Below are 113,593 nucleotides of genomic sequence, written 5' to 3' on the forward strand. Positions count from 1 at the left end.
GATGGTGGTACCGATCGACGCCAGGGCGGACCGTCCGGTCCGCCCTGGCCCGTACCCGAGGGGAAGTGTCCGGTAGATGGCTGAACTGTCCCGTGGGGTGCGTCTCGGGGTCGATGTCGGGCAGGTCCGGGTCGGGGTCGCCCGGTCCGATCCGCACGGCATCCTGGCCACCCCGCTGGTCACCCTCGCCCGCGACCTGACCGCGGCACCGGACGCGGTGCCCGCCGACATGGCCGAGCTGGCCCGGCTGGTCGCGGAGCACGAGGCGGTGGAGGTGGTGGTCGGCCTTCCGGTCAATCTCGCCGGAAAGCACGGCCCGGCAGCGCTGAACGTCTCAGCGTACGCTGCCCGGTTAGCCGATGTAATGGGGTCGGTTCCGGTGACGCTGACGGACGAGAGGATGTCGACCGTGGTCGCGAGTCGTAGGCTGGCCGAACGGGGCGTCCGGGGAAAGCGCCAACGGGCGGTGGTCGACCAGGCCGCCGCGGTGGAGATTCTGCAGAGCTGGCTGGACGCACAGCGGAGGCGGACGCAATGATCGACGATCTTGACCTGGGGTTCGACGAGGCGGAAAGGGGGGAGAAGGGCCGGCACCGACGCGGCGCGGTACGCAAGCGCAACGGCAGGTCGAGTGGCCGGGGCAAGACGATCTTCGCTCTCCTGATGGCCCTCGTGCTGCTGGGCGGCATCGGCGGCGGCGCGTACATCGGCTTCGACCGGATCCGGAACCACTTCGTCACCCCCGACTACGACGGCCCGGGCTCCGGCGAGGCGCTGGTCGAGGTCAAGGCGGGCGACACCCTCACCGACATCGGCAACACCCTCTACGACGCCGGTGTGGTGAAGAGCACCAAGGCCTTCATCGAGGCCGCCGACGCGAACTCGCGCAGCAAGAACATCCAGGTCGGCCGGTACAAGGTACGCAAGCAGATGAAGGCTGCCGAGGCGGTCACCCTGCTGCTGGACCCGAAGAGCCGGGTGGTCAACGGGGTGACCATCCCCGAGGGCGCCATGAGCTTGGGGATCTACGACATCCTCTCCAAGCAGACGAAGATCCCGGTGGCCGACTTCAAGGCCGCCGCGAAGGACCCGGTCAAGCTGGGCGTGCCGGCCTACTGGTTCAACCGTCAGGACGGCAAGAAGGGCCCGAAGAGCATCGAGGGCTTCCTCTACCCGTCCACCTACGAGATCCCGCCGAAGGCCACCGCCGAGCAGATCCTGTCGATGATGGTGGACGAGTTCCTCCGGGTCACCCAGCAGCTCGACTTCGTCGACCAGGCGCAGAAGGAGCGGAAGATCTCGCCGTACGAGGCGCTGATCACCGCCTCCATCGCCCAGGCCGAGTCGGTCAACGAGCAGGACATGCCGAAGGTGGCCCGGGTGATCTACAACCGGGTCTACACCGACAAGTACCACTGCAAGTGCCTGGAGATCGACAGCGCGATCAACTACTGGCTGCGGCTGCAGGGCAAGGACCCGAAGGACTCGGACGTTCTCAAGCAGTCGGAGATCAACGACCCGAAGAACCCCTACCGCACCCACGGCGTGGACGGGCTCACGATCACTCCGATCAGCAACCCGGGCGAGGCGGCGCTCAAGGGCGCGCTGAATCCGCCGGCGGGCGACTGGATCTACTTCATGACCATCGACAAGAAGGGCACGATGGGCTACGGCTCCAACGACGCCGAGTACCGGAACCTGATCAAGACCATGTGCAACAACAAGGTATTGACGGGAAGCAACTGCGCGTGAGGGCCGCCGTCGTCGGCAAGCCGATCGCCCACTCGCTCTCCCCGGTCATCCACGAGGCGGGGTACGCGGCGGCCGGACTGGCCGGCTGGTCGTACACCCGGATCGAGTGCGCGGCGGACGAGCTGGCCGGCCTGGTCGCGGGCCTGGGCGCGGAGTGGGCCGGGCTGTCGGTGACCATGCCGGGCAAGGAGGCGGCGCTCGCGGTGGCCGGCGAGGTCTCGCCGGTCGCCGCCGCGGTCGGCGCCGCCAACACCCTGGTACGCCGGCCCGACGGCACCTGGTGCGCCGACAACACCGACGTCACCGGCATGGTCGACGTGCTCACCGCCGTTGGCTGCGCGGCCGGTGCCACCGTGACCGTGCTGGGCGCGGGCGGCACCGCCCGGGCGGCGATCGCGGCGGCGGCCCGGTTCGGCGCGGCCGAGGTGACCGTGGTGGCCCGGCGGCCGGAGGCGGTCGACGAGCTGCGCCCGGTGGCCCGCGCGGTCGGGGTGCCACTCGCCGGCGCCGACTGGGACGGCGCTCCGGCGCACGCCCGCGCCGACCTGGTGATCTCCACCGTGCCGAAGGGGGTGGCCGATCCGCTCGCCGGGCACTTCGACTGGCGGCCGGGGTCCGTCTTCCTCGACGCGCTCTACGATCCCTGGCCCACCCCGCTGGCCACGGCGGCGCTCGCGGCCGGCTGCCGTGTGGTGTCCGGGCTGGACCTGCTGCTGGCCCAGGCGGTCGGCCAGTTCGCACTGTTCACCGGCGTGCCCGCGCCGGTCGACGCGATGCGCGCGGCGCTGGCCGCGGCGCGCGCCGCCTGACCCGGCGCCCGCCGCGTGGACGGGCGCGTCCGCAGGGCGGGACGGAGCGGGCGGAGCATCGGGGCGGCCACCGGGCGTGACAGACTGACCGCTGTGTTGCGCTGGCTGACTGCAGGTGAATCGCACGGACCCGCCCTCGTCGCGCTGCTGGAGGGGGTGCCCGCCGGGGTCGCGGTGACGACGGCGGAGATCGCTGGTGAGCTGGCCCGGCGGCGACTCGGCTACGGCCGGGGCGCGCGGATGTCGTTCGAGCAGGACGAGGTCGAGATCATCGGCGGTCTCCGGCACGGCGTGACCATCGGCAGCCCGGTGGCGATCCGGGTGGGCAACTCCGAGTGGCCCAAGTGGCGCACCGTGATGGCCGCCGACCCGGTCGACCCGGAGGAGTTGGCCGGGCAGGCCCGCAACGCCCCGCTCACCCGCCCCCGCCCAGGTCACGCGGACCTGGCCGGCATGCAGAAGTACGGTCACACCGACGCCCGGCCGATCCTGGAGCGGGCCAGCGCCCGGGAGACCGCGGCCCGGGTGGCCGTGGGCACGGTGGCCAAGGCGCTGGTCAAGCAGGCGCTCGGCATCGAGCTCGTCTCCCACGTGGTGGAGCTGGGCCCGGTCGGCGTGAAGCGCGGCCTGCGCCCCACCCCGGAGGACGCCGCCCGGATCGACGCCGACCCGCTGCGCTGCCTCGACCCGGAGGCCAGCGCCCGGATGGTGGCCGAGGTCGACGCCGCCAAGAAGGCGGCCGACACCCTCGGCGGCGTGGTCGAGGTGCTGGCGTACGGGGTGCCCCCGGGCCTGGGTAGCCACGTGCAGTGGGACCGCAAGCTCGACGCCCGGCTCGCCACCGCGCTCATGTCGATCCAGGCGATCAAGGGGGTGGAGATCGGCGACGGCTGGCAGCAGGCCCGGTCCCGGGGCTCGGCGGCGCACGACGAGATCATCCCGACCGCGACCGGGGTCCGCCGGGTCACCGACCGGGCCGGCGGCCTGGAGGGCGGCATCACCACCGGCGAGCCGCTGCGGGTGAAGGCCGCGATGAAGCCGATCTCCTCGCTGAACCGGGCGCTGTCCACCGTCGACGTCACCACCGGTGAGCCGGCCACCGCGATCAACCAGCGCTCGGACGTCTGCGCGGTGCCGGCGGCGGCCGTGGTGGCCGAGGCGATGGTCGCCCTGGTGCTCGCCGAGGCGGCGGTGGAGAAGTTCGGCGGCGACTCGGTCGCCGAGATCCGCCGCAATCTCTCCGGCTACCTCGACACGCTGGTGATCAAATGAGCACCCGGCCGGTCTGCGTCCTGGTCGGGGCGCCCGGCTCCGGCAAGACCACCGTGGGGCTGGCGCTCGCCGACGCGCTCGGCGTGGCGTTCCGGGACACCGACACCGACATCGAGCAGCTCGCCGGCAAGCCCATCCCGGAGATCTTCGTCGACGAGGGGGAGGAGCACTTCCGTGCCCTCGAGCGGGCGGCGGTGGCCGCGGCGCTGGCTTCGCACACCGGGGTGCTCGCCCTCGGCGGCGGCGCGGTCCTCGCCGAGGAGAACCGCGCCGCGCTGATCGGGCACACCGTCGTGCACTTGTCGGTGGAGCTGCCCGACGCCGTGAAGCGGGTCGGCCTGGGAGCCGGCCGGCCGCTGCTCGCGCTCAACCCGCGCGCCACCCTCAAGCACCTGATGGACCAGCGCCGCCCGCTCTACGCGGAGGTGGCGACCGCGACCGTGGTCACCGACGGGCGCACCCCGGAGGAGCTCGCCTCCGAGGTCGCCGCCCTGCTCAAGCCCTGATCCGCGACGGAGTGAACATGGACGAGGTGACCCGGATCCCGGTCGGCGGCGAGCGGCCGTACGACGTGCTGGTGGGACGTGACCTGCTCGACCCGCCACCCCGACTGCTGCCCGGCGCGGAGCGGGTGGCCTTCCTGCACGCGCCTCCGCTCAAGGGCCTGGCCGAGGGGCTCGCCGAGCGGGTCCGCGAGGCCGGGGTGGCGCCACTGCTGATCGAGGTGCCGGACGCCGAGGCGGGCAAGCACGTCGACGTGGCCGCGGCCTGCTGGGACCGGCTCGGCGAGGCGGGCTTCACCCGTACCGACGCCGTGGTGGGGGTGGGCGGCGGCGCGGTCACCGACCTGGCCGGCTTCGTCGCGGCCTGCTGGCTGCGCGGGGTGCGGTGGGTGCCGGTGGCGACCTCGTTGCTCGGCATGGTCGACGCCGCCGTCGGCGGCAAGACCGGCATCAACACCGCCGCCGGCAAGAACCTGGTCGGCGCCTTCCACCCGCCGGCCGGGGTGATCTGCGACCTGGCGACCCTGGACAGCCTGCCCCGGGCCGACCTGGCCGCCGGGATGGCCGAGGTGGTCAAGTGTGGGTTCATCGCCGACCCGGCGATCCTCGACCTGGTCGAGCGGGACCCGACCGCCGCCCTGGACCCGACCGGGCCGGTGGCCCGCGAGCTGATCGAGCGGGCCGTGGGGGTCAAGGCGGACGTGGTCTCCGGCGACCTGCGCGAGTCCGGGGTACGCGAGGTGCTCAACTACGGGCACACGCTGGCCCACGCGATCGAGAAGGTGGAGGGCTACCGCTGGCGGCACGGCCACGCCGTCGCGGTGGGACTGGTCTACGCGGCGACTCTCGCCCGGCTCGCCGGGCGGCTCGACGCGGCGACCGCCGAGCGGCACCGGGCCGTGTTGAGCGCGCTTGGCCTGCCGACGAGCTACCGGGCGGACGCCTGGCCGGAGCTGCTCGCCGCGATGCGGGTGGACAAGAAGGCACGGGGGAACCGGCTGCGCTTCGTGGTGCTGGACGGCCTGGCCCACCCGGCGCTCCTGGAGGGCCCCTCCGACGAGCTGCTGCACGAGGCGTTCCGGGAGATCAGCTCGTGAAGGTGTACGTGCTCAACGGGCCGAACCTTGGCCGGCTCGGCACCCGCCAGGTCGATGTCTACGGGGTGACCAGCTACGCCGATCTGGTGACCAGGTGCGTGGACACCGGCCGGGAGCTGGGGCTGGACGTGGTGGTCCGGCAGACCGATGCGGAGCACGAGCTGCTGGGCTGGCTGCACCAGGCGGCCGACGAGGGCGCGGCGGTGGTGCTCAACCCGGCCGCCTGGTCGCACTACTCGATCGCGGTGCGGGACGCCTGCGCGATGCTGCGCGGTCCGCTGGTCGAGGTGCACATCTCCAACATTCACGCCCGGGAGGAGTTCCGGCACCACTCGGTGGTCTCCGCGGTCGCCACCGGGGTGATCTGCGGCCTCGGCGTGGACGGCTATCGCCTGGCCCTGCACCACCTGGCCACCCGCCTCGCCGCCGGCGCCTGACCCGTCGGGTCTGTCCCCCGCGGCGCCCGGCCACCCGACCTGCATCACACCTCGGCGGCGGTTGCGCTTCGTGTTCGTCCCCTTCGTCACTTTCGGTGAGTCGGCCCGACGGCACCGGCAGCTCTCCTGCACCGCCTTTGCTCTGCTGCCACCCACGCAACACCGTCCTGAACTGCGGTGACGCGGTGAGCGGCATCCCCGGCTCCGATCGGGGCTGATCACGGAGGGTGCCTGTTGCGCGGGTGGCAGCAGAGCAAAGGCGGCGGCGGGATGGGTGCCAGGGGGGCTGCGGGTTTGTCGCTCTGGGTGATGTTCGGCACGTCGGTGCGGGCTTTCCGGCGCGGCCGGCTGCGGCGGCGCGCAGCGCGGCGGACTCGGTTCGACACAGCTAGTAGACTTCTTGGGTCTGTCCGCCAATTGATGATCAAGGCAGGAAATGGCCACCACCAACGACCTCAAGAACGGCCTGGTACTCAACCTCGACGGGGAGCTCTGGGCCGTCGTCGAGTTCCAGCACGTCAAGCCCGGTAAGGGTGGCGCCTTCGTGCGCACCACGCTGAAGAACGTGCTGTCCGGCAAGGTCGTCGACAAGACCTTCAACGCGGGCACCAAGGTCGAGACCGCAACCGTCGACAAGCGCACCATGCAATACCTCTACGCCGACGGCGAGGACTACGTCTTCATGGACCTGGAGACCTTCGACCAGATCTCCGTCGCGGGCGGCACCGTCGGCGAGGCCGCCAACTACCTCCTCCCCGAGGCCGAGGCGACCGTCGCCACCCACGAGGGCGTGCCGCTCTACATCGAGCTGCCGACCTCCGTGGTGCTGGAGATCACCTACACCGAGCCGGGCCTGCAGGGCGACCGGTCGACCGGCGGCAACAAGCCGGCCACCGTCGAGACCGGCGCGACCGTCCAGGTGCCGCTCTTCATCACCACCGGCGAGAAGATCAAGGTCGACACCCGCGACGGCCGTTACCTCGGCCGAGCCTGATGGCCGAGGCTCCCAAGCAGCAGATGCCGGCGCGCCGCAAGGCGCGCAAGCGGGCGCTGGACGTGCTCTTCGAGGCCGACCTGCGGGACCGGCCCCCGGTCGACGTGCTCGCCGGCTACCTCGAGCGGATCGAGAAGCCGCGGCCGGAGCACCTGGGCTACGCAGTCGGCCTGGTCGAGGGCGTCGCGGCGCACCTCGACCGGATCGACGAGGTGATCGCCAGCTACGCCGAGGGCTGGACGCTGGACCGGATGCCGGTGGTCGACCGTAACCTCGCCCGGATCGCGGTCTACGAGCTGCTCTACGTCGACGAGATCGACGACGCGGTGGCGATCAGCGAGGCCGTGGAGCTGGCTCGGCAGATGTCGACCGACGACTCGCCGCGCTTCCTCAACGGCCTGCTCGGCCGGATCGCCGAGTACGCCACCCGCTGAGGCGCGCCTCACCCGCACACGACAAAGGGCCCGTGCCGGACGGCACGGGCCCTTTGCGTGGCGACAGCGGGCGTCAGGACGCGAAGAAGGCGCGCGGGTCCGCGACCAGCACGCCGTGCTCCGTGAGCCGCTCGATCAGGCCCGACGGCGAGGCGTCGTAGACGATGGCGAGGGCGCGCAGGTCGTCGGCGCGAATGGAGAGCACCCGACCGTTGTAGTCGCCGCGCTGCTGCTGGATGGCGCGGGCGTACCGGGCGACGTAGGCGAGGTCCTCGGAGGCCTCGTCGTAGAGCCGCTCCAGGTCCAGGACGATCTTGCTGGTGGGCTCGTGGCGCACCCCGCTGCCGTCGGGCAGCAGCTCCGAGACGGGAACGCGGTAGAAGTCGGCCAGCTCCGCCAGGCGGGACACGGTGACGGCCCGGTCGCCACGCTCGTACGAGCCGACCACCACGGCCTTCCACCGCCCGTTCGACTTCTCCTCCACACCCTGCAGGGACAGGCCCTGCTGCTGGCGGATGGAGCGCAGGCGGGCGCCCAGCGACTTGGCGTATTCAGAGGGCATTCGGACACTCCCAGTGCTGCTCGGGGTTCTCCCAGCTATCGCTACGGAGCGTGACGGTACGGGGATTGCGACACGCGGTCAAGTGTTCGAGACGACCCGGTGTGGGGACCAGGTACGGCTTGTCCGCATTTCTCCACCCTGATTCCGGGGTCAGTACCGGCGGCGGTCGACCCGGTGACCGCTGGTAACGTGGCGTGAAGCCCCGGTCCGGGCCCCGCGTGGCCCGCCCGGAAGACCAGACGTCCTTTAACGACCCGTCCCGTGAGGCGGGGAAGGAGGTCCGCCGTGGCCTACCCACCGGCTGCCCAGTCGTCGCCGCCGCGACAACCCTCGGTGAAGGTGATCCTCGCCGCCGCCGACGTGTCGCGAGTGGTCGACCGCATCGCCCACCAGATCCTGGAGAAGACCCAGGGCGCCGCCGACACCGTGCTGCTCGGCATCCCCACTCGGGGTGTGCCCCTGGCCCGGCGCCTCGCCGCCCGGATCAGCACCTTCGAGGACGTGACCGTCCCGGTCGGCGTGCTCGACATCACCCTCTACCGCGACGACCTGCGCCGGCACGCGACCCGCGCGGTCGGCCCGACCGACCTGCCCTCCGACGGAATCGACGGCAAGCGGGTCATCCTCGTCGACGACGTGCTCTTCTCCGGCCGCACCGTGCGGGCCGCCCTCGACGCGCTCAGCGACGTCGGCCGCCCGGCCTCCGTGCAGCTCGCCGTCCTGGTCGACCGCGGCCACCGCCAGCTGCCGATCCGCGCCGACTACGTCGGCAAGAACATTCCGACCGCGCTCGCCGAGAGCGTCAAGGTCACCCTCGCCGAGACCGACGGTGCCGACGAGGTCAAGCTCTACGGGGGTGCACCCGCATGATCCGGCACCTGCTCTCCGGGGCCGACCTGGACGCGGCCACCGCCACCCAGATCCTGGACACCGCCGCCGAGATGGCCACCGTCGCCGGCCGCGAGGTGAAGAAGCTGCCCGCGCTGCGCGGCCGGACCGTGGTGAACCTCTTCTACGAGGACTCCACCCGGACCCGGATCTCGTTCGAGGCGGCCGCCAAGCGGCTCAGCGCCGACGTGATCAACTTCTCGGCCAAGGGCTCCAGCGTGACCAAGGGCGAGAGCCTGAAGGACACCGCGCTCACCCTCCAGGCCATGGGCGCCGACGCGGTGGTCGTCCGGCACCCCGCCTCCGGCGCCCCGCACCGGCTGGCCAACTGGGTGGACGGGTCGGTGGTCAACGCCGGCGACGGCACCCACGAACACCCCACCCAGGCGCTGCTCGACGCGTACACCATGCGCTCCCGGCTGGGCCGGCTCGCCGGCCTGCACGTGGCGATCGTCGGCGACGTGCTGCACTCCCGGGTGGTCCGCTCCAACGTGCTGCTGCTCTCCACCCTCGGCGCCAAGGTCACCCTGGTCGGCCCGCCCACGCTCATCCCGGTGGATATCGCCCAGGCCCTCGCCCCCGGCACCGATGTCTCCTACGACCTCGACGCCGTTCTTCCCGGTGTGGACGTGGTGATGATGCTGCGGGTGCAGCGGGAGCGGATGAACGACTCCTACTTCCCCTCGGCCCGCGAGTACGCCCGCCGCTACGGGCTCGACGGGCCGCGCATGCGCCGGCTGCCCGAGCACGCGATCGTCATGCACCCCGGTCCGATGAACCGGGGCATGGAGATCACCCCCGAGGTGGCCGACTCGCCCCGCTCCACCATCGTCGAACAGGTCGCCAACGGGGTCTCCGTGCGGATGGCCGTCCTCTACCTACTGCTCGGAGGGAACAACCGGTGACCGCGTACCTGGTCAGGAACGTGAGTGTGGTCGGCGGCGCGCCGACCGACCTGCTGATCCGCGACGGCGCCGTGGCGGAGACCGGCGCCGGGCTGACCGCGCCGGACGCCACCGTGATCGACGCCACCGGCCTGGTGGCCCTGCCCGGCCTGGTCGATCTGCACACCCACCTGCGCGAGCCGGGCCGGGAGGACGCCGAGACCGTCGAGTCCGGCTCCCGGGCGGCGGCGCTCGGCGGCTACACCGCCGTCTGCGCGATGGCGAACACCTCGCCGGTGGCCGACACCGCCGGCGTGGTCGAGCAGGTCTGGCGGCTCGGTCGGGAGGCCGGGCTGGTCGACGTGCAGCCGATCGGGGCGGTCACCGTCGGCCTGGCCGGCGAGCGCCTGGCCGAGTTGGGCGCGATGGCCGACTCGGCGGCCCGGGTGCGGATCTTCTCCGACGACGGGCACTGCGTCGCCGACCCGAAGCTGATGCGCCGGGCCCTGGAGTACGTCAAGGCGTTCGACGGGGTGATCGCCCAGCACGCCGAGGAGCCCCGGCTCACCGAGGGCGCGCAGATGCACGAGGGTGAGGTCTCCACCCGGCTGGGGCTGACCGGCTGGCCGGCGGTCGCCGAGGAGGCGATCATCGCCCGGGACGTGCTGCTGGCCGAGCACGTCGGCAGCCGGCTGCACATCTGCCACGTCTCCACCGCCGGCAGTGTGGAGGTGCTGCGGCACGCCAAGGCGCGCGGGGTGAAGGTGACCGCCGAGGTGACCCCGCACCACCTGCTGCTCACCGACGAGAAGGCCGCCACCTACGACCCGGTCTACAAGGTCAACCCGCCGCTGCGGACCGCGAGCGACGTCACCGCGCTCCGGGCCGCGCTGGCCGACGGCGTGATCGACATCATCGCCACCGACCACGCCCCGCACGCCGTCGAGGACAAGGAGTGCGAGTGGGCGTACGCCCGGCCGGGCATGCTCGGTCTGGAGACGGCGCTCTCCATCGCCCTCGACGTGCTCGGCCCGCAGTGGGACCTGATCGCCGAGCGGATGTCCCGCGCCCCGGCCCGCATCGCCGGCCTGGACGGGCACGGCGTCGACCCCGCCCCCGGCGTACCGGCCAACCTGACCCTGGTCGACCCGGCCGCCCGTCGCGTCATCGAACCGGCGGAGCTGGCCAGCCGCAGTCGCAACACCCCGTACGCCCGCATGACGCTGCCGGGTCGCATCGTGGCGACCTTCCTGCGTGGCGAGCCGACGGTCCTGGACGGAAAGGCTGTCAAGTAAATGGTGAAGCGTAGGCCCGCGATCCTCGTGCTCGAGGACGGGCGCACCTTCCACGGCGAGGCGTACGGCAGCGTCGGGGAGACCTTCGGCGAGGCCGTCTTCAACACCGGCATGACCGGCTACCAGGAGACCCTGACCGACCCCTCCTACCATCGCCAGGTGGTGGTGCAGACCGCGCCGCACATCGGCAACACCGGCGTCAACGACGAAGACGACGAGTCCGGCCGGATCTGGGTCGCCGGGTACGTGGTGCGCGACCCGGCCCGGATCGGCTCCAACTGGCGGGCCACCGGCGGTCTGGAGGACCGGCTCGCCGCCGAGGGCGTGGTCGGCATCAGCGGCGTGGACACCCGGGCGCTCACCCGCCACCTGCGCGAGCGGGGCGCGATGCGGGTCGGCATCTCCAGCGTCGACGACGACCCGCGCGCCCTCCTCGAGCGGGTCCGCAGCTCGCCGCGGATGGTCGGCGCGGACCTCTCCGCCGAGGTGACCACCGCGAAGCCGTACGTGGTCGAGGCGCAGGGCCCGCACCGGTTCACCGTCGCGGCGCTGGACCTGGGCATCAAGCGCAACGTGCCCCGCCGGCTCGCCGCCCGCGGCGTCACCACCCACGTGCTGCCCGCCACCGCCTCCATCGAGGACCTGCTCGCCACCGGGGCGGATGCGGTGTTCTTCTCGCCCGGCCCGGGCGACCCGGCCACCGCCGACGGACCGGTGGCGCTGGCCCGGCAGGTGCTGAGCCGGCGGATCCCGCTGTTCGGCATCTGCTTCGGCAGCCAGATCCTCGGCCGGGCGCTCGGCTTCGGCACCTACAAGCTCGGCTACGGCCACCGCGGCATCAACCAGCCGGTGCTCGACCGGGCCACCGGCAAGGTCGAGGTGACCAGCCACAACCACGGCTTCGCCGTCGAGGTGCCGGGCGCGCAGGCCGGGGCGGTCGTCCCCGACCAGGTGATCGACACCGAGTTCGGCGGCGTCCAGGTGTCCCACGTCTGCCTCAATGACAACGTGGTCGAGGGGCTGCGGGCCAGGGACGTGCCCGCCTTCACCGTCCAGTACCACCCGGAGGCGGCAGCCGGCCCGCACGACGCGGACTACCTGTTCGACCGCTTCGCCGAGCTCATCGAAGGCGGAAAGAATGCCTAAGCGGACCGACCTCAAGCACGTCCTGGTGATCGGCTCCGGGCCGATCGTGATCGGGCAGGCCTGCGAGTTCGACTACTCCGGCACTCAGGCCTGCCGGGTGCTGCGCAGCGAGGGGATCCGGGTCAGCCTGGTCAACTCCAACCCGGCCACGATCATGACGGACCCGGAGTTCGCCGACGCCACGTACGTCGAGCCGATCACCCCGGAGTTCGTCGAGCTGGTCATCGCCAAGGAGCGCCCCGACGCGCTGCTGCCCACCCTGGGCGGGCAGACCGCGCTGAACACCGCGGTCGCCCTGCACGAGGCCGGCGTCCTGGAGAAGTACGGTGTCGAGCTGATCGGCGCGAACATCGAGGCGATCCGGCGCGGCGAGGACCGGCAGCTGTTCAAGGACATCGTCGCCAAGGCGGGCGTCCGGATCGGCCTGGCGGACCCGTCCTCGCTGGTGCCGCGCTCCCGGGTCTGCCACTCGATGGACGAGGTCCGGGAGACCGCCATCGAGCTGGGCCTGCCGGTGGTGATCCGGCCGTCGTTCACCATGGGCGGCCTCGGCTCCGGCATGGCGCACACTGACGAGGACCTGGCGCGCATCGCCGGGACCGGCCTGGCCGCCAGCCCCGTGCACGAGGTGCTCATCGAGGAGAGTGTGCTCGGCTGGAAGGAGTACGAGCTCGAGCTCATGCGCGACCGCCACGACAACGTGGTGGTGGTCTGCTCGATCGAGAACGTCGACCCGATGGGCGTGCACACCGGTGACAGCGTCACCGTCGCTCCGGCGATGACCCTGACCGACCGGGAGTACCAGCGGCTGCGCGACCTGGGCATCGCGGTGCTCCGCGAGGTCGGGGTGGACACCGGCGGCTGCAACATCCAGTTCGCGGTCAACCCGGCCGACGGCCGGATCGTCGTGATCGAGATGAACCCGCGGGTCTCCCGCTCCTCGGCCCTGGCCTCGAAGGCCACCGGCTTCCCGATCGCCAAGATCGCCGCGAAGCTGGCCATCGGCTACACCCTGGACGAGATCCCCAACGACATCACCCTGAAGACCCCGGCGGCGTTCGAGCCGACCCTGGACTACGTGGTGGTGAAGATCCCCCGGTTCGCGTTCGAGAAGTTCCCCGGCGCGGACCCGGAGCTGACTACCACTATGAAGTCGGTCGGCGAGGCGATGAGCCTCGGCCGCAACTTCACCGAGGCGCTGAACAAGGCGATGCGCTCGATGGAGACAAAATCTGCCGGCTTCTGGAGTGTGCCGGATCCGCAGGGGGCAACCAAGGAGAACAGTCTCGCCGCGCTGCGGATGCCGCACGACGGTCGGCTCTACACGGTGGAGCGGGCGCTGCGCCTCGGCGCGTCCATCGCCGAGGTCGCCGAGGCGTCCGGCGGGATGGATCCCTGGTTCCTGGACCAGATCGCCGCGCTGGTGGAGCTGCGGGCGGAGATCGTGGACGCCCCGGTGCTCGACGCCGACCTGCTGCGCCGGGCCAAGCGGGCCGGCCTGTCCGACCGGCAGCTCGCGGCGCTCCGCCCCGAACTTGCCGCCGAGGACGGCGTCCGCACCCTGCGCCACCGGCTCGACGTGCGCCCGGTCTACAAGACGGTGGACACCTGCGCCGCCGAGTTCGCGGCGACGACGCCGTACCACTACTCCACCTACGACCAGGAGACCGAGGTCGCGCCCTCGGACCGGCCCAAGGTGATCATCCTGGGCTCCGGGCCGAACCGGATCGGGCAGGGCATCGAGTTCGACTACTCCTGCGTGCACGCCGTCATGGCGCTGCGCGAGGTGGGCTACGAGACGGTGATGGCCAACTGCAACCCGGAGACCGTCTCCACCGACTACGACACCGCCGACCGGCTCTACTTCGAGCCGTTGACCTTCGAGGACGTCCTCGAGGTGTGGCACGCCGAGGACTCCTCCGGCCGGGCGGCCGGCGGCCCGGGCGTGGTCGGGGTGATCGTGCAGCTCGGCGGGCAGACCCCGCTCGGCCTGGCCCAGCGGCTCAAGAACGCCGGCGTGCCCGTGGTCGGCACCTCGCCGGAGTCGATCCACCTGGCCGAGGAGCGCGGCGCGTTCGGCGCGGTGCTGGCCCGGGCCGGGCTGCGCGCCCCGGCGCACGGCATGGCCACCTCGTACGACGAGGCCAAGGCGATCGCCGACGAGATCGGGTACCCGGTGCTGGTGCGCCCGTCGTACGTGCTCGGCGGGCGGGGCATGGAGATCGTCTACGACGACCCCACCCTGCACGACTACATCGGCCGGGCCACCGACATCTCGCCCGACCACCCGGTGCTGGTGGACCGGTTCCTCGACGACGCGATCGAGATCGACGTGGACGCGCTGGTCGACGCAGACGGTGACGTCTACCTCGGCGGGGTGATGGAACACATCGAGGAGGCCGGCATCCACTCCGGCGACTCGTCCTGCGCGCTGCCGCCGATCACCCTGGCCGGCTCCCACCTGGCCCAGGTACGCCGCTACACCGAGGCGATCGCCCGCGGCGTCGGGGTGAAGGGCCTGCTCAACGTCCAGTACGCGCTCCAGGGCGACATGCTCTACGTGCTGGAGGCGAACCCGCGCGCCTCCCGGACGGTCCCGTTCGTCTCCAAGGCCACCGCCGTGCCGCTGGCCAAGGCGGCGGCCCGGATCGCGCTCGGCGCCACCATCGCCGAGCTGCGCGCCGAGGGGGTGCTGCCGCCCACCGGGGACGGTGGCACCATGCCGGCCGACGCCCCGATCGCGGTCAAGGAGGCGGTGCTGCCGTTCAAGCGGTTCCGCACCCCGTCCGGCAAGGGCATCGACGTGCTGCTCGGCCCGGAGATGAAGTCCACCGGCGAGGTGATGGGCATCGACACCGGCTTCGGCCAGGCGTTCGCCAAGTCGCAGGCGGCGGCGTACGGCTCGCTGCCCACCGCCGGGAAGATCTTCGTCTCGGTCGCCAACCGGGACAAGCGCGGCATGATCTTCCCGATCAAGCGCCTCGCCGACCTGGGCTTCGACATCGTCGCCACCACCGGCACGGCGGAGGTGCTGCGCCGGCACGGCATCGCCTGCGAGCAGATCCGCAAGCACTACGAGTCGGGCGAGGGCGAGGACGCGGTGTCGCTGATCCTCGGCGGCGACGTGGCCCTGGTGGTGAACACCCCGCAGGGCTCCGGCGCGAGCGCCCGCTCCGACGGGTACGAGATCCGCAGCGCGGCGGTCACCGCCGACATCCCGTGCGTCACCACGGTGCCCGGCGCGGCGGCCGCGGTGATGGGCATCGAGGCCCGGATCCGGGGCGACATGCAGGTCCGTCCCCTCCAGGAGCTGCACGCCGCCCTGCGGGCCCGGCAGTGATCTTCGAGCGGGTGGTCCGCCCGCAGCTGTTCCGGATCGGGGGCGGGGACGCGGAGGCCGCGCACGAGTGGACCCTGCACCGGCTGGCGGGGCTGTCCCGCCGGCCGGCCGCCCTGGCCACGCTGCGGACGCGCTACTTCCGGCCGGCGCCGCGCACCGTGTTCGGGGTGGACTTCCCCAACCCGGTCGGGCTGGCCGCCGGCATGGACAAGAACGGTGTCGCGCTGCCGGCGTGGCCGGCGCTCGGCTTCGGTTTCGTCGAGGTCGGCACGGTCACCGCGCACGCCCAGCCGGGCAACCCCCGGCCCCGGCTGTTCCGGCTGCGCGACAGCGAGGCCGTGGTCAACCGGATGGGCTTCAACAACGCCGGGGCCGAGGCGCTCGCCGCCCGGCTGGCGGCGCTGCCGCGCCCGATCGGGGTGCCGTTGGGCATCTCGCTCGGGAAGTCCAAGGTGACCCCGCTCGACCAGGCCGTCGAGGACTACCTGGCCTCCTACCGGACGTTGCGGGAGCACGGCGACTACTTCGCGGTCAACGTGTCCTCACCGAACACCCCCGGCCTGCGGTCCCTTCAGGACCGATCCCATCTGGACGCGCTGCTCGCGGCGCTGGTGGGGGAGAAGCCGGTGCTGGTGAAGATCGCCCCGGACCTCACCGAGCCGGCCATCGCCGAGCTGCTGGAGGTCTGCCTCGACCGCGGGGCGGCCGGGGTGATCGCCACCAACACCACCCTGGCCCGGGACGGGCTCGCCCCGGCCGACCGGGCGCGCGGCGCGGAGACCGGCGGCCTGTCCGGGCGTCCGCTGTCCGGTCGCGCCCGCGAGGTGGTCGCCCTCGTGCACCGGGAGACCGGCGGCCGGCTGCCGGTGATCGGGGTCGGCGGCATCCTCGACCCGCACGACGCGGCCCGGATGTTCGACGCCGGCGCCAGCCTGGTGCAGCTCTACACCGGATTCATCTACCGCGGTCCGGCCCTGGTCCGATCGGTCGCCGGGGCGGCCCGGAGAGCCCCGTGACGCCCGAGGAGATCCTCGCCGCCGACCGCCGGCACGTCTGGCACCCGTACGCGGCGCTGCCGCCGGCCAGCCCGCCCTACGTGGTGGACAGCGCCGAGGGCGTACGGCTGCGCCTGGCCGACGGCCGGGAGCTGGTCGACGGCATGTCGTCCTGGTGGGCGGCCATCCACGGCTACCGGCACCCGGTGCTGGACGCCGCGGTCACCGACCAGCTCGGCCGGATGAGCCACGTGATGTTCGGCGGCCTCACCCACGAGCCCGCGGTACGGCTGGCGCGGACCCTGGTCGAGCTGGCCCCGGACGGCCTGGAACACGTCTTCCTGGCCGACTCCGGCTCGGTCAGCGTCGAGGTGGCGGTGAAGATGTGCCTGCAGTACCAGCGGGCCAGCGGGCGGCCGGAGCGCCGCCGGTTGGGTACCTGGCGGGGCGGCTACCACGGCGACACCTTCCACCCGATGAGCGTCTGCGACCCGGAGGGCGGCATGCACCACCTCTGGGGGGACGTGCTGCCCCGGCAGGTCTTCGCGCCGGTGCCGCCGGGCGGCTTCGACACCCCGCCGGATCCGGCGTACGAGGCGGCCCTGGTGGACGCGGTGGAGCGGCACGCCGACGAGCTGGCCGCGGTGATCGTGGAGCCGGTGGTCCAGGGGGCCGGCGGCATGCGCTTCCACCACCCGCACTACCTGCGGGTGCTGCGCGAGGTGACCCGGGCGCACGGCATCCTGCTGGTCTTCGACGAGATCGCCACCGGCTTCGGCCGCACCGGGACCATGTTCGCCGCCGAGCACGCCGGGGTGGCCCCGGACGTGCTCTGCGTCGGCAAGGCGCTCACCGGCGGCTACCTCACCCTGGCCGCCGCCCTGTGCACCGCGGAGGTCGCCCGCGGGATCTCCGCGGACGGAGTGCTGGCGCACGGCCCGACCTTCATGGGTAACCCGCTCGCCTGCGCGGTCGCCAACGCCTCCCTGCAGCTGCTGCGGGCCGGGGACTGGTCCGCACAGGTGGCGAGGATCTCCGACGGGCTGCGGGCCGGCCTGGAGCCGTTGCGGGCCGTTCCTGGCGTCGCCGACGTGCGGGTGCTCGGCGCGATCGGGGTGGTCCAGCTCGACCACGACGTGGACATCCCCCGGGCGACCGCCGCCGCGGTCGCGCAGGGCGTCTGGCTGCGGCCGTTCCGGGACCTGGTCTACACCATGCCGCCGTACGTCACCGACGAGGCGGACGTTTCCCGGATCGCGGCCGGCATCGAGGCCGCGGTCAAGGCGGGCTGAGCCGGCGGGGGAGGGCCGCGGCGAACCGGTCGCCACCGGTGGCCGTACGGTCCGGCTGCCGACGGTGGCCGGTGACAGGAGGACGGGCGACGGGGTGCCCGTCGCGGACACCGCGCGGCGCGACGCCGCGCGAGGAGATGGAGAGTCGCGATGGAGAGTTTCGGCGCCCGTCTGCACCGGGCCGTGGCCGAGCGGGGACCGCTCTGCGTGGGCATCGACCCGCATCCCGGGCTGCTGGCCCGCTGGGGGCTGTCCGACGACGTCGAGGGCCTGGACCGGTTCTGCCGGACGCTGGTGGACGCGCTCGGCGACCGGGTCGCGGTGGTCAAGCCGCAGTCGGCCTTCTTCGAGCGGTTCGGCTCGCGGGGTGTCGGAATCCTTGAGTCAACTATCCGACAGTTGCGAAATTGTGGCTCACTCGTTCTCCTCGACGTCAAGCGGGGCGACATCGGCTCGACGGTCAGCGCGTACGCGTCGGCGTACCTCGATCCATCCAGCCCGCTGTATGTCGACGCGGTGACCGCGAGCCCCTACCTGGGGGTCGGCTCGCTCGCGCCGATGTTCGAGCTGGCCACCGCGCACGGGGGCGGCGTGTTCGTCCTGGCGCTCACCTCCAATCCGGAGGGCGCCGCCGTGCAGCGGGCCGTCACCGCCGACGGGCGGACCGTGGCGCAGACCGTCATCGACGAGATTTCCCAGCTCAACCGGGGTGCGGACCCGCTCGGCAGCTTCGGGCTGGTGGTCGGTGCGACGATCAGCGAGACCGGCCACGACCTCTCCGGCGTGCACGGTCCGCTGCTCGCTCCGGGGCTCGGGGCGCAGGGCGCCTCGGCCGCGGACCTGCGTACCGTCTTCGGTTCGAGCGTGTCGGCTGTGCTGCCGTCGTACTCCCGCGAGGTGCTGCACGCCGGCCCGGACGTGGCCGCGTTGCGGACCGCCGTCGACCGGGTACGGGCGGAGTGCGAGGCCGCCCTGGCCGGCGCGTAATCGCATGACGGCTCCGTCACATTCTGTTGATCTCGCGCGCCCACGTTGCCGAAAGCTCCGTTGACCGCTAGTTTTCCCCGCGCTGGGAACCACGGACCCCTTTGGTTGCCAGCGTCACCACGTTTCACAGAAGCGGCGGTGCGCCCCGCCCGCCGCATTAGGGACCTGAGGAGAACTGGTGCCGCTCCCGTCACTGACCCCCGAGCAGCGCGCTGCCGCGCTGGAGAAGGCCGCGGAGATCCGCAAGGCCCGTGCCAAGCTGAAGGAGGACCTCAAGCAGGGCAAGACCAGCCTCGCCACCGTCCTTGAGCAGGCCGAGTCCGACGACGTCGTCGGCAAGCTGAAGGTGTCGGCCGTGCTGCAGGCGATGCCGGGCATCGGCAAGATCCGGGCCACCCAGATCATGGAGAAGCTCAAGATCGCCGACAGCCGTCGCCTGCGCGGTCTGGGCGAGCAGCAGCGCAAGGCTCTGCTTGGAGAGTTCGCCGCCAACTGACGCCCAAGGCGTGTAGAAACAAGCGGTGAGCACGGATGACGAGGCGCGCCCGGCGGCTCGGCTCACTGTCCTGGCCGGACCTTCGGGTGCCGGCCGGGAGAGTGTCGTCGAGCAGGTCCGGGCGCGCTTTCCTTCGGTGTGGCGGCCCGTGCCCGCGACCACCCGGCCGCAGCGCCCCGGCGAGGTGCCGGGGGTGGACCGGATCTTCCTGGACGCGGCCGCGTTCGACCGGATGATCGCGGCCGACGAGCTGCTCGAGTGGAGCCGGATCGGGCCGTTCCGGCGCGGCGTGCCGCGCGAGGGGATCCGGGCCCGGCTCGCCGAGGGCCGGCCGGTGCTGCTGCCGCTGGACCTGCCGGGCGCGCTCGCCGCCCGGGCCGTCGTGCCGGACGCGCAGCTGGTGCTCCTCGCCCCACCGTCGTACCGGCCGGACCCGGCCGTCGCCGCCGCCTTCGCCCACGCCGTGGTGCACGACCACACCGAGCGCGCGGCGGAGGAGCTGGTAGGCTTGCTCGGTTCATCCTTCCTGGCTCCGGCCCAACCGCGCCTGAGCGGTTGAGCGGCCACCGCCGCCGGGCGGTGCACAAAGACGCAGAGGTTATTCGTGGGATCCATCGCCACCAACCCCGAGGGCATCACCAACCCGCCGATCGACGAGCTCCTCGAGAAGACGGACTCGAAGTACGCGCTGGTGATCTTCGCCGCCAAGCGCGCGCGCCAGGTCAACGCCTACTACAGCCAGCTCGGCGAGGGCCTGCTGGAGTACGTCGGCCCGCTCGTGGAGACCACTCCGCAGGAGAAGCCGCTCTCCATCGCCATGCGCGAGATCAACGCGGGTCTGCTCACCGCCGAGCCGACCGACCAGCCGTAAGGCCCGCCCGCGCCGATGGCCGCCGAGATCGTCCTCGGGGTCGGCGGCGGCATCGCCGCCTACAAGGCGTGTGAGCTGCTCCGGCTCTTCACCGAGTCGGGCCACCGGGTCCGGGTCGTGCCGACCGCGTCGGCGCTCCGCTTCGTCGGGGCGCCGACCTGGGCCGCGCTCTCCGGCCAGCCGGTCGCCGACGACGTCTGGTCGGACGTGCACGAGGTGCCGCACGTCCGCCTCGGTCAGCACGCCGACCTGGTCGTGGTGGCCCCCGCCACCGCCGACCTGCTCGCCAAGGCCGCCCACGGCCTCGCCGACGACCTGCTCACCAACACCCTGCTGACCGCCCGCTGCCCGGTGGTGCTCGCCCCGGCGATGCACACCGAGATGTGGGAGCACCCGGCCACCGCCGCGAACGTGGCGACCCTGCGGTCCCGGGGCGTCCGGGTGATCGAGCCCGCGGTCGGCCGGCTCACCGGCAAGGACACCGGCAAGGGCCGGCTGCCCGACCCGGCGGAGATCTTCGCGGTCGCCCGGCGCGCCCTGGCCCGGGGCGTCGACGCCCCGGCCGACCTGGCCGGCCGGCACGTGGTGGTGACCGCCGGCGGCACCCGCGAGCCGCTCGACCCGGTCCGCTTCCTCGGCAACCGTTCCTCCGGCAAGCAGGGGTACGCGTTCGCCCGCGCCGCCGTGGCCCGGGGCGCCCGGGTCACCCTGGTCTCGGCCAACGTCGCGCTCGCCGAGCCGGCCGGCGTGGACCTGGTCCGGGTCGGCACCACCGAGGAGTTGCGCACGGCGACCCTGGCGGCGGCCGCGGCCGCGGACGCCGTGGTGATGGCCGCCGCCCCCGCCGATTTCCGCCCGGCCAGCTACGCACCCGGTAAGATCAAGAAAGCGGAGGACGGCAGCGCGCCCACCATCGAGCTGGTCACCAACCCCGACATCGCGGCGGAGCTGGGCCAGCGCCGGCGGCCGGAGCAGGTGCTGGTGGTCTTCGCCGCCGAGACCGGGGACGCCGAGGCGAACGGTCGGGCCAAGCTCGCCCGCAAGCGGGCGGACCTCATCGTGATCAACGAGGTCGGCGTGGACAAGGTCTTCGGCGCCGAGACCAACGCCGCCACGGTGATCGGGGCGGACGGTTCGGTGCACCGGCTGCCCGAGCAGCCCAAGGAGGACCTGGCCGACGCCGTCTGGGACCTCGTGGTCGCCCGGCTGACGGAGCAATCCTGACGGTTGGTCACCTCGGGTTCCCCGGGTCACCCTGGGAGCACGGTGACTAAACTGCCGCCGAGCGACCTTTTCAAAGAGCTTTCACATGCTTAGGAGTGCCGTGACACGTCTCTTCACGTCCGAATCGGTCACGGAAGGCCACCCGGACAAGATCGCCGACCAGATCAGTGACGGCATTCTCGACGCCCTGCTCGCCCAGGACCCGCACAGCCGCGTCGCGGTCGAGACCCTGATCACCACCGGCCAGGTGCACGTCGCCGGCGAGGTGACCACCAAGGCGTACGCCGACATCCCGACCATCGTCCGGGAGACCATCCTGGAGATCGGGTACGACTCGTCGAAGAAGGGCTTCGACGGCTCCTCTTGCGGCGTCAGCGTCTCCATCGGCGCTCAGTCGGCGGACATCGCGCAGGGTGTGGACAACGCGTTCGAGCTGCGTACCGGCTCCTCGGAGAGCGCGCTGGACGCGCAGGGCGCCGGCGACCAGGGCATGATGTTCGGCTTCGCCTGCTCGGAGACGCCCGAGCTGATGCCGCTGCCGATCGCGCTGGCCCACCGGCTGGCCCGTCGCCTCGCCGCGGTGCGCAAGGACGGCACCATTCCCTACCTGCGCCCGGACGGCAAGACCCAGGTGACCATCGAGTACGACGGCCTGCGCCCGGTCCGCCTCGACACGGTCGTGGTCTCCAGCCAGCACGCCGCCGACATCTCGCTCGACTCGCTGCTCACCCCGGACGTCCGGGACCACGTCATCACGCCCGAGCTGGAGGGCCTCGGCCTGGACACCGAGGGCTACCGGCTGCTGGTCAACCCGACCGGGCGGTTCGAGATCGGCGGCCCGATGGGCGACGCCGGCCTCACCGGCCGCAAGATCATCGTCGACACCTACGGCGGCTACGCCCGCCACGGCGGCGGCGCCTTCTCCGGCAAGGACCCGTCCAAGGTCGACCGTTCCGCCGCGTACGCGATGCGCTGGGTCGCCAAGAACGTGGTCGCCGCCGGGCTCGCCGAGCGCTGCGAGGCGCAGGTCGCGTACGCGATCGGCAAGGCGCACCCGGTCAGCCTCTTCATCGAGACCTTCGGCACCGAGACCGTGCCGGTCGCCTCGATCGAGAAGGCCGTCGCGGAGGTCTTCGACCTGCGCCCGGCCGCCATCATCCGGGACCTCAACCTGCTCCGCCCGATCTACCAGCAGACCGCCGCGTACGGCCACTTCGGCCGTGAGCTGCCGGACCTGACCTGGGAGGGCACCGACCGGGCCGCCGACCTCAAGTCGGCCGCGGGAGCCTGACCGGCACCAGGCGCAGCGACCGGCAACCCGCGACGGGGTCGCCGGTCGCTCGCGTCTGCGTGGACCTGCCCCTGGCCCACCTCGACCGCCCGTTCGACTACCTGGTCCCCGCCGAGCTGGACGGCCCGGCGCAGCCCGGCGTGCGGGTGAAGGTGCGCTTCGCCGGCCAGCTCGTCGACGGCTGGCTGCTGGAGCGGGTCGAGGAGTCCGATCACCCCCGGCTGGCGTACCTGGAGAAGGTGGTCTCCCCGGTGCCGGTGCTGGCCCCGGAGGTCGCCCGGCTCGCCCGGGCGGTCGCCGACCGGTACGCCGGCAGCCTCGCCGACGTGCTCCGGCTCGCCGTCCCGCCCCGGCATGCCCGGGTGGAGAAGGACGTCACCGCGGCCGCCACCGACCCCGGTGCCCCGGCGGCCGACCCCACCGCCGCCGACGCTGCCGGGCCCGCGGCCGCGCCGTCGCCGGCGCCGGTGGACCCGCGCGGCTGGCGGGACTACCCGGCCGGCCCGGCCTTCCTGCGGGCGCTCACCGACGGGCGGGCGCCCCGCGCGGTCTGGTCCGCGCTGCCCGGCGAGGACTGGGCCGCCCGGTACGCCGACGCCGTCGCCGCCACCGTGGCCGGCGGCCGGGGCGCGGTGGTCGTGGTGGCCGACGCCCGCGACCTGGACCGCCTCGACGCGGCACTGACCGGGGTCCTCGGGCCGGGGCGGCACGTCTGCCTCTCCGCTGCGCTGGGCCCGGCCCGGCGCTACCGCGCCTTCCTCGCCGCCCTGCGCGGCGACGTGCCCGTGGTCGTCGGCACCCGCGCGGCGATGTTCGCCCCGGTGGACCGGCTCGGTCTCGTCGCGATCTGGGACGACGGCGACGACCTGCACGCCGAGCCCCGGGCGCCGTACCCGCACGCCCGGGAGGTGCTGCTCACCCGGGCCCAGCTCGGCGCGGCTGCCGCCCTGATCGGCGGGTACGCCCGCACCGCCGAGGCGCAGCTGCTGGTGGAGACCCGCTGGGCCCGCGAGGTGGTGGCCGACCGGGCCACCGTCCGCGCCCGGGTGCCGGCCATCGCGCCCACCGGGGACGATCCGCACCTGGCCCGGGACCCCGGTGCCGCCTCCGCTCGGCTGCCCAGCCTGGCCTGGACCACCGCCCGGGACGCGCTCCGCGCCGACCTGCCGGTGCTGGTGCAGGTGCCCCGCCGCGGCTACCTACCCTCGGTGGCCTGCGCCGACTGCCGCACCCCGGCGCGCTGCCCGCACTGTGCGGGACCCCTTGCGCTGCCCTCCGCCGAGGGGGCGCCGGCCTGCCGCTGGTGTGGCCGGGTCGTCGCCGCGTACGCCTGCCCGGAGTGTGGTGGACGGCGGCTGCGGGCCGCGGTCACCGGCGCCCGGCGAACCGCCGAGGAGCTCGGCCGCGCCTTCGCCGGCGTCCCGGTGCGCACCTCGGGCCGGGAGGAGGTGCTCGGCACGGTGCCCGGCGGAGCGGGCCTGGTGGTCGCCACCCCGGGGGCCGAGCCGGTCGCCGAGGGCGGGTACGGGGCGGTGCTGCTGCTCGACTCGTGGGCGCTGCTCACCCGGGCCGACCTGCGGGCGGGGGAGGAGGCGCTGCGGCGCTGGCTGGCCGCGGCCGCGCTGGCCCGGCCCGGCGACGCGGGCGGCCGGGTGGTGGTGGTGGCGGACGGCGCCCTGGCCCCCGTGCAGGCCCTGCTGCGCTGGGACGCGGCCTGGTTCGCCGCTCGTGAGCTGGCCGAGCGGCGCGAGCTGGGCTTCCCCCCGGCGGTCCGGATGGCCAGCGTCACCGGTGTGGCGGACGCGGTGGCGGACCTGCTGGCCGGCGCCCGGCTGCCCGACGGCGCGGAGGTGCTCGGCCCGGTGCCGGCCGACGAGGGGCGGGAACGGATGCTGGTCCGGGTGCCCCGGGCCCGGGCGGCCGCGCTCGCCGAGGCGCTGCACACCGCCGCCGGGCAGCGCAGCGCCCGCAAGGCCGCCGATCCGGTCCGGCTCCAGGTCGACCCGCTGAGTCTGTTCTGACCGCCCGCCGCGTCGTGACGTGCCGCGCCTGGCTGGTCGCCCAGGGGCGTGACCAGGGGTTTGTCGCACACCTCGTGCGGCCGGTCGGTGAACGGCGCGTGATAACGTAGCCCGTCATGCTGAGTGCACGACGGCTCCAGGTCGCGGCGCGGCGTCCGACGCGCCGAGCTGGAGTTGTCGCAGGATGGCGCGACGATGGCGGAAGCGCGTCGGGCCGACGCCAACTCGATGATGTCAATGCGGCGCTGATCAGGGGTGGACCAGTCGTGACCGTTCGTCATTCGATCGTCTTCAATGGTGACCTCGGCAGCGGCAAGAGCACCGTCTCCGTCGAGATCGCCAAGCGGCTGAACATGCGCCGGGTCAGCGTCGGCGACCTCTACCGGCAGATGGCGCAGGAGCGGCAGATGACCGCCCTCCAGCTCAACCTGCACGCCGAGCTGGACCAGGCCGTCGACGGGTACGTCGATCAGCTCCAGCGGGATATCGCCGCCTCCGGTGAGCGCCTGGTGATGGACTCCCGGCTGGCCTGGCACTTCTTCACCGACGCGCTCAAGGTGCACATGATCACCGAGCCGACCGAGGCGGCCCGGCGGGTGCTCGCCCGGCCGTCCGGCCCGGCGGAGAGCTACACCTCGCTGAATGAGGCGAGGGCCAAGCTCAGGGAGCGCAGCGAGAGCGAGCGCGGCCGGTTCATCGTGCGGTACGGCGTCGACAAGGCGCGGCTGCGCAACTACGACCTGATCTGCGACACCACCCGGGCCACCCCGGAGCAGGTGATCCAGCACGTCATCGACGTCTACGAGGGCCGGCTCGGCGCCGACGTGGTGGCCGAGGGCCAGCCGCTGCTGCTGCTCGACCCGGCCCGGGTCTACCCGACCGAGGACATCGCCACCCTTCGCGGGCTCTGGGACTCGGAGTTCGTCGGCGACGTGGCCGAGGCCGGTGACGAGGCCCTGGTGCCGCTGACCATCGGCTACACCGGGGAGTACTTCTTCGTGGTCGACGGGCACCGCCGGCTCAGCGCCGCCCTGCAGAACGGCTTCCCGCTGGTCCCGGCCCGGCTGGCCGCCGAGGTGGAGGAGCCGGTGGTCGGCGGGATGTCCGCGGTCGACTACTTCGCCGCCCAGGCCCGCCCCAGCCTGATCCACGACTGGGAGGCCGCGCACGGCCTCCAGCTCCCGCTGCCCGAGCACGCCCTGCTAGGCGGGGACGCGGTGCTGGCCGGGGAGCCGGGCACCGTCGCCTGACCGGGGCGGCCAGGCGACGGGATCGCCGGATCGGGCGTACCGGAGCATGATGAGGGTCTCCGACGCCCCCCGGGGAGGCCGACCGTGGATCCTGCCGACGCCCTCGCGCTGTTGATGTCCCCGTCGGGACGGGTAAACCCGTACCCGACCTACGAGCAGCTGCGCGCGCACGGCCCGGTGGTCCAGGCCGGCCCGGTCTTCTACCTGGTGACCGACTACGCCGAGGCCGACGCGATCCTCCGCGACCCCCGGTTCGGGGTGATGGACGATCACCTGCGCGACCAGTTCCTGCCCGGCTGGCGGGAGAGCCCGGCGGTGCTGTCGATCTCCCGGTCGATGCTGCGCACCAACCCGCCGGACCACAGCCGGATGCGGCGGCTGGCCGCCGGCGCCTTCACCCCGCGCCGGATCGCCGCCATGCGGGACGTGGTCGTCGCCCAGGCCGACGAGCTGATCGACGGGATGCTGGCCCGCGGCCGGGACGGTGCGGCGGTCGACTTCCTGGCCGAGTTCGCGTATCCGCTGCCGGTGGGGGTGATCTGCGCGCTGCTCGGGGTGCCGGCGGCCGACCGGCCGCTGTTCCGGCGCTGGGCCACCGACCTCACCGGGGTCCTCGAGCCCGAGATCACCCCGGAGGAGCTGGCCGTGGCCGACCGGGGCGCCGGCGAGCTGCGCGACTACTTCACCGAGCTGGTCGCGGCCCGCCGCCGGGCGCCGGCCGACGACCTGACCACTGCGCTGGTGCAGGCGCACGACTCCGACGGTGTCCGGCTCTCCGGCGACGAGCTGCTGGCCAACCTGATCGTGCTACTGGTGGCCGGCTTCGAGACCACCACCAACCTGCTCGGCAACGGCCTGGTGGTGCTCCTCGACCACCCCCGCGAGGCGGCCGCGCTGCGCGACCACCCCGAGTTCGCGCCCGGCTACGTCGACGAGCTGCTGCGGTACGACTCACCGGTGCAGCTCACCTCCCGGGTGAGTACCGTCCCGGCCCGGCACGGCGGCGTCGACCTGCCCGCCGAGAGCTGGCTCATCGTGATGCTCGGCGCCGCGAACCGGGATCCCCGCCGCTACCCCGAGCCGGCCCGCTTCGACCCGTGGCGTCCGCAGGTCCATCCGCTCTCCTTCGGCGCCGGCCCGCACTACTGCCTCGGGGCCGCCCTGGCCCGGCTGGAGGCGCAGGTGGCCTTCCCGATGCTGCTGCGCCGCCTGCCCGGACTCGCCCTGGCCGGGACGCCCGAGCGGCGGATCCGGCTCACCCTGCGCGGCTACGCCACCCTCCCGGTCACCGTGGGTGACGGAGCCGCGCCGGTCGCCGATTGCGGTACGCCGGCCGGAGCGACGGGGGTCACTCCGTAGACTGGTACGGCACCACTCGCCCCAGTTAAGGAGCCACCCCGCGTGACCGTCCAGCCCATCCGTCTGTTCGGCGATCCGGTGCTGCGCACGCCGGCCGACCCGGTGGTCGACTTCGACGCCGAGCTGCGCAAGCTGATCGCCGACCTGACCGACACGATGCGCGAGCAGAGCGGGGCCGGCCTGGCCGCACCGCAGCTCGGGGTGGGCCTGCGGGTGTTCACCTTCGACGTGGACGACGTCCTCGGGCACCTGGTCAACCCGGTGCTGGAGTTCCCGGACGAGGAGGAGCAGGACGGGCCGGAAGGGTGCCTGTCCATCCCCGGGCTCTACTTCGACACCAAGCGTCGGCAGAACGTCATCGCCAAGGGCTTCAACGGCTACGGGGACCCGCTGCAGATCGTCGGCACCGGCCTGATGGCCCGGTGCGTCCAGCACGAGACCGACCACCTCGACGGGGTGCTCTTCGTCGACCGGCTCGACCCGGCCGGCCGCAAGGCGGCCATGAAGGCGATCCGCCAGGCCGAGTGGTACGACGCGGCCACCCCGCCGACCGTCAAGCTCAGCCCGCACGCCGCCGGCAACCCGTTCGGCCTGGGGCGGTGAGGCGGATGCGTCTGGTCTTCGCCGGCACGCCGGCCGTCGCCGTCCCCGCCCTGGACGCCATCGCCGCGTCCGGCCACGAGCTGCTGGCCGTGGTCACCCGTCCCGACGCGCCGGCCGGCCGCGGCCGGGGACTGGTCCGCTCGCCCGTCGGCGCCTGGGCCGACGCGCACGGCGTCGAGGTACTGACCCCGGCGAAGCCGCGCGAGCCGGAGTTCCTGGACCGGCTCCGCGAGCTGGCCCCGGACTGCGTGCCGGTGGTCGCGTACGGCGCGCTGGTGCCGCCGGTGGCGCTGGAGATCCCCCGGTACGGCTGGATCAACCTGCACTTCTCGCTGCTGCCCGCGTGGCGCGGCGCGGCGCCCGTGCAGCACGCCGTGCTGCACGGCGACGAGCTGACCGGGGCCAGCGTCTTCCAGCTGGAGGAGGGGCTGGACACCGGCCCGGTGTACGGCACGGTGACCGACGAGATCCGTCCCGGCGACACCTCGGGCGACCTGCTGGAACGGCTCGCCCACGCGGGCGCCGGCCTGCTCGTGGCGGTGCTCGACGCGCTCGGCGCCGGCACCGCCCGCGCCGAGACGCAGCCCGCCGACGGGGTCTCCCTCGCGCCGAAGCTGACCGTCGAGGACGCCCGGGTCCGCTGGACCGACCCGGCGTTCGCGGTCGACCGCCGGATCCGTGCCTGCACCCCGGCGCCCGGCCCGTGGACCACCTTCCGCGGGGACCGGGTCAAGCTCGGCCCGGCCACCCCGGTGGCCGACGGCCCGGAGCTGAAGCCCGGCGAGCTGCTGGTCGAGAAGGCCCGCGTCCTCGCCGGCACGGCCACCGTCCCGGTGCGGCTCGGCGAGGTGCGCGCGGCCGGCAAGAAGGCCATGTCGGCGACCGACTGGGCGCGTGGCGCCCGGGTCACCGCGGGGGAGGTGTTCGCGTGACGGGGCCGTCGGAGCCTCGGGGCGAGCGGTTCCCCGACGACGGTCCGCGCGGCGGGTCCGCGGGCGGCGGCGCCCGTCCGGGCGGCGAGCGGTCCGCCGGGGCCGAGCGGGGCCAGCGGTACGCCCGCGGCGGGCGGCCCGGCGACGCCGGCCGGTTCGCCGGCGGTGACCGGTCCCGCGAGGGGCGTTTCGGCGTCGAGCGGCGGGGCGGCCGTCGCCCGGCCCGGCCCGCCGTCGACCTGCCCCGGCACGTGGCGTACCAGGCGATCGCCGCGGTGCACCGGGACGACGCCTACGCCAATCTGGTGCTGCCGGCGATGCTTCGCGACGAGGGGCTGACCGGCCGGGACGCCGCGTTCGCCACCGAGCTGACCTACGGCACGCTGCGGCACACCGGCACCCTGGACGCGATCATCACCGACGCGGCCGGCCGGGACGTGCAGCGGATCGACCCGCCGGTGCGCGACGCGCTGCGGCTCGGGGCGTACCAGCTCCTGCACACCCGGGTGCCGGCGCACGCGGCGGTCTCCTCCACGGTCGATCTGGTCCGCGCCGTCGGCCCGGGCGCCACCGGCTTCGCCAACGCGGTGCTCCGCGAGGTGGCCACCCGCGACGTCGACGGCTGGGTGGCGAAGCTCGCCCCGTCGGCCGAGACCGACCCGATCGGCCACCTGGCCCTGGCGTACAGCCACCCGAAGTGGATCGTGCGGGCCTTCGCCGAGGCGCTCGGTGGCGATCTCGGCGAGACCGCCCGGCTGCTGATCGAGGACAACGAGCGTCCCCCGGTGCACCTGTGCGCCCGGCCTGGCCTGGCCGACCCGGTGGAGCTGGCCGACGAGGTCGGTGGCGCGCCCGGCGCGTTCTCCCCGTACGCGGTCTACCTGTCCGGCGGCGCGCCGGGTGAGCTGCCGGCGCTGGCCGAGGGGCGGGCGCACGTCCAGGACGAGGGTTCCCAGCTGGTGGCGAACGCCCTCGCGGTAGCGCCGCTCGACGGCCCGGACGGCCGCTGGCTCGACCTGTGCGCCGGGCCGGGAGGCAAGGCCGGCCTGCTCGGCGCGCTCGCCGCGCAGCGCGGTGCCCGGCTCACCGCGGTCGAGGTGGCCGAGCACCGGGCCCGGCTGGTCGCCCAGGCCACCCGGGGCCTGCCGGTGAACGTGTTGAACCTCGACGGGCGGACGGTCGGCGCCGACCCGAAACTGCCGGAGGGGCACTTCGACCGGGTGCTGGTCGACGCGCCGTGCACCGGCCTCGGCTCGCTGCGCCGCCGCCCGGAGTCCCGCTGGCGCCGCCAGCCCGCGGATCTGCCGCCGCTGACGCGGTTGCAGCGGGAGCTGCTCACCGCGGCGCTGCGCGCGGTGCGGCCGGGCGGGCTGGTCGCGTACGTGACCTGCTCGCCGCACACCGTGGAGACACACGTGACGGTGACCGAGGCGTCCCGCCGGTGCGGGTTCCCGGTGGACTTCGTCGACGCCCGGCCGCTGCTGCCGGCCGGCATGCCCGGGCTCGGGGACGGGCCGACGGTGCAGCTCTGGCCGCAGCGGCACGGCACCGACGCGATGTTCCTGGCGGTGCTGCGCAAGGGCTGAGCCCGGGCTGCCTGGCGGGGTGCGGGCGTTGGCGGTGGCGACCGGCGGCGGCAAGACCGGTTCACGCGGGATGTGACACTCCCGTTGACTCTGATATCGATACATGTAACTGTGCCGATTATCGGTCCCGTCGATGCCGAGGCTCCCACCGGAGCCCACGGGTCGCACCCACCCCGCCCGTACGTCCCGCCGACCCCCACGAGGAGTCTCCATGAGACGCAGCACGTCGACCGCGGGCCTCGCGCTCGCCCTCGTCGCCGCCCTGACGACGACCCTCGCCGGCACCTCCGCCTCGGCCGCACCCGCCCCGGCGGCGGCCCCCGCGCTGGCCGCACCGGACATCTCGGTGACCAACGTCCAGGCCCACCTGGCCCAGCTCAACACCATCGCCACCAACAACGGCGGCACCCGGCGGGCCGGCTCGGCCGGGTACACCGCGTCGGTCGCCTACGTCAAAGCCAAGCTGCAGGCCGCCGGCTACACGGTCACCGAGCAGTACTGCTCGACCTGCACGTACCCGTCCAACAACCTGATCGCCGAGTGGCCGCAGGGCCCCGCCGACCAGGTCGTCATGTTCGGCGCCCACCTCGACAGCGTCTCCGCCGGGCCGGGCATCAACGACAATGGCTCCGGCTCGGCCACCCTCTTGGAGAACGCGCTGGTGCTGGCTCAGCAGAACCCCGCCATGACCAAGCGGGTCCGGTTCGCCTGGTGGACCGACGAGGAGCAGGGACTCAACGGCTCGGAGTTCTACGTCAACTCGTTGAGCGCCACCCAGAAGGGCTACCTCAAGGGCTATTACAACTTCGACATGGTCGGCTCGCCCAACGGCGGCTATTTCATCAACCGGATCACCTCGACGACGGCGGCGCCGCTGAAGGCGTACTGGGACTCGTTCGGCATCCAGCCGGAGGAGAACGTCGAGGGGCAGGGCCGCTCCGACGACTACTCCTTCCAGCAGGCCGGCATCCCCACCTCCGGCTACGCCGCCGGCGCCAGCGCGCGCAAGAGCAGCGCCCAGGCGAGCAAGTGGGGCGGCACGGCGAACAGCGCGTACGACTCCTGCTACCACCGCTCCTGCGACACCACGAGCAACATCAACGCGACCATCCTCAACCGCGGCGCCGACGGCGTGGCGTACGCGATCTGGCAGCTCGCGGTCGGCGGCACCCCGACCAACGACTTCTCCGTCGCGGTGAGCCCCACCTCCGGCAGCGTGTCCCGGGGCGGCTCCACCACCGCGACCGTCAGCACCGCCACCCCGAGCGGCAACGCCCAGCCGGTCAGCCTCTCCGCCGCCGGCGCGCCGAGCGGGGTGAGCGTGTCGTTCAGCCCGTCCTCGGTCACCTCGGGCGGCTCGGCGACCATGACGGTGAGCGCCTCCTCGACCGCCACCACCGGCACCTGGACCATCACGGTCACCGGCACCGGCTCGGTCACCCACACCGCCAGCTACACCCTCACCGTGACCGGCACCGGCGGCTGCGCCGGCGGACAGTTGATCGGTAACGGCAGCTTCGAGTCGGGAACGTCGCCGTGGACGGCGACGTCGGGTGTGATCACCAGTTCCTCGGGCCAGGCGGCGCGGACCGGGTCGTACAAGGCGTGGCTGGACGGGTACGGCAGCTCGCACACGGACACGCTGTCGCAGTCGGTGAGCATCCCGGCCGGCTGCGCGAGCTACACCCTCGCGTTCTGGCTGCACATCGACACGTCGGAGACCACCGGGTCGACGGCGTACGACAAGCTGACCGTGCAGGTCGGCAGCACGACGCTGGCCACGTACTCGAATCTCAACGCCGCGTCCGGTTACCTGCAGCGCACCTTCAACCTGGCGTCCTACGCCGGGCAGACGGTGACGCTGAAGTGGACGGGCGTGGAGGACTCGTCGCTGCAGACCAGCTTCGTCGTCGACGACGTGACGGTGCAGGTCGGCTAGGCGGTGCTCCGGAGCGGGGTGGGCCGGTGGCCCGCCCCGCTCACCGGACCGGCAGTCCCTTGCTGCCGGCGCCCTTGAGCGAGCGGGTCAGCGTCCGGTCCGACACCCAGAGGAAGCACTGCACGCCGCGCTCGCCGTCCTTCCACTCCTCCTCGAAGGGGTGGTAGATGATCGTGCCGGCCCGGTACTGCATGTCGCTGTTGTTCGGCACCTTGACGTACGTCGCGATCAGGCCCCGGCAGGCCTTGTGCGCCCGCAGCGAGGTGCGCTCGAACTCCGCGTACGAGATGTCCGGGAACTGGTAGACCCCGACGAACTCGGCGTGGTGCTTCGCGGTGCAGGAGACCGGCCGCATCTCCTCGATGTCGTCCTTGACCAGCTTGGGGTTGAAACAGCCGTAGGCCAACGGGGAGCCCGCCGTGAGCGCGCCCCGCAGGCTGGCCGCACGCGGGACGACGCTGCCGTCGTCGAGGCTGTTCACTTCGGAGACGTCGCAGCGGAACCAGCGCGCGCCGCCGGTCCAGGCCGACGCCGAGGGGAGCACGACGGAGACCATCAGGCGGCCGGCGCGCCAGTCCGACCCCACGGCCTTGCTGACCTGCGTGTTGCACTCGGCCCGGGCCGTGCGCATCCCGGTCGACCCGGCGCGCGGGGGCGCGCTCCGGTCGGCGTCCGAGCCGGTCAGCGTGCCCACGTGCAGCGTCTCGGACCGGTGCGAGGTGGTGCAGGCGACCGGGTTGTAGCCGCTCAGATAGCCGACGTCCTGGATCGTGACGTGGCAGGTCCCGGCCTCCGGCACGAACGCCACGGCCTGCGGGAGCGCCGGCCAGTCATCGGCCAGGTTCCGGTCCACCCCGGCCGGCACGCCGCACCCGGCGAGCGCCAGTGTCGCCGCCAGGCTCCCGGCGGCCGCCGTCCACCATCGCCGCATCGCACCGACCTCCCCGTCGTCGTGGTCGCGCCGACCGGCGCCGATTGCCGGCTTCGATCCCTCCGGCTCAGCGCGGGTGGCGCCGCGCCGCGACCCGGAACGGTCGACCGCCACGGCGGTGCAGCATACGGCACTGTGGCTCAGCTGACGGGTAGTCCCTCCGGGCCGACCCCGCGCATCGACCGGGTCAGCTTCCGGTCGTCGCTCCACAGGAAACAGCGCACGCCCCGGTCGCCCTCCTCCCACTCGCGCTGGGAGGGCGGGTAGAAGATCGAGCCGGCCCGGTACGGCAGCTCGGCGTTGTTCGGCACGTCGGCGAAGACGGCGATGAGCGCCATGCAGCGGCGGTGCACCGCCGGGGCGGCGCGGAGGAAGTCCGCCCAGCTCATGCCGCGCTCCTCGGAGACACCGACGAACTCGGCTCGGTGCGGCTCGGCGCACAGCACCGGCGCCATGTAGTTGAGGTTGTCGCCGATCAGCTTCGGGTCGAAGCAGCGGTGCGCCAGCGGGTTGTCGCCGATCAGCGCGCCGCGCAGGCTGCCCACCCGGTTCACCGCGCGGGTGTTGTCGATGCTGTCGGTCTCGGCCAGGTCGCAGCGGTACCAGCGCGCCCCGGCCGCCCACCCGGCCGTGGTGGGCAGCGCGATGTTCATGGTGAGCCGGGCGGCGTGCCAGTCCCCGCCGATCACCTCGCGGGCCCGCTGGTCGCACTCGGCGCGGGCGACCCGCAGCGCGGGGGAGCCCGGTTCCGGCCGGGCGCCGGCCGCGGCCGCCCCGGCGAAGGTGCCGACGTGCACCACCTCGGCGAGGTGGTTGCGCGCGCAGTCCACCGTCTCGTACGTGCCGGCCTGCACCACCGCGGTGATCCGGGGCAGGCAGGCGTCGATGGCGGGGACGAACATCCGGGGCGCCGGGAGCGCGGGCCAGTCGTCGGTCAGGTCGCCGTCGGCCCGGTGCGGTGCGACGCAGCCGGCCAGAACCACCGTCGCCGTGCCGGCCAGCGCCAGCGCCAGGAGCCACCGTCGCATCGTCCGCCCTTTCCGGGAGATGACAGCCGGTCGCCACGGCCCGTGCGGCGTTCGCCACCGGGCGTGCGGCATGCGTGACAGTCCCTGTTGGAGTGTCGCCGTCTTTCGGTCGATCGGCCAGTGAGGCATGGCTTCACGTTCCGGATTCGTCCTCCGGACGGGCCAAGGCTGTACCACCGGTCACGGCTGGATCACAGCGAGTCCCCGGTGCCGTGCGGTGAGCGGTGGATGGCCGCGTTCGTACACTGGCCCGGTGACCGTACCGCCGCTGATCGTCGCGCCCAGCATCCTGGCCGCCGATTTCGCCCGCCTCGCCGACGAGGTCCGCGCCATCGAGCACGCCGCCGACTGGTTGCACGTCGACGTCATGGACAACCACTTCGTGCCGAACCTGACCATCGGGCTCCCGGTGGTGCAGAGCCTGCGCGCGGCGACCGAGCTGCCCTTCGACGTGCACCTCATGATCGAGGACCCGCGCCGCTGGGCCCCCGGGTACGCCGACGCCGGCGCGTACAACGTCACCTTCCACGCCGAGGCGTGCGACGACCCGGTGGCGCTGGCCAAGGACCTCCGCTCGGCGGGGGCGAAAGCGGGGCTGGCCATCGACCGGGACACCCCGATCGAGCCGTACCTGGAGCTGCTGCCCAGCTTCGACACGCTGCTGATCATGACGATCAAGGCCGGCTTCGGCGGACAGCGGTTCATCCCGCAGTTGCTGGACAAGGTGCGCACCGCCCGGCGGCACATCGCCACCGGCCACCTCGAGCTGCGCATCGAAGTCGACGGCGGGATCGCCGCCGACACCATCGAGCAGGCCGCCGAGGCCGGCGCCGACGCCTTCGTCGCCGGCACCGCAGTCTACGGCGCTGACGACCCGGCCGAGGCGGTACGCCGGCTGCGCGGCCTGGCGGAACGCGCGACGACCGGGGCCTGACGTGGACCTGGCCGGCGAGCGACCCGACGTCATCCTGGTCGTCGACGACGACGAGGACATCGCCCGCTTCGTCGAGTTCAACCTGCGGCTGCACGGCTTCGAGGTGCTGCACGCCGGCGACGGCCAGGAGGCCCTGGAGGTCATCGAGCGGCAGCGGCCGGACCTGGCCGTGGTGGACCTGATGATGCCCCGGATCGACGGCCTGGAGCTGACCCGCCGGCTGCGCGCCGACCCGATGACCTCGGCCCTGCCGGTGATCATGCTGACCGCCAAGGGCATGACCGTGGACAAGGTCAACGGCCTCAGCGCCGGTGCCGACGACTACCTGGTCAAGCCCTTCGACACCGCCGAGCTGGTCGCCCGGGTCAGCTCCACGCTGCGGCGCAACAAGGAGTTCCGGGAGGTCTCCCCGCTGACCGGGCTGCCCGGCAACAGCCGGATCCGCCGGGAGATCAGCGACCGGGTGCGCAACGGCGTGGACTACGCGGTCGGCTACATCGACATCGACCGGTTCAAGAGCGTCAACGACCGGTACGGCTTCGTCCGCGGCGACGAGTTCATCTCCGCGCTGGCCCGCAGCCTGCACCGGGCGGTGGTCTCGATCGGGCTGCCGCCGGCCTTCCTCGGCCACGTCGGTGGCGACGACTTCGTGATCGTCTGCACGCCCGCCCAGGTCCGGCCGCTGACCAGCCGGGCCGTGGTCGACTTCGAGAAGGGCGCCGACGCCCTCTACGACCCCACCGACCGGGAGCGCGGCTTCGTCGAGCTGAAGGACCGACGGGGCAACATCCGGCGGGCCGCCCTGGTCACCCTCTCCATCGGGGTCTCCCTCTCCGACTCGGGAAAGCGGTTCACCAACCCCCTGGAGGCGATCGCCGTCGCCTCCGACATGAAGTCGGTCGCCAAGAGCCAACCCGGGTCGTACGTCGCGGTCGACCGGCGTCGGGGCATGACGTGACGATCCGGTCCTCGCTGTGAGGTAGCTCGCCCTTGTGGCACGACCCCCCGCCGGGCGTGTAAGACTTCCCGTGTACCCACCACGCGCTGGCGGGGCTCGGTGAAATTCCGAACCGGCGGTGATCCACGGTCCGACCGTGGTAAGCCCGCGACCCGGACGGCTTCGGCCGGACGGTGGACCTGGTGAGAATCCGGGGCCGACGGTTGGGGTGCGGCTCGTCCGCCCCCAGACAGTCCGGATGGGAGACAGCGCGCGGGACGGGGAGGCCCCTGCCGGCCGCTGACACCCTCAGCCGCCGCGTGGGCTTCCCGGGGTCGGCTGTGCCGTCCCCGGATCTCCGCCGCCGCCTGTTCGCGGCATCCGTGCCGCCACCTCCCAGCCCCGCCCGCGCGCGACCGGCGAGTGAGAGGGCAGGGTCAGGCGATGGCGAGCGTCTCCATCGACGAGGCGATGCGTCGCGCGATCACGCTGGCCGCCCGCGGCCTCGGTACCACCAGCCCCAACCCGGTGGTCGGCTGCGTCCTCCTCGACCCGGACGGCGAGATCGTCGGGGAGGGGTTCCATGCGTACGCGGGTGGTCCGCACGCCGAGATCGTCGCCCTCGCCCAGGCCGGCGAGCGGGCCCGCGGCGGTACCGCCGTGGTCACCCTGGAACCCTGCGATCACACCGGCCGCACCGGCCCCTGCAGCCACGCGCTCATCGCGGCCGGGGTCGCCCGGGTGGTGGTCGCCGTGCCGGACCCCAACCCGGTCGCCTCCGGCGGCGCCGCCACCCTGCGCGCCGCCGGGATCCAGGTCGAGTCCGGGGTACGCACCGAGGAGGCCGAGGCCGGCAACATCGCCTGGCTCACCTCGATGCGCCGCGGCTGGCCGTATGTGATCTGGAAGTACGCCGCCACCCTCGACGGGCGCTCCGCCGCCGCCGACGGCACCAGCATGTGGATCACCTCCGAGGCGGCCCGGATCGACGTGCACGCCCTGCGCGGCACCGTCGACGCGGTGCTCGCCGGGGTGGGCACCGTGCTCGCCGACGATCCCCGGCTGACCGCCCGCAACCTGCGCGACGGCACCTTGGCCATCCGGCAGCCGCTGCGCGTGGTGGTGGACAGCTCGGGGCGTACCCCGGCCGACGCCCGGGTCCGCGACGGCGCCGCCCGGACCTGGATCGCCACCGCCGCCGAGGTCGGCGCCGGGCCGGACGGCCGGGTCGACCTGCCGGCGCTGCTCGCGGAGCTGCACCACCGCGGCATCCGGGCCGTCCTGCTGGAGGGCGGCCCCCGGCTGGCCGGCGCGTTCCTCGCCGCCGGCCTGGTCGACAAGGTCGTCGGATACGTCGCGCCGAAGCTGCTCGGCGCCGGCCCGACCGCGCTGCTCGACGCCGGCGTGACGACCATCGCCGACGCCATCGACCTGGAGCTCACCGACGTTATGCAGGTCGGCCCCGACCTGCGGATCACCGCGCTGCCCCGGAAGAGGGAGGCCTGACATGTTCACCGGCATCGTCGAGGAGCTGGGCGAGGTCGTCCGGACCACCGAGACCGGGGGTGACTCCGCGCTGGTCGCCGTCCGCGGCCCGCTGGTCACCTCGGACGCCCGGCACGGCGACTCGATCGCGGTCAACGGGGTCTGCCTGACCGTCGTCGACGTCGACGGCGGGGTGTTCACCGCCGACGTGATGGGGGAGACCCTGCGCCGCTCCGCGCTCGGCGCGTTGCGCCCCGGTCACCCGGTCAACCTGGAACGCGCCGCCGCCCTCGGCAGCCGCCTCGGCGGGCACCTGGTGCAGGGGCACGTCGACGGGGTCGGCGAGATCATCTCTCGGGAGCCGGCGGCGCAGTGGGAGACGGTCCGCTTCCGGCTTCCCGCCACGCTGTCCCGCTACGTGGTGGAGAAGGGCTCGATCACCGTCGACGGCGTCTCGCTGACGGTCGCCGAGGTGGGCGACGACTGGTTCGCCGTCGGGCTGATCCCGACCACCCTCAAGCTCACCACCCTCGGTGCCAAGGGCGTCGGCGACCCGGTCAACCTCGAGGTGGACGTGCTGGCCAAGTACGTCGAGCGGCTGCTCGGCGACCGGCCGGCGGGAGGTGGGCGGTGATGGGTCCGCTCGGTTGGCTGCTCGACGCCCAGGTCCAGGTCGCCGGCTCGCCGGTGCTGGTCCGGGAGATCGTCGGCAACATCTTCGGCCTCGCCTCCGCGCTGCTCGGGCTGCGCCGGCTGGTCTGGGCCTGGCCGGTCGGCATGATCGGCAACGCGCTGCTGTTCACCGTCTTCCTCGGCGGGGTCTTCGCCACCCCGCAGGCGCACGACCTCTACGGCCAGGCCGGCCGGCAGGTCTTCTTCTTCGCGGTCAGCGTCTACGGCTGGTGGCGCTGGTCGCGTAACCGCCGCTCGGAAGGCGGGGCGCAGCCGGCGGTCACCCCGCGCTGGGCCACCTGGCGGGAACGGCTGGGCCTGCTCGCCGCCGCCGTGATCGGCACCGCCCTGGTGGACCCGGTGCTGGCCGCGCTCGGCTCCTGGGGCCCGCTGCCGGACGCCTGGATCCTGGTCGGCAGCCTGCTCGCCACGTACGGCATGGCCCGCGGCTGGGTCGAGTTCTGGCTGATCTGGATCGCCGTCGACGCGGTCGGCGTGCCGCTGCTGCTCCAGGGCGGCTTCTACCCGTCGGCCGCGATGTACCTGGTCTACGGCGGGTTCTGCGTCGCCGGTCTGGCCGCCTGGTGGCGCACCTCCCGGGCCACCCCACCCGCCCGCACCCCGATCCCGTCGACGTACTCGGAGGCAGTGGCATGACCACCACGTTTGGCAGCATCGAGCAGGCGGTGGCGGACATCGCCGCCGGCCGGCCCGTCGTCGTGGTCGACGACGAGGACCGGGAGAACGAGGGCGACCTGATCTTCGCGGCCGAGCTGGCCACCCCGGAGCTGGTCGCGTTCATGGTCCGCTACACCTCGGGCTACATCTGCGTGCCGCTCACCGAGAGCGAATGCGACCGGCTGGACCTGCCGCCCATGCACCACACCAACCAGGACCGGCGGGGCACCGCGTACACGGTGACGGTGGACGCCCGGGAGGGGGTCACCACCGGCATCTCGGCGGCCGACCGGTCGCACACCATCCGGTTGCTCGCCGACGCCGGCACGGATCCGACCGACCTGGCCCGCCCCGGGCACGTGGTGCCGCTGCGCGCCCGCGAGGGCGGGGTGCTGCGCCGGCCCGGGCACACCGAGGCGGCCGTCGACCTGACCCGGCTGGCCGGGTTGCGCCCGGCCGGGGTGCTCTGCGAGCTGGTCAACGACGACGGCACCATGATGCGCCTGCCGGACCTGGAGAAGTTCTGCGCCGAGCACGGGCTGACCCTGATCACCATCGCCGACCTGATCGCGTACCGGCGGCGGACCGAGAAGCAGGTGGAGCAGGTCGCCGAGGCGCGGATGCCCACCCCGTACGGGGTGTTCCGGGCGCTCGGCTACCGCAGCGACTTCGACTCCGCCGAGCACGTCGCGCTGGTCATCGGCGACCTCGGCGACGGGCAGGACGTGCTGGTCCGGGTGCACTCCGAGTGCCTGACCGGGGACGTCTTCGGCTCGCTGCGCTGTGACTGCGGCCCCCAGCTGCAGGCCGCCCTGGCCCGGGTGGCCCGGGAGGGGCGCGGGGTGGTGCTCTACGTGCGCGGACACGAGGGGCGCGGCATCGGCCTGCTGCACAAGCTGCAGGCGTACCAGCTCCAGGACCAGGGCCGGGACACCGTGGACGCGAACCTCGACCTGGGGCTGCCCGCCGACGCCCGCGACTACGGAACCGGCGCGCAGATCCTCTACGACCTCGGCGTCCGCTCGATGCGGCTGCTGACCAACAACCCGGCCAAGCGGGCCGGCCTGGAGGGGTACGGCCTCACGGTGAGCGGCCGCGAGGGGCTGCCCATCCGGTCGAACCCGGAGAACGTGCGTTACCTGCGAACCAAGCGGGACCGGATGGGCCACCTCTTGGAGGGGCTGGACGAGGTGACCGAGGCGCCGATGGGCCGCCCGGTCGCCGGCGACGAGATCGGAGCATAGGGATGGCGGGATTCGGGGAACCGGGCGTCAGCGCGGTGGATGCCGCCGGGCTGACCGTCGGCATCGTGGCCGCGCGTTGGCACGGCGACCTCACCGACCACATGGTCGACCGGGCGGTGGCCGCCGCCGAGGCGTGCGGCGCGCGGTCCGTGGTGGCCCGGGTGGCCGGCTCGGTGGAGCTGCCCGTGGTGGCCCAGGCGATGGCCCGCCGGTATGACGTGGTGGTCGCCCTCGGCGTGGTGGTGCGGGGCGCCACGGCCCACTTCGACTACGTCTGCCAGTCGGTGACCGAGGGGCTGACCCGGGTGGCGCTGGACGAGGGCAAGCCGGTGGCGCACGGGGTGCTCACCGTGGAGACCATCGACCAGGCCCGGGACCGGGCCGGGCTGCCGGGCTCGGCGGAGGACAAGGGCTGGGCGGCCACCGTCGCGGCCCTGGACGCCGCCCTGGCGATCCGCGGCCTCGACGCGACCAACGGCCACCGGGTCGGCTTCGCCTGATCGACGCGGCGTCGTCGGCGAGCCGCGGCGACACCGTCATGATCACGGAAGGAGCAGGTCCAGCATGTGGTCGCCGTCCCGCCAGGCGGACCCGGGAGGCGTGGTCACCCGGAGCGGCTGGAAGAATCGCATCCCGTGAAGACGTTCGAGGAGTTGTTCGCCGAGCTGCAGGCCAAGGCCGCCGCCGGCGCCCCGGGCTCGGGCACGGTCGCCGCGCTCGAGAAGGGGGTGCACTTCATCGGCAAGAAGGTGGTCGAGGAAGCGGCCGAGTCGTGGATGGCCGCCGAGCACGAGGGGCCGGAGCGGGCTGCCGAGGAGATCTCCCAGCTGCTCTACCAGGCCCAGGTGCTGATGCTGGCCACCGGCCTCGAGCTGAAGGACGTCTACCGACACCTGTGAGTGGCGCCGTCCGCTGATCACCTGATCGATCGAAGGAGCACTCCACCCATGCTGCGTGTCGCCGTACCGAACAAGGGCGCGCTGGCCGAGTCGGCCGCCCAGATGCTGCGCGAGGCGGGCTACCGCCAGCGCACCGACCCGAAGGACCTGGTCAGCCGGGACGAGCCCAACGACATCGAGTTCTTCTACCTCCGCCCCAAGGACATCGCCACCTACGTCGGCTCGGGTGACCTCGACGTCGGCATCACCGGCCGTGACCTGCTGGTCGACTCCGGCGCGCCGGCCGAGGAGATCGTCGACCTGAACTTCGGCCAGGCCACCTTCCGCTTCGCCGCCCGCCCCGACGACGTCGACTCCGTGCAGCAGCTCGGCGACCACCGGATCGCCACCGCGTACCCGGGGCTGGTCGAGCGGCACCTGGCCGAGCTGGGCGTCAAGGCCGAGGTGATCCGCCTGGACGGCGCGGTGGAGAACGCGATCCGCCTCGGCGTGGCCGACGTGGTCGCCGACGTGGTGGAGACCGGTGCCACGCTGCGTCAGGCCGGGCTGGTGGTCTTCGGTGAGCCGCTGCTGCGCTCCTCGGCGGTGCTGGTCCGCCGGGTCGGCGCCCCCGGCGGCGTCCAGCAGGAGCAACTGCTGCGCCGGCTGCACGGCGTGCTGGTCGCCCGCCGGTACGTGATGCTCGCCTACGACGTGCCGGCCGGCCTGCTCGACCGGGCCAGCTCGCTGACCCCCGGCATCGAGTCGCCGACCGTCTCCCCGCTGCACCGGGAGGGCTGGGTCGCGGTGCAGGCGATGGTCCTGCGCGACGACGCGCACCGGATCATGGACGAGCTCTACGACCTGGGTGCCCGCGCCATCCTCGTCACCAACATCCACGCCTGCCGGCTGTGAGGTCGCTGCCGGCTCCGGCCGCCCTGTCCGTGGTCGTGTTGGGTGGGGTGGCCTCCGCCGCGCAGGGCCTGGTCAACTCTGAGTTGGGGGAGCGGGCCGGCAACCCGGTGCTCGGCGCGGTGGTCAACAACGTGGGCGGCTGTCTGCTGGTCCTGGTCGGGCTGTTCGCGCTGCCCTCGATGCGGGCCGGGCTGGCCGTGCTGCGCCGTTCCCGGCTGCCCTGGTGGTCGTACCTGGGCGGGCTCGGCGGTGCGGCGATCGTGGTGATCGGCACGTACGTGGTGCCCGTGCTCGGGGTGGCCGTGTTCACCATCGCCCAGGTGGCCGGGGGCAGCCTGGGCGGGCTGGCCGTGGACCGGGCCGGGCTGGCCCCGGTGGGCCGGCTGCCGCTGACCGGGCCCCGGGTCGCCGGGGCGCTGCTCGGGGTGGCCGCGGTGACCCTCGCCCAACTCGGCCGCCCGGTCGGTGACCTGGCGGTCGGGCTGGTCCTGCTGGCGGTCGTCGGTGGCCTGGCGGTGGCCCTGCAGTCCGCGCTCAACGGGCGGGTCTCGGCCGCCGGCACCACCGCCGCCGGTATCGCGGTCAACTTCGCCGTCAGCACCCCGGCCATCCTCGTCGTGGCCGCGCTCGCCGGGGCGTTCGCCGCCTGGCCGCGCTGGCCCGGGCAGTGGTGGCTGTACGGCGGCGGCCTGCTCGGGGTCGGCATCGTGCTCTCCCTGCTGGTCGGCGTCCGCGCCGTCGGGGTGCTGCGGACCGGCCTGGCGTTGGTCGCGGGGCAGCTCGGCGGCGCGCTGGTGCTGGACCTGGCGGTGTCGGGCGGCGCCGGGGCGCACTGGCCGGTGCTGTCTGGCGCGGGGCTGACCGTGGTGGCGGTGCTGGTGGCTGGCGTGCGGCGGCGCACGCCGGTTCGTGTGGCGCCGGAACGGGAGCCCGAACCGGATGGCAGACTGGTCGGGTGAGCGATTCCGTGGTGACCTTGCGGCCGCGCCGCATCCGGCTGGTCTGCTGGGTGTCGGCCGTCACTCTGGTGGTGGTGTTCAGCCTGGTGGCCACCTCGCTGACCGGTTCCACCGGGGATGGCTACGGCACGTTCCAGCGGGGCGACCAGCTCGCCATGATCGGGCTGGGTGTCTTCGGCGCCCTCGGCATCCTGCTTTTCACCCGACCCCGGGTGGTGGCCGACGCCAAAGGTGTGCGGGTCCGCAACGTGATCGGCTCGCACGAGTTGCCGTGGGAGGTCGTCCGGGGGGTCCGTTTCGACCGGGGCGCCCCCTGGGCGAGCCTGGAGCTGTACGACGACGACCTGCTGCCGATGGTCGCTCTGCAGGCAGCCGACAAGGAGCGTGCGGTGGAGGGCGTTCGCGCCCTGCGCCGCCTCCACCAGGCCCACCTGGCCGCCGTCGCCGCCGATCCCGCCGCCCACTGACCCCACCCGTCCGCCGGGCCGCCGCCGCCCGCCCACGTGGCCGCAGATTCACGGAAAGAGTGGTCATTCCGCGCCGAATGGCCACTCTTTCCGTGAATCAGGCCCCGAGGCGGCGGGGGAGCCCGGTTTGGGGAGGGGTGGGGTGGGGGTGTAGTGTTGCGGAGTCGACCAGACTGCCCCCGTCCCTGACGTGCGGGTGGTCCCTGAAGCGGAGCGCCTGCTCCCACCCGAGTCGCCCCCGTAGGCGGCCGGGTCCGGTCCTCCGGTTCCGGGCACGTCCCGGTTCCGGATGCGCGATCATGTGATCGTGCCGACCGGTCGAGTGGGCCCTGGCATGCGCCGGGGCCTTCTGCTTTCCGGGTCGGCTCCCGCCCGGGAGCCCGCGGAGTCGGCACCGTAGGAGACTCGACTCGAGGAGGCCCCATCAGCGTCGAACCACGCGTGAACGAGCAGATCCGGGCACGTGAGGTCCGACTGGTCGGCCCTGAAGGTGAGCAGGTGGGCATCGTCCCGCTGGAGCGCGCCCTTCAGCTGGCCGCGGACGTCGACCTGGACCTGGTCGAGGTTGCGCCGATGGCGCGCCCGCCGGTGTGCAAGCTCATGGACTTCGGCAAGTTCAAGTACGAGAGCGCACTGAAGGCGCGCGAAGCGCGGCGTAACCAGCAGCAGACCGTCATCAAGGAGATGAAGCTCCGGCCGAAGATCGACCCGCACGACTACGAGACCAAGAAGGGTCACGTGGTGCGGTTCCTCAAGGCCGGCGACAAGGTCAAGGTGACGATCATGTTCCGCGGTCGCGAGCAGAGCCGCCCGGAGCTTGGTTACCGGCTCCTGCGTCGGCTCGAGTCCGAGATCTCGGAGCTGGGGTACGTCGAGGCCGCGCCGAAGCAGGACGGCCGCAACATGATCATGGTGCTCGCGCCGCACCGCGCCACCAAGGCCGCCGCGGTCGCCGCGACGACCACCCGGGGCGGACCCCGGGAACGGGCCGCGGAAGGCGCCCCGGAGGCCGGCGAGACCGCAGCAGCCGGTGAGACCGGCACGACCGCTGAGACCAGCGGCCCGTAACAGGGGAGAGACGTTCCACATGCCGAAGATGAAGAGCCACACGGGTATGGGCAAGCGGGTCAAGGTCACCGGCAAGGGCAAGATCGTTGCCCAGCAGGCTGGCCTCCGCCACAACCTGGAGAAGAAGGCCTCCACCCAGACCCGCCGGCTGACCGGCACGGTCGAGCTGGCCAAGGCCGACACCAAGCGAATCAAGAAGCTGCTCGGCCGCTGACGCGCGCCACCTGAACCGAAGAAGGAGTTGAGATGGCACGCGTCAAGCGGGCTGTGAACGCCCAGAAGAAGCGTCGTACCCTGCTGGAGACCGCGAGCGGCTACCGCGGTCAGCGCTCCCGCCTCTACCGCAAGGCCAAGGAGCAGGTGCTGCACTCGATGCAGTACTCCTACCGGGACCGTCGTGACCGCAAGGGCGACTTCCGGCAGCTCTGGATCCAGCGGATCAACGCCGGCGCCCGGGCCAACGGCCTGACCTACAACCGGCTGATCCAGGGCATGCGCCTGGCCGGCATCGAGGTCGACCGCAAGATCCTGGCCGACCTGGCCGTCAACGACGCCGCGGCGTTCGCCGCGATCGTCGAGCTGGCCCGCGCCGCCGTGGCGGCCGAGGGCACCGGTGGCGCCGCGGCCCAGGCCGCCTGATCCACCCGTAGCAGCAGATCGAGGCGTCTCCCATGCAGTCACCATCGCGCGGGAGGCGCCTCGACGCTGTCTCCGGCCCGTTCACCCCGCGGACCCCCAGGATCGTCGCCGCCCGCCGGCTCCAGCGCCGCCGGGACCGCGAGACCACCGGCCGGTTCCTGGCCGAGGGGCCGCAGGCCGTCCGCGAGGCGCTGGGCCGCGCCGGCACCGTTGTCGAGCTGTTCGGCACGCCGGCCGCCCTGGACCGGTACGCCGACCTGGCCGCACTGGCCGCCCGGGCCGACATCCCCGTCTCCGAGGTCACCGAGGAGGCCCTGGCCGCGCTCGCCGAGACCGTCGCCCCGCAGGGCCTGGTCGCCGTGTGCCGGCACCTCGACGTACCGCTGGCGCAGGCCCTCGCGCGCGGGCCGCGGCTGGTCGCGGTGCTCGCCGAGATCCGCGACCCGGGCAACGCCGGCACCGTGCTGCGCACCGCCGACGCGGCGGGCGCGGGAGCGGTGGTCTTTGCCGGCGACGCGGTCGACCCGTACAACGGCAAGTGCGTGCGGGCTTCCGCCGGCAGCCTCTTCCACGTCGACGTGGTCCGCTCGCCCGACCCTCTCGAGGCGGTCGGCGCGCTGCGGGCCGCCGGGCTGTCGGTCTTCGCCACCACCGGGTACGGCGAGAGCGACCTCGACGACCTGGCCGACGGCGGCCGGCTCGCCACCCCCACCGCCTGGTTGTTCGGCTCGGAGGCGCACGGGCTGCCCGAGGAGCTGACCGAGGCGGCCGACGCCCGGGTCCGGGTGCCGCTGCACGGGCGCGCCGAGAGCCTGAACCTGGCTGCGGCCGCGGCCGTCTGCCTGTACGCTTCAGCCAGAGCACTGCGCCGACCGTCGTCCGGTGGCGCGGCACACAGAGCAGGGGAGTCGTCCACGTGATGAACGCGCCACGGCGTTCGTTTAGCCAGCCCGCCGGTGTCGGCGGGCGGCGGGCCTGACCCTTCCTCCTGCGGAACTCCCACCGGCGGGCTGCGGCGAAGCCGCGCGTCCGTAGACTCGCCTAGCCGCCCGTGAGGGCCGGCGCCGCCGTGAGGGAGTGCCCGTACGCCATGAGCTACCGCAACGATCCGTACGACCCGAAGCAGGTCGCCCTGCTCGACCCGGACGCCCTGGCCGCGGCCGTGGCCGACGCCGAGAAGGCGTTCGCCGCCGCCGCCGACCCGGACGTGCTGACCGCCCTGCGCCCCGCGCACCTCGGGGACCGCTCCCCGGTCGCCCTCGCCCGCCGGGAGATCGGCGCGCTGCCGCCGGCCGGCAAGGCCGATGCCGGCAAGCGGGTCAACGAGGCGCGACGTGCCATCGAGACCGCGTACGGGGCCCGGCAGGAGACCCTGGAGCAGGAGCGGGCCGAGCGGGTGCTGGTCGAGGAGCGGGTCGACGTGACCCTGCCCTACGACCGCCGGCCGCGCGGCGCCCGCCACCCGCTGAGCACGCTGATGGAGCAGATCAGCGACCTTTTCATCGGGATGGGCTACGAGATCGCCGAAGGCCCCGAGGTCGAGCTGGAGTGGGCCAACTTTGACGCCCTGAACATCCCCGCCGACCACCCGGCGCGCGGCCTGATGGACACCTTCCACATCGGCCCGCCGCCGGGCGCGGAGAGCTCCGGCCTGGTGCTGCGCACCCACACCTCGCCGGTGCAGGCGCGCACCATGCTCACCCGCAAGCCGCCGATCTACGTGGTCGTGCCCGGCCGGGTCTACCGCACCGACGAGCTGGACGCCACCCACGCCCCGGTCTTCCACCAGGTCGAGGGCTTGGTGGTGGACAAGGGGATCACCATGGCGCACCTGCGCGGCACGCTGGACCACTTCGCCCGGGCCATGTTCGGCGAGGGTGCGAAGACCCGGTTCCGGCCGCACTACTTCCCGTTCACCGAGCCGTCGGCCGAGTTCGACGTCTGGTTCCCGGAGCACCGGAACGGTCCGCAGTGGGTCGAGTGGGGCGGCTGCGGCATGGTCAACCCGCGGGTGCTGCGCGCCTGCGGCATCGACCCGGAGGTCTACTCAGGATTCGCGTTCGGCATGGGCATCGACCGGACCGTGATGTTCCGGCACGGGGTCAGCGACATGCGGGACATGGCCGAGGGCGACGTGCGGTTCACCCGCGCGTTCGGGGCGTAGACGGCGCGGCACGAGTTACGGAGACGGTGGTTCACAGTCATGCGAGTTTCTGTCAGTTGGCTGCGGGAGTATGTCGACCTCCCCGCCGATCTGCCCGCCGGCGACCTGGAGCAGGCGCTGGTCGACCTCGGCATCGAGGTCGAGTCCATCGAGGACCTGCGGGAGAATGTCACCGGTCCGCTGGTGGTCGGTGAGGTCCTGGAGATCGAGGAGCTGACCGGCTTCAAGAAGCCGATCCGCTTCTGCCGGGTCGACGTCGGGGCCGCCAACGGCACCGGCGAGCCGCAGGAGATCGTCTGCGGGGCGCGCAACTTCGCCCAGGGCGACCGGGTGGTGGTGATCCTCCCCGGCGGCGTGCTGCCCGGCAACTTCGTCATCGGCGCGCGCAAGACGTACGGGCGCACTTCCGCCGGCATGATCACCTCGGCCAAGGAGTTGGGCCTGGGCGACGACCACTCGGGCATCATCGTGCTGCCCGAGGACACCCCGGCCAAGCCCGGCGACGACGCCCGCCCGGTGGTCGGCCTGGACGACGTCGTGGTCGACATGGAGATCACTCCCGACCGCGGGTACGCGCTGAGCGTGCGGGGCATCGCCCGCGAGCTGTCGCACGCCCTCGGCGTGCCGTTCCGCGACCCGGCCGCGATCCCGGCGCCCGGTGGCACCACCGAGCCGGCCTACCCGGTCGAGGTGCGGGACCCGGTCGGCTGCGACCGGTTCGCCGCCCGGATGGTCCGCGGCATCGACCCGACCGCGGAGACGCCCGGCTGGATGCACCGGCGGCTCACCGTGGCCGGCATCCGCAGTATCTCGCTGCCGGTCGACATCACCAACTACCTGATGCTCGAGCTCGGCCAGCCGATGCACGCCTTCGACGCCGACCGGATCAGCGGCCCGCTGGTGGTCCGCCGGGCCGCGCCGGGGGAGAAGCTGACCACCCTGGACGGGGTCACCCGCACGCTCGTCGCCGAGGACATGGTGATCTGCGACGACACCGGGCCGATCTCGCTCGCCGCGGTGATGGGCGGCGAGACCAGCGAGGTGATCGCCTCCACCACCGACGTGCTCTTCGAGGCGGCGCACTGGGACCCGGCGATGGTCGGCCGCACCGCCCGCCGGCACAAGCTGTTCAGCGAGGCCGCCAAGCGCTGGGAGCGGGGCGTCGACCCGGCCCTGCCGCTGGTCGCGCTGGAGAAGGCGGTCCGGCTGCTCACCGAGCATGCCGGCGGCACGGTCGGCACCGAGATCCTCGACCTCGACCACGTCCGGCCGCGTACCCCGATCACCCTGCCGGCGGACCTGCCGTCGCGGCGGGTCGGGGTGGCGTACGCCCCGGAGCGGGTGATCGAGCTGCTGGAGCAGGTCGGCTGCACCGTCAGCCGGGGCACCGACCGGCTCGGCGAGGACCCGGGCGAGGTCGGGGTGGCCGCCGCCGGTGGCGGCAACGTGCTCAGCGTGACCCCGCCGACCTGGCGGCCCGACCTCACCGACCCGGCCGACCTGGTCGAGGAGGTGGTCCGGCTCGACGGGTACGACCAGGTGCCGTCGGTGCTGCCCACCGCGCCGCCCGGCCGCGGCCTCACCTGGCAGCAGCAGCGCCGCCGGGCGGTCGCCCGGTCGCTCGCCGAGCGCGGGTACGTGGAGGTCCTGGCGCACCCGTTCGTCTCCCCGGAGCTGGCCGACCAGCTCGGCCTACCGGCCGACGACCCGCGCCGCCCGGCGGTGCGGGTGGCGAACCCGCTGTCCGAGGAGCAGCCGCTGCTGCGCACCATGCTGCTCGGCCCGCTGCTCGGCATCCTCAAGCGCAACGTCAGCCGGGGACTGCGCGACCTGGCGATCTACGAGATTGGCACGGTGTTCCACCCACGTCCGGGGGTCGGCGCCCCGCCGGCCATGGGCGTGGACCGTCGCCCGACCGCCGAGGAGTTCGCCGCCGCCGACGCGGTGGTGCCCGACCAGCCTCGGCACGTCGCCGTGGCGCTCGCCGGCGAGATGGAGCCGGGCGGCTGGTGGGGCGCGGGCCGGGCGGCCGGCTGGGCGGACGCCGTCGAGGCCGGCCGGATCGCGCTCGCGGCCGCCGGCATCCCGGCCGATCGGGTCACCGTCCGGGCCGCCGAGTGCCCGCCCTGGCACCCCGGCCGCTGCGCCGAGCTGCGGGTGGACGACACGACGGTCGGGTACGCCGGTGAGCTGCACCCGGCCGTGGTGGCGGCGCTGGAGCTGCCCCGCCGCACCAGCGCCATGGAGCTGAACCTGGACGCGCTCCCCGCCGCGCCGCTGGTGGCCGGCCCGGCCATCTCCACCTTCCCGCCCGCGCTCATCGACGTGGCCCTCGTCGTGGCCGACTCGGTCCCGGCCGCCGAGGTGGAGCGGGCGTTGGCCGAGGGGGCCGGCGAGCTGCTGGAGGACGTCCGGCTCTTCGACGTGTACGCCTCCGAGCAACTCGGCGCGGGCCGCAGGTCACTGGCGTACAAGCTGACGTTCCGGGCCCCGGACCGGACGCTCACCGTCGAGGAGGCGGTGGCGGCCCGGGACGCGGCGGTCGCGCGGGCGGCGGAGCGCTTCGGCGCCACCCTGCGCGGCGCCTGACCGGTTGGGTGGTCCTCGGGCTGGTGGCGGCCGGCGCCTCGCGTCGGCCGCCGTCGGCCTGTGGTGGGCCCGCCGCGGGGGCGGTCCGGGCGTGACGCCGCTCAGCGCTCGGGGTGGCGGCGGACGAAGTCCTGGTACGTCTCGTTGGCGAGTTCGATCTCGCGGACCTGCGCAGCCAGCTCGGCCTGCCGGATCTCCGCGGCGGCCCGGGCGTGGGCCAGTCGCAACTCGTGTCGTCGGTCCCGGGCGCGCGACCAGCTCCGGACGGCGGCCCAGGCGATCCAGCCGCCGGACGCCGCCAGCCCGGTCACCACGAAGGCGAGCAGGAACTCCATCTCACGACTCCTCCGCTCCGTCAGCCGACGTCCCGTCGTGCCGCCAGCCAGCTGCCCGACCCGAACATGACCAGAACGTAGCCCAGCAGGACCAGGGTCGGCACCAGCGCGCCGGAGGACGCCAGCACCCCCGGCGTGCCCCCGTCGAACTGGGATCGCGCCCCCAGCGCGCCGGCCAGCGCGCCGGAGCTCGGTGCCAGCAGCACCTTCTGCACCACCGTCAGCGGGCTCAGGGCGAGGGCGAGCGCGCTGATCGCGTTCTCCAGGACCAGGGTCCAGATCAGACCGACCGCGATGGCCGTGGTGGCGCTGCGGAACGCGATCGCGAGGAACCAGCCCACGCCGGCGTGCGCGGTGCAGATCAGCCAGGCCCCGGCCACCGCGGCAATGAGCCGGTCGGCGGACGGCCAGTCGGCGGCCCGTCCCTCGATCACGGCCAGCGACCCGGTGGTCAGCGCCAGCACGCCGAAGGTGAGCACCGCGATCAGCAGGGTCAGTCCGCACAGGACGACGGCCTGCCCGGCCATCACCTGCGCCCGTCGTGGCCGCTGGGTGAAGACGAGATTCCAGGTTCCCCAGCGGTACTCGTTGCCCACCACGAGCGCGCCGAGGATCACCAGGATGGCACCCCCGAAGAGCGGGAACAGCCCGATCCCGGTCGGCACCAGCTGACTCGGCAGGACGGCGGCCAGCAGGGATTCGGCGGACTTCGCCTCCTTCGGGTCACCGGCCAGCGCCAGGTGCACGAGGTAGGGCACCCCGATGCCGAAGGCGAGCGCGAGGAGGATCCAGGTCGCGGTGACCGTCCACACCGCCGGCCGCTTCCGGTCGGCGAACCAGGCCGCCCGCACCGCTGCCATCATCGGGCGCCCCCCGTCGTGGTCGTCTGCTCCTGTCGGTGGTGCCGCGCGGGCGCGGTCAGTTCCAGGAACGCCTCCTCCAGCGAGTGCCGGAGCGGGCGCAGTTCCCGCACGTCGATTCCGGCCTCGACCAGCCGGCGGTTCAGTGCCGCGGCCAGCGCCGGGTCCGTGGTGACCCGGAGTCCCCCGTCGACCGGCTCCACCGACCGGACCCCGTCGTGCCCGCGCAGGCACGCCGCTGCCTCGGCCATCGGGTCGGCGTCGATCAGCAGCACCGCCTGGCCGAGCGACTCGCGCAGCTCGTCCGGCGTGCCGTCGGCGATCAGCCGGCCGCCGTCGATGACCACGATGCGGTCGCAGATCTGCTCCACCTCGCCGAGGACGTGACTGGACAGCAGCACGGTGCGTCCGCGCCGGCCGAGCGTGCGGAGCAGTTCGCGGATGTCGGTCACCCCGGCCGGGTCGAGGCCGTTGGTGGGCTCGTCCAGGATTAGCAGGCTCGGCTCCTTGAGCAGGGCGGCGGCCACGCCGAGACGCTGCTTCATGCCCAGCGAGTAGGTCCGGAAGGCCGATCCCGCCCGGTCGGTCAGGCCGACCTCGGTCAGCACCCGGTCGGCGGCGCGGTCCGGCACGCCCGCGTACCGGGCGGCGAGCCGCAGGTTGTCCCGCCCGCACAGGTGCGGGTAGAAGGCCGGCGACTCGATGAGGGCACCCACCCGGGCGAGCTGCTCCGGCGTCCCGGGCGGTCGACCCAGCACCCGGATCCGCCCGCTCGTCGGCCGGACCAGCCCGACCAGCATGCGCATGGTGGTGGTCTTGCCGGCGCCGTTGGGGCCCAGGAACCCGAGGACCTCGCCCTCACGGACCCGCAGGTCAAGACCGTCGACCGCGGTGACACCGCCGGGATAACGCTTGGTCACCTCATGAACTTCAATGGCAAAACGGTCATTCCTCAACGTGACGTCGCAATCGTACGATGCCGAGCAAAGAGCCGGCGGGCCGGATTTTCCGTTGCGTTCATCTGCCGTCCCTCGAATTCCCGACCGCAACACAGAGTTAATTGTATGCCGTCAATTAACTGTCGGTTCCGCGCGGCGTGGGTCGGTGGCGACTCGCCTGATCATGCGGTCGCCTCGGCATGACCCGTCGCCGCCAGCGGCCAGTCCGGCCGTTATGAAAGGCCTCTTGACCTGCGGCAGCGTGGACGGCGCCCACAGACTAGCCGAGGTTGATCGGCTCTGGAAGGCCGGCGGCGCGCGAGTACGGCGCGTTTTTGTCTTAGCCGCAGCTCAATGCCCTTCAATTTGCTTGCGCCACTGTCCGGCGCGAAAGTTTTTGTTGACTAAATACTTGATCTTGGGCAGCATGAAGGCACTTTCGACACGCCGAGTCGTTGTCATGGGGGGCTTATGAACCAGCCGTCGGACGGTGGAACAAGCCTTGAGATGCGGCCCAAGCTGCGGCATGACGTCGTGTTCCTGGACGCGCCGGCCGGCGCGTATCTGCGGGGACCGGACACCGCCTTCCTGATCAAGGGCAGGTCGGCGTTCCGCTGGCTGACGTCGCTGAGCCCCTACCTGACCGGGGAACACACGCTCGCGCAGCTCACCGCCGCTCTCGACCCGGGCCAGCGGCAGACGGTGCTCACCCTGGTCCGCGCCCTGCTCGCCCGCGGTTTCGCCAAGGACGCGGGAGACCGCACCGCACTGCCCGAGCCGCTGGCCCGCCGCTTCGCCGCCCAGGTCGAGTTCGTCGATCACTTCGCGGACGATCCCGTCGTCCGGTTCCAGCGCTTCCACTCCGCCCGGGTGGCGCTCTGCGGCGGAGGGGCCGCGTTGCTTGCCGCGGCGAGCGGCCTGCTCCGTAACGGCTGCGTCCGCCTCGACCTCCACCCCGACGACGACCCCGACCGGTACGCCGAGGCCCTGCGGCCCGAGCTGGCGGACCTGCGCGCCGACGGCCTGCCGGCGGAGGTGCGGTTCCTCGACGGGTCGCCGGACCTCCGCGAGGTGGACGCGGTGATCTGCTGCACCGGGCCGGACGGGCTGGCCCACCTGGCGGACCTGGCCCGCGCCTGCCACCGGGACGGGCCGCTGCTCGTGCCGGTGCGTTGGGACGACGACCGCGCGGTGGTCGGCCCGACCGTCCGCGCACGGCAGACGCCCTGCTGGCACTGTGCCCAGCTCCGACTCGCGGCCGGCGCCGACCCGGCGACGGCGGCCGAGTTCTGGCGACAGCTCGCCGTCGGCGGCGACCCCACCGCGACCGCGGCCCTGCCCGAGGTGACCGCCCGGATGCTCGGCAATGCCGCCGCCTTCGAGCTGTTCCGGGCCCTCACCGGCGCCTTCGCGCCGGACACCGCCGGCGGGGTGCTGCTGCTCGACACCGCCACCCTGGAGTCCACCCGGGAGCGGGTGCTGCCGCACCCGGGGTGCCCGGTCTGCCGGGACGTCGAGGTGGCCGAGCCGGGACCGCCGGCCGGCTCCGACGACGAGACCTACCAGCGGGCCGAGGCGCTGGTGACGCCGAACGCCGGGGTGTTCACCCGGTTCGTCGACGACCCGCTGGAGCAGGCGCCGTTGAAGACGGCCCGGCTGCGGCTGCCCGGCCGGCGCGGCCCGCGCGAGGTGACCGCCTTCGACGTGCACACCGTGATGGGCGCCCGGCTCGCCGCCTACCGCGCGGCCGTCCGCGACCACGCCGCCCGGTACGCGGACCCGGCCGCGGCGGTGACCGCCTCGGCGGCCGAGCTGCGCGAGCGGGGCGAGCAGCCAGTGCCCTGGCCGGAGCTGGCCCCGACCGACACCCCGCTCGCCGACGACCGGCGGCGCACCCGCTGGCTGCCGGCCACGCTGCTGGGGCGGACCGGGTCGGTGTGGGTGCCGGCCGCGCTGGCGTTGCCCACCTCCGCGTTCAACGCCGAGGGATGGGCCGAGGCGACGGTGGCCGGAGCCGCCGCCGGCGGCACCCTCGACGAGGTCGTCGACCGGGGGCTGGCTGACGCGCTGGCCTACCGGGCGCTGATCGACGCGCTGCGCGGCCGGGCCGAGGTGCGCCCGATCAGCGAGGAGGAGCTGGTCGGCGACGACGACAGCGCCTTCGTGGTCAAGGCCGCCCGCCGGTTCGGTCGCCGGCTGTCGGTCTTCACCCTGGCCGGGGTCGAGCCGGCGCACGCCGTACTCGCCGTCGCCGAGCCGCCCGGCGGCGGTGACCGGGACTGGGCGCTCGCCGGCGGGTTCGACCCGGTCGCCACCCGGCTGGCGGCCGTCCGCGACGCGGTCGGGCGGGTCCAGGTGCGGCACTTCGAGGACACCGTCGCCGACCTCGGCGACCCGGTGCTGCGCGACTTCGACCCGGCGACGCTCACCGTCGGCGCCACCCCGGCCGCCCCGGCGGCCGCGGCCACCGACCGGACGGCCGTGCTGGCCGCGCTGGCGCCGCGGGGGATGAGCGCCCTGCTGGTCGAGACGACGACCCGGGATGTCCGGGCCACCGGGGCTTTCCGCAGCGGCGTGGTCCTGCTGCGTCGGCACGCCCCGACGGCCGACTGAACCACCACGTCAGTGGTTTCGGCGAGGCACGCACCACGAGAGGAGGTGGAAGACATGCCGATCACCCTGAACGACGAGCTCCGCGAGCTGGAGACCGAGACCTTCGAGATCGAGGAGGTCGAGGACGGCGGCGAGGCGCTCGCCGCCACCAGCTCCAGCTGCTCCTGCTCGAGCTGCTGCAGCTGCAGCACGTCGAGCTGCTGCAGCACCAGCACCAGCACCTCCAGCTGCGGCTGACCGGCTGGACGGGGTTGCCCCCGACGCTGACGACTCCCGGTCCCCGGTGGGACGCCGCACGAACGACGCACCATCCGCCGCCGGCCCACGCCGGCGAGTAGCCCTGCGTGCCTCCGCAACCACCGTGGTGGTGCGGGCAGACCACCGACGACCGGCTCGAACGCGGCTCAAGGAGAGGCCTGTGCCGACACAACCCCGGACATCCGGCGTACTGCCCGACTCGGTCCGCAGCGAGCTGCGTGACCTGCAGACCGAGACGTTCGAGGTCGAGGACATCGCTGATCTGTCCGCCGACCTCATGGACATCTGCAGCAGCAGCACGAGCACGTCGAGCTGTTCCAGCTGCAGCACGTCCAGTTGTTGCAGCTGCACCTCGTCGAGTTGCAGCAGCACCAGCTGAGCCACGGCGCCGCCGGTCGGTCCGGACGGCCGGCCGGCGCCGCGGCCCCTGACCGCCAGAGGGGAGGTGGAAGGAATGCCGGAACTGACTGAGGAGCTCCGCGCGCTGGAGACGGAGACGTTCGAGATCGAGGACGTCGACGCGGTCGACGAGATGGTCCTGGCCTGGTCCAGCTCCAGCTGCTCCTGCTCCAGCTGCTGCAGTTGCAGCACGTCGAGCTGCTGCAGCAGCAGCACCAGCACCGGATGCGGCGGCGGGTGACGTCACCCACCGCCCTACCGTCCCCGCCGGCGAGCCACGCCGGCGGGGCACCGGTACCCCTCACCAGCCCGCAGCCCGCGACCGCAGACAGGTGAACCGAATGATCGTCGATGTCCGGACCACCTCCACCGGGTGGGACAGCAGCCTCAAACAGCTCGGCGAGGCGTTCCACGAGCGATTCCAGGATCGCGCGCGGCAGCCGGCCGGCCCCGACGCGCCGCTCGACGGCATCACCGTCCGCATCGCCGCCCTCGGCCTGACCGACGCGTACGCCGATGGGGGCGAGGGGATGACCGGCACGGTGGTGCCGATCTGGTTGCACGGCGCGACCGCGCTGATCGGGCCACGATGGACGGACATCGGCGCCGCGGCGGGCAGCCGGCCCGGCCCGTGTCCGCTCTGCACCCAGCGCCGCTGGCAGGCCATCCGGGTCCGCGAGGAGCGGCACGCCCTGGAGCACCAGGCCCCGGTCGGCACCGTGGCCGCCCTGCCCCACCTGACGCCGTTCGCGGTCGACGCGCTGTGGCAGCTCCTCCTGGACGCCTGCCGGCCGCGGACCGAGCGGCCCGGCGTGGGACGCCTGCGGCAGCTGCGGATGGACACCCTGGAGACCACGGTCGTGGAGGTGCTGGCCGACTCCGAATGCCCGGCCTGCGCCACCGCCCGTCCGGACACCGCCGAGGCCGCGGTCATCCCGCTCACCAGCCGGCCGAAGCCGGATCCGTCCGCGTACCGGCTGCGGTCGGCCGGCGACCTGGACCTACCGGTCGCGGCGTTGGCGAACCCGGTGGCCGGCGCGCTGGGCGGCGGCGCGCTGCGCGCGTACAACGCCACCGCGACCGCACCGGTGACCGGCTACTTCCGCATCCGCAGCCGCTACGACCTGCACGAGATGTGGTGGAGCGGGCACGCCAACAGCTACGGCAGCAGCGAGACGTACGCCCTGCTGGAAGGGCTGGAACGGTACGCCGGCCAGTTCCCCCGGGCGCGGCGGACCACCGTCTTCGACAGCTACGCCAACCTGGCCCCGGACGCCCTCGACCCGGCCGGGCTGGGCTACCACCCGGCGTTCTACCAGGGGCACGGGCTCTACTACGAGCCGTACGCGCCGGACCGGCCGATGCCCTGGGTCTGGGGTTGGTCGCTGCGCGACCAGGTCCCCCGGCTGGTGCCCGAGCAGCTCGTCTACTACCTCGACCGGCGCACCGACCACCGCAAGTTCGTCCAGGAGTGCTCCAACGGCTGCGCCAGCGGCAGCTGCCCGGAAGAGGCGCTGCTGCACGGCATGCTCGAGCTGGTCGAGCGGGACGCCTTCCTGCTCGCCTGGTACGGCTCGGCCCGGCTGGCCGAGATCGACCCGGCCACCTGCCGGGACGAGCGGGTGCACTTCATGCTCGACCGGGTCGACCTGCTCGGGTACGACATCCGGCTGTTCGACACCCGCGCCGACCTGCCCGTGCCGGTGGTCACCGCGGTCGCGGTCAAGCGCGGCGACGGGCTCGGCCAGCTCTGCTTCGCCGCGGGCGCCAGCCTCGACCCCGACGACGCGGTCCGCGCGGCGGTCTGCGAGACCGCGTCCTACGTGCCCGGCTTCGACGAGCGCGTCGCCGCCAGCGAGCCGGAGCTGCGCGAGATGACCCGGGACTACCCGAAGGTCACCGAGCTGAGCCACCACGCCCTGCTGTACGGGCTGCCGGAGATGACCCGCCACGCCGGCTTCCTCTTCGACGACCCGCCGCTGCGCTCGATGACCGAGCTGTACGGGGACTGGCTGTCGGCCCGGCCGGCCCACGACGACCTGCGCGCCGACATGGAGTACCTGTGCGGGCTGATCGCCGGGCTCGGCGGGGACGTCCTCGCGGTCGACCAGACCTGCCCGGAGCAGGAGGTCGCCGGCGTGCACACGATGGCGGTGGTGGCGCCCGCCCTGGTCCCCATCGACTTCGGCTGGCAACGCCAGCGGGTGCTGTGGAGCGACCGGCTGGAGCGCTTCCTGGCCCGGGGCGCGCACGGACCCGACCGGCTCGGCGCCACCGGCCGCAACCCCCACCCGCACCCCTTCCCGTAGGAGCACCGGTATGCAGCAGGAGGCTCTCCAGGTCGTCCGGGAGTACGCGGAGGCGGTGTTCCGCCGGGCGCGGGTCCCGATGGAACCGCTCAACTACGAGGTGGACTGGGTCGACCAGCCCTCCCGGCACACCAGCTACCCCGGCACCCCCCGGGTGCCGCTGCCGGCGGACGTGCCCGCCCTGCCCACCCTGCGGGACCTGCTCACCGGGGAGCACCTGCCGCCGCCCGGCGGCTGGTCGCTGCCCGCCCTGGCGACGCTGCTGCGCCTGTCGTACGGGGTGCTCGACCGGCGGCTGACGGTGAACTGGAACCAGGACCTGGCCAAGCGGGCGCACTTCGAGCACGCCGTCTGGGGACGCGGCACCGCCTCCGGCGGCGGCATGTACCCGGTGGAGCTCTTTCTGGTCGCCGGCGCCGCCGCGCCGCTGCTGCCCGGCGTCTACCACTACGGCACCGGCCAGCACGTGCTGGAGCGGTTGCTGCTCGGCGACGTCAGCGACCCGGTCCGCGCCGCGGTCGGCGACCACGCGGGTGGCGCGGACAGCTTCCTGGTCGCGAGCATCCGGTTCTGGAAGAACTCCTTCAAGTACAACAGCTTCTGCTACCACGTGGTCACCCAGGACCTCGGCGCCCTGCTCGGCTCCTGGGACCTGCTCGCGCGCGCCCTCGGCGTACCCCTGCCCCGGCTGCTCGGCTTCGATCCCGCGCCGGTGGACCGGCTGCTCGGCTTCGACGGCGACCGGGAGAGCGCCTTCGCGGTCGTACCCCTGACCTGGGCCGGCGCCGACCCGGACGGCGGACCGGTCGGGGCGGCGCCGGCCGCGGACGTCCGGGTCCGATACCCGGCCTTCGAACGGTCCCGCCGGCTGCGGGAGTTCCCCGCGGTGACCGCGGTGCACCGGGCGGCGGCTGCCCCGGCCGTCCCCGCCCCGCAGGCCCTGGCGGACGCCGCGCCGCGGGACCTGCCCGGCGAGCCGGTGGCCCTGCCCGCGCCGCTGCTGGAGCGGCTGGACCGTCCCCTGTCGACGGTGCTGGCCACCCGGTCCAGCAGCTTCGGCCGGTTCCGCCGGCCGCCCGAGCTGACCGCCGCCGAACTCGGCACCACCCTCGCCTTCGCCACCGCCGGGCGGCAGCACCCGGCCGACGCCGGGCTGCCCGCCGACGCCCCGGCCCTCACCCGCCTGTGGGTGTTCGCGAACCACGTCGACGGCCTCGCCACCGGCACCTACGGCTACTGTCCCCGGCGCCATGCGCTGCTGGCCGCCGGGGCCGAGCCGGACGGGGGCATGTCCGCCTTCCTGCAACAGCAGTACTTCCTCACCAACTACACGATGGGGCAGGTCGGCGCGGTGCTGGCCATCTCCGGCCGGCTGGACGCGGTGCTCGACGCCGTCGGCCCGCGCGGCTACCGCCTCCTCAACGCCGAGATCGGTGCCGTCGCCCAGCGCGCGTACTGCGCGGCCACCGCCCAGCGGGTGGGCTGCGGCGCGGTGCTGGGCTTCGACAACGTCGCCATGGACGCCGCCCTCGGCCTGACCGGGACCGACGAACGGACCGTGCTGTTCCTGCTGCTCGGGCGGCACCCGGATGGCGCCGCCGACCTCGTGTACCGGCTCTGACCCCTGACCGCACCACGTCGACGAAGGAGAGACCCGTGACGGTGTCCCTGCCCGCACCAGCGGCCACCGAGGTGTCCTGGCGGATGCCGCAGGTGTTCATGCTGCGTACCGCCGGCCTGCCGCTGGAGATCGCCGACCGGCTCGCCTTCGATCGCAGTGCCGCCTGGGCCCGCCGGACCCTCGACCTGGAGGACCGCCTCCGGGCGACCGGGCCGGGCCTGGCCGACGCGCTCCAGGAGGCGGTGGCCCGCAACCTCGACGACGACCGGCTGCGGCGGCGGCTGATCCGGCTGCGCCGGGACGTGTGGAACCTGCGCCGCCCCGATCCCGCCGACCCGGCGGCCTGGCCGGAGGCCGAGATCGGCGCCGAGACGCACCGGATGCTGGTGGGCTGGCTGGAGACCTTCGCGACGTACCGCCGGGAGCTGACCGAGGGCGCGGCGGTGCTGACCGCGGAGCTGGCGGAACGCCGGGCCGTGCTGCGCGAGCTGGCGGACGACCCCGACCTGCGCGGCGGCATCCTGCTCGCGTCGCCGTCGCTGGACCAGTACCTGCCCACCTACCTCGCCGCGCCCGGCCGGCTCGGCAAGCGGGCCCGGCGGGTGGAGCGGTCGCTGCTGGAGTACGCGCTGCGCACCGCCGCCAAGACCAGCCCGTTCAGCCGGCTGACCACGGTGAACGTCGGGACCTTCGCGCCGAGTGTCGGCCCGCTGCTCGACGTGGTGCCGGTGACCGACCGGACCGGCGACGCGAAGCGGGGGGTCGCCCGGCTCAACCTGGCCGCGCTGGGTCGGTTGTCGGCCATCGTCCTGGCCGACGAGACGCTCCGCGCGGACCTGCCGGTCACCCTCACCACCGGCTGGCGCATCGAGCGCGGCCGGCTGCGCTACCTGCGCCGCCGCCGCAGCAGCTCCGAGGACGGCGAGTCCGCGATCACCCTGGAGTCGATCCACGAGTCGCTGTTCGTGCTGCCCACCGGCCGGGTGCTGCACGACATCCTGGCCGCGCTCGCCGGCGGCCGGGTCCGCCGGATGGCCGACCTGGTAACCGAACTGTCCACCGACACCCGTCCCGCCGCGGAGATCGGGCAGTACCTGCACCACCTGCTGCGGGTGGGCCTGCTGGTGGTGCCGAACCTGCACCTGGACATCCACGCCGACGACCCGGTCGAGGGCTACCGGCGGGCGCTGCGGGAGATCGGCCGCGACTGGGCCGATCGGCTCGCCGAGCGGGTGGCGACCGCCAACCGCCTCGCGACCGGCTACCCGGCGCACGACGTGGCCGGCCGCCGTCGGATGCTCGCCGACATCCGGCGGGAACTGGTCGCGGCCCACACCGAGCTCGGCCGCGCCGACGTCCCGGCCCCGCGGACCCTGCTCTACGAGGACGCCACGCTGCGTACCCGGGTGCCGGTCACCGCCGACCGGGCCCGCTGGGAACGGGACGTCCTGCCCGGCCTGCGGGCGCTGGCCCGGATCATGCCGGTGTTCGACATCAACCTGCCGCGCCGGCTGGCCACCAAGGGCTTCTTCCGGGCCCGCTACGGCGCCGGCGGGCGCTGCGACGACCTGCTCACCTTCGCCCACGAGTTCCAGCAGGACTTCTTCGAGCACTACAGCGGGCGGATGATGCGCCGCCGGGCGTTCGACGCGGACAACACCTACGTACGGCAGGAGAACTGGTTCCGGCAGGCGGAGATCACCGCGCTGGACGACGCCCGGATCGAGGTGGCCCGGCGGATGAACGAGGCGTACGACCGGTTGCCGGCCGGCGCCGAGGAGCTGCGCCTGGACGACGCCTTCATGACCGACGTCGCCGCGATGGTCCCGGCGACGCTCGGCACGCTCGACCCCCGGTCGTTCTTCCTCCAACTCGCCGACCAGGGCGACCGGCACCGGGTGGTGGTCAACCGGATCTACTCCGGCATGACGCTGCTGTTCTCCCGCTTCGCCCACCTCTTCGCCGACCACGACCTCGCCGGGGCGCTCCGCGCCGAGCTGGCCCGGCTCCAGCCGCCGGGCGCGGTGCTCGCCGAGCTGAAGGGCGGGTACGACGCCACCAACCTGAACCTGCACCCGGCGGTCACCCCGTACGAGCTGGTCTGCCCCGGGGAGATCAGCTTCCGGCCGGCCGCCGAGCAGATCCACATGGACGACCTCAGCGTCGAACACGACCCGGTGGCCGACCGGCTGCTGCTGCGCTCGCGCCGGCTCGACGCCGAGGTGATCCCGGTCTACCTGGGTTTCCTGCTGCCGATGGCGCTGCCCGAGGTGCAGCAGGTGCTGCTCACCTTCGCCTACCTGGGCATGGCCCAGCCGGACCTGTGGGCCGGCACCACGGTGCCGCTGCCCGGGCACGGCATCGCCGGGTATCCCCGGATTGTGCATGGCGACCTGGTGCTGCAGCGGCGGATGTGGAAGCTGCACCCGGACCACCTGCCGCCGCCGCGTACCCCGGAGCAGAGCGACGCCGAATGGTTCCTGTGCTGGCAGCGGTGGCGGCGCGAGAACGGCCTGCCCCGCCGGGTCTTCGCCACGCCGGAGGGCAGCCGGCTCACCCCGGCCGCCGACGACGGCCAGCCCGCCGCGCAGCCGGGCGGCCGGCCCGACCACAAGCCGCTCTACGTCGACTTCGACAGCCACTTCTGCCTGCAACTGCTGGAGGCGACGGGGCGGGGGGCAGGCAGCCGCCTGGTGCTCACCGAGATGCTGCCGGACCGCGACGAGCAGGTGCTCCGCGGCCCCGGCGGCACCCACGTCACCGAACTGACCGTGGAACTCAACGGCGTTCGCGCCGGAAAGGTGGAACGATGACGCACTTCCCCTCCCCGGTGGAGCACGACTGGCTCAGCGTCCACGTCTTCTATGCCAGCAACGCCAACCCGATGCTCGTCGAGGGGGTCCGCCCGCTGGTGGACGAGCTGCGGGCCGAGGGGCTGATCAGCCGGTACTTCTTCATCAAGTACTGGATGGAGGGGCCGCACGTGCGGCTGCGGGTGCTGCCGGCACCCGGTGTCGACCCGGCGGTGGTGCGAGCGCGGGTGGACGAGGCGCTCGAGGCGTTCCTGCGCCGCCGGCCCGCGCTGTACGAGGTGGACAGCGCGGGCCTGGGCGACCTGTACAAGCAGATGTTCCTCGCCGAGTACGGCCGGCAGCGGTGGGACGAGGAGTACGGCCCGGACGGCGTGATGCCGATGCGGGCGAACAACAGCTACCACCACATCCCCTACGAGCGGGAGTACGGCCGCTACGGCGGCCCGGCCGGGATCGAGCTGGCCGAGTGGCACTTCGAGCACTCCAGCGACGTGGTGCTGGACCTGCTGGCCACCACCAACGTGCACGTCCGGCCGGTGCTGCTCGGGCTCTCCGCCCAGCTCAGCATGATGATGTGCGCGGTTTTCCTCGCCGACGACCGGCGGATCGCCGAGTTCCTCGACGAGTACCGCCGGTTCTGGGAGGTCTCCTACTCCGAGCCGAGCGACGACTACCACGCCGGCTTCGACAGCAGCTACCGCCGGATGGACGCCGCGTTGCGGGAGCGCCTGGCCCAGATCCGCGTGGCGGCCCGGGAGCGCGCCGATGTCCGGCCCACCGGCGTCGAGGGTCGCTGGTCGGCGCACTGCCGTGAGCTGCGGGGCCGGGTCGTCGCGGCGGCCGAACGGGGCGACCTGGTGTTCCAGCGCGGCGGCGCCGAGCCCACCGTCGTCCACGACCTGGACGCCGCGGTGCCGATCCTGCTCAGCTCGTACGTGCACATGACCAACAACCGGCTCGGCGTGAGCATCCTCGACGAGATCTACCTGTCGTACGTGACGCGCACCGCGCTGCTCGACGACCTCGCCCCGGCCGGCCCGCGATGACCACGGTGGACGGGACCTGGACCCGTCCCCGGCTGCGGGCCGGGGTCGTGCTCGGCGCCGGCCAATGGCGGGGGGAGAAGCTGGTCCACCACGTCAAGGACCCCGAGACCGGCTGGTTCTACCGGATCGGGCCGCGCGAGCACTTCCTGCTGTCCCGGATGGACGGCACCCGGACGCTGGACGACCTGGCCACCGAGTACGCGGCCACCTTCCGCCGGCGGCTCGGGCCGGAGAACTGGCAGCAGCTGTTCGGCATGCTGCACCAGCGGCAGTTGCTCGACGGTGCGGCCGATCCGGCGGCCATCGCCCGGCTCACCTCGGCGGCCGCCGAGGGCGCGGCGCGCAGCCGGCGCGGCCCGCTGTCGGCCCGGTGGCCGCTGTACGACCCGGACCGGTTCTTCGACCGGCTGCTGCCCCGGCTGGCCCCGCTGTTCAGCTGGTGGTTCGTGCTGCCGGCGCTGCTGGTCGTGCTGGCGGTCGCCGGGTACGTGGCGGTGCGCCTGCCGGTGCTGCTCGACGGGGTCGGCGGCGACCGGCCGCTCGCCGCGATCGTGGCCTCGCTGGCGATCACCTGGGTGATCATCTTCCTGCACGAGTGCGCGCACGGCCTGACCTGCCGGCACTTCGGCGGTCGGGGTACCGAGATCGGGGTGATGTGGCGCTTCCCGATGCTGGCCCCGTACTGCAAGGTCGACGACATCGTGCTGTTCACCCCGCGCCGGCGGGTGGCCACCGCGTTCGCCGGGGTGTTCGTCAGCATGCTGGCCCTGGTGCCGTTCGCCGCACTCTGGATCTGGGGCGCCCCGGGGGCGCTGCACGACCTGGCCGGCACGATGCTGCTGTTCGGCACCGCGACCGCCGCGCTCAACCTGGTGCCGTTCCTCCGGCTCGACGGCTACTACATGCTCAGCCACGCCCTGAACCTCGGCGACCTGCGGGCTGACACCTACCGGTTCTACGGTCGGCTGCTGCGCCACGGCCCGGGCGCGGTCCGCGGCTACCGCCTCCGGGACCGGGTCGCCTACGCCCTGTACGGGGTGGCTTCGCTGGCGTTCGCGGCGACGGTGCTGACGCTGCTGGTGCACTACTGGTACGTGTCGCTGGCCCGCTGGGTCGGCGCCGGGTGGGCCGTCGCCATCCTGGTCGCGGAGGCGCTGGTGCTGGCGGCTCTGGCCGGCCACCTCGCCCGGCGTCGAGCCGCCGAGAGCGGGGCGGAGCAGCCGAGCCCGGACCGCTGACCGGTGGGGGAGGGAGGGCCGCGGGCCCTCCGGTCAGGCTCCCGCGCCGCGCAACCCAACCCGGTCGACGCCGATGTCCGCCGACAGCTCGCGCTGTCTGGTCTCGCCGGACGACAGCACCGCGACGATCGTGACGATCGCCGAGCCGGCCAGGTAGATCGCGATCGGCGTGCCTGAGCCGTAGCGGGCGAGCAGGGCGACCGCGATGAGCGGTGCCAGGCTGCCCGCGAAGACGGACGCGAGCTGGTAACCGATCGAGGCGCCGCTGTAGCGCACACTGGTGCCGAACAGCTCGGCGAAGTAGGCGGCCTGCGGCCCGTACATCATCGCGTGCAGGACCAGGCCGCCGGTGACGGCGAGGGTGATCGCGACGAACGACCTCGTGTCGATCAGTGCGAAGAACGCGAACCCCCAGACGCCGACGCCGACCGCACCGGTGAGATAGAGCGGTCGCCGGCCGATCCGGTCGGACAGCGCGCCCAGCAGCGGGATCGCGAAGAGTTGGACGGCCGACCCGATGAGTACGGCGTTCAGCGCGGTGCCTCGCGACAATCCCACCTGTCTGGTCACGTACGTCAGGACGAAAACCGTGAAGAGGTAGTACGAGACGTTTTCGGCGAAGCGGGCGCCCATCGCGACGAGGACCTCGCGACGGTAGCGGGTCAGCACCTGGCGAATGGGGGCCTTCTGCCGGACCCGCGACTGCTGCATCTCCGCCTGCGCCCGTTGGAAGACCGGCGACTCACTGATCGACACGCGGATGTAGAGCCCGACGAGGACGAGCACGGCGCTCAGCAGGAACGGGACGCGCCAACCCCACGCCTCGAACGCGGCGTCGCTCAACGTGGCGGCGAAGAGGAAGAGCACGCCGACCGCCAGCAGGTTGCCGGCCGGCACGCCCGCCTGCGGCCAACTCGACCAGAAACCACGCCGCTTGGCGCCGCCGTGCTCGGCGACGATGAGGATGGCGCCGCCCCACTCACCGCCGACGGCGAACCCCTGCAACAGACGGAAGATCACGAGCAGGATCGGCGCCAGGAGGCCCACCGCCGAGTAGGTCGGCAGGAGGCCGATCGCGAACGTCGCGATTCCCATGATCAGCAGGCTGAGCACCAGCATCTTCTTGCGTCCGACCCGGTCGCCGTAGTGGCCGAACACCAGCCCACCGAGCGGCCGTGCGACGAATCCGACGGCGTAGGTGGCGAAGGCGAGGAGCGTGCCGACCAGCGGCTCGAACCCGGGGAAGAACAGCTTGTTGAACACCAGCGCGGCGGCCGAGCCGTAGAGAAAGAAGTCATACCACTCGACCGTGGTGCCGATCAGGCTCGACCCCACCACCTTCAGGAAGGGTCCCGGTGCGGACGCAGTCCGGTTCGCGTTGGGCGGAGATGACATGCGGCTCCCCGGCTCGGAGATATGGGTCTGGGTCCCCTGGACCGCCCGCAGGATTCCAGGCGGGCCCCTGGCTAAACCTTCCGGCCGTAACTCGCCGGCAGCCTCTTCATTTTCATGCACCGTGCGGCATGAACTTGCAGTGGACCCTCGCGGCTGCTAGCCTTCGTTGCATAGTCATGCGGAGGTAGGTATGGGCATCCGAGTAGCGGTCGCCGGGGCCAGCGGGTACGCCGGAGGCGAACTGCTGCGCCTGGTCGCCGGGCACCCGGAGTTCGACCTGGTGACCGCCACCGCCCACGCCCAGGCCGGCCAGCCCGTCGCCGCCGTACACCCGCAGCTCGCCGGGCTGGACCTGATGCTCGGGGGGACCGACCCGACCACCGTGGCCGACGCGGACCTGGTCTTCCTGGCCCTGCCGCACGGCCAGTCGGCGGCCCTCGCCGCGTCCCTCCCCAGCACCGTCAAGGTGGTCGACCTCGGCGCCGACCACCGGCTGCGCGACGCCGACGCCTGGGCCGGCTGGTACGGCGGCCCGCACGCCGGGGCCTGGACCTACGGACTGCCCGAGCTGCCCGGCCAGCGGGCCGCCGTCGCCGCGGCGACCCGGGTGGCGAACACCGGCTGCTACGCGGTCGCCACCACGCTGGCGCTCGCCCCGCTGATCGCTGCCGGCGCGGTCCTCCCCACCGACGTGGTGGCGGTCGCCGCCTCCGGCACCTCCGGCGCCGGCCGGGCCGCCAAGGCCCACCTGCTCGGCAGCGAGGTGATGGGCGACCTGTCGCCCTACAAGGTCGGCGCGCACCAGCACGTGCCGGAGATCAAGCAGGCCACCGGGGCGACCACCCTCTCCTTCACCCCCGTACTCGCGCCCATGCCGCGGGGCATCCTGGCCACGGTCACCGCCGTGCCGACCGGCGACGCCGACCCCCGCGAGGTGCTCGCCGCCGCGTACGCGGACGCGCCCTTCGTGCACGTGCTGCCGGCGGGGGCGTGGCCGCACACCGCCGCCACCGCCGGATCCAACTCCTGCCACCTCCAGGCCACCGTCGACGTCGACTCCGGCCGGGTGATCGTGGTCAGCGCCATCGACAACCTGGGCAAGGGCGCGGCCGGCCAGGCCGTGCAGAACGCCAACCTCATGTTCGACCTCCCCGAGACCACCGGACTCTCCACCTTCGGAGTGGCCCCATGACCGTCACCACCCCCCGAGGCTTCCGGGCAGCCGGCGTGGCCGCCGGGCTCAAGGCCAGCGGCGCCGGCGACGTCGCCCTCGTCGTCAACGACGGCCCCGACGCCGGGATCGCCGGCGTCTTCACCGCCAACCGGATCAAGGCCGCCCCGGTGCTCTGGACCCAGCAGGTCGTCCGGGGCGGCGTGGTGCGCGCGGTGGTGCTCAACTCCGGCGGGGCGAACGCCTGCACCGGCCCGGCCGGCTTTCAGGACACCCACGCCACCGCCGAGCACACCGCCGCCGCGCTCACCGCCAGCAGCCCCCGGCTGATGCTCGGCGCCGGTGAGGTCGCGGTCTGCTCCACCGGGCTGATCGGTGAGCGGCTCCCCATGCCCGCGTTGCTGTCCGGCGTGCGCAGTGCGGTGCGCGAGCTGTCGCGCGACGGGGGGCAGCCGGCCGCCGAGGCGATCATGACCACCGACACCCGACCCAAGACCACCGTGGCGAAGGGCAGCGGCTGGGCGGTCGGCGGCATGGCCAAGGGCGCCGGCATGCTCGCCCCCGCCATGGCCACCATGCTCTGCGTGCTCACCACCGACGCGGTGGCCGGGCCGGAGACCCTCGACGCCGCGCTGCGCGCCGCCACCCGGGTCACCTTCGACCGGATCGACTCCGACGGTTGCATGAGCACCAACGACACCGTGCTACTGCTGGCCAGCGGGGCGTCCGGCATCGAACCCACCGAGGCGGAGCTGACCGCCGCGGTCGCCGCCGCCTGCCACGACCTGGCCCAGCAGCTCATCGCCGACGCCGAGGGCGCCACCAAGCAGATCGCCATCGAGGTGGTCGGCGCCGCGAGCGAAGACGAGGCGGTCGAGGTGGGCCGCTCGGTGGCCCGGAACAACCTGGTCAAGACCGCGCTGTTCGGCAACGACCCGAACTGGGGGCGGATCCTCGCCGCCGTCGGCACCACCGCCGCCGCGTTCGAGCCGGACGGCGTGGACGTCGCGGTCAACGGGGTCTGGGTGTGCCGGGGTGGTGCCGCCGCCGAGGACCGGGCCAAGGTCGACCTCACCGGCCGGGACGTGACCATCCGGATCGACCTGCACGCCGGCGAGGCGGCGGCGACCATCTGGACCAACGATCTGTCGCACGCGTACGTGCACGAGAACTCGGCGTACTCCACATGAGCCTCACCGTGGACCTGAGCCGGGCCCAGGCCAAGGCCGAGACGCTGATCGAGGCCCTGCCCTGGCTGGCCCGCCTCTCCGGGGCCACCGTCGTGGTCAAGTACGGCGGCAACGCCATGGTCGACCCGGAGCTGCAGCGGGCCTTCGCCGCCGACATGGTCTTCCTCCGGTACGCCGGCCTCAGGCCGGTCGTGGTGCACGGCGGCGGGCCGCAGATCTCCGCCATGCTCGGCCGGCTCGGCATCGCCAGCGAGTTCAAGGGCGGCCTGCGGGTCACCACCCCGGAGGCGATGGACGTCGTGCGGATGGTGCTGGTCGGGCAGGTCGGGCGGGAGCTGGTCGGGCTGATCAACGCGCACGGCCCGTTCGCCGTCGGCCTCTCCGGTGAGGACGCCGGCCTGTTCACCGCCGTGCGCCGCCCGGCGTACGTGGACGGGGAGCCGGTCGACGTCGGGCAGGTGGGCGACGTGGAGTCGGTGGACGTCTCGGCGGTGGCCGACCTGATCGCGGCCGGCCGGATCCCGGTGATCTCCACCGTCGCGCCGGACGCCGACGGGGTGCTGCACAACCTCAACGCCGACACCGCCGCCGCCGCGCTCGCCGTCGCCCTGGACGCCCGCAAGCTGGTCGTTCTCACCGACGTCGCCGGCCTCTACGCCGACTGGCCCGACACGTCCAGCCTGGTCAGCGAGATCACCACCGACGACCTGGCGAAGCTGCTGCCGTCCCTGGAATCCGGGATGGTCCCGAAGATGGAGGCCTGCCTGCGGGCGGTGCGCGGGGGAGTGCCCGCCGCGCACGTCGTCGACGGTCGGGTCGCCCACTCCACGCTGCTCGAGGTCTTCACCTCGGAAGGGTTCGGCACGATGGTGATCGCGTCATGAGCACGCTGGTGGAACGCTGGGGCCAGGCCATGATGGACAACTACGGCACCCCGCCGCTCGGGCTCGTCTCCGGCTCCGGCGCCGTCGTGGTCGACGAGGCCGGCCGGGAGTACGTCGATCTGCTCGGCGGCATCGCGGTCAACGCCCTCGGCCACGCCCACCCGGCCGTGGTGGCCGCTGTCTCCAAGCAGGTCGCTACCCTCGGGCACGTCTCCAACCTGTTCGTCGCCGAGCCCCCGGTGGCCCTCGCCGAACTGCTGCTGGCCCTCGCCGGCCGTCCCGGCCGGGTGTTCTTCGCCAACTCCGGCGCCGAGGCGAACGAGGCGGCGTTCAAGCTCTCCCGGCTCAGCGGGCGCACCGACGTGGTCGCCACGAACGGCGGCTTCCACGGCCGGACCATGGGGGCGCTGGCGCTCACCGGCCAGCCGGCCAAGGCCGACCCGTTCCGCCCGCTCCCCGGTGACGTCACCCACGTCGAGTACGGCGACGCCGCCGCCCTGGCGGCGGCCGTCACCGACGCGACCGCGATGGTGATCCTGGAGCCGATCCAGGGCGAGAACGGCGTCGTCGTCCCGCCGCCCGGCTACCTCGCCGAGGCCCGGCGGATCACCGCCGCGCACGGCGCCCTGCTGGTGCTCGACGAGGTGCAGACCGGCGTCGGCCGTACCGGGCACTGGTTCGCCCACCAGGCCGACGGCGTCGAGCCGGACCTCGTCACTCTGGCCAAGGGGCTCGGCGGCGGCCTGCCCATCGGGGCCTGCCTGGCCTTCGGCCGGGCCGCCGACCTGCTCGGCCCGGGCTCGCACGGCACCACCTTCGGCGGCAACCCGGTCAGCTGCGCGGCCGCCCTCGCCGTGGTCGCCACCATCGCCAACGAAGGGCTGCTCGACCACGTCAAGCGGATCGGGGAGCGGCTGCGGCGAGGGATCGAGGCGCTCGGCCACCCGCTCGTCGCCGACGTACGCGGCGCCGGCCTGCTGCTCGGCGTCGTGCTCGCCGAGCCGGTCTCCGGCGCGGTGGCGACCGCGCTGCGCGCGGCGGGCTTCCTGGTCAACCCGGTGCAGCCGGGCGTGGTCCGGCTGGCCCCGCCGCTGATCCTCACCGCCGAGCAGGCCGACGCCTTCCTGGCCGCGCTCCCCGCCGCCCTCGACGCCGCCGCCACCCCGACGGAGGTCCCCGCATGATCCGGCACTTCCTGCGCGACGACGACCTGTCGCCCGCCGAGCAGTCCGCCGTGCTCGACCTCGCCGCCCGGATGAAGGCCGACCGGTTCGCCCAGAAGCCCCTGGCCGGGCCGAAGTCGGTGGCGGTGCTCTTCGACAAGCAGAGCTTGCGCACCCGGATCTCCTTCGACGCCGGCATCGCCGAGCTGGGCGGCCACCCGCTCGTGGTGGACACCCAGGTCACCCACTTCGGTCGGGGCGAGACCCTGGCCGACGCCGGCCGGGTGCTCTCCCGCTACGTCGCGGCGATCGTGCTGCGTACCCACGGGGACGACCGGATCGCCGAGGTCGCCTCGCACGCCACCGTGCCGGTGGTCAACGCGCTCACCGACACCTACCACCCGTGCCAGCTCCTGGCCGACCTGCTCACCGTCCGCGAGCGGTTCGGTGTCACCGCCGGACGCACCCTGGCGTATCTCGGCGACGCGGCGAACAACATGGCGCATTCGTACCTGCTGGCCGGTGCGACCGCCGGGATGCACATCCGGGTCGCCGGGCCGGTCGGCTTCCAGCCCGACCCCGACATCGTCGCCCGGGCCGAGAAGATCGCCGCCAGCACCGGTGGCGCGGTGCGGGTGCTCACCGACCCGGTCGAGGCGGTCCGGGCCGCCGACGTGGTCGCCACCGACACGTGGACCTCGATGGGCCAGGAGTCCGACGGCCTCGACCGGAACACCCCGTTCCTGCCGTACCAGGTCAACGACGCGCTGCTCGGCCACGCCGCGGCGGACGTGATCGTGCTGCACTGCCTGCCTGCCCACCGGGGCGAGGAGATCACCGACTCGGTGCTCGACGGGCCACACAGCGCCGTCTTCGACCAGGCGGAGAATCGCCTGCACGCCCAGAAGGCGCTGCTGACGTTTCTCCTGGAGGCATCCACACCATGACCGCCCCGCTGACCCGTGCCGCACGGCACGCCCGCATCGTCGAGCTGATCCGCGACCAGGCCATCCACTCGCAGACCGAGCTGGCCGACCGGCTCGCCGGTGACGGCATCCAGGTCACCCAGGCCACCCTCTCCCGGGACCTCAAGGAGCTCGGGGCGGTCACCGCGCGCGGTGGCGACGGGCGGGGCGTCTACCTGATCCCCGAGGATGGCCACCGGCCGCTGCGTGAGGCCGAGGCCGCCCCGGCCCGACTCGTCCGGCTGCTCCGCGAGCTGCTCAACGGGGTCGACTCCAGCGGCAACATCGCCGTGCTGCGTACCCCGCCGGGCGCAGCCCACTACCTGGCCAGCGCGTTGGACCGAGCGGGCCTGTCCGAGATCGTCGGCACCATCGCCGGCGACGACACCATCCTCGTCGTGGCCCGCGAGGCCGACGGCGGCGCCGCGTTGGGCGACAAGCTCGCCGCGTGGGCCCGCCGGGAAGAGAACGTTGAAGGGAGCACTACACCATGACCGAGCGGGTCGTCCTGGCGTACTCCGGGGGTCTCGACACCTCCGTCGCCATCCCGTACCTGGCCGAGCAGACCGGCGCCGAGGTGATCGCGGTCGCGGTCGACCTCGGCCAGGGCGGCGAGGACATGAACGTCATCCGGCAGCGCGCGCTGGACTGCGGCGCCGTCGAGTCCGAGGTGGTCGACGCGCGCGACGAGTTCGCCGCCGAGTACTGCCTGCCGGCCATCCGGGCCAACGCCCTCTACATGGACCGCTACCCGCTGGTCTCCGCGCTGTCCCGGCCGCTGATCGTCAAGCACCTGGTGGCCGCCGCGAAGAAGTACGGCGGCACGATCGTCTCGCACGGCTGCACCGGCAAGGGCAACGACCAGGTCCGCTTCGAGGTCGGCCTGGGCGCGCTCGCCCCCGCCCTGAAGATCATCGCCCCGGCCCGGGACTTCGCCTGGACCCGGGACAAGGCCATCGCCTTCGCCGAGGAGAAGGGCCTGCCGATCGACGTGTCGGCGAAGTCGCCGTACTCCATCGACCAGAACCTGTGGGGCCGGGCCGTCGAGACCGGCTTCCTGGAGGACATCTGGAACGGCCCGATCGAAAACCTGTACTCGTACACCGCTGACCCGACCGAGCCGCGGGACGCCGACGAGGTGGTCATCACCTTCGACGCCGGCGTGCCGGTGGCCATCGACGGCGAGACCGTCACCCCGTACCAGGCGATCCTGGAGCTCAACCGGCGCGCCGGCGCGCAGGGCGTGGGCCGCCTCGACATGGTCGAGGACCGGCTGGTCGGCATCAAGAGCCGCGAGGTGTACGAGGCGCCCGGCGCGATCGCCCTGATCACCGCCCACCAGGAGCTGGAGGCGGTCACCATCGAGCGGGACCTGGCGCGGTTCAAGCGCGGCGTCGACCAGCGCTGGGGCGAGCTGGTCTACGACGGGCTCTGGTTCTCGCCGCTGAAGAAGTCCCTCGACGCGTTCATCGACGACGCCCAGCAGCACGTCTCCGGCGAGGTGCGGCTCACCCTGCACGGCGGCCGGGCCGTGGTCACCGGCCGGCGCTCCGAGGCCAGCCTCTACGACTTCGGCATGGCCACCTACGACACCGGCGACACCTTCGACCAGTCCCTTGCCAAGGGCTTCGTGCAGCTGTGGGGCCTGCCCAGCAGGATGGCGGCCGCGCGGGACGCCCGGGTCGGCGGCGCCTGATCGTGGGTGCGAGCGCGAGGAGTGAACGAGCGCAGCGAGTGAGCCCCGCAGTCGGGAAGCGGAAGGTGAGGCCTGCGAGCGCGAGGAGTGAAGGAGCGCAGCGAGTGAGCCCCGCAGTCGGGAGCGAAAGGTGAGCGCTGCCACAATGGGTGGGGTGGACGACAAGAGCCTGACCGAGAACAGCGCCGCCACCAACCGGACGAGCCTCTGGGGAGGCCGGTTCGCCGGCGGACCCGCCGAGGCGCTCGCGCGGCTGTCGGTGAGCGTCCAGTTCGACTGGCGCCTCGCCCCGTACGACATCGCCGGCTCCCGGGCGCACGCCCGGGTGCTGGCCGGCGCCGGCCTGCTCGACCCCGAGGAACTGGGGAAGATCCTGGCCGCGCTAGACGACCTGGAGGCCGCCTGCGCCTCCGGGGCGTTCCGGCCGACGGTCGACGACGAGGACGTGCACACCGCCCTGGAGCGCGGCCTGCTGGAGCGGCTCGGCAGCCTCGGTGGCAAGCTGCGCGCCGGCCGGTCCCGCAACGACCAGGTCGCCACGGACCTGCGGCTCTATCTGCGCGACCACGCCCGCGGCGTGGCCGCCCGGCTGGTCGAGCTGGCCGAAGCCCTGGTCGAGCAGGCCGAGCGGCACGTGGACACCGCCGCCCCCGGCATGACCCACCTCCAGCACGCCCAGCCGGTCACCTTCGGGCACTGGCTGCTCGCCCACGTGCAGCCACTGCTGCGCGACCTGGAGCGACTGCGCGACTGGGACCACCGCGCCGCGATCAGCCCGCTCGGCGCCGGCGCGCTCGCCGGCTCCGGGCTGCCGCTGGACCCGGTGGCGGTCTCCAAGGAGCTGGGCTTCCGCACGTCCTTCGCCAACTCGATGGACGCGGTGGCCGACCGGGACTTCGTTGCCGAGTTCCTCTTCGTCACTGCGATGATCGGGGTGCACCTGTCCCGTCTCGGCGAGGAGGTGGTGCTCTGGACGTCCCAGGAGTTCGGCTGGGTCGAGCTGAACGACGCCTTCGCCACCGGCTCGTCGATCATGCCGCAGAAGAAGAACGCGGACATCGCCGAGCTGGCCCGGGGCAAGTCCGGCCGGCTGGTCGGCGGGCTGATGAGCGTGCTCACCATGCTCAAGGGCCTGCCGATGACCTACGACCGGGACATGCAGGAGGACAAGGAGCCGGCCTTCGACGCGGTCGACACGCTGGAGCTGCTGCTGCCGGCTCTCGCCGGGATGATCTCCACGATGACCGTACGCGTCGACCGCCTGGTCGCCGCCGCGCCGGTCGGCTACTCCCTGGCTACCGAGGTCGCCGACTGGCTGGTCCGCCGGGGCGTGCCGTTCCGCGACGCGCACGAGATCACCGGCAAGCTGGTGGCGCTCTGCGTGGCCCGGGACTGCGCCCTCGACGAGGTCTCCGACGACGATCTCGCCGCGGTCAGTGAGCACCTCGACCCGTCGGTGCGCGACGTGCTCTCGGTGCGCTCCGCCCTCGCCGCCCGTGTCACCCCCGGCTCTACCGGCCCCGGCCCGGTGGCCGACCAACTCGCCGCCGCCGCCGACAAGCTGACCGGCTGGCGGGACTGGGCGGCCGAGCGGGTCGTGCCCCGCTGATCCCGACGCCCCGCGCGGCGCCCGCCCGGCGTCGCGCGGGGATCAGGCGGTCGGTCGCTCGCGCTTGGGCAGCTTCGCCACCACCGCCTCGTACGACCCGTCGACCGCGTCGATCAGCTCGTCGTTCGGGATGTCGCCGTCGAGCCGCAGGGTGTTCCAGCCGGACCGACCGATGTAGGGGGAGGGGCGGGCGTCGGCGGGGAACCGGTGCAGCCACTCGTCGGCCACCTCGCGGGTCGGGCCGCACTTGACTCCCACCCGGGCCTCGCCATCGGGGGAGCCGAGGAAGGCGAAGATCTTGCTGCCCACCTTGACCACCTCGTCCCCCTCCCACGGCTGGTCCAGCCAGGCGCCCGGCTTGGCCAGGCAGTAGGTCCGCATCTCCTCGCGCGTCATCACGTCCTCCGCTCCCGGTTGCCGACCCAGTGTGGCGGGTGCCTCCGACAGGGCGACGCCGGTCCGGTCGCCCGCGGTCGGTCGCGGCCCGCGCGGGACCCCGTCGCGACGGTCGTTCGTCAGGCGCTGGTGCCGGTGCGCACGGTCAGCCGCTCGTAGCGCTGCCGGGCCGCCTGGGCGCTGCCCAGCCCCAGCCCGAAGGCGATCGCCTGCCAGGTCATGCCCCGGCCGCGGGCCGCCTGCAGCAGGCCCGCCTCCAGCGCGTCCACCTCGGCCCGCACGTGCGGGATCAGCGTCAGCGCGGCCATCAGGTCGGCCTGGTCGACCGGCTCCTCGCCCGCCTCCAGCTCGGCCCCGCCGGCCAGGGCCATCACCAGCGTCGCCGCCTCGTAGGCGTCCGGGACATCGGGGTGGGCATACCGCCGCCGCCGGGCATCGGTGCCGGCGTGCCGCTCGGCGATCCGCAGCAGCGCCGCGTAGTTGCGGTGGGCCCGCGCCTGGGCCGCATCCGGAGCGGTGAACGGGTCGTTGTCCAGCGTGTCCATGCCCTCCATGAGACGCCCTTGAACATGACTTTGTCAACGCCTCGTTGAAAGCAAGTCGTGCTCACCTCCTTTAGCCGCCGGATAGGCTGCTCCCCGTGACCAGCACCGACCTCACCACCCTGGCCGACCTGCTCGCCGGACCGGTGGTGCCCGCCGCCCGGGGACTGCTCGGCTGCCACCTCACGGGCAACGGCGTCACCGTGCGGATCACCGAGGTCGAGGCGTACGCCGGCACCGCCGGGGACCCGGCCTCACACGCCCACCGGGGCCGCACCCCGCGCAACGCGGTGATGTTCGGCCCGGCCGGGCACGCCTACGTCTACTTCACCTACGGCATGCACTGGTGTGTCAACGTGGTCACCGGGCCCGACGGCGAGGCGTCGGCGGTGCTGCTGCGGGCCGGCGAGGTGGTCGACGGCCTCGACCTCGCGCGGGCCCGCCGCCCCGCCGTACGCCGGGACGTGGACCTGGCCCGGGGGCCGGCCCGGCTCTGCGCGGCGCTCGGCATCGACCGCACGGTCTACGGCGCGGACCTGCTCGGCGACGGCCCGGTCCGGCTGCGACCGGCGCGCGAGCCGCTGCCGGAGGGGTCCGTCGCCGCCGGCCCCCGGGTGGGCGTAACCGGCGCGCACGACGTGCCGTGGCGGTTCTGGATCGACGGCGACGCGACGGTCAGCGCGTACCGCCGGCACGTGCCCCGCGTCCGGCGCTGACCGGGCTCCCGGCGGACGATGGCCGCCGCCACCGGCGCCGCTCCGGGCCGGCTGCCTGGCGCCACTGCGGCCGGGCAGGAGCGGGCCGGTGAGGTGGACCACCCGGGCCGGGGGTGGCGACGGAATAGTTGACTCGTCAAATATGTTGTGCGGTGCGATTCGGGCCGCCCCGGCCCGGACGTCACGCGAGGAGCTGGTCATGCAGTTCGGAGTCTTCACCGTCGGCGACGTCACGGTCGACCCGACCACCGGGCGCATGCCGTCCGAGCGTGAGCGGATCAAGGCCATGGTGGCCATCGCGCTGAAGGCCGAGGAGGTCGGGCTCGACGTCTTCGCCACCGGCGAGCACCACAACCCGCCGTTCGTGCCCTCGTCGCCCACCACCATGCTCGGCTACCTCGCCGCCCGCACCGAGCGGCTGCTGCTCTCCACCTCGACCACGCTGATCACCACCAACGATCCGGTGAAGATCGCGGAGGACTACGCCATGCTCCAGCACCTGGCCGACGGCCGGGTGGACCTGATGATGGGGCGCGGCAACACCGGTCCGGTATACCCCTGGTTCGGGCAGGACATCCGCAACGGCATCCCGCTCGCGATCGAGAACTACGACCTGCTGCACCGGCTCTGGCGTGAGGACGTGGTCGACTGGAAGGGCCGGTTCCGCACCCCGCTGCAGTCGTTCACCTCGACCCCGCGCCCGCTCGACGGCGTCCCCCCGTTCGTCTGGCACGGCTCGATCCGCAGCCCGGAGATCGCGGAGCAAGCCGCGTACTACGGCGACGGCTTCTTCGCCAACCACATCTTCTGGCCGAAGGAGCACACCCAGCGGATGGTCGGCCTCTACCGGCAGCGGTTCGAGCACTACGGCCACGGCTCCGCCGACCAGGCCATCGTCGGGCTCGGCGGGCAGGTCTTCATGCGGAAGAACTCCCAGGACGCGGTCCGCGAGTTCCGGCCGTACTTCGACAACGCCCCGGTCTACGGGCACGGGCCGTCGCTGGAGGAGTTCACCCGGGAGACGCCGCTGACCGTGGGCAGCCCGCAGCAGGTCATCGACCGCACACTGGGCTTCCGCGAGTACGTCGGCGACTACCAGCGCCAGCTCTTCCTGATCGACCACGCCGGGCTGCCGCTGAAGACCGTCCTGGAACAGCTCGACCTGCTCGGCGAGGAGGTCGTCCCGGTGCTGCGCAAGGAGTTCGACTCGCTGCGACCGGCGCACGTGCCCGCGGCGCCGACGCACGCCAGCCTGACGGCCGCCCGGGACGCCGCGCTCGCCGCCACCGGCACGGAGGAGGGCCGATGACCAGACGCACCCTGGTCGTGGTCTCGGCCGGCCTCGGCCAGCCCTCCTCGACCCGGCTGCTCGCCGACCAGCTCGCCGCGGCCGCCCGCGACGAGCTGGTCCGGCGCGGCGCCGACGTGGAGATCCGTACGGTGGAGCTGCGCGAGCACGCCCACGACGTGGTGAACCACCTGCTCACCGGCTTCCCGTCGACCGCCCTGCGGGCGGCGCTGGACGCGGTGGCCGGCGCGGACGGCCTGGTCGCGGTCACCCCGATCTTCAACGCGTCGTACAGCGGGCTGTTCAAGTCGTTCTTCGACGTGGTCGACCGGGACGCGCTGACGGACCGGCCGGTGCTGATCGGGGCCACCGGTGGCACCGCCCGGCACTCGCTGGCCCTGGAGCACGCGGCCCGGCCGATGTTCGCCCACCTGCGGGCGGTGGTCATGCCGACGGCGGTCTTCGCGGCGCCGGAGGACTGGGCCGGCGACGGCGACGAGAGCGCGCTGCGGGCCCGGATCCGGCGCGCCGGCAGCGCGCTGGCCGAGCAGATCGACCGCCGCCCGCCCGCCACCGGACCGGCCGATCCCTTCGCCCTCACCACCAGTTTCGAGGACCTGCTCGCCGGCCGCGACCCGGCCTGAGCCGGCGGGTCAGTCCGCCGGCTCGTACCGGTGCGCCACCAGCACCGGGCAGTGGGCGTGCTGCACCAGGGCCTGGCTGACCGAGCCGAGCAGCAGCCCGGCGAATCCGCCTCGGCCGCGCGAGCCGACCACCACCAGCGCGGCCCCCCCACTCGCCGCGATCAGCGCCTGTTCCGGCGAGCCGGCCCGGACCGGCCGTTCGACCACGGTCAGCACCGGGTGGTCCGGCCGGATCGCGGCGGCCGCCCCGGCCAGCAGCTCGGCCGACTCGGCCTGCCCGGCGGCCGCCGACTCGGCCGCCTCCTCCGGCACCGCCCCGCCCCGCTCGGGCGCGCGTACGTGCACCAGCACCAGGTCGGTGTCGCGGCGTGCCGCCTCGTCGGCCGCGAGGCGGACGGCGAGCGCGGCAGGCTCGGAGCCGTCCACCCCGACCAGCACCGGCCCGTCGGCCGGGATCGGCTGCTCGGCGGGGCGCACCACCAGCACCGGACAGTGCCCGTGCTGGGCCACCTGGCCGCTGACCGAGCCGAGCAGCAGCCCGGCGAAGCCGCCCACGCCCCGACTGCCCACCACCACGAGGTCGGCCCGGCGCGACTCGTCGACCAGGCTGGCACCCGGGCCGCCGGCCACCTGGCGTACCTCCGCCCGCAGGGACGGGTGGCGGTCGGTCAGGTCGGCGGCCACCTGCTCGAGCATCCGCTGCGCCTCCTCGGTGGGCGCCGGCACCCCGAGGTCGTACGGGTTGAGCGGCACGCCGTAGCCGAGCGGGTGCAGGTAGCCGTGTACCAGGTGCAGCGGCCGGGACCGCGCGACGGCGGCGCGCGCCGCGTGCTCGGCGGCGGTCAGGCTGGACGGCGATCCGTCGACGCCCACCACGACAGGTCGGTTCATCGGCATCCCTTCGGGTCGGCTCAGGCCATTCTCGACGGCAACGTCCCCGTCGCACCGCATTTGCCCCGACCGCCCGGCCCCGACACCTCGGCGCGTCCCGCGCACCGCTGCCGCCGAGGGCTTCGACGGCTCCGCGCGAAGGCCGGACCGGACCGCCCGCCGCGCCGGCCCGGGGGAGCGGCCGGCGCGGCGGTGTCCCGGGGGTCAGGTGGCGTCCCGCCCCCGGCGGTGGCGGACGATGGCCAGCGGGCTGTGCGCGTGGTGGAGCACCGCGTGGCTGACCGAGCCGAGCAGCAGGCCGCCGAGGCTGCCCCGGCCGTGCACGCCGACCACGGTCAGCTGCGCGTCGGTGGACTCCTCCACCAGAGCCCGGGCCGGGCCGGCGGCCACCACCTTCTGCCGGACCGGGACGTCCGGGTAGCGCTCGGCCCAGCCGGCCACCGCCTCGGCGAGCACCCGCTCCTCCTCGGCGCGCAGCTCATCCGGGTCGTACACCAACGGCACGATGTCGCCCGGGCCGACCGGGGTCGGGTAGAGCCAAGCGTGCACGGCCACCAGGTCGGTGCCCCGCTGCGCCGCCTCGGCGAAGGCGAAACCGATCGCCTCGTGGGACAGCGGGGAACCGTCCACCCCGACGACCACCGGTCCGTCGGCGCGCGGCTCACCCCGGACCACCAGTACCGGGCAGTCCGCCCGGGCGGAGAGCTGCACCGCCGCCGAGCCGACCAGCAGTTCGGCGAAGCCGCCCAGGCCACGATGGCCGAGCACCAGCAGCGCGGCAGCACGGCCCTCCTCCAGCAGCACCGAGACGGCGCCGCCTTCGGCCACCGCACCGGTCACCTCAAGCTCGGCGTCGACCTTGCGGGCCTCACCGACGGCCTCCTCGACCAGCTTCTCGGCCTCCTGCCGCAGCTCGGCGTCGGGCAGCGTGGCCGCGACCGGGCCGAGCGGGGTGCCGAGCAGCGGCCACCGGAACGCGTGCACCACCCGCAGCGGCCGGCGCCGGGCCGCCGCCTCCCGCGCGGCCAGCCGTACGGCGTCCAGGGCTGAGGGGGAGCCGTCCACGCCCACCACGACGGGGGCACCGGATCTGTCGGTCATCACGTCCTCCTTCGTCCACCTCCAGCCTTGTCCCGTCGGCGGGCAGCCGGCAGAGGCGTTGCGCCCGGGCGGCCCGGGACCAACGGCCCTGACGGCCCGGGCCCGGGCGAGGTCGGATGGAGCCCGAACGATCGACAAGGAGCACGACGTGTCGACACCCGAGGGACCCGACGCCAGGGCGGGTCCCCAACTGCTCGTGGAGCGTGGTGGTGGACCGGCTCCAGGCCTCCCGGGTCCGCCTGCTCGACCTCTACGGTTACCCGGCGGCGCTGCCGCCGACCGGCTGACCTGTCGAGTGCCGGTGGACGATCAGATCGTGCACCTCCAGCCGGCCGATCCGCAGCTCACGGATCACCGCCCGGCGGATGGCCAAGCGGCCGATCACCAGCGTGCCGACCGCCACCGCGCCGAGCGCCGCCGCGGCGAGCGCCAGCGGCGCGGCCGCCGTCGGGCCCAAGGCACGCGGACCGGCCGCCATCGGTCCGATGACGGAGGCTCCGACGGTACGCACCGGGAATGCCAGGTTCCGCCGGCGCTGACGCATCTTGTTCACCCGACGATCCTCCGATCCCACCCCGTCCGTCCGGCGCCGGTCCGGCGCCGGTCCACCGGCCGAGTGACGTCGCCCGCTCGCTCGAGGCCCGCTCAGCGCAGCGCGCCGGGCAGTTCCCGCACCGGGCTCGCCGGCGCGAGCCTTCGTACCGAGGCGCGGGGCCGGGCCGCAGCGTCGGACGGGACGGTGACCAGGCCGGACGTCCCGAGTGTGTCGGCGGGCCGCGTATTCTCCGGCGGGTGACCAATGAGGTGCGGCTCCGCCCGGTACGCGACGACGACCTGCCCGCGTTCTTCGCCCATGAGCAGGACCCGCAGGCGAACTGGATGGCCGCGTTCGGCCCGAAGGACCCGACCGACCGGGCCGCGTTCGACGACCACTGGGTCCGGATCCGTGCCGACGCGCGGATCGTCCCGCGCACCGTGACGGTCGACGGCGAGGTGGTCGGGCGCGTGATCGCCTTCCCGGTGGGGGAGCGCACCGAGGTCAGCTACTGGATCGACCCGCACCGCTGGGGTCGGGGCTACGCCACCGCCGCGCTCGCCGCGCTGCTACGCGAGCTGCCGCAGCGGCCGGTGCACGCCCGGGCGGCCAAGGACAACGCCGCCTCCCTCGCCGTGCTCCGCAAGTGCGGCTTCGTCGTGGTCGGCGAGGACTCCGGGTACGCCGACGGCCGCGGCGCCGAGGTCGAGGAGTACCTGCTGGAGCTTCCCGCCTAACGGGTCTCACCAGCGGCCAGTGCTTCGGCCAGGGTCGAGTGCCAGTCTGCCATGGGTCGTAAGTTCGCGGTGGTCCAGCGGTTGTGGGCCAGGATGCTGTAGCTGGGGCGGGTGGCGGGGCGGGGGTAGTGGTCGCTGGTGGTGGGTCGGATGCGGTTGGGGTCGAGGCCGCGGAGGGTGAACACGGTGCGGGCGAGGTCGTGCCAGGTGGTGTGGCCTGATGCGGTGCCGTGGTAGGTGCCGGGGGTGGCGTGGCCGGCGAGCGCCGCGTCGGTGAGCGCGATGAGCTGTTCGGCCAGTGCGGCGGACCAGGTGGGTTGGCCGTGTTGGTCGTTGACCACGTCGAGGTGCTCGCGTTCGCCGGCCAGGCGCAGGATGGTCGCGATGAAGTTGGGTCCGTGGGCGCCGTAGAGCCAGGCGGTGCGCACGATGTAGCCGGTGTCGGGCAGCAGGCGGGTGACGGCGTGTTCCCCGGCGAGTTTGCTGCGTCCGTAGGCGTTGACCGGGTGGGTGGGGGCGTCCTCCGGGTACGGCTCGGTGGCGTCGCCGGCGAAGACGTAGTCGGTGGAGATGTGGATCATGCGGGCGCCGGTTGCGGCGCAGGCCCGGGCCAGGTGGGCGACCGCTGTGCCGTTGACGGCGGTGGCGGCCTGTTCCTGTGTCTCGGCGGCGTCCACGTCGGTCCACGCCGCGGTGTTGATCACCATGTCGTGCCCGGTGACGGCGGCCCGCACGGCGTGCGGGTCGGTGATGTCGAGGTCGGCGCGGGTGGTGGCGGTGACCGACACGTCGGCCCGGGAGCGCAGGACGGCCAGCAGGTCCCGGCCCAGCATCCCGGCGGCGCCGGTGACCAGCAGCCGCATCACGACGCCACGGGCGAGGTGGTGCGCGTCCTCAGCGGTTCCCACCAGGCCCGGTTGTTCCGGTACCAGGCCACGGTCTGCGTCAGGCCGCGCTCGAGGTCGATGCTCGGCGTGTATCCCAGCTCGGCGCCGATCTTGCTGATGTCCAGCGAGTAGCGGCGGTCGTGGCCCTTGCGGTCGGCGACCGGCACCACCCGCTCCCACCCGGCGTCGCACGCCTCCAACAGCCGGGCGGTGAGGTCCTTGTTCGTCAACTCGGTCCCACCGCCGATGTGGTAGACCTCCCCGGCGCGGCCCTTCTCCTGCACCATGGCGATGCCCCGGCAGTGGTCGTGCACGTGCAACCAGTCCCGCACGTTGCCGCCGTCGCCGTACAGCGGCACGGTGCCACCATCGAGCAGGTTGGTGACGAACAGCGGGATGACCTTCTCCGGGAACTGGTACGGCCCGTAGTTGTTCGAACAACGGGTCACCACCACATCCATGCCGTGCGTGCGGTGATACGCCAACGCCAGCAGATCCGAACCGGCCTTCGACGCCGAGTACGGCGAGTTCGGCGACAACGGCCACGCCTCGGTCCACGACCCCTCGTCGATCGACCCGTACACCTCGTCGGTGGACACGTGCACGAACCGCTGCGTCCCGTGCCGCAACGCCGCGTCCAGCAGCGTCTGCGTACCCAACACATTCGTGGTCACGAACGGCCCCGCACCCGCGATCGAACGATCCACATGCGACTCCGCGGCGAAATGCACGACCACGTCATGACCGGCCACCACCTCATCGACCAACACCGGGTCGCAGATGTCCCCCCGCACGAACCGCAACCGCCGGTCCCCCCGCACGCAGGCGAGATTGTCCAGATTCCCGGAGTAGGTCAGCTTGTCCAGCACCGTCACCACGACCGGCTCCACGGCCGGCACCCCGCCAGCGTCACCACCGGGCACACCCAGCAGCATCCGCACATACTCCGACCCGATGAACCCGGCTCCGCCGGTGATCAGGATCCTCATCGGTGGCCACCTTCCGTCGAGGCAGGGGTTGCAGCCGAGTTCCGGCTCGCCAGCAAGGACCGGCAGGTCTGGTAGTCCGGGAGCTGTCCCGCTGCACGTGCCTGGGCCAGGGTCGGAGCCGCGGCGTCCCGCGCCGACAGCAGTGGCGCCTCCGTCGGCCAGGTGATCGCCAACTCAGGGTCGAGGGGGTGCACCGTGTGCTCCGCGGCCGGGTTGTAGGTGGCCGAGCAGAGGTAGCTGAGCGTGGCGTCGTCGGTCAGCGCACAGAAGCCGTGCCCCAGGCCTTCGCTGAGATAGACCGCGCGGCGGTCATCGTCGTCGAGCCGGACCGCCTCCCACTGCCCGAAGGTCGGCGAGCCCACCCGGATGTCCACCACCACGTCGATGACCGCCCCCCGTACGCACGTCACGTACTTGGCCTGGCCGGGGGGCAGGTCAGCGAAGTGGAGGCCACGGACGACGCCGTGCGCGGAGACGGAGAGATTGGCCTGCGCGAGCCGCAGCGGATGTCCGATCGCGGCGGCGAGCCGGTCGAAGCGGTACCACTCCAGGAACAGTCCGCGTGGGTCGCCGTGCTGCTGGGGGCTGATCTCCCAGGCCCCGTCGATGCTCAACGGCCGGATCTTCATCGACGCGCCTCCCCGCCGTGCTGCCGGTCCAGCAGGCCGAGCAGGTAGTCGCCGTATCCGCTCCTGGTCAGTGGCGCGGCCAACGTCCGCAGCTGGTCGTCGTCGATCAGCCCCGCCCGCCAGACGACCTCCTCGACGCACCCGATCTTCATACCCTGGCGCTCCTCGATGACCCGAACGAACTCGGCGGCCTGCATCATGGACGTGAAGGTGCCGGTGTCCAGCCAGGCGGTGCCGCGGTCCAGCACCGTCACGGACAGCTCGCCCAGCTCCCGGTAGATCTCGTTCATTGCCGTGATCTCCAGCTCGCCGCGCGCGCTGGGCGTCAGCTTGCGGGCGAAGTCGACCACCCGATTGTCGTAGAAGTACAGCCCGGGCACGGCGTAGCGGGACTTCGGCTGCGCGGGCTTCTCCTCGATCGAGAGCACCCGTCCGTCGGCGTCGAAGTCGACCACCCCGTACGCCCCGGGGTCCGCCACCTGGTAGGCGAAGATCCGGCCGCCGACCAGATCGCCGTGGCCGGCGAGCTGTCGGCCCAGGCCGACGCCGTGGAAGATGTTGTCGCCGAGAACCAGGGCCACGGGCTCGGCGCCGATGAAGTCGGCGCCGACGAGGAAGGCCTGCGCGATTCCCTCCGGGCGTGGCTGTACGGCGTACTCCAGCCGCAACCCCAACTGGGTGCCGTCGCCGAACACGCGACGGAACTGGTCCTGATCTTCCGGCGTCGTGACCATCAGAATCTCCCGCACGCCCGCCATGATCAATGTGGATAGCGGGTAGTAGATCATCGGCTTGTCGAAGATCGGCATGAGCTGCTTGGAGATCGCACGGGTGATCGGCCACAGCCGCGTTCCGGTGCCGCCGGCGAGAAGGATTCCGCGCATGGCGGGAGGTTACCGGCCGCGAAGCATCACCCGGAGGCCGGTAACCGAACGATTCTGACGACGTCCGAAAGTCGCGCGCGACTGCCTCGATCGGGTTGCCGGGGCAACTGGATGGACCATTGTGAAACACCGGATCGGTGCCGTGTCCGGCGCCGGTCAGCCGCTGCGTTGTCGGCAATTCGACTTCAGATAAGAAATACCGAAAACGGCGGTGGCGCACTTAGTGCATGGTCAGCATGCTCATACCTCAGTCGGTCCCGCCTGCGCCTCCCGGGGCACCACACTCCTGGCTGCGCAGTCGTTCGCGGGTACCGCGCCGGTTCAAGCCGGACGACAGGCCGTAGGGGCACGGCTGGTCGGCCCGGGTAAGTGGGGGCGGTGCAAATTGGTGGAAGTCGCGCAGGTCATTGACGACACGGCCATACGACACGGCGAGAGGTCGCCAACCGGCCATTCGGTCACCGCAACGCGGACCGGCTGGCAGTCCCGATACGTCGCCACACTGTGCCTCGTCGACCTCATGGTCGGACTGGCGTCCGCGGTCGTGGCCCTGGGCCTTCGATTCGGCTCGGCGACGGCCGAGCCGTACAACCGTGTCCATCTCTGGCTCACCGTTGCGCTGCCGTTTGCCTGGGTGCTGGCGCTCACCCTCAACCGAGCGTATGAATCGCGCTATCTATTCGTGGGAAATGATGAGTACGCTCGGGTATTCCAGACCGGGCTCGCCGTTACCGCCATGTTGGCGGTTGTCTCCCTCGCGTTCGAATTCCGGCTCGCCAGAGGCTACGTGATCATCGCGATGCCACTGGTCACCGTCGCCGGCGTCGCGGTGCGCTACCTGGTCCGCCAGCAGCTGCACCGTTCGTGGGCACGCGGTGAGCGGCTGCACCGGGTGATCCTGGTCGGGCACGAACTCGCCGTCGCCGAGATGACGAGGAGGCTGCGCCGCGAGTGCTACCACGGGCTCGGCGTGGTCGGCACCTGCCTCCCGCACCCACCGGCGGGACTCGCGGAGCAGCGCGGCGGCGGGCTGCCGCCGATCCTCGGCACCTTCGAGGACGTTCCGGCGGCCGTCGCACAGGTGAGTGCGGACACCGTCGTCGTGCTCTCCTGTCCAGAGATGGCGGGAGCCGCGCTGCGCCGGTTGGGGTGGCAACTCGAACGCGACGAGGTCGACCTCATCGTCGCCAGCAACCTCGTCGACGTGGCCGGCGACCGCACCACCGTCCGACCCGTCGACGGGTTGCCGATGCTGCACGTCGAGCACCCTCGACTGAAGGGCGGCCGGCGGGTTGTCAAGTCGGTGTTCGACCGGGTGTCGGCGCTCCTGCTGCTGATTCTCGCCGCCCCGCTGCTGCTCGCGATCACCCTGCTGGTCTGGATGAGCCCGGGTGCCGGTGGTCCCGCCATCTTCCGTCAGGTGCGGGTGGGCAAGAACGGCCGGCCGTTCGTCATCTACAAGTTCCGGACGATGTACGTGGACGCCGAAGAACGCCTGGCGGACCTGCTCGGCCGCAACGAGAGCGACGGCGAGCTGTTCAAGATGCGGCAGGACCCGCGGGTGACCCCGGTCGGGCGGTGGCTGCGCCGGCTGTCGCTGGACGAGATCCCGCAGCTCGTCAACGTGCTCACGGGCGACATGTCGCTGGTCGGACCCCGGCCGCCGCTGCCTCGCGAGGTTGCCAACTATCCGTCGGACATGCGCCGACGTCTGGTGGTCAAGCCGGGGCTGACCGGGCTGTGGCAGGTCTCCGGCCGCTCCGACCTGTCCTGGGAGGAGTCCATCCGGCTCGACCTGTCGTACGTGGAGAACTGGTCGCTGACCATGGACCTGGTGATCCTGGCCCGCACGCTGAGCGCCGTCGTCCGAAGCTCCGGAGCCTACTGACCGCGCTGCCCCCTGTCATCGCACAGCCGACGCACGCGCTGTCGGTCGCGTCATGATCGTCTGGAGGAAGCCATGGACACCGGGCTCACCGAGCCGGCGGATGCCGCTGCCCTCAAGCTCACCGTCATCGGCACCGGCTACCTGGGAGCCACCCACGCGGTGTGTATGGCCGTGCTCGGCTACCAGGTTCTCGGCGTCGACGTCGACGCGAGCAAGATCGAGCGCCTGGCCGCGGGCGAGGTGCCCTTCTTCGAACCCGGGCTGCCCGAGTTGCTGGCCAAGGCGTTGGACTCGGGGCGGCTCCGCTTCACCACCTCGCTGGACGAGGCGGCCGACTTCGGCGACGTCCACTTCCTCTGTGTCGGGACCCCGCAGCGGGCTGGTTCGTACGCGGCAGACCTGCGGCATGTCGAGGCTGCGGTGACCAGGTTGGCCCGCGGCCTCCGGCGACGGGCGCTGGTCGTCGGCAAGTCGACGGTTCCGGTCGGCACCGCGGCCCGCCTCGCCGAGGTGCTGCGCGCGGTCTCGCCGGCCGGCGACAGTGTGGAGCTGGCGTGGAACCCCGAGTTTCTCCGCGAGGGCTTCGCCGTCGACGACACGATGCGTCCGGACCGGTTGGTGTTCGGCGTTTCCTCGCGGTGGGCCGAGCAACGGTTGCGCGAGGTGTTCGCTCCGGTCATCGGCCAGGGCAGCCCGGTGCTGGTGACGGATCCGCAGACCGCGGAGCTGGTCAAGGTCGCGGCAAACGGCTTCCTGGCGACCAAGATCTCGTACATCAATGCCATGGCCGAGGTGTGTGAGGCCAGTGGCGCGGACGTCCATGACCTGGCCACGGCGCTGGGGCTAGACGAGCGGATCGGCAACCGCTTCCTCCGGCCCGGGCTGGGCTTCGGTGGCGGGTGCCTGCCCAAGGACATCCGCGCCTTCATGCATCGGGCCGAGGAGTTGGGCGTGGGGCAGGCGGTGGCCTTCCTCCGGGAGGTGGACGGCATCAACCAGCGCCGCCGGGGGCGCATGGTGGACCTGGTGTGCGAGCTTGCCGGCGGGGACCTGCGCGGGGTCCGGGTGGCAGCCCTGGGTGCGGCGTTCAAGCCCAACTCCGACGACATCCGGGACGCGCCGGCTCTCGATGTCGCGAGCAGTCTGCACCAGGCGGGGGCACGGGTGCGGGTCTTCGATCCGGTTGCCATGGACAATGCTCGCCGGGCATATCCGGCGCTCGAATACGGCGACAGCGCCCTCGATGTGGCAACAGGTGCGGACGTCGTGGTGCTGCTGACCGAGTGGTCGCAGTTCCGGGAGATGGACCCGACGGCGTTGCGCGCCGTGGTGGCGAAGCCGCGCATCGTCGACGGCCGGCACGCCCTGGACCCGACGCACTGGCGTGCGGCGGGTTGGGAGTACCGGGCCCTCGGCCGACCGTGCGGCGATCCTGGTTCGCACTCGGTCATCCGAACAGTGCCGACACGCCGCCACGGGTCCACATGTGGAGACGGCTAACCGACACCGGCCTGAGTTCACCTTTCCTCCGGGAGCGGGCACGATGAGACGCGGCGAGAACGGCATTGTCCTGGGAGAGGCGACCGATGCAGATCTCCGTTGTCCGTCCGGGTGAGCTCGGCCCGGCCGAGGTCGCCGAGTGGCGGCAGATGCAGGAGTCACAGCCGAGGCTGCAGAGTCCCTTCCTCGCCCCGGAGTTCAGCCTCGCGGTCGGTCGTAGCCGCCCCACCGCCCGGGTAGCCGTGCTGCAGGACGGCCCGGAGATCGTCGGCTTCTTCCCCTACGAGGTGCGGCATCGGGTCATCGGCGTGCCGATCGGCTCCGGCATCTCCGACTGCCAGGGCCTGGTGCACCGTCCCGGCTTGGATTGGGATCCGATCCGGCTGTTGAAGGCGTGCGGTCTTGCGGTGTGGGAGTTCGATCATCTGATGGCTGACCAGTCACCCCTTGCGCCGTACCACGCCCGGGTGGCCAAGTCGCCCATCATCGATCTGTCGAAGGGCTACCAGAGCTACGTCGACGACCGGATGACCGATGGGAACCTGGTCCGGCAGGCGCTGCGCAAGCAGCGCCGGATGGTGCGCGAGCTCGGCGAGGAGCGCTTCGAGTGGGACGACCGCACCGAGGGCGCGCTGCTCGCGCTCCGGCGCTGGAAGTCGGCCCAGTATCGCCGGACACAGCAGTACGACCGGTTCCGGACGCCGTGGATTCAGGCGGTGCTGGAGGAGTTGTCCCAGTCGACCTCGGCCGACTGCCGTGCCGTGGTCTCCACGCTCTATGCGGGAGACCAGCCTGTGGCCGCCCATCTGGGCCTCCGGAGCCGGTCGGTGCTCGCCTACTGGTTCCCCGCGTACGACGCGGACCTCGCGCGGCACTCGGCCGGCATACTGCTCTGCCTCCGGATGGCGGAAGCCGGCGCGGCCGATGGCATCGAGCACATCGATCTTGGCAAGTCCGAGGCGCTCTACAAGAACCGGCTGACGAATGACGAGTTGCCGGTGGCCGAGGGGCGCGTGGGCCGGTCGTGGGCGGTGGCCGGCGCACGGCGGGCACATTCCGCGCTGGCGCGCTCCGTGCGCACCGGCGCCGTCGGTGATCGACTCCGCGCCGGCCGAACCGGCCGACTCCTTCGCGGTCTCCGCGCCCGTCTGCACGAGCGGTGACCGGCGGCATTTCCACGGCTGGGAGCATGTGATGAGCGTTTCCGAGGTAGCGGTTGCCGTCGTCGTGGTGACCTACAACAGCGAGCACCTGCTGCCCGACCTTCTCACCGCACTCGGCCCGGGCCTGGGCCGGCTGTCCTGGCACCTGACGGTCGCCGACAACGCCTCGGCCGATGGCACCGTTGCCACCCTGCACCGCCTGGCTCCCGAGGCGACCGTGGTCGAGATGGGGCGCAATGCGGGCTACGCCGCCGGTATCAATGCCGCGGTGGCCGCCGCACCGCCGCACTCCGCGGTGCTCGTGCTCAACCCCGACGTCCGGCTCGGGCCAGGCTGCGTCGAGACGTTGCTGGCGGCCCTCGCCGCGACCGGCACCGGCATCGCCGTGCCGCACATCGTGGACGGTGCCGGGGTACTCATCCCGACGCTGCGCCGCGAACCCACCATCCTCCGTGCCCTCGGGGACGCCGTTCTCGGGGCACGGCGAGCTGGCCGCTACGCCATCCTCGGCGAGGTGGTGACCGACGATCGCCGGTATGCCCGCGAAACGGTGACCGACTGGGCCGAGGGCTCCACGATGCTGATCAGTCGGGAGTGCTGGCAGCGGTGCGGACCGTGGGACGAATCCTTCTTCCTGTATTCGGAGGAGACCGACTTCGCCCTGCGGGCCCGAGACGCCGGCCTCGTGACGCGTTTCGTTCCCGATGCCGGCGCCGTGCATCTGGAGGGTGACTCCCGGCACTCACCGAAGCTGTGGGCGCTGCTCACCCTCAATCGGGTGCGTCTCTATCGCCGCAGACACGGCCTGGCGCGCACCGCGGCCTACTGGTTCGTGCTCCTGGGGCGTGAGGCCAGCCGCGCCCTCCTCGGCCGGCAGACCAGCAGAGCGGCAGCGCGTGACCTGCTGAGGCCCGCGAAGATACGTGAGGTGCCGGGACCCGCCACGGTGCACTCCGCAGGGTGACGCCGCCTATCGCCAGCGTTTGGCCACGCTCACCAACTCGCCCCGGATCCGTTGGGGCCAGCCTCGGCTGGCCCCAACGGCCGCACGCAACGAGGCGGGCGTGTCGTCGCGGCGGACGCTGAACCTCGGCTGCAGCCACGCCGCTCGCCTGGCCGGTCGGCGGTCGCTGGTGAAGACCGCGGTGTAGCCGAGCCGCCGGAGCTCGCCGAGCGCCCGCCGGTCGTACTGTCCGCGTGGGCAGGCGGCCGTCGTGATGTCCTGCCGGATCACCTCGGCGAGGCGGTCGCGGGCCGTCACCAGCTCGTCGTACGCCGTCTGCCCGTCCATCCCGCGCCACGAGCGGTGGTGCATTCCGTGGGTACCGATCACCATGCCGTGGCCCTGCAGTTCCCGTACGTCGTCCTCGTCGAGGCTGCCGGCCGTTCCGAGCCGCCCCGCGAGGACGAAGAACTCGGCCGACAGGCCGCGTGCGGTGAGGCCCGGCAGACCGATCCGCACGTCGGAGAGGTTGCCGTCGTCGAAGCTGATCCGTACCGACGGCCAGGTGGCCAGCTCGTCCAGGATGGTGTGGAGCTGGTCTCGATGGATCCAGTAGCGATCCTCGCCGGGCTCGAGCTCCCGGCGCGGCTCCCCGATGCCGTGGAAACAGATGTTGATGGTGGTGCCGGTTTCCACGTGCCTACCGTTGGACTCGGGCATGCGTGTCTTCCTGTCGGGATGAGTCGTCGCGCGCCCAACCGGCGGCGCCGTTGCGGTCGCTCTGGGCGGACAGCGCGGCGAGGACCGTGATCGCCACGTAGCAGAGCGCGGCCGGGGCGAGCCAGGGCCGGGGGAGGACGACGTCGCGGAGCCAGGAGAGGCGGGCCGCGGGGCGGACGGTGGCGGCGACCTGGCCCTGGTCGGCGGCGGCCCGCATGGCCGAGTTGCCGCCGCGTACCCGGCTCAGCCGGCGCACCAGGTCCCGGGTGCGCCGTGGGGTCGCCACCCGCGAGCTCACCGTGTCGACCTGCCGCTTCTCGGCCGCCCCGAACAACGAATCGAGGAACAGGTCGTCGGCCACGAGCGCCGGGAACCGATCGAAGCGACGTCGCCCGGCTTCGGACAGTCCGATCACGCCGCGCCCGAAGAGACCGTCGCGGAAGACCGGTAGTTGACGGTGGATGCCGAAGTAGGCGCGGACCAGCAGCGGCCGGCCGGTCAGGTCCAGTTCCCGGCGGACCGTCGCGGCCAGGTGTGGCCCGTCAAGCGCGGCGGCGATCGCCCGTACCGCCTGCGTGGAGAGCACCACGTCGGCGTCGAGATAGATCCGTGGGAATCCCCGCGCGGCCTCGTCTCCCGTGTTGAGGGCGGCCGGCTTGCCTGCCTCGGCGAGTTCGATGACCCGTACCCCCGGCCGCGCGGCGGCGATGGCGGCGGTCTCGTCGGTGCAGCCGTTGGCGACGACCGTGACATCGAACTCGTCGGGCGTGGCCTCGGCCAGCAGGGCGTCGAGGCAGCGGCCGATGACGGCGCGCTCGTTGTGGGCCGCGACGACGATGCTGGTCACCGTGTCGCGGCCCGCGAGTCGGTCTCCGCCGACGCGGGGCGCTGCGCCCGCACGTCGTCGCCCGCCGGGGGAGTGGCCACGTCGGCCGCTGCACCGGTGGGGAGGGCGCGCGCGGCAACGTCGTGGGGCAGCCGCTTGGCGAGGAGCCGGTGCCACACCGCGAGGTAGGCGTCGGCCTGGTGCTCCCAGGCGAGGCTCTCCCGGAAGCGGGCCAGGCCGACGGCGCGCATCTGCCCCCGCCGGGCGGGATCGTCCAGCAGGTCGTCGATGGCCTCGGCGAATTCCGCCGGCGCGCCGGTGGGGACGTAGGCGCCGGCCTCGCCCACGCCGCGTCGCGTCTCGAGAAGATCCACAGCCACAACCGGCACGCCGCGGCCAAGGTACTCGACGGTCTTGGCCATGGTGGACAGCTGGTTCATGCGGGTCGGCAGGTCGGGCTGGATCGCGACCGTGGCGGTGCGGAGCAACTCGTCAACGGCCCGGCCGTCGAGCCAGCCGGTGAACTCCACCACGTCCGTCAGGCCCCGGTCGGCAGCGAGCCCGCGCAGGGCCGGCATGCTCTCACCGTCGCCGGCGAGCACCAGGCGCCAACCGGTCCGCCCGCGGCGGTGGGTCAACTCCTCGGCGGCCAGCACGGCTCCCTCCACGTTGTCCTGCGGACCGAAGACGCCGAGATACACCACCGTGTGATCGGCGCCTCCGGGATCCGCCGGGTCGGTCGTCCCGCTCGGCTCGGCTATCTCTCCCCGGGCCGGGCCGTTGCGGACCACCGTCACCCGTTCCGGCGCGACACCACGACGTACGGCATTTTCCTTGAACGACTCGTTGGTGGCCACGACCTCGGTGGCCGTCCGCAGGGTCAACCACTCGAAGGCCCGGAGGACCCGGAAGGCCCATTTGTTCGGGGTGCCGACGCGGGAGGCGTAGACCTCGGGGCAGAGGTCGTGGTGGTCGAAGACCCATGGGCGGCCCAGGGCCCGCAGCAGCAGCGCCAGCGGCCAGTAGACGTCGGGTGGGTTGCACACCTGCACGGCGTGGGCCCGTCCACTGAGCACCTCGGCCAGCAGCCGGACCGCGATGCAGAGGAATGACCAGCCGAACTCGACCGCGTACGAGAGGACCCCGTGGCCGTACACAAAAACCGGGTACGGCCGCAGGCGCGTGCCTCGACTGCCCGGCAGTGTGCGCAGGCTCCGGTCTCCGCGCGGTGCGATGACGGTGACATCGAAGCCGTTCGCCTCCAGGCTCAGGCATTCCCTGATCACCCGGCGGTCGCGCTCGGCGGGAAGGTTGGCCACGAGGATGGCGATCTGAGGCCGGGAACCGTTCACGTTCAGGGTCACCTCGTTCACATCGCGAGCTGATTCCCTGCGTACCCTCCCCCTCGACGGATGGTGAGACAATCAACCGATGGGTCGCCCGGCGTGTCGGGATGTTTACAGCGGGCCATCGAAGGATCTTCGGCGCGACTACCGAGCCGCGTAGGCCGGCTCCGGACGCCGCCCGCGCTCCCCGCGGCGGCGGAGGAACTCGTCGGTCCAGAGTGTCACCGCCAAGGTCGCAACGATGCCGAGCAGCCCGGCGCCGACCAGGGCGCGCGATGGTGAGTGCGGCTGCAACGTCGCGCTCGGCGGGACCAGCACGGCGACGGTGATGCGCAGTTGCGGGGACACCTCCCACCGGTCCTGCAAGGCCTTGAGCTCCTGCTCGAAGCCGTCGGTGAGGATGGCGAGCGCGCGCAGTCCGGCCTGCTCGTCGGGCGCGATCGTCGTCACCGTCATCGAGCCGATCACGTACCGGGGCTCCTGGTTGGTGCCGGTGTTGCGGGGCTGAAAATCGTAGGGACCGGTCACCCCCGCCGCCTGGAAACGTGCCTGCGCATCGGGTGTGCTCAGCCGCTTCGCCACCGCCGCTCCGGTGATCGAGATCGACGGGTAGAGGCCGGTCATGGGGTTGGGTGCGTACGGCGAGACCGGTGGCTGCATCACCACGACCTCGGAGGCGAGATAGCGAGGTGCGATCTGCGTGGCGCCCAGCCCGGCCATCATGGTGATCACCATGCCGACGGCGAGGAGATACCACCGTCGGCGCAGCGCCGCGACAAGATGGGGCAAATACATGCCTTCGAGTCCTTTCTGGTCCGCTCGCCGCTTATGCTGGGTGGTAGGTCAGCCGTGGGTGGAGGATGCCACGCGGTATGGACGAATGCAGCAAGGAACTCGACCGGATCGGCGGTACCCGTCCTGCGTCCGGCCGATATAGCTTGGCTTCGACCTTGGCGCCGGATCGTCCGCGGTGTCGTGGATCGCTCATCTGGTTGGCGGCGGTTGACGTCCTGGAACGAGCTGGAGGGGCGTCGTGGACCTAGGCGAGATCCTGTTGGTGGCTCGCACCCGCTGGTACATCATCCTGCCGATGATGCTCCTGGCGGTGGGGCTCAGCGTGGCTGCCTTCGTGCTGGTGCCGACCTCCTACCAGTCGACCACCACCGTCAGCCTGCTCAGCTCGCCGGCCGCCACCGACGCCGCCACGCCGGGCGAGAACAACGACAACCCGTTCCTCAACTTCAACGGATCCCTCGTCGCCACGGCCGACTTCCTCGGTCGCAGCCTGCAGTCCACCGGTGCCCAGGCGGAGCTGCTCAGGATGGGGGTGACCGAGGACTTCGAGGTCGGACTGGCCGAGGGAGCGCAGGGGCCGTTCCTGACCTTCACCGTCACCGGCACGGACCAGGCCCACCTGCTCGCCTCGACCGCGACCATCGCGCGGTACGCGGACACCAAGCTGACGTCGATCCAGGCGGAGAACGGCGTCAAGCCGAAGGACATGGTCCGGATGACGGAGATCATCCCGCCGCAGAAGCCCGAGCCGCAGCTCAAGGACAAGCTCAAGGTGGTGATCGCGGCCGGCGGCGGCACCACCGCGCTCGCCGTGCTGGTGACGTTCGTGGTGGAGAGCCTGGCGCGTTCCCGCCGGCGACGTCTGGAGCTCGCCGCCGTCACCGCGCCCTCCGCAGGTGTCGCCGGCGGCTCCGCGCGGGTGCCCGGCCGACCGTCTCCGGCACCGCAGCCGCAGCCGCAGCCGCAGCAGCCGGCGAACACCGCGCGGAACGGTCGTGCCGACCCGGGCAAGCCCGCTGTGGTCAACAGTGGCGCCGAACGTCGTGGCGGCCCCGGCGGATCCGACGAGACGGTGATCATGAGCCTGCGGCCGGCGCCCGGGCCGGCCCCGAGGCCCGGGGGCGCGGGGTGGACGACGGGCTCGGCGCCGGCCGCACCGTCCACCACGTACCGGTCTTCCGAGAGGTCCCACCCCAGAGGCCAGAATGCCGACCGGCTTAACGGAAGCTAGCCGTCACCCTGCCGTTCCGGCGCCGCGGCGAGCCGCCAGCCGCATCTATCTGTCCCAGCAGCGGATTGCCAGCCTGGGACCACATTCGCTGCTCACCCTCTACATCACGCTGTTGATGCTCGTTCCGTCCCGGTTGGTGTTCCCGGGCATCGGGGCGACCGGGACCGTGGCGAACATGTTCGTCCTCGTCGGCCTGGTCTGGTTCCTCGCCAGCTGGCTGATGAGGCGGGCCCGGCCGGCGCCGTTCACCCGGGCGCCCCGGCTCGCTCTCCTCGGCGTCGCGGTGGCCGTGTTGCTCAGTTACATCGCCGCCGCCCGACGGGACGCCGAGCCGCTGGAGGTGAGCGCAGCCGATCGAGGACTGATCCAGCTCCTGGTGTGGGCGTCCATCGTGCTCCTCGCCACGTCGGTCCGGAGCTACGACCACCTCGACCGGCTGCTGCGGGTCTTCGTGCGGTGCTGCACGGTCGTCGCGGTCGTCGCCCTGGGCGAGTTCGTGTTGGGGACGAGCCTGACCGCCTGGATCCAGATCCCGGGGATGTCGAGCGGCGCCCAGGAACTGGTCACCAGGGGTGCCTTCGTTCGACCCACCGCGACCGCCGCGAACACCCTCGAACTCGCCACCGTGATGGCGCTGGCGCTGCCGTTCGCCCTCCAGCAGGCGTTCCACGGCGGAGAGCGCCGGGTCCTGCGGCGCTGGCTGCCGGTCGTGCTGCTCGCCATGGGCGCCATCACGACCGTCTCCCGGACATCGGTCGTGGGTCTGGTCGTGGTGATGCTCGTGCTCCTGCCGACCTGGAGCGCGCGGCGGATCGGGTGGACGTTCGCCACCGTGCTGCCGTCGCTGGCCGTCGCCAGACTGGTGATGCCTGGCCTCGTGGTGACGATCATCGGCCTCTTCACCGCGATGGTGAACGGCGGCGACAACAGCACCCAGTCCCGCACCGCGACGAGCGAGAGCGTCAGCGCCTACCTCGCCGGGCGGCCCTGGACCGGCCGGGGATACGGCACCTTTCTGCCACTGATGTACCGCTACACCGACAACCAGTATCTGCTTGCCCTGTTGGAGATGGGCGTGGTCGGCGTGGTGAGCATCGTCCTCGTGTACGTCACCATGCTGCACTGCGGCGGCGCCGGTCGGCGGCGGTTCCTCGATCCGGCCCGCCGGGAGACCGGCCAGGCCTTCGTAGCTGTCGGATTCGTGATGCTGGTGGTGACGTTCACCTTCGACACGCTTAGCTTCCCGATGGTGGCCGGGACCACATTCCTGTTCCTCGGTCTATCGGGCGCGTACCTGGGCATCGCCCGCACAGAGGAGCTCCAGAGGGGAGATCCGGCTCCGTGACGGATTTGAACCAGAAGGTCGCTGCGGCGGCCCGCTGGAGCATGATCAACACTATCGTGCGCCGGGTCGGCACCTTTGCGACCGGTGTCGTGCTGGCACGGCTGTTCTTCGGGCCGTACGAGTGGGGGCTGTACGCCGTCGGGCTGCTGGTCCTGGCGATGATGCTCTCGTTGAACGAGATGGGCGTCAGCCTGGCCCTCGTGCGCTGGGACGGCGACATCAGGCGGTTCGCGCCGACCGTCCTGACCTTGTCGACCGTCTCCAGCAGCGCCTTCTATCTCCTGCTCTTCGTCACGGCGCCGACGGTGGCGCGCCTGCTTGGCTCGCCCGAGGCGACGACGATGCTGCGGTTGCTCTGCCTCACCGTGGTCATCGACGGCATCGCCTGCGTGCCGATCGGCAAGCTCAACCGCGAGTTCCAGCAGTTCAGGCGCACCGTCGTCGACGTCGCCAACTTCCTGGTGAACACTGTTGTCACGATCGCCCTGGCGGCCACGGGGATGGGGGCGATGGCCTTCGCGTGGGGCTCGCTCGCGGGCAACATCGTGGCGCTGGTCGGATTTGCTCTCTGCGCCCCTGACATGCTCCGGTTCGGCTGGGACCGGACGCAGGCGGTGCGGCTGCTGCGGTTCGGGCTTCCGCTGGCCTCCGCGAGTCTGCTCACCCTCGGCATCGTCAACGTCGACTCGGTTGTCGTCAGCTCGGTGCTCGGTCCGGCCGCGCTGGGCCTGTACGCGATGGCCTTCAACATGTCGAGCTGGCCGGTCCGGATCGTGTCGGACACCGTGCGCCGGGTGTCGTACGCCGGCTTCTCCCGCCTGGCGGACTCTCCGGAGGCGTTCGCCGCCGGCTTCCACCAGGGGTTGGCCCTGGTGCTGGCGGCCGCGGTGCCGTTCTGCGTGCTGCTGGGAGTGCTCGCCGAACCGGTCATCCGGCTGGTGTACGGCGACCAGTGGGCCGGGGCGGCGGTGTCGCTGCAGTTCCTCGTGGCGCTGGGGCTGATCCGGGTCGCCGTCGACCTGGCGTACGACTGCCTGGCCACCCGCGTGCGCAAGACCCTGATGGTGATGCAGGCCTGGTGGCTGTTCAGCCTCACTCCGGTGCTCCTGCTGTTCGCCCACTGGTTCGGCATCGCGGGCGTGGCGGCCGGGCAGGTGGTGGTCGCCGGTCTGCTCGTCGCGCCGGTGTTCATCGTGGTGCTGTCCCGGTTGGGCATCCGACCCGCGCAGATGCTGCGCGCCGGCGCCCGGCCGGTGCTCGGCGGGCTGGTGATGGGGGCACTGGCCTGGGGAATGCACCTCGCCCTCGGCGGCGGTTTCGTCTCGCTGGCGGTCATCGGGCTGGCGTCGCTGGCCGGGTATCTGCCCTTCGTCCTGCCGCTGCTGCGGAGCCGCCGGGCGGACCGGTCGCAACCCGAACGCACGACGGACCGCGACGGTGAGCAGCCGCTCGCGACGGTCGCGAAGAGTTGAGTGGAGACGCACAGATGGGCTGGGTAAAGCGGCGCCTCCGCGCCACCTTCGGCTGGCTGCCCCTCGAGGAACTGCGCAACAAGGTGTTGCTCGGTCACACGGCGGTCGGGCTCTACCGCTTCGAGCGGTCCGAGATCGCCCGGCTCGTGGCCACGCTGCCCGGCAGCCTCAAGCCTCGCGCCCTGGTGGCGACGATCGTGTTGACGTACAAGCGGCCGGACGGACTGCGGCGGGCGGTCGAGTCGGTGCTGGCCCAGACCGTGACCGACAACGTCGTCATCGTCGTCGACGACGGCGGCGGTCAGCTCCCCGAGCTGCCGGCCGACCCGCGGCTGCACGTGGTCAGCCTGCGCCGCAACATCAATGTGCTGGGGATCAGCCGCAACATCGGGATGGGTCTGACCGATTCCCGGTTCGTGGCGTTCCTCGACGACGACAACGTCTGGCATCCGCATCACCTGCAGACCGCGCTCGCGCGGCTGCAGAGCGACGACCCCTCGCGGCCCAGGCCGGACGGGGTCTACACCGCCATGCGTCGGATGACGCCGGACGGGCGGCAACGCGACATCCTGTCCGTGCCGTTCGACCGCAGGCTCGCCTGGGAGAGGTGCTTCCTCGATTCCAACCCCTTCGTGGCGAGACGCTCCGCCGACCTGGTGTTCAGCCGGCTGCGCCGCAGTTCCAGGGTGGCACCGAAGGAGGACTGGGAGCTGATCTATCGGTTCAGCCGGCGGCACCGGGTGGAGCACATTCCCGAACCGACGGTCGACTACGTGATCAACCCGAACAGCTACTGGACGGCCTGGGAACTCACGTAATGGGTTCGGCGCGGCGCCGCCGAGGCCCGTAGGAGGTCGAGAGTCGATGCCCGACAAAGGGCGCAGCACCGTCAGGGGGTGGCCGATCCTGGCCGCGGCCGGGATGCTCCTGGTCGGTGCCGCCGTGACGGTGGTGGCGTTGAACCGTGGCACGGCGGACCCGACCGGCTGCGCGAACCCGGCGGAGTGCCACGCGGTGACCGCTGCCGCCGGGGCCACGGCCGCCCCGACCATCACCGATGAGGGGACTCCCGCGCCAACCGCTACCGCGGCGGGCTCCGCCGGGGCGCGGGCCGCCGACCCCACCGGTGGTGGCCGCTATCCCGCCCGCTTCTCGGTCGGCGCACCGGGCGTCGGGCGCTACCGGCAGTCGGATGCCCAACTGCCCGTGCCGCGCGGCTACCGGGTGTACGAACCGCACGACCAGGCCAGCAAAGAATGGGACCTGTACGACTGCAAGGGCACGGTCAATCTCGACCGGATCTACTTTCGCGCCTTCATCTACATCGGCACGGACTGCCACGGCACGGTCAACATCACGAACTCGATAATCGCCCCTCCGCCGGGCTCGGCCAACCGGGCCGTGCTGGTCAACGCCAACTCGGCCGGACGCCTCACCCTGAACATCAGGAACACGACCATCCGGCCGGAGCCGGTCGGCCTCGGGCAGCAGAACGCCGCGCTGACCGATCACGCGATCAATGACTGTGCCACCTGCACCATCCGGATCAGCGGCGTGGATGTGGCGAACACCGGCGGCATGTGCCTGTGCGGAGCCAACGTCACCATCGAACGGAGCTGGCTCCACGACAACTACATCGCCCACCTCGCCGACCCGTCCCAGGCGCATACCGGAGGAGTTTTCCCGTACGGGGGCAGTGGCCCGGTGTCCATCAGCAACAGCCGGCTCGAGCCGGGGGTTGACGCCTTCACCGGGAAAGAGGTGGCGGGCTACTGGAAGGCGATAACCGCGGTCTTGTTCACGCAGAGTCAGGGCGGCTCCACTTTGCGCAATTACCTGGTGCGGGACAGCTTCATCTCGCTCGGCGCGTTCGGCCTGTACGCCCAGGACGGGATCGGCCTGCGGCTGCGCGACAACGTCTTCGGCCCGACGCACTGGGGGCACACCAGCCGGTGCGGATCGGACTGCCGGGCCACCTATGCGGAGTGGTCCAACAACGTCGTGGGCTCGATCGACGGCACGCCCACCGGCGAAGCCGTTCCCCGACCGTCATGATCGGATTCCGTACGGTCGGCGACGCTCGTCAAACCGAATGGCTGCGTGGCGCGGAATGATCGTCGACCGTCGCTCGGCGCGACAATGTCCGATCGGTGTTGCAGCCGACACGCGCAGATCTGGTATCTCCCGGCCGCTTACGTACGCTCAGGATCGTCCGGCGGCCATTCTTGTAGGAGCAGCGATCCGTATGAGGTCTCGGGTGTTTCGGGCCGCGATAGCGGCGGTCACGGGAGCGGCATTGGTGCTGATTCCCGCGTCAGCGAGTTCCGCCGTGTCCGATCCGTGTGGCACCGGCTCCAACCCCATTGTCTGCGAAAACTCCAAACAGGGCACACCGCGCGAGGACTGGTACGGCGAAAGCGCCTGGGGCGATATTGAGGGATTCGCCACCCGGATGAGCGTGCAGCCGGGGGAGACGCTCCAGCTGAAGGTGCAGTCTCCGACCACCTTCGACGTCGACATCTACCGGCTCGGCTACTACGGCGGTGACGGCGCTCGGCGGATGCCGACCTCACCGACGAGCAGTTTCCCCGCCCGGACCCAGCCGGCGTGCCTGCACGACGCGAGCACCGGACTGGTGGACTGCGGCAACTGGACGACCAACGTGACCTGGACCGTGCCCTCCGACGCCGTCTCCGGGGTCTACCTCGCGACGCTCGACCAGCCGAACGGTGCGGGCTTCGCGCACGTGCCGTTCGTCGTCGCGGATACGTCGAATCACTCCGACGTCCTGGTGCAGACCGCGGACCAGACCTGGCAGGCGTACAACGACTGGGGTGGCCAGGACCTCTACGGTGGCGGCGGGCCGGCGTACGACGGCCGGGCGTACAAGGTGAGCTACAACCGCCCAATGCGGATCGCCGGCGACAACGGCATTCTCTCCGCCGAGTACCCGATGATCTACTGGCTGGAGCGCAACGGCTACGACGTCAGTTACGCCTCGGGCATCGACGTGAGCACCAAGCCGTCGATGCTGCTCGACCACAAGGTCTTCATGTCCTCCGGTCACGACGAGTACTGGAACCAGGCCCAGTGGAACAATGTGGTCGCCGCCCGCGAGGCCGGTGTCAACCTGGCCTTCTTCAGCGGCAACGAGGTCTTCTGGCGCACCCGACTGGAGCCCTCCGTGGCCGGCGGCGGCGGCGACAACCGCACCCTCGTCTGCTACAAGATGACCAAGATGCGGCAGAACCCGCCGAACGGGATCGCGGACCCGAGCGGGCAGTGGACCGGCACCTGGGTCGACTCGGTGGGGGCCGGCTCCGGTGGCGCCACCCCGCCCAACCAGCTCACCGGCACCATCTTCAGCGTCAACGGCTACCGCAACGACGCGATCACGGTCCCGGCCGCGTACCGGAATCTCCGCCTGTGGCGGAACATCCCGTCCATCAACAACCTGGCATCCGGGCAGGTAGCCACATTCCCCGTCGGCACGCTCGGCTATGAGTGGGATTCCGACGTCGAGAACGCGGTCCGCCCGCCGGGCGCGGTGGCCTTCTCCTCGACGACGCTCGCCATCACCGACGGCTCACTGCTGTTGGACGAAGGGAACAACTACGGGAACGGCACGGCCACGCACAGCCTGATGGCCTATCGCGACCAGTCCTCCGGGGCGCTGGTCTTCGGCGCCGGCACCGTGCAGTGGTCGTGGGGGCTCAGCAGCCTGCACACGATGCTGCCCAGCACCGAGGACCAGCGCATGCAGCAGGCGACCGTCAACCTCCTCGCCGACATGGATGCCCAGCCGCTGACCCGGCAGGCCAACCTGGTCGCCGCCACCAAGTCGACCGACACCACCGGACCGGCGGTGACCCTGACCGCGCCCGCGGCCGGCGCCACCCTGCCGGTCCTCACCCCGGTCACCGTCACCGGAACCGCGGCGGAGGTCGGCGGCGGCCAGTTGGGCCGCGTGGAGGTCTCCACGGACGGCGGCACCACCTGGGCCGCGGCCACCGGGCAGGGGAACTGGTCCTACACCTGGACTCCGAGCAGCCAGGGTCCCGCGCAGATCATGGTGCGGGCCTCCGACGACAGCCTCAACATCGGGGCGGTCACCACCCGGAGCGTGACCGTCGGACCGCAGCAGTGCCCCTGCACGGCCTACCCGCCGACCGCGGTGCCGAGCAACATCGACTCCTTCGACGCCTCGCCCAACGAGCTCGGCGTGAAGTTCCGGGTCGGCGGGCCGAGCTCGGTCACGGGCGTCAAGTTCTACAAGGCCAGCACCAACACCGGCACGCACGTCGGGAAGCTGTGGACCTCGTCGGGCCAGCTGCTCGCCTCCGGCACCTTCACCGGCGAGACCGCGAGCGGCTGGCAGACGCTGACCTTCGCCAATCCCGTGCCGGTCGCCGCCAACACCACCTACGTGGCGTCGTACTACACGCCCACCGGGCACTACTCGTACACCAGCAACTACTTCGCCAACCAGGGCGCGGGGCTGTCGGCCGTACGGCTGCTGCAGTCGGGGGTGGACGGTGCGAACGGCGTCTACCGGTACGGCTCGGGCGGGGGCTTCCCGAACCTGAGCTGGAACAACACCAACTACTGGGTCGACGTCGTCGTCGACACGGTGGGGGCGGAGACCGAGCCACCGACGATCACCGCGAAGACCCCCGCAGCGGGCGCATCGGGTGTCGGGCTCAACGCCACGGTGACCGCGACCTTCAGCCACGATGTCGACCCGCAGAGCATCGAGTACTCACTCACCTCGAGCAGCGGTTCCGCCCCGGCCAGCTTCCGCTACGACAACACCACGCGCACGGTGACCATCCAGCCGCAGAACGCCCTGACCCCGTCGACCACCTACACCGCCTCGGTGCGGGCGACCGACGCCTGGGGCAACACCATGGCGGCGCCGTACACCTGGACCTTCACCACCGGCACGTCGGTCAGCTGCCCCTGCTCGGTCTGGAACGACTCCGTGGTGCCGACGACCCCCAGCGCCTCCGAGGTGAACTCCCTGGAGCTGGGCATGCGGTTCACCTCGGCCCTCGGCGGCTACGTCACGGGCGTGCGGTTCTACAAGGGCAGCGCCAACACCGGTACGCACACCGGCACCCTCTGGTCGAACACCGGCACCCAGCTCGCCACCGGAACGTTCACGAACGAGAGCAGCAGCGGCTGGCAGACGCTGATGTTCGACCAGCCGGTCCCCATCACGGCCAACACACCGTACGTGGTCTCGTACCACACGGATGTGGGTCGTTACGCCTACACCGGCAACCAGTTCACCCAACCGACGGTGTCCTACCCGTTGACGGCGGTGGCCGACTCACCGAGTGGCGGGAACGGCCTGTTCCGAGCCGGTTCAGGTGTCGCCTTCCCGACCTCCACCTGGAATTCGGCGAACTACTGGGTTGACGTGGTGTTCACGACGACTCCGTGAACGGCCGCGGGCCCGCGCCGGCACCGGTGCGGGTCCGCGGCACTGAGCGCGGACGAGGCAACGGAAGGGTGTCAGTGAGTACGGTCAGCGTGGTCATTCCGTGCTACAGGTACGGGGACTATCTCCAGGCGTGCGTGAGCAGTGTGCTCGACAACCAGCCCAACGTCGACGTACGCGTGCTCATCATCGATGACGCCTCGCCGGACGACTCCGCCGAGAAGGCACGGGCCATCGCGGCGGCGGACCCACGGGTCGAGGTCCGGGTCCACGAGACCAACCGGGGCCACATAGCCACCTACAACGAGGGCCTGCTGGAGTGGGCCGACGGCGACTACACCGTCCTGCTCTCCGCCGACGACCTCCTGACGCCGGGAGCGCTGACCCGGGCGGCCGGGGTGCTGGACGCCAACCCGAACGTCGGCTTCGTCTACGGGCGCCCGGTGCACTTCACCCACCCCGGTCCGCCGCCGGCGGCCCGCACCCGGGACCTGGGCCACCGCGTCTGGCCCGGGCACTGGTGGCTGGAGCGGCGGTTCCGCGAGGCCACCGGCTGCATCACCTCGCCCGAAGTCGTGGTGCGTACCGACCTGCAGCGCAAGGTGGGGGGCTACGATCCCGAGCTGCCGCACGCCGGCGACATCGAGATGTGGATGCGGCTGGCCGCGCACGCGGACGTCGGCCATGTGCGCGGGGCGGACCAGGCGTACTACCGCCTGCACGGCGGAAACATGTCGCAGACGGACTACGCCGGCCAGCTGGACGACCTGCGCCAGCGTAAGGCGGCGTACGACGCGGTGGTGCGCCGCTGCGGCGACCTGCTGCCCGACGCCGACCGGCTCGACGCGATGGTGCGCCGGCGCCTCGCCCGCCACGCCCTCCGGCGCGCGGTGCGGGCCTACGACCGAGGCCGTACCGCCAGCGTGCCCGAGGACGATCTGATCGCGTTCGCCGCGGAGTGCTGGCCGGAGTACCGCGCGCTGCCGGAGTACCGAGGCCTGCGGGTCCGGAAGCGGATCGGGCCGACGGTGATGCCGTACCTTCAGCCGCTGGTGCTCACCGCGGTCGCCGCCAAGGGTCGCGAGTGGCTGTGGTGGCAGTCCTGGAAGCGGCGCGGCATCTGACGGACCATCGCGGCCCGGGCGGTGCTACCGTCCGGGCCGCCGCAGCGGCACCACCGTCGTCGTGACGACCTTGGTCTTGACGGCGTGCTCGGCCGGGACCGATCGGACGATGACCGCGCCGGAGGCGACGACCACGTCGTCCCCCAGGACGACGTTCGGCTCGACGAAGATGCCGGTGCCGAGCCGCACCCGGTCGCCCACCGTCACCTTGCCCGATGAGACGCACGACGGGCCGGTCGCGTTGTCGGAGCCGATCCGACTGTGGTGGTCGAACGAGGTGTAGGCGGAGAGAAAGTTGTTGTCTCCCATCCGCACTCCGGTGCCGAGATGCACGAAGGCACAGATGATGTTTCCCTGCCCGAGGAGCACGTCGGTAGCGATCTTGGCGGTGGGGTCGATGGCGTTCGCCAGGGGGATGCCGGCCTCCGCGCACACCTCCCGGAAGCGTTGCCGGGTCTTCACCGAGGTGCCGATCGCGATGATCGCGGCGTCGTACGCGCCCTCGGCGAAGAGCGCGGCGAGCCGGTCCGTTCCGCCGACGATCGGCACGCCATGCACGTCGGCACCCCACCGCTGCGGGTCGTCGTCGACGATGGCGACGGTCCGCTGCGTCGTGGACCCAGCCAGGATGTCGATCACCTGGGTGGCGCCCAGCGCCCCGCCGATGAGCAGGATGCGCTGCACGCCGGGCTCGGCCGTCAGAGGCGCCGGGAGGGCGTCGTGGCCGACGCCGGCCGCGCGGGCGGCCGCCTCCACGTCCTTGGCGGTGATCAGCCGTCCCAGGTGGAGGGTCGCCAGGTCGACGCCCAGTTCCGCGGCCCGCTGCACGGCCTTGGCGCTCGCCCGGACGAGTGCCGGAGCCTCCGCCGCGGCCGCCGCCCGCGTCTCGCGCTCCCGCACGTACTCGGCGAGGTCGGCCGACGTCTCGAAGAGCATGGCGATCGGCTCGGCGAGGGGGACCTCCTGCAGCCGTCCAGCCAGTTGCAGGACGATGCCGGCCTCGGGAGCGACGACCTCGAGCACCGCCTTGCTGGTCTCGATCTCGGCGAGCAGGGTGTCCGCTTCCACCTTGGCTCCGTCGTCGACGAACCATGCCACGAGCACGCCGTGCTCGCTGTTGACGTCGCTGGTCGGCACCATTACCGGCTTCACGTTCTCTCCTTGACGCAACTTTCGGCTCAGACGACCGCGGCGCGCAGAGCCGCCTCGATCCGGCCCTCGCCGACCAGGACCCGGCTCTCCTTGACCTTGGATGACGGGATGACGGCGGGCTCGCTGGCCACGACGTCGACGGGGGCACGTAGCTCCCGGAACAGCCGGCGGGACATCGTCGCGGCCGCCTCGGTGCCCCACGACCAACCCCCGGTGCCCTCTTCCACCGTGACCAGCCGTCCGGTGACGCCGACGGAGCGCTCGACGGGCGCCCAGTCCATCGGAGCGAGCTGAGCCGGCACCAGCAGCTCGACGAAGATCTCTTCCTCGACGGCGAGCCGTTCGACCACCTTCGCGGCGAGCATGGCCTGGTATCCGTAGGCCAGGACGGTCACCCCACACTCCTCGCGGGGCACCGCGGCGAGGCACACCGTCGGCAGCATGCCGGGGCTGGCATCCTGCGTCGCCAGCAGGTCTCCCAACCGACCGTTGGCGGGCACGGTCAGGTGCTGCGGGTAGAGCAGCTTGTGCTCGACGTAGAGGACCGGGCTGTCCTGGGCGAGGAACTCGTCGAAGACCACCCGGGGATCGTGCACCAGCGACGCGGCGACCACCCGCAGATGTGGCACGCCGAGGAAGTGCTTCTCCAGGCTCTGGCTGTGCGTCGGACCGTATCCCCGGTGACCGCCGGAGGGGGCGCGCACGACGACCGGACAGGTCGCCTGGCCGGCGTACATCGCCTGGTATTTGGCGATGTGGTTGACGACCTGATCGAAGACGAGGGTGAGGAAGTCACCGAACATGATCTCGGCGATCGGCCGGTAGCCGGCCAACGCCAGTCCGGCGGAGATCCCGGCGATCGCGCCCTCGCTGATCGGGGTGGTGCGGACCCGGTCCGGAAAAGCGGTGGAGAGCCCCCGGGTCACCTTGAACGCTCCGCCGTACGGGTCGGCGATGTCCTCGCCGAGGACGAGCACCCGGGGGTCGGCGGTGAGGCAGGTGCGGAGCGTCTCGTTCAGCTCCTTGGCGAAGATCACGGCAGTTCCCGCGCCGTCGAAACCACCTGCGCCAGCGCGGCGTCCACCTCGTCGTCGATCATCCGTCGCTCGTCGTCCCCCAGCCGGCGACCGTGGATCAGCAACGGCTCGACGGCCCAGCGGGCCGCGATCTCCTCGGCGGGGCGTTCGTCGTCGCTCTTGGAGTGGTGACACAGCCGGTACGTGTGGATCAGCAGGACCCGGGGACCACCTCCGCCGCGCACCGCGTCGACCTCCGCCCCGGCGGCCTCGCGCAGCTCCATCACGTCGGTGCTGTCGACCTCGCGTACCGGGATGCCGAAGGCCTCGAACCTGCCCGGCATGCTGCCCGCCAGGTTGGCCCCGATCGGCGTGCTCTGCGCCCACCGATTGTCCTCGCAGACCACGAGGAGCGGCAGCCGCCAGAGCGCGGCGATGTTCAACGTCTCGTAGAGCAGCCCCTCGCCCAGGGTGCCGTCGCCGATGAACACGACGCTCACCCGGCGGACGCCGTCCAGTTGCCCGGCGAGGGCTATCCCGGCGGCGGCCGGCACGATGCCCCCCTGGACGCCGTTGGACTTGAATCCGGGCGCGCAGATGTGCTGGCTACCGCCGATGCCCCGACACACCCCGGCGTCCTTGCCCATGATCTCGGCGAGCAGCCCCAGGGCGTCGCCGGTGCGGGCGAGGTAGTGACCGTGGCAGCGGTGGTTGCTGAACACGTGGTCCTCCTCGACCAGGTGCTCCATCACCGCCACCGCGTCGGCCTCCTGACCGATGCACGCGTGGGTCGTGCCATTCAGGACGCCCTCTTCGAAGAGCGAGAGCAGCGTTTCCTCGAAGCGGCGGATAAAGCGCATGCGCCGGTAGAGCCGGCGCTCGTCGGATTCGCCGGGCAATCCGATGAGCCGTTCGTCGACAGGACCCGGAACGTACGGGGAGGTGGTGCGATCAGCACCAGCCGCCGGCCAGAGATCAGGTTCGGCCAGATTCACGCCGCGCCATGTGGTTGCCGTCGACACTGTCCGCCTTCCTATTTCCGCACGACACGCTCGGTGCCATGGTTCGCATTGACCGGGCCTGCCGCGGCCACGTTACCGGGCTTCGTCCATTCGGCAGGAGAAACCTTTATCCATCCCGTGTCGACGGGGATCTCGGGAATCCGACTGAATGGGCAACGGCCCGTGGCCGTGCGGCGGCTCCGGCGCGCCGCCGTCGCTGGCACACTAGCCCAGTCGGCACGGCCCGGGGCGTGACGAGAACCGTTCTGCCGGATACCCGTCACGGTCCCTCCGCAGCCCGCCTCAGTTGGTAGCTTGCCTGCCGGGTCGGCCGGTGCGACCGGCATCCGCACCGGCTCGCCACCCGCCGACCGGTTGCCGTTCGAGGCGCCGGCTCGTCCGGTCACCGTTGGGTCCGCCCGGTCGCTGATCGACCCCTGCCCGCCGCGATCGCGGCAGATGGAGTAGCGCCAGATGATTCCACTCGTCGACCTGCGGGCCGCCCACGCCGAAGTGGCCGAGGACGTCAGCACCGGCTTCAAGCGCGTCATCGAGAACACGGCGTTCGTCGGCGGCGCGGAGGTCGCGGCCTTCGAGCGCGAGTTCGCCGGGTTCTCTGGCGTGCAGCACTGCGTCGGTGTCGCCAACGGTACGGACGCGGTCGAGCTGGCCCTGCGGGCGTCCGGCGTGCGGGCCGGGGACGAGGTGGTGCTGCCGGCGAACACGTTCGTCGCGACCGCCGAGGCCGTGGCCCGGATCGGGGCCCGCGTCGTGCTCGTCGACATCGACCCGGCGACCTACCTCCTCGACGTCGACGCCGCCCTGGCCGCCGTCGGCCCGGCCACCCGGGCGGTGGTCCCCGTGCACCTCTACGGGCAGCTCGCCCCGGTCGAGCGGCTCCGCGCCGGACTCGCCGGCCGCGGCGTTGCGATCGTGGAGGACGCCGCGCAGTGCCAGGGCGCCACCCGCGCCGGCGTCGGAGCCGGCACCGGCGGCGTCGCGGCCACCAGCTTCTACCCCGGCAAGAACCTGGGGGCGTACGGTGATGCCGGGGCGGTGCTGACGGACGACGCCGGACTCGCCACCGTGGTGCGCACCCTGGGCAGCCATGGTGGCCTGGTGAAGTACGTCCACGAGATGATCGGGGTCAACAGCCGGCTCGACGCGCTGCAGGCGGTGGTGCTGCGGGCCAAGCTGACCCGCCTGGCCGCGTGGAACGACGCCCGCCGGGCCGCCGCCGCCCGCTACGACGAACTGCTCGCGCCCCTCGACGTGACGCGTCCGGTCGTCCTCGCCGGCAACGAGCACGTGTGGCACCTCTACGTGGTGCGGATCCCCGGCGGCGCCGGGCGCCGCGACGAGGTGCTTCGGCGGCTGAACGAGGCCGGTGTGGGCGCGGGCATCCACTACCCCTACCCGGTCCACCTGACGCCGGCGTTCGCGGACCTGCCGTACGGCCCGGGCAGCTTCCCGCAGGCCGAGCGGGCGGCCACCGAGATCCTCTCCCTGCCGCTGTTCCCGCAGATCACCGCCGACCAGCAGGCAACCGTCGCGCGCGCGCTCGCGGCCGCGCTGCGGTCAGTGGCCTGACGCGCCCCCGCCATGTACGTATCGGTCCGGGACCGCCCCGGCGCGGATCCGGCCGGCGAGCGCGGCAGCCGGCTGCCCCGGGTCGGCGCCACCGTGGTGCTGCTCGGCGTCGTCAGCCTGCTCACCGACGTCTCGTCGGAGATGGTCGCCGCGGTGCTGCCGGTCTATCTCACCGCCGAGCTCGGGCTCGGTGTGCTGGCGTACGGCCTGGTCGACGGGCTCTACCAGGGCGCCAGCGCGCTGGTCAGAATCTTCGGCGGGTATCTCGGCGACCGGTCCCACCGGCCGAAGTGGGTCGCCACCGCCGGCTACGCCCTCTCGGCGGCGAGCCGGCTGGCCATGCTGCCCGCGCACGGGCTCGGCGCGGTCACCGCGGTGGTGACCGCGGACCGGCTGGGCAAGGGGCTGCGTACCGCGCCACGGGACGCGCTGATCGCGGATGCGTCGGATCCGCGCACGCTGGGCCGTTCGTTCGGCGTCCACCGGACCCTGGACACCATCGGCGCGGCCGCCGGCCCGCTGGTGGCGTTCTCGCTGCTGTGGTTCCTGCCCGGGAGCTACTCGGCGGTCTTCGTCGCGTCGTTCGCGTTCGCCGTGCTGGGCGTTGCCGTCATGGTCCTCTTCGTGCCGGACCGGCGCCGGCCGACGGCGGCCCTGCCGGTACGGCGGGTGCTCCGGGAACTGACCGGTCCGCGGCTCCGGCGTCCGCTGATCGCCGCCGGCGTGCTGGGCCTGTTCACGATCGGCGACGGCTTCGTCTACCTGTCCCTGCAGGATCGCGACCAGTTCGCGGCGAGCTACTTCCCGCTGCTGTTCGTCGGCACGAACGTCGCCTACCTCGCCCTGGCGATCCCGCTGGGCCGGCTCGCCGACCGGGTCGGGCGCGCGCGCGTCTTCGTCGGGGGCCACCTGGCGCTGCTCGTCGCGTACCTGGTCGCCGCCGCACCGCTGGGCGGCCTGGGGGGGACGGCCACGGCCCTGGTCCTGCTGGGTACGTTCTACGCCGCGACCGACGGCGTGCTCGCCGCGCTGGTCAGCCGCCGAGTGACCAGCGACGCGCGGGGGAGCGGTATCGCCGCCGCCCAGACCGTCGTCGTGATCGCACGGTTCGCCGGCGCGCTCGCCTTCGGCAGTCTGTGGCAGCTGTTGGGCCGCCAGGCGGCGCTCTGCCTGCTGGCCGGCCTGTTGATGACGGGAGTGGTGATGGCCGCTTGGCTGCTGTCGGGGCGGGACCGCCCCGATCCCGTGGCGGTGCCCGGGTCCGACGCGGCGGCGGAGGAGCAGCGATGAGCGGGCGGTTACGGGTCTGGACCCTGGCCGTCATCGTCCTGGTCACCCTGCTCGGCACGGTCGGCTACATCTACTCCGTCCGGCGGGAGCAGACCCAGGTCGTGGCGGCGGCGCCGCCGGTGCCCACCGGTTCGGACGTCGCGGCGGTGACCGCCGGCGCCCATGTCGTGTTCCGCAGCACCGCAGCCGGTGACGACTACGGCCGGGTGGCGGTGGTCCCGCTCAGCGACCCGGCCGGGCCCCGGGCGTTCACCCAGGCCGCCTGCGACCGGGTCTACGCCCGGCGCGGCGAGGCGGTGTGCCTGTACGCCAAGCCCGGCCTGGTGACCACGTACCGCGCGCAGGTCCTCGGTCCCGACTGGACGGTGACCCGCGAGCTGCCGCTCGCCGGCGTGCCGAGCCGCACCCGGCTGTCACGCGACGGGTCGCTCGTGGCCACGACCACCTTCGTGGCGGGGCACAGCTACTCCACCCCCGGCCAGTTCTCCACCGAGACCCTCGTGACCAGGGTCGCCGACGGGCACTCCAGCAACATCGAGCACTTCCAGCTGATCGTCCACGGCAGGCGGGTGGCGGCCGCGGACCGCAATCTCTGGGGGGTCACGTTCGCCGACGGGGACACCTTCTACGCGACGGCGGCGTCGGGCGGCCGGACCTGGCTCGTCCGGGGCAGCCTTCGCGAACAGCGACTCGTCGCGCTTCGGGAGGACGCGGAATGCCCGTCCCTATCGCCGGACGGCACCCGGATCGCGGTCAAGACGCGGGCCGGCCAGGCGCCGGGGCACTGGCGGATCGCGGTGTACGACCTCGCCAGCGGCCGGTCGACCACCCTGGCCGAGCAGCGCAGCGTGGACGACCAGATCGAGTGGCTCGACGACCGCCGGGTGATCTACGGCCTGCCGCGGAGCGGGGAGGGACCGTCGACGAGCGACCTCTGGGTCGTGCGCGCGGACGGCGGCGGCGTCGCCGAGTTGTTCATCCGCGATGCGTGGTCGCCGGCGGTCGTGCGGTAGTCGCCTTCTCCGCCGCGACGGCGGCGGGCGCCTTCCCGGTCGCCGGCTCCGGCGCTGGTCGGGAGAGCTTCGTCGTGTCCCGACGGCGGGGCGACCAGCCCTTCAACGCCATCGCCGGCCGCTCCACGACGTGCCAGGACGCGACGGCAAGCGCGACCGTGGCAACGGTGCAGATCGCGACGTAGGGAATCAGGCCGAGCCGTGGCACGCCCACCAGGGCCAGGAGCTGCTGGACCGGGAAGGCGTAGATGTAGCAGCCGTAGGAGTAGTCGTGCCGGCGGCCGACCCGGCGCGTCCAGCGGGGCAGGCGGACCGCCAGCCACAGGACGAGGTAGGCGAAGGCCGGATAGCCCAGCACCGCGAACGCGCCGAACTGGGTGGTGGCGACCACGACGGCAGCGGCGGCGACGGCGAGGCCGTCGTGCAGGACGATCCGCTCCCGGTAGAGCTGGCAGACGGCGCCCAGGAGGAACACGTAGGTCAGGTAGACGAGGGAGTAGCTGTCCAGCCCGCCCACCCCGAAGACCGGGCCGTGCACGCCCTGCGGCCCCGGGATCTCCGGCGCCCGGAGCAGGTCGTGCAGCAGGACGGCGGCCCCGGCCAGCGCGAGGATCGTCACGAGCCACCGGGCCCGGCGCAGCACCCCGACGGCCGCCAACCCGGCGACCAGGAGGTAGCAGAGCACCTCGTAGAGGAGGCTCCAGAGCGAGCCGTCGAAGACCGACGTGCCGGTGCGCTGCCCGTACGGGGTGTCGAGCAGCAGGCCGGAGATGCCGTACTGCCGGATCGCGATGAAGGCGTTGCTGACGACGTACTGGAACGGTCCGTCGGCGGCGCCGAAGAGGCCGCGGAGCGTGCCACGCTCCCACAGGGACACGATCGGGGCGAAGACGAAGGCCGTCACCACCAGGCACACCCACAGGCCCGGCAGGATCCGGAGGCCACGGTGCCAGAGGTAGCGCAGGACCGGGACCCGGGCGCCGCTGCGGGTGATCAGAAAGCCGGAGATGACGAAGAAGCCCAGGATTCCGATCTCGCCGAGCGCCGTCTGGCCGTTCGTGAGGCCGGCGCCCGGGTCGTCCGCGCCGAAGCCGAGCGGCAGCGAATGGGACACGAGTACGGCGAAGGCGAACATCAGCCGCAGAAAGCCGAAGCTGTTGTCCGCCGACGAAAAGGCAGAGGCGAGGTTCTGCCTTGCCCGGATTCCCGCCACCACGGCGAAAGTCAACCACGGCGGGGGAGCAGGGTAGCTGTCTTCCTCGGTCGGGAAGTCGACACCGACGGGCCGGAAATCTGTTACCCCATAACCGCTTTGCCGTATTGGGACGGCTTTCCCTGGGTGTTGGCGAAGATTACGCTGGCCGCCATGTCTGCCCGAGGTGAGACCGCAACGCCGCCCACGGTGCTGCCGAGATGAAGGCGTTCCTCGCCGTCTCGTACGCGCCGGGCAGCCTGACCGCGACCGACGAGGCGTGCCGGGCCGAGGCCCTCGCCCGCCTCGGTGCCGGCGCGCGGATGTTGCCCACCGAGGACGGTTGGCTCGCCTGCCACGGCGCGGACCCGGGCGACCGGGTCGACGACAGCGGCACCGCCTTCACGCTGCGCCTGGGCCGGGCGGCGCGTACCCGGGTCGCCGATGTCACCACCGCCGAGTTGGCCGAGCAGTTGGGCCGGGGCACGAAGGCGGACGGCGGCGCGCTCGCCGCGCTCGTGCCGCCGTTCGCCGCGGCACACCGCTCCAGGGCCGGCGAGCCGATCGTGGCGGCCACGGACTGGCTCGGCTTCCGGCAGCTCTTCTGCTGGCAGGGCGACGGCGTGGCCGCGATCTCGACGAGTGCGCTCGCCCTCGCCGCGCTGGCCGGGGCGGGGCTGGACCACGGGGCCCTCGGCCTGCAGAGCCTGGTCGGCTGGCAGGTGGGGCTCGGTACGGTCTTCGCGCAGGTCGAAAAGGTGCCCGCCGGATGCCTGGCGGTGCTGGACGCGGGCCGGGTGGAGACGCACCGCTACGTGGAGCAGTCGCTCGCCCTGGACGGCCCCGAACCGTCCCTACCCGAGACCGTCGACGAGATGGCCGGGATGCTGCGGGAGTTCCTCGGGGCGTACCTCGCTGACCATCCCAGCACGGTGCTCCAGTTGACCGGCGGCC

General features: G+C 72.6%; 107 protein-coding genes and 1 riboswitch (2 of these 108 only partly in view). Of the genes, 83 read left to right on the forward strand and 24 right to left on the reverse strand.

Features of this window, described 5'->3' with window-relative positions; genetic code table 11:
• From alaS to nusB, 10 genes are all read left to right on the forward strand, one after another.
• Positions 1-2: a 2-nt sliver of an alanine--tRNA ligase gene (gene alaS, locus ACFYOS_RS14350; protein ID WP_387140297.1), read on the forward strand. 2,677 nt of this gene lie to the left of the window's left edge; a 2-nt sliver of its 2,679-nt coding sequence is all that appears in the window; the start codon falls outside the window, past its left edge; only part of the stop codon is in view: it crosses the left edge, with 2 bases visible at positions 1-2.
• A gap of 74 nt (positions 3-76) precedes the next feature.
• Entirely contained in the window at positions 77-538 is a 462-nt protein-coding gene (gene ruvX / locus ACFYOS_RS14355) for a Holliday junction resolvase RuvX (RefSeq protein ID WP_387140300.1), read from the forward strand.
• Positions 535-1,752 carry an endolytic transglycosylase MltG gene (gene mltG, locus ACFYOS_RS14360; RefSeq protein ID WP_387140303.1) on the forward strand — a complete coding sequence of 406 codons (1,218 nt, stop codon included), beginning with the start codon at positions 535-537 and terminating at the stop codon, positions 1,750-1,752. Before ruvX ends, mltG begins: the two co-directional genes overlap by 4 nt.
• A complete protein-coding gene (locus ACFYOS_RS14365; RefSeq protein ID WP_387140306.1) occupies positions 1,749-2,561 on the forward strand; it encodes a shikimate dehydrogenase in 813 nt (270 codons plus the stop codon). The genes mltG and ACFYOS_RS14365 overlap by 4 nt, the downstream gene beginning before the upstream one ends.
• Before the next feature lie 93 nt (positions 2,562-2,654).
• Complete coding sequence (aroC, locus tag ACFYOS_RS14370) at positions 2,655-3,833, forward strand: chorismate synthase (protein ID WP_387140309.1); 1,179 nt, start codon at positions 2,655-2,657, stop codon at positions 3,831-3,833.
• Positions 3,830-4,339, forward strand: a complete 510-nt coding sequence (locus ACFYOS_RS14375; RefSeq protein WP_387140312.1) for a shikimate kinase — start codon at positions 3,830-3,832, stop codon at positions 4,337-4,339. The genes aroC and ACFYOS_RS14375 overlap by 4 nt, the downstream gene beginning before the upstream one ends.
• Positions 4,340-4,356: 17 nt before the next feature.
• The gene (gene aroB, locus ACFYOS_RS14380) at positions 4,357-5,433 is read left to right on the forward strand and encodes a 3-dehydroquinate synthase (RefSeq protein ID WP_387140315.1); all 1,077 of its coding nucleotides are present in this window, start codon (positions 4,357-4,359) and stop codon (positions 5,431-5,433) included.
• A complete protein-coding gene (aroQ, locus tag ACFYOS_RS14385; RefSeq protein WP_387140319.1) occupies positions 5,430-5,870 on the forward strand; it encodes a type II 3-dehydroquinate dehydratase in 441 nt (146 codons plus the stop codon). Before aroB ends, aroQ begins: the two co-directional genes overlap by 4 nt.
• Before the next feature lie 436 nt (positions 5,871-6,306).
• On the forward strand, positions 6,307-6,864 hold the full coding sequence (efp, locus tag ACFYOS_RS14390) for an elongation factor P (protein WP_387140322.1): 558 nt from the start codon (positions 6,307-6,309) through the stop codon (positions 6,862-6,864).
• Positions 6,865-6,887: 23 nt separating this feature from the next.
• Positions 6,888-7,298, forward strand: a complete 411-nt coding sequence (gene nusB / locus ACFYOS_RS14395; protein WP_387140596.1) for a transcription antitermination factor NusB — start codon at positions 6,888-6,890, stop codon at positions 7,296-7,298.
• Between the two features lie 73 nt (positions 7,299-7,371).
• On the opposite strand, the gene ACFYOS_RS14400 is transcribed toward nusB, so the two are convergent.
• Positions 7,372-7,860, reverse strand: coding sequence for a transcriptional regulator (locus ACFYOS_RS14400; protein ID WP_013285505.1), 489 nt, complete (start codon positions 7,858-7,860; stop codon positions 7,372-7,374).
• A gap of 285 nt (positions 7,861-8,145) precedes the next feature.
• Here ACFYOS_RS14400 and pyrR point away from each other — a divergent pair, with 285 nt between their 5' ends.
• The 20 genes from pyrR (at position 8,146) to ACFYOS_RS14500 (ending at position 32,259) form a co-directional block, all read left to right on the forward strand.
• Positions 8,146-8,730: a bifunctional pyr operon transcriptional regulator/uracil phosphoribosyltransferase PyrR gene (pyrR, locus tag ACFYOS_RS14405; RefSeq protein ID WP_387140325.1), complete on the forward strand. Its 585-nt coding sequence runs from the start codon at positions 8,146-8,148 to the stop codon at positions 8,728-8,730.
• Positions 8,727-9,653, forward strand: coding sequence for an aspartate carbamoyltransferase catalytic subunit (locus tag ACFYOS_RS14410; protein ID WP_387140328.1), 927 nt, complete (start codon positions 8,727-8,729; stop codon positions 9,651-9,653). The genes pyrR and ACFYOS_RS14410 overlap by 4 nt, the downstream gene beginning before the upstream one ends.
• Positions 9,650-10,927: a dihydroorotase gene (locus ACFYOS_RS14415; RefSeq protein ID WP_387140331.1), complete on the forward strand. Its 1,278-nt coding sequence runs from the start codon at positions 9,650-9,652 to the stop codon at positions 10,925-10,927. The genes ACFYOS_RS14410 and ACFYOS_RS14415 overlap by 4 nt, the downstream gene beginning before the upstream one ends.
• A 3-nt stretch (positions 10,928-10,930) precedes the next feature.
• Positions 10,931-12,073, forward strand: coding sequence for a glutamine-hydrolyzing carbamoyl-phosphate synthase small subunit (gene carA / locus ACFYOS_RS14420; protein ID WP_387140598.1), 1,143 nt, complete (start codon positions 10,931-10,933; stop codon positions 12,071-12,073).
• Entirely contained in the window at positions 12,066-15,413 is a 3,348-nt protein-coding gene (carB, locus tag ACFYOS_RS14425) for a carbamoyl-phosphate synthase large subunit (RefSeq protein ID WP_387140334.1), read from the forward strand. The genes carA and carB overlap by 8 nt, the downstream gene beginning before the upstream one ends.
• The gene (locus tag ACFYOS_RS14430) at positions 15,410-16,429 is read left to right on the forward strand and encodes a quinone-dependent dihydroorotate dehydrogenase (protein ID WP_387140337.1); all 1,020 of its coding nucleotides are present in this window, start codon (positions 15,410-15,412) and stop codon (positions 16,427-16,429) included. Before carB ends, ACFYOS_RS14430 begins: the two co-directional genes overlap by 4 nt.
• On the forward strand, positions 16,426-17,700 hold the full coding sequence (locus tag ACFYOS_RS14435; RefSeq protein WP_387140340.1) for an adenosylmethionine--8-amino-7-oxononanoate transaminase: 1,275 nt from the start codon (positions 16,426-16,428) through the stop codon (positions 17,698-17,700). Before ACFYOS_RS14430 ends, ACFYOS_RS14435 begins: the two co-directional genes overlap by 4 nt.
• Before the next feature lie 150 nt (positions 17,701-17,850).
• The gene (gene pyrF, locus ACFYOS_RS14440) at positions 17,851-18,687 is read left to right on the forward strand and encodes an orotidine-5'-phosphate decarboxylase (RefSeq protein WP_387140343.1); all 837 of its coding nucleotides are present in this window, start codon (positions 17,851-17,853) and stop codon (positions 18,685-18,687) included.
• Positions 18,688-18,865: 178 nt separating this feature from the next.
• On the forward strand, positions 18,866-19,183 hold the full coding sequence (gene mihF / locus ACFYOS_RS14445; RefSeq protein ID WP_046564635.1) for an integration host factor, actinobacterial type: 318 nt from the start codon (positions 18,866-18,868) through the stop codon (positions 19,181-19,183).
• A gap of 25 nt (positions 19,184-19,208) precedes the next feature.
• Positions 19,209-19,742 carry a guanylate kinase gene (locus tag ACFYOS_RS14450; protein ID WP_387140346.1) on the forward strand — a complete coding sequence of 178 codons (534 nt, stop codon included), beginning with the start codon at positions 19,209-19,211 and terminating at the stop codon, positions 19,740-19,742.
• Between the two features lie 45 nt (positions 19,743-19,787).
• Positions 19,788-20,054: a DNA-directed RNA polymerase subunit omega gene (gene rpoZ, locus ACFYOS_RS14455; protein WP_091341624.1), complete on the forward strand. Its 267-nt coding sequence runs from the start codon at positions 19,788-19,790 to the stop codon at positions 20,052-20,054.
• 15 nt (positions 20,055-20,069) lie between these two features.
• Positions 20,070-21,278: a bifunctional phosphopantothenoylcysteine decarboxylase/phosphopantothenate--cysteine ligase CoaBC gene (gene coaBC / locus ACFYOS_RS14460; RefSeq protein WP_387140349.1), complete on the forward strand. Its 1,209-nt coding sequence runs from the start codon at positions 20,070-20,072 to the stop codon at positions 21,276-21,278.
• Between the two features lie 85 nt (positions 21,279-21,363).
• Positions 21,364-22,569, forward strand: coding sequence for a methionine adenosyltransferase (gene metK, locus ACFYOS_RS14465; protein WP_387140352.1), 1,206 nt, complete (start codon positions 21,364-21,366; stop codon positions 22,567-22,569).
• 59 nt (positions 22,570-22,628) lie between these two features.
• Positions 22,629-24,590, forward strand: coding sequence for a primosomal protein N' (locus ACFYOS_RS14470; RefSeq protein WP_387140355.1), 1,962 nt, complete (start codon positions 22,629-22,631; stop codon positions 24,588-24,590).
• Positions 24,591-24,856: 266 nt separating this feature from the next.
• Positions 24,857-25,840, forward strand: coding sequence for an AAA family ATPase (locus ACFYOS_RS14475; protein WP_387140358.1), 984 nt, complete (start codon positions 24,857-24,859; stop codon positions 25,838-25,840).
• A 114-nt stretch (positions 25,841-25,954) separates the two neighbouring features.
• The gene (locus ACFYOS_RS14480; RefSeq protein ID WP_387140601.1) at positions 25,955-27,199 is read left to right on the forward strand and encodes a cytochrome P450; all 1,245 of its coding nucleotides are present in this window, start codon (positions 25,955-25,957) and stop codon (positions 27,197-27,199) included.
• Positions 27,200-27,241: 42 nt separating this feature from the next.
• Positions 27,242-27,802: a peptide deformylase gene (def, locus tag ACFYOS_RS14485; RefSeq protein WP_387140361.1), complete on the forward strand. Its 561-nt coding sequence runs from the start codon at positions 27,242-27,244 to the stop codon at positions 27,800-27,802.
• Between the two features lie 5 nt (positions 27,803-27,807).
• A complete protein-coding gene (gene fmt, locus ACFYOS_RS14490) occupies positions 27,808-28,734 on the forward strand; it encodes a methionyl-tRNA formyltransferase (protein WP_387140363.1) in 927 nt (308 codons plus the stop codon).
• On the forward strand, positions 28,731-30,320 hold the full coding sequence (locus ACFYOS_RS14495; protein ID WP_387140366.1) for an RsmB/NOP family class I SAM-dependent RNA methyltransferase: 1,590 nt from the start codon (positions 28,731-28,733) through the stop codon (positions 30,318-30,320). The genes fmt and ACFYOS_RS14495 overlap by 4 nt, the downstream gene beginning before the upstream one ends.
• Positions 30,321-30,531: 211 nt before the next feature.
• The gene (locus ACFYOS_RS14500) at positions 30,532-32,259 is read left to right on the forward strand and encodes a M28 family peptidase (RefSeq protein ID WP_387140369.1); all 1,728 of its coding nucleotides are present in this window, start codon (positions 30,532-30,534) and stop codon (positions 32,257-32,259) included.
• A 40-nt stretch (positions 32,260-32,299) separates the two neighbouring features.
• On the opposite strand, the gene ACFYOS_RS14505 is transcribed toward ACFYOS_RS14500, so the two are convergent.
• Together ACFYOS_RS14505 and ACFYOS_RS14510 are read right to left on the reverse strand one after the other, a co-directional pair.
• A complete protein-coding gene (locus tag ACFYOS_RS14505; RefSeq protein WP_387140604.1) occupies positions 32,300-33,190 on the reverse strand; it encodes a septum formation family protein in 891 nt (296 codons plus the stop codon).
• Between the two features lie 140 nt (positions 33,191-33,330).
• Complete coding sequence (locus ACFYOS_RS14510; protein ID WP_387140372.1) at positions 33,331-34,218, reverse strand: septum formation family protein; 888 nt, start codon at positions 34,216-34,218, stop codon at positions 33,331-33,333.
• 253 nt (positions 34,219-34,471) lie between these two features.
• Between ACFYOS_RS14510 and rpe the strand changes: the two genes are divergently transcribed.
• The 17 genes from rpe (at position 34,472) to pheT (ending at position 49,847) form a co-directional block, all read left to right on the forward strand.
• On the forward strand, positions 34,472-35,152 hold the full coding sequence (gene rpe, locus ACFYOS_RS14515; RefSeq protein WP_387140375.1) for a ribulose-phosphate 3-epimerase: 681 nt from the start codon (positions 34,472-34,474) through the stop codon (positions 35,150-35,152).
• Positions 35,085-36,110 (forward strand): response regulator, encoded by a 1,026-nt coding sequence (locus tag ACFYOS_RS14520; RefSeq protein ID WP_387140607.1) that lies wholly within the window; start codon positions 35,085-35,087, stop codon positions 36,108-36,110. Before rpe ends, ACFYOS_RS14520 begins: the two co-directional genes overlap by 68 nt.
• 81 nt (positions 36,111-36,191) lie before the next feature.
• Positions 36,192-36,364, forward strand: a riboswitch (FMN riboswitch).
• A gap of 169 nt (positions 36,365-36,533) precedes the next feature.
• Complete coding sequence (gene ribD / locus ACFYOS_RS14525; protein WP_387140378.1) at positions 36,534-37,595, forward strand: bifunctional diaminohydroxyphosphoribosylaminopyrimidine deaminase/5-amino-6-(5-phosphoribosylamino)uracil reductase RibD; 1,062 nt, start codon at positions 36,534-36,536, stop codon at positions 37,593-37,595.
• Between the two features lies 1 nt (position 37,596).
• Entirely contained in the window at positions 37,597-38,208 is a 612-nt protein-coding gene (locus tag ACFYOS_RS14530) for a riboflavin synthase (RefSeq protein ID WP_387140381.1), read from the forward strand.
• Complete coding sequence (gene pnuC / locus ACFYOS_RS14535) at positions 38,208-38,903, forward strand: nicotinamide riboside transporter PnuC (RefSeq protein ID WP_387140384.1); 696 nt, start codon at positions 38,208-38,210, stop codon at positions 38,901-38,903. Before ACFYOS_RS14530 ends, pnuC begins: the two co-directional genes overlap by 1 nt.
• Entirely contained in the window at positions 38,900-40,168 is a 1,269-nt protein-coding gene (locus ACFYOS_RS14540) for a bifunctional 3,4-dihydroxy-2-butanone-4-phosphate synthase/GTP cyclohydrolase II (protein ID WP_387140386.1), read from the forward strand. Before pnuC ends, ACFYOS_RS14540 begins: the two co-directional genes overlap by 4 nt.
• A gap of 2 nt (positions 40,169-40,170) precedes the next feature.
• Positions 40,171-40,668 carry a 6,7-dimethyl-8-ribityllumazine synthase gene (gene ribH, locus ACFYOS_RS14545; RefSeq protein ID WP_387140389.1) on the forward strand — a complete coding sequence of 166 codons (498 nt, stop codon included), beginning with the start codon at positions 40,171-40,173 and terminating at the stop codon, positions 40,666-40,668.
• Between the two features lie 135 nt (positions 40,669-40,803).
• Positions 40,804-41,067: a phosphoribosyl-ATP diphosphatase gene (locus ACFYOS_RS14550; protein WP_091263821.1), complete on the forward strand. Its 264-nt coding sequence runs from the start codon at positions 40,804-40,806 to the stop codon at positions 41,065-41,067.
• Between the two features lie 48 nt (positions 41,068-41,115).
• On the forward strand, positions 41,116-41,961 hold the full coding sequence (hisG, locus tag ACFYOS_RS14555; protein WP_387140392.1) for an ATP phosphoribosyltransferase: 846 nt from the start codon (positions 41,116-41,118) through the stop codon (positions 41,959-41,961).
• Positions 41,958-42,920 carry a DMT family transporter gene (locus ACFYOS_RS14560; protein ID WP_387140394.1) on the forward strand — a complete coding sequence of 321 codons (963 nt, stop codon included), beginning with the start codon at positions 41,958-41,960 and terminating at the stop codon, positions 42,918-42,920. Before hisG ends, ACFYOS_RS14560 begins: the two co-directional genes overlap by 4 nt.
• A complete protein-coding gene (locus tag ACFYOS_RS14565) occupies positions 42,917-43,387 on the forward strand; it encodes a PH domain-containing protein (RefSeq protein WP_387140397.1) in 471 nt (156 codons plus the stop codon). Before ACFYOS_RS14560 ends, ACFYOS_RS14565 begins: the two co-directional genes overlap by 4 nt.
• A gap of 441 nt (positions 43,388-43,828) precedes the next feature.
• The gene (gene infC, locus ACFYOS_RS14570) at positions 43,829-44,455 is read left to right on the forward strand and encodes a translation initiation factor IF-3 (protein ID WP_387140400.1); all 627 of its coding nucleotides are present in this window, start codon (positions 43,829-43,831) and stop codon (positions 44,453-44,455) included.
• A 19-nt stretch (positions 44,456-44,474) separates the two neighbouring features.
• A complete protein-coding gene (gene rpmI, locus ACFYOS_RS14575; RefSeq protein WP_091309655.1) occupies positions 44,475-44,669 on the forward strand; it encodes a 50S ribosomal protein L35 in 195 nt (64 codons plus the stop codon).
• Positions 44,670-44,701: 32 nt separating this feature from the next.
• Positions 44,702-45,094 (forward strand): 50S ribosomal protein L20, encoded by a 393-nt coding sequence (rplT, locus tag ACFYOS_RS14580; protein WP_222957518.1) that lies wholly within the window; start codon positions 44,702-44,704, stop codon positions 45,092-45,094.
• A gap of 32 nt (positions 45,095-45,126) precedes the next feature.
• The gene (locus ACFYOS_RS14585) at positions 45,127-46,014 is read left to right on the forward strand and encodes a TrmH family RNA methyltransferase (protein ID WP_387140404.1); all 888 of its coding nucleotides are present in this window, start codon (positions 45,127-45,129) and stop codon (positions 46,012-46,014) included.
• Between the two features lie 170 nt (positions 46,015-46,184).
• A complete protein-coding gene (pheS, locus tag ACFYOS_RS14590) occupies positions 46,185-47,258 on the forward strand; it encodes a phenylalanine--tRNA ligase subunit alpha (protein ID WP_387140407.1) in 1,074 nt (357 codons plus the stop codon).
• Between the two features lie 39 nt (positions 47,259-47,297).
• Positions 47,298-49,847 carry a phenylalanine--tRNA ligase subunit beta gene (gene pheT, locus ACFYOS_RS14595; RefSeq protein ID WP_387140409.1) on the forward strand — a complete coding sequence of 850 codons (2,550 nt, stop codon included), beginning with the start codon at positions 47,298-47,300 and terminating at the stop codon, positions 49,845-49,847.
• 101 nt (positions 49,848-49,948) lie between these two features.
• Here pheT and ACFYOS_RS14600 read toward each other — a convergent pair whose 3' ends face one another.
• From ACFYOS_RS14600 to ACFYOS_RS14610, 3 genes are read right to left on the reverse strand one after another with little or no spacing between them, the layout of a single operon-like run.
• Positions 49,949-50,182: a hypothetical protein gene (locus ACFYOS_RS14600; protein WP_387140412.1), complete on the reverse strand. Its 234-nt coding sequence runs from the start codon at positions 50,180-50,182 to the stop codon at positions 49,949-49,951.
• A 20-nt stretch (positions 50,183-50,202) separates the two neighbouring features.
• On the reverse strand, positions 50,203-51,045 hold the full coding sequence (locus tag ACFYOS_RS14605; protein ID WP_387140415.1) for a hypothetical protein: 843 nt from the start codon (positions 51,043-51,045) through the stop codon (positions 50,203-50,205).
• Positions 51,042-51,962 (reverse strand): ATP-binding cassette domain-containing protein, encoded by a 921-nt coding sequence (locus tag ACFYOS_RS14610; protein WP_387140418.1) that lies wholly within the window; start codon positions 51,960-51,962, stop codon positions 51,042-51,044. Before ACFYOS_RS14610 ends, ACFYOS_RS14605 begins: the two co-directional genes overlap by 4 nt.
• Before the next feature lie 525 nt (positions 51,963-52,487).
• Between ACFYOS_RS14610 and ACFYOS_RS14615 the strand changes: the two genes are divergently transcribed.
• From ACFYOS_RS14615 to ACFYOS_RS14655, 9 genes are all read left to right on the forward strand, one after another.
• The gene (locus ACFYOS_RS14615; protein WP_387140421.1) at positions 52,488-54,593 is read left to right on the forward strand and encodes a TOMM precursor leader peptide-binding protein; all 2,106 of its coding nucleotides are present in this window, start codon (positions 52,488-52,490) and stop codon (positions 54,591-54,593) included.
• A 54-nt stretch (positions 54,594-54,647) separates the two neighbouring features.
• Entirely contained in the window at positions 54,648-54,830 is a 183-nt protein-coding gene (locus ACFYOS_RS14620; protein ID WP_046564715.1) for a hypothetical protein, read from the forward strand.
• 181 nt (positions 54,831-55,011) lie between these two features.
• A complete protein-coding gene (locus ACFYOS_RS14625; protein WP_387140424.1) occupies positions 55,012-55,230 on the forward strand; it encodes a thiazolylpeptide-type bacteriocin in 219 nt (72 codons plus the stop codon).
• 75 nt (positions 55,231-55,305) lie between these two features.
• A complete protein-coding gene (locus ACFYOS_RS14630; RefSeq protein WP_387140427.1) occupies positions 55,306-55,491 on the forward strand; it encodes a hypothetical protein in 186 nt (61 codons plus the stop codon).
• Positions 55,492-55,591: 100 nt separating this feature from the next.
• On the forward strand, positions 55,592-57,559 hold the full coding sequence (locus ACFYOS_RS14635) for a TOMM precursor leader peptide-binding protein (protein WP_387140430.1): 1,968 nt from the start codon (positions 55,592-55,594) through the stop codon (positions 57,557-57,559).
• Between the two features lie 10 nt (positions 57,560-57,569).
• The gene (locus ACFYOS_RS14640) at positions 57,570-59,180 is read left to right on the forward strand and encodes a nitroreductase family protein (RefSeq protein ID WP_387140432.1); all 1,611 of its coding nucleotides are present in this window, start codon (positions 57,570-57,572) and stop codon (positions 59,178-59,180) included.
• A gap of 35 nt (positions 59,181-59,215) precedes the next feature.
• On the forward strand, positions 59,216-61,993 hold the full coding sequence (locus tag ACFYOS_RS14645; RefSeq protein ID WP_387140435.1) for a lantibiotic dehydratase: 2,778 nt from the start codon (positions 59,216-59,218) through the stop codon (positions 61,991-61,993).
• Positions 61,990-63,039, forward strand: a complete 1,050-nt coding sequence (locus ACFYOS_RS14650; protein WP_387140437.1) for a thiopeptide-type bacteriocin biosynthesis protein — start codon at positions 61,990-61,992, stop codon at positions 63,037-63,039. Before ACFYOS_RS14645 ends, ACFYOS_RS14650 begins: the two co-directional genes overlap by 4 nt.
• A gap of 5 nt (positions 63,040-63,044) precedes the next feature.
• Positions 63,045-64,277 (forward strand): hypothetical protein, encoded by a 1,233-nt coding sequence (locus ACFYOS_RS14655; RefSeq protein WP_387140440.1) that lies wholly within the window; start codon positions 63,045-63,047, stop codon positions 64,275-64,277.
• A 33-nt stretch (positions 64,278-64,310) separates the two neighbouring features.
• Here the strand turns inward: ACFYOS_RS14655 and ACFYOS_RS14660 are convergent, their stop codons facing one another.
• On the reverse strand, positions 64,311-65,792 hold the full coding sequence (locus ACFYOS_RS14660) for an MFS transporter (RefSeq protein WP_387140443.1): 1,482 nt from the start codon (positions 65,790-65,792) through the stop codon (positions 64,311-64,313).
• A gap of 70 nt (positions 65,793-65,862) precedes the next feature.
• On the opposite strand from ACFYOS_RS14660, the gene argC reads away from it, so the two are divergent.
• From argC to argH, 8 genes are all read left to right on the forward strand, one after another.
• Positions 65,863-66,864 (forward strand): N-acetyl-gamma-glutamyl-phosphate reductase, encoded by a 1,002-nt coding sequence (argC, locus tag ACFYOS_RS14665; protein WP_387140446.1) that lies wholly within the window; start codon positions 65,863-65,865, stop codon positions 66,862-66,864.
• Complete coding sequence (argJ, locus tag ACFYOS_RS14670; protein WP_387140448.1) at positions 66,861-68,033, forward strand: bifunctional glutamate N-acetyltransferase/amino-acid acetyltransferase ArgJ; 1,173 nt, start codon at positions 66,861-66,863, stop codon at positions 68,031-68,033. The genes argC and argJ overlap by 4 nt, the downstream gene beginning before the upstream one ends.
• Positions 68,030-68,917: an acetylglutamate kinase gene (gene argB / locus ACFYOS_RS14675; RefSeq protein WP_387140451.1), complete on the forward strand. Its 888-nt coding sequence runs from the start codon at positions 68,030-68,032 to the stop codon at positions 68,915-68,917. The genes argJ and argB overlap by 4 nt, the downstream gene beginning before the upstream one ends.
• Positions 68,914-70,101, forward strand: a complete 1,188-nt coding sequence (locus ACFYOS_RS14680; protein WP_387140454.1) for an acetylornithine transaminase — start codon at positions 68,914-68,916, stop codon at positions 70,099-70,101. The genes argB and ACFYOS_RS14680 overlap by 4 nt, the downstream gene beginning before the upstream one ends.
• Complete coding sequence (argF, locus tag ACFYOS_RS14685) at positions 70,098-71,027, forward strand: ornithine carbamoyltransferase (RefSeq protein ID WP_387140456.1); 930 nt, start codon at positions 70,098-70,100, stop codon at positions 71,025-71,027. Before ACFYOS_RS14680 ends, argF begins: the two co-directional genes overlap by 4 nt.
• Positions 71,024-71,539 (forward strand): arginine repressor, encoded by a 516-nt coding sequence (locus ACFYOS_RS14690; RefSeq protein WP_387140459.1) that lies wholly within the window; start codon positions 71,024-71,026, stop codon positions 71,537-71,539. Before argF ends, ACFYOS_RS14690 begins: the two co-directional genes overlap by 4 nt.
• Complete coding sequence (locus ACFYOS_RS14695; protein ID WP_387140462.1) at positions 71,536-72,741, forward strand: argininosuccinate synthase; 1,206 nt, start codon at positions 71,536-71,538, stop codon at positions 72,739-72,741. Before ACFYOS_RS14690 ends, ACFYOS_RS14695 begins: the two co-directional genes overlap by 4 nt.
• A 145-nt stretch (positions 72,742-72,886) precedes the next feature.
• Positions 72,887-74,350 carry an argininosuccinate lyase gene (argH, locus tag ACFYOS_RS14700; protein ID WP_387140610.1) on the forward strand — a complete coding sequence of 488 codons (1,464 nt, stop codon included), beginning with the start codon at positions 72,887-72,889 and terminating at the stop codon, positions 74,348-74,350.
• 42 nt (positions 74,351-74,392) lie between these two features.
• Here the strand turns inward: argH and ACFYOS_RS14705 are convergent, their stop codons facing one another.
• Both ACFYOS_RS14705 and ACFYOS_RS14710 read right to left on the reverse strand, forming a co-directional pair.
• On the reverse strand, positions 74,393-74,746 hold the full coding sequence (locus ACFYOS_RS14705) for an MmcQ/YjbR family DNA-binding protein (RefSeq protein ID WP_387140465.1): 354 nt from the start codon (positions 74,744-74,746) through the stop codon (positions 74,393-74,395).
• Positions 74,747-74,865: 119 nt separating this feature from the next.
• On the reverse strand, positions 74,866-75,291 hold the full coding sequence (locus ACFYOS_RS14710; RefSeq protein ID WP_387140468.1) for a DNA-binding protein: 426 nt from the start codon (positions 75,289-75,291) through the stop codon (positions 74,866-74,868).
• Between the two features lie 95 nt (positions 75,292-75,386).
• On the opposite strand from ACFYOS_RS14710, the gene ACFYOS_RS14715 reads away from it, so the two are divergent.
• The 3 genes from ACFYOS_RS14715 (at position 75,387) to ACFYOS_RS14725 (ending at position 77,936) form a co-directional block, all read left to right on the forward strand.
• Positions 75,387-76,004 (forward strand): DNA-3-methyladenine glycosylase, encoded by a 618-nt coding sequence (locus ACFYOS_RS14715; RefSeq protein WP_387140471.1) that lies wholly within the window; start codon positions 75,387-75,389, stop codon positions 76,002-76,004.
• Positions 76,005-76,203: 199 nt separating this feature from the next.
• The gene (locus tag ACFYOS_RS14720) at positions 76,204-77,313 is read left to right on the forward strand and encodes an LLM class flavin-dependent oxidoreductase (protein WP_387140474.1); all 1,110 of its coding nucleotides are present in this window, start codon (positions 76,204-76,206) and stop codon (positions 77,311-77,313) included.
• Positions 77,310-77,936, forward strand: coding sequence for an FMN reductase (locus ACFYOS_RS14725; protein WP_387140477.1), 627 nt, complete (start codon positions 77,310-77,312; stop codon positions 77,934-77,936). The genes ACFYOS_RS14720 and ACFYOS_RS14725 overlap by 4 nt, the downstream gene beginning before the upstream one ends.
• A 9-nt stretch (positions 77,937-77,945) precedes the next feature.
• On the opposite strand, the gene ACFYOS_RS14730 is transcribed toward ACFYOS_RS14725, so the two are convergent.
• From ACFYOS_RS14730 to ACFYOS_RS14740, 3 genes are all read right to left on the reverse strand, one after another.
• Positions 77,946-78,833 carry a universal stress protein gene (locus ACFYOS_RS14730; RefSeq protein WP_387140480.1) on the reverse strand — a complete coding sequence of 296 codons (888 nt, stop codon included), beginning with the start codon at positions 78,831-78,833 and terminating at the stop codon, positions 77,946-77,948.
• A gap of 198 nt (positions 78,834-79,031) precedes the next feature.
• Complete coding sequence (locus ACFYOS_RS14735; RefSeq protein WP_387140483.1) at positions 79,032-79,928, reverse strand: universal stress protein; 897 nt, start codon at positions 79,926-79,928, stop codon at positions 79,032-79,034.
• 256 nt (positions 79,929-80,184) lie between these two features.
• Entirely contained in the window at positions 80,185-80,472 is a 288-nt protein-coding gene (locus ACFYOS_RS14740; RefSeq protein WP_387140614.1) for a hypothetical protein, read from the reverse strand.
• A gap of 248 nt (positions 80,473-80,720) precedes the next feature.
• Here ACFYOS_RS14740 and ACFYOS_RS14745 point away from each other — a divergent pair, with 248 nt between their 5' ends.
• Complete coding sequence (locus ACFYOS_RS14745) at positions 80,721-81,200, forward strand: GNAT family N-acetyltransferase (protein ID WP_387140486.1); 480 nt, start codon at positions 80,721-80,723, stop codon at positions 81,198-81,200.
• Here ACFYOS_RS14745 and rfbD read toward each other — a convergent pair.
• The 4 genes from rfbD to rfbA are packed head-to-tail and all read right to left on the reverse strand — an operon-like array spanning position 81,197 to position 84,589.
• Complete coding sequence (rfbD, locus tag ACFYOS_RS14750; RefSeq protein WP_387140617.1) at positions 81,197-82,063, reverse strand: dTDP-4-dehydrorhamnose reductase; 867 nt, start codon at positions 82,061-82,063, stop codon at positions 81,197-81,199. The two genes, ACFYOS_RS14745 and rfbD, sit on opposite strands and share 4 nt — an antisense overlap.
• On the reverse strand, positions 82,063-83,076 hold the full coding sequence (gene rfbB, locus ACFYOS_RS14755) for a dTDP-glucose 4,6-dehydratase (RefSeq protein WP_387140489.1): 1,014 nt from the start codon (positions 83,074-83,076) through the stop codon (positions 82,063-82,065). The genes rfbD and rfbB overlap by 1 nt, the downstream gene beginning before the upstream one ends.
• On the reverse strand, positions 83,073-83,705 hold the full coding sequence (rfbC, locus tag ACFYOS_RS14760) for a dTDP-4-dehydrorhamnose 3,5-epimerase (protein WP_387140492.1): 633 nt from the start codon (positions 83,703-83,705) through the stop codon (positions 83,073-83,075). Before rfbC ends, rfbB begins: the two co-directional genes overlap by 4 nt.
• Positions 83,702-84,589 carry a glucose-1-phosphate thymidylyltransferase RfbA gene (gene rfbA / locus ACFYOS_RS14765; protein ID WP_387140495.1) on the reverse strand — a complete coding sequence of 296 codons (888 nt, stop codon included), beginning with the start codon at positions 84,587-84,589 and terminating at the stop codon, positions 83,702-83,704. Before rfbA ends, rfbC begins: the two co-directional genes overlap by 4 nt.
• A gap of 520 nt (positions 84,590-85,109) precedes the next feature.
• Here rfbA and ACFYOS_RS14770 point away from each other — a divergent pair.
• The 4 genes from ACFYOS_RS14770 (at position 85,110) to ACFYOS_RS14785 (ending at position 90,104) form a co-directional block, all read left to right on the forward strand.
• On the forward strand, positions 85,110-86,477 hold the full coding sequence (locus tag ACFYOS_RS14770) for a sugar transferase (protein WP_387140499.1): 1,368 nt from the start codon (positions 85,110-85,112) through the stop codon (positions 86,475-86,477).
• A 72-nt stretch (positions 86,478-86,549) separates the two neighbouring features.
• A complete protein-coding gene (locus ACFYOS_RS14775) occupies positions 86,550-87,977 on the forward strand; it encodes a UDP-glucose dehydrogenase family protein (RefSeq protein ID WP_387140502.1) in 1,428 nt (475 codons plus the stop codon).
• Positions 87,978-88,219: 242 nt separating this feature from the next.
• Entirely contained in the window at positions 88,220-89,140 is a 921-nt protein-coding gene (locus ACFYOS_RS14780) for a GNAT family N-acetyltransferase (protein ID WP_387140505.1), read from the forward strand.
• 31 nt (positions 89,141-89,171) lie between these two features.
• On the forward strand, positions 89,172-90,104 hold the full coding sequence (locus ACFYOS_RS14785) for a glycosyltransferase (RefSeq protein WP_387140508.1): 933 nt from the start codon (positions 89,172-89,174) through the stop codon (positions 90,102-90,104).
• Positions 90,105-90,110: 6 nt separating this feature from the next.
• Here the strand turns inward: ACFYOS_RS14785 and ACFYOS_RS14790 are convergent, their stop codons facing one another.
• From ACFYOS_RS14790 to ACFYOS_RS14805, 4 genes are all read right to left on the reverse strand, one after another.
• Positions 90,111-90,779 (reverse strand): polysaccharide deacetylase family protein, encoded by a 669-nt coding sequence (locus ACFYOS_RS14790; protein ID WP_387140510.1) that lies wholly within the window; start codon positions 90,777-90,779, stop codon positions 90,111-90,113.
• Between the two features lie 4 nt (positions 90,780-90,783).
• Complete coding sequence (locus ACFYOS_RS14795; protein ID WP_387140513.1) at positions 90,784-91,650, reverse strand: glycosyltransferase; 867 nt, start codon at positions 91,648-91,650, stop codon at positions 90,784-90,786.
• Positions 91,647-92,993 carry a glycosyltransferase family 4 protein gene (locus ACFYOS_RS14800; protein WP_387140515.1) on the reverse strand — a complete coding sequence of 449 codons (1,347 nt, stop codon included), beginning with the start codon at positions 92,991-92,993 and terminating at the stop codon, positions 91,647-91,649. Before ACFYOS_RS14800 ends, ACFYOS_RS14795 begins: the two co-directional genes overlap by 4 nt.
• A 126-nt stretch (positions 92,994-93,119) precedes the next feature.
• A complete protein-coding gene (locus ACFYOS_RS14805) occupies positions 93,120-93,770 on the reverse strand; it encodes a hypothetical protein (RefSeq protein ID WP_387140518.1) in 651 nt (216 codons plus the stop codon).
• Positions 93,771-94,008: 238 nt separating this feature from the next.
• Between ACFYOS_RS14805 and ACFYOS_RS14810 the strand changes: the two genes are divergently transcribed.
• The 7 genes from ACFYOS_RS14810 (at position 94,009) to ACFYOS_RS14840 (ending at position 104,385) form a co-directional block, all read left to right on the forward strand.
• Positions 94,009-95,001 (forward strand): hypothetical protein, encoded by a 993-nt coding sequence (locus ACFYOS_RS14810; RefSeq protein WP_387140520.1) that lies wholly within the window; start codon positions 94,009-94,011, stop codon positions 94,999-95,001.
• Positions 95,002-95,116: 115 nt separating this feature from the next.
• A complete protein-coding gene (locus ACFYOS_RS14815) occupies positions 95,117-96,346 on the forward strand; it encodes an O-antigen ligase family protein (protein ID WP_387140523.1) in 1,230 nt (409 codons plus the stop codon).
• Positions 96,343-97,818 (forward strand): oligosaccharide flippase family protein, encoded by a 1,476-nt coding sequence (locus tag ACFYOS_RS14820; RefSeq protein ID WP_387140526.1) that lies wholly within the window; start codon positions 96,343-96,345, stop codon positions 97,816-97,818. Before ACFYOS_RS14815 ends, ACFYOS_RS14820 begins: the two co-directional genes overlap by 4 nt.
• Positions 97,819-97,832: 14 nt before the next feature.
• The gene (locus ACFYOS_RS14825) at positions 97,833-98,636 is read left to right on the forward strand and encodes a glycosyltransferase family 2 protein (RefSeq protein WP_387140529.1); all 804 of its coding nucleotides are present in this window, start codon (positions 97,833-97,835) and stop codon (positions 98,634-98,636) included.
• Between the two features lie 196 nt (positions 98,637-98,832).
• Entirely contained in the window at positions 98,833-99,873 is a 1,041-nt protein-coding gene (locus ACFYOS_RS14830) for a hypothetical protein (RefSeq protein WP_387140532.1), read from the forward strand.
• Positions 99,874-100,270: 397 nt separating this feature from the next.
• A complete protein-coding gene (locus ACFYOS_RS14835; protein WP_387140535.1) occupies positions 100,271-103,264 on the forward strand; it encodes a DUF4082 domain-containing protein in 2,994 nt (997 codons plus the stop codon).
• Between the two features lie 89 nt (positions 103,265-103,353).
• Positions 103,354-104,385, forward strand: coding sequence for a glycosyltransferase family 2 protein (locus tag ACFYOS_RS14840; RefSeq protein ID WP_387140621.1), 1,032 nt, complete (start codon positions 103,354-103,356; stop codon positions 104,383-104,385).
• 24 nt (positions 104,386-104,409) lie between these two features.
• Here ACFYOS_RS14840 and ACFYOS_RS14845 read toward each other — a convergent pair whose 3' ends face one another.
• The 3 genes from ACFYOS_RS14845 to ACFYOS_RS14855 are packed head-to-tail and all read right to left on the reverse strand — an operon-like array spanning position 104,410 to position 107,452.
• Positions 104,410-105,537 carry a biotin/lipoyl-containing protein gene (locus ACFYOS_RS14845; protein ID WP_387140538.1) on the reverse strand — a complete coding sequence of 376 codons (1,128 nt, stop codon included), beginning with the start codon at positions 105,535-105,537 and terminating at the stop codon, positions 104,410-104,412.
• Positions 105,538-105,563: 26 nt separating this feature from the next.
• Positions 105,564-106,574: an alpha-ketoacid dehydrogenase subunit beta gene (locus tag ACFYOS_RS14850; RefSeq protein WP_387140541.1), complete on the reverse strand. Its 1,011-nt coding sequence runs from the start codon at positions 106,572-106,574 to the stop codon at positions 105,564-105,566.
• Positions 106,571-107,452: a thiamine pyrophosphate-dependent dehydrogenase E1 component subunit alpha gene (locus ACFYOS_RS14855; RefSeq protein WP_387140544.1), complete on the reverse strand. Its 882-nt coding sequence runs from the start codon at positions 107,450-107,452 to the stop codon at positions 106,571-106,573. Before ACFYOS_RS14855 ends, ACFYOS_RS14850 begins: the two co-directional genes overlap by 4 nt.
• A gap of 576 nt (positions 107,453-108,028) precedes the next feature.
• Here ACFYOS_RS14855 and ACFYOS_RS14860 point away from each other — a divergent pair.
• From ACFYOS_RS14860 to ACFYOS_RS14870, 3 genes are read left to right on the forward strand one after another with little or no spacing between them, the layout of a single operon-like run.
• Positions 108,029-109,144 carry a DegT/DnrJ/EryC1/StrS family aminotransferase gene (locus tag ACFYOS_RS14860; RefSeq protein ID WP_387140547.1) on the forward strand — a complete coding sequence of 372 codons (1,116 nt, stop codon included), beginning with the start codon at positions 108,029-108,031 and terminating at the stop codon, positions 109,142-109,144.
• 12 nt (positions 109,145-109,156) lie between these two features.
• Positions 109,157-110,434, forward strand: a complete 1,278-nt coding sequence (locus tag ACFYOS_RS14865; RefSeq protein ID WP_387140549.1) for an MFS transporter — start codon at positions 109,157-109,159, stop codon at positions 110,432-110,434.
• A complete protein-coding gene (locus ACFYOS_RS14870; protein WP_387140551.1) occupies positions 110,431-111,447 on the forward strand; it encodes a TolB family protein in 1,017 nt (338 codons plus the stop codon). Before ACFYOS_RS14865 ends, ACFYOS_RS14870 begins: the two co-directional genes overlap by 4 nt.
• Here the strand turns inward: ACFYOS_RS14870 and ACFYOS_RS14875 are convergent.
• Complete coding sequence (locus tag ACFYOS_RS14875; protein WP_387140554.1) at positions 111,410-112,663, reverse strand: acyltransferase family protein; 1,254 nt, start codon at positions 112,661-112,663, stop codon at positions 111,410-111,412. The two genes, ACFYOS_RS14870 and ACFYOS_RS14875, sit on opposite strands and share 38 nt — an antisense overlap.
• A gap of 197 nt (positions 112,664-112,860) precedes the next feature.
• Between ACFYOS_RS14875 and ACFYOS_RS14880 the strand changes: the two genes are divergently transcribed.
• A protein-coding gene (locus ACFYOS_RS14880) for a hypothetical protein (RefSeq protein ID WP_387140557.1) crosses the window boundary here: on the forward strand, positions 112,861-113,593 show its beginning. Its footprint extends 1,058 nt past the window's final position; only the first 733 of its 1,791 coding nucleotides appear in the window; the start codon lies at positions 112,861-112,863; its stop codon lies off the right edge, out of view.

This window comes from Micromonospora sp. NPDC005806 (assembly GCF_042871425.1).
In the GTDB taxonomy this organism is placed as follows: Bacteria; Actinomycetota; Actinomycetes; order Mycobacteriales; family Micromonosporaceae; genus Micromonospora.

What these genes read in the sequence shown, in the direction of transcription:
- ACFYOS_RS14710 (WP_387140468.1), bottom strand. Translation starts at nt 75,291, where the DNA reads ATGGACACGCTGGACAACGACCCGTTCACCGCTCCGGATGCGGCCCAG.
- ACFYOS_RS14730 (WP_387140480.1), bottom strand. Translation starts at nt 78,833, where the DNA reads ATGCCGATGAACCGACCTGTCGTGGTGGGCGTCGACGGATCGCCGTCC.
- ACFYOS_RS14805 (WP_387140518.1), bottom strand. Translation starts at nt 93,770, where the DNA reads ATGTATTTGCCCCATCTTGTCGCGGCGCTGCGCCGACGGTGGTATCTC.
- ACFYOS_RS14650 (WP_387140437.1), top strand. Translation starts at nt 61,990, where the DNA reads ATGACGCACTTCCCCTCCCCGGTGGAGCACGACTGGCTCAGCGTCCAC.
- ACFYOS_RS14860 (WP_387140547.1), top strand. Translation starts at nt 108,029, where the DNA reads ATGATTCCACTCGTCGACCTGCGGGCCGCCCACGCCGAAGTGGCCGAG.
- rpmI (WP_091309655.1), top strand. Translation starts at nt 44,475, where the DNA reads ATGCCGAAGATGAAGAGCCACACGGGTATGGGCAAGCGGGTCAAGGTC.
- aroB (WP_387140315.1), top strand. Translation starts at nt 4,357, where the DNA reads ATGGACGAGGTGACCCGGATCCCGGTCGGCGGCGAGCGGCCGTACGAC.
- argH (WP_387140610.1), top strand. Translation starts at nt 72,887, where the DNA reads ATGGGTGGGGTGGACGACAAGAGCCTGACCGAGAACAGCGCCGCCACC.
- ACFYOS_RS14815 (WP_387140523.1), top strand. Translation starts at nt 95,117, where the DNA reads ATGCTCGTTCCGTCCCGGTTGGTGTTCCCGGGCATCGGGGCGACCGGG.
- rfbA (WP_387140495.1), bottom strand. Translation starts at nt 84,589, where the DNA reads ATGCGCGGAATCCTTCTCGCCGGCGGCACCGGAACGCGGCTGTGGCCG.
- fmt (WP_387140363.1), top strand. Translation starts at nt 27,808, where the DNA reads ATGCGTCTGGTCTTCGCCGGCACGCCGGCCGTCGCCGTCCCCGCCCTG.
- ACFYOS_RS14410 (WP_387140328.1), top strand. Translation starts at nt 8,727, where the DNA reads ATGATCCGGCACCTGCTCTCCGGGGCCGACCTGGACGCGGCCACCGCC.
- ACFYOS_RS14500 (WP_387140369.1), top strand. Translation starts at nt 30,532, where the DNA reads ATGAGACGCAGCACGTCGACCGCGGGCCTCGCGCTCGCCCTCGTCGCC.
- ACFYOS_RS14585 (WP_387140404.1), top strand. Translation starts at nt 45,127, where the DNA reads ATGCAGTCACCATCGCGCGGGAGGCGCCTCGACGCTGTCTCCGGCCCG.
- ACFYOS_RS14785 (WP_387140508.1), top strand. Translation starts at nt 89,172, where the DNA reads ATGAGCGTTTCCGAGGTAGCGGTTGCCGTCGTCGTGGTGACCTACAAC.
- ACFYOS_RS14870 (WP_387140551.1), top strand. Translation starts at nt 110,431, where the DNA reads ATGAGCGGGCGGTTACGGGTCTGGACCCTGGCCGTCATCGTCCTGGTC.
- ACFYOS_RS14770 (WP_387140499.1), top strand. Translation starts at nt 85,110, where the DNA reads ATGGTCGGACTGGCGTCCGCGGTCGTGGCCCTGGGCCTTCGATTCGGC.
- mltG (WP_387140303.1), top strand. Translation starts at nt 535, where the DNA reads ATGATCGACGATCTTGACCTGGGGTTCGACGAGGCGGAAAGGGGGGAG.
- carB (WP_387140334.1), top strand. Translation starts at nt 12,066, where the DNA reads ATGCCTAAGCGGACCGACCTCAAGCACGTCCTGGTGATCGGCTCCGGG.
- ACFYOS_RS14835 (WP_387140535.1), top strand. Translation starts at nt 100,271, where the DNA reads ATGAGCGTGCAGCCGGGGGAGACGCTCCAGCTGAAGGTGCAGTCTCCG.
- ACFYOS_RS14705 (WP_387140465.1), bottom strand. Translation starts at nt 74,746, where the DNA reads ATGACGCGCGAGGAGATGCGGACCTACTGCCTGGCCAAGCCGGGCGCC.
- rfbD (WP_387140617.1), bottom strand. Translation starts at nt 82,063, where the DNA reads ATGCGGCTGCTGGTCACCGGCGCCGCCGGGATGCTGGGCCGGGACCTG.
- metK (WP_387140352.1), top strand. Translation starts at nt 21,364, where the DNA reads ATGCTTAGGAGTGCCGTGACACGTCTCTTCACGTCCGAATCGGTCACG.
- ACFYOS_RS14775 (WP_387140502.1), top strand. Translation starts at nt 86,550, where the DNA reads ATGGACACCGGGCTCACCGAGCCGGCGGATGCCGCTGCCCTCAAGCTC.
- ACFYOS_RS14720 (WP_387140474.1), top strand. Translation starts at nt 76,204, where the DNA reads ATGCAGTTCGGAGTCTTCACCGTCGGCGACGTCACGGTCGACCCGACC.
- ACFYOS_RS14480 (WP_387140601.1), top strand. Translation starts at nt 25,955, where the DNA reads ATGTCCCCGTCGGGACGGGTAAACCCGTACCCGACCTACGAGCAGCTG.
- efp (WP_387140322.1), top strand. Translation starts at nt 6,307, where the DNA reads ATGGCCACCACCAACGACCTCAAGAACGGCCTGGTACTCAACCTCGAC.
- argF (WP_387140456.1), top strand. Translation starts at nt 70,098, where the DNA reads ATGATCCGGCACTTCCTGCGCGACGACGACCTGTCGCCCGCCGAGCAG.
- ACFYOS_RS14400 (WP_013285505.1), bottom strand. Translation starts at nt 7,860, where the DNA reads ATGCCCTCTGAATACGCCAAGTCGCTGGGCGCCCGCCTGCGCTCCATC.
- ACFYOS_RS14640 (WP_387140432.1), top strand. Translation starts at nt 57,570, where the DNA reads ATGCAGCAGGAGGCTCTCCAGGTCGTCCGGGAGTACGCGGAGGCGGTG.
- ACFYOS_RS14735 (WP_387140483.1), bottom strand. Translation starts at nt 79,928, where the DNA reads ATGACCGACAGATCCGGTGCCCCCGTCGTGGTGGGCGTGGACGGCTCC.
- hisG (WP_387140392.1), top strand. Translation starts at nt 41,116, where the DNA reads ATGCTGCGTGTCGCCGTACCGAACAAGGGCGCGCTGGCCGAGTCGGCC.
- pyrF (WP_387140343.1), top strand. Translation starts at nt 17,851, where the DNA reads ATGGAGAGTTTCGGCGCCCGTCTGCACCGGGCCGTGGCCGAGCGGGGA.
- ACFYOS_RS14620 (WP_046564715.1), top strand. Translation starts at nt 54,648, where the DNA reads ATGCCGATCACCCTGAACGACGAGCTCCGCGAGCTGGAGACCGAGACC.
- argC (WP_387140446.1), top strand. Translation starts at nt 65,863, where the DNA reads ATGGGCATCCGAGTAGCGGTCGCCGGGGCCAGCGGGTACGCCGGAGGC.
- ACFYOS_RS14865 (WP_387140549.1), top strand. Translation starts at nt 109,157, where the DNA reads ATGTACGTATCGGTCCGGGACCGCCCCGGCGCGGATCCGGCCGGCGAG.
- ACFYOS_RS14680 (WP_387140454.1), top strand. Translation starts at nt 68,914, where the DNA reads ATGAGCACGCTGGTGGAACGCTGGGGCCAGGCCATGATGGACAACTAC.
- ruvX (WP_387140300.1), top strand. Translation starts at nt 77, where the DNA reads ATGGCTGAACTGTCCCGTGGGGTGCGTCTCGGGGTCGATGTCGGGCAG.
- ACFYOS_RS14725 (WP_387140477.1), top strand. Translation starts at nt 77,310, where the DNA reads ATGACCAGACGCACCCTGGTCGTGGTCTCGGCCGGCCTCGGCCAGCCC.
- rfbC (WP_387140492.1), bottom strand. Translation starts at nt 83,705, where the DNA reads ATGAAGATCCGGCCGTTGAGCATCGACGGGGCCTGGGAGATCAGCCCC.
- ACFYOS_RS14530 (WP_387140381.1), top strand. Translation starts at nt 37,597, where the DNA reads ATGTTCACCGGCATCGTCGAGGAGCTGGGCGAGGTCGTCCGGACCACC.
- pnuC (WP_387140384.1), top strand. Translation starts at nt 38,208, where the DNA reads ATGGGTCCGCTCGGTTGGCTGCTCGACGCCCAGGTCCAGGTCGCCGGC.
- ACFYOS_RS14740 (WP_387140614.1), bottom strand. Translation starts at nt 80,472, where the DNA reads ATGCGTCAGCGCCGGCGGAACCTGGCATTCCCGGTGCGTACCGTCGGA.
- nusB (WP_387140596.1), top strand. Translation starts at nt 6,888, where the DNA reads ATGCCGGCGCGCCGCAAGGCGCGCAAGCGGGCGCTGGACGTGCTCTTC.
- ACFYOS_RS14615 (WP_387140421.1), top strand. Translation starts at nt 52,488, where the DNA reads ATGCGGCCCAAGCTGCGGCATGACGTCGTGTTCCTGGACGCGCCGGCC.
- coaBC (WP_387140349.1), top strand. Translation starts at nt 20,070, where the DNA reads ATGGCCGCCGAGATCGTCCTCGGGGTCGGCGGCGGCATCGCCGCCTAC.
- argJ (WP_387140448.1), top strand. Translation starts at nt 66,861, where the DNA reads ATGACCGTCACCACCCCCCGAGGCTTCCGGGCAGCCGGCGTGGCCGCC.
- pheT (WP_387140409.1), top strand. Translation starts at nt 47,298, where the DNA reads ATGCGAGTTTCTGTCAGTTGGCTGCGGGAGTATGTCGACCTCCCCGCC.
- rplT (WP_222957518.1), top strand. Translation starts at nt 44,702, where the DNA reads ATGGCACGCGTCAAGCGGGCTGTGAACGCCCAGAAGAAGCGTCGTACC.
- ACFYOS_RS14825 (WP_387140529.1), top strand. Translation starts at nt 97,833, where the DNA reads ATGGGCTGGGTAAAGCGGCGCCTCCGCGCCACCTTCGGCTGGCTGCCC.
- ribD (WP_387140378.1), top strand. Translation starts at nt 36,534, where the DNA reads ATGGCGAGCGTCTCCATCGACGAGGCGATGCGTCGCGCGATCACGCTG.
- ACFYOS_RS14695 (WP_387140462.1), top strand. Translation starts at nt 71,536, where the DNA reads ATGACCGAGCGGGTCGTCCTGGCGTACTCCGGGGGTCTCGACACCTCC.
- ACFYOS_RS14630 (WP_387140427.1), top strand. Translation starts at nt 55,306, where the DNA reads ATGCCGGAACTGACTGAGGAGCTCCGCGCGCTGGAGACGGAGACGTTC.
- ACFYOS_RS14600 (WP_387140412.1), bottom strand. Translation starts at nt 50,182, where the DNA reads ATGGAGTTCCTGCTCGCCTTCGTGGTGACCGGGCTGGCGGCGTCCGGC.
- ACFYOS_RS14540 (WP_387140386.1), top strand. Translation starts at nt 38,900, where the DNA reads ATGACCACCACGTTTGGCAGCATCGAGCAGGCGGTGGCGGACATCGCC.
- ACFYOS_RS14505 (WP_387140604.1), bottom strand. Translation starts at nt 33,190, where the DNA reads ATGCGGCGATGGTGGACGGCGGCCGCCGGGAGCCTGGCGGCGACACTG.
- ACFYOS_RS14605 (WP_387140415.1), bottom strand. Translation starts at nt 51,045, where the DNA reads ATGATGGCAGCGGTGCGGGCGGCCTGGTTCGCCGACCGGAAGCGGCCG.
- pheS (WP_387140407.1), top strand. Translation starts at nt 46,185, where the DNA reads ATGAGCTACCGCAACGATCCGTACGACCCGAAGCAGGTCGCCCTGCTC.
- ACFYOS_RS14690 (WP_387140459.1), top strand. Translation starts at nt 71,024, where the DNA reads ATGACCGCCCCGCTGACCCGTGCCGCACGGCACGCCCGCATCGTCGAG.
- ACFYOS_RS14510 (WP_387140372.1), bottom strand. Translation starts at nt 34,218, where the DNA reads ATGCGACGGTGGCTCCTGGCGCTGGCGCTGGCCGGCACGGCGACGGTG.
- rfbB (WP_387140489.1), bottom strand. Translation starts at nt 83,076, where the DNA reads ATGAGGATCCTGATCACCGGCGGAGCCGGGTTCATCGGGTCGGAGTAT.
- ribH (WP_387140389.1), top strand. Translation starts at nt 40,171, where the DNA reads ATGGCGGGATTCGGGGAACCGGGCGTCAGCGCGGTGGATGCCGCCGGG.
- ACFYOS_RS14375 (WP_387140312.1), top strand. Translation starts at nt 3,830, where the DNA reads ATGAGCACCCGGCCGGTCTGCGTCCTGGTCGGGGCGCCCGGCTCCGGC.
- argB (WP_387140451.1), top strand. Translation starts at nt 68,030, where the DNA reads ATGAGCCTCACCGTGGACCTGAGCCGGGCCCAGGCCAAGGCCGAGACG.
- ACFYOS_RS14635 (WP_387140430.1), top strand. Translation starts at nt 55,592, where the DNA reads ATGATCGTCGATGTCCGGACCACCTCCACCGGGTGGGACAGCAGCCTC.